This is a genomic window from Paludibacterium denitrificans, assembly GCF_009707705.1.
Taxonomy (GTDB): Bacteria; Pseudomonadota; Gammaproteobacteria; order Burkholderiales; family Chromobacteriaceae; genus Paludibacterium_A; species Paludibacterium_A denitrificans.
On the sequence record NZ_WLYX01000001.1, the window covers coordinates 430832 to 537226 of the forward strand.

At 55.8% G+C, this 106395-nt stretch carries 135 protein-coding genes, 8 tRNA genes and 20 pseudogenes (2 of these 163 only partly in view); 96 read left to right on the forward strand and 67 right to left on the reverse strand.

Going from position 1 to position 106395, the window contains the following annotated elements; all coding sequences use genetic code 11:
- Together gltX and GKE73_RS03015 are read right to left on the reverse strand one after the other, a co-directional pair.
- A pseudogene (gltX, locus tag GKE73_RS03010) lies at positions 1-798 on the reverse strand (glutamate--tRNA ligase); it reaches 599 nt to the left of the window's first position.
- Between the two features lie 204 nt (positions 799-1002).
- The gene (locus GKE73_RS03015; RefSeq protein ID WP_230369043.1) at positions 1003-1860 is read right to left on the reverse strand and encodes a L,D-transpeptidase; all 858 of its coding nucleotides are present in this window, start codon (positions 1858-1860) and stop codon (positions 1003-1005) included.
- A gap of 204 nt (positions 1861-2064) precedes the next feature.
- On the opposite strand from GKE73_RS03015, the gene GKE73_RS03020 reads away from it, so the two are divergent.
- The 3 genes from GKE73_RS03020 to GKE73_RS03030 are packed head-to-tail and all read left to right on the forward strand — an operon-like array spanning position 2065 to position 3660.
- A complete protein-coding gene (locus GKE73_RS03020; RefSeq protein WP_230369044.1) occupies positions 2065-2697 on the forward strand; it encodes a TRAM domain-containing protein in 633 nt (210 codons plus the stop codon).
- A gap of 56 nt (positions 2698-2753) precedes the next feature.
- Positions 2754-3509, forward strand: coding sequence for a methyltransferase domain-containing protein (locus GKE73_RS03025; protein ID WP_230369045.1), 756 nt, complete (start codon positions 2754-2756; stop codon positions 3507-3509).
- Positions 3421-3660 carry a hypothetical protein gene (locus GKE73_RS03030; protein ID WP_230369046.1) on the forward strand — a complete coding sequence of 80 codons (240 nt, stop codon included), beginning with the start codon at positions 3421-3423 and terminating at the stop codon, positions 3658-3660. The genes GKE73_RS03025 and GKE73_RS03030 overlap by 89 nt, the downstream gene beginning before the upstream one ends.
- Positions 3661-3856: 196 nt before the next feature.
- Here the strand turns inward: GKE73_RS03030 and GKE73_RS03035 are convergent, their stop codons facing one another.
- The 4 genes and pseudogenes from GKE73_RS03035 to folD all read right to left on the reverse strand — a co-directional run bounded on the left by GKE73_RS03035 (position 3857) and on the right by folD (position 6468).
- Positions 3857-4012 (reverse strand): hypothetical protein, encoded by a 156-nt coding sequence (locus tag GKE73_RS03035; protein WP_230369047.1) that lies wholly within the window; start codon positions 4010-4012, stop codon positions 3857-3859.
- Between the two features lie 47 nt (positions 4013-4059).
- Positions 4060-4536, reverse strand: coding sequence for a hypothetical protein (locus GKE73_RS03040; protein WP_230369048.1), 477 nt, complete (start codon positions 4534-4536; stop codon positions 4060-4062).
- 119 nt (positions 4537-4655) lie between these two features.
- Positions 4656-5519 (reverse strand): annotated as a pseudogene (gene purU / locus GKE73_RS03045) (formyltetrahydrofolate deformylase).
- 101 nt (positions 5520-5620) lie between these two features.
- Positions 5621-6468, reverse strand: a pseudogene (gene folD, locus GKE73_RS03050) (bifunctional methylenetetrahydrofolate dehydrogenase/methenyltetrahydrofolate cyclohydrolase FolD).
- Positions 6469-6582: 114 nt separating this feature from the next.
- Here folD and GKE73_RS03055 point away from each other — a divergent pair.
- From GKE73_RS03055 to GKE73_RS03075, 5 genes are all read left to right on the forward strand, one after another.
- Positions 6583-6660, forward strand: a tRNA-Pro gene (locus tag GKE73_RS03055).
- Between the two features lie 24 nt (positions 6661-6684).
- Positions 6685-6761 (forward strand) — tRNA-Arg (locus tag GKE73_RS03060).
- Between the two features lie 20 nt (positions 6762-6781).
- Positions 6782-6857: transfer RNA gene (locus GKE73_RS03065), tRNA-His, on the forward strand.
- A 49-nt stretch (positions 6858-6906) separates the two neighbouring features.
- Positions 6907-6982: transfer RNA gene (locus tag GKE73_RS03070), tRNA-His, on the forward strand.
- A gap of 151 nt (positions 6983-7133) precedes the next feature.
- Positions 7134-7817, forward strand: a complete 684-nt coding sequence (locus GKE73_RS03075) for a GntR family transcriptional regulator (protein ID WP_230369049.1) — start codon at positions 7134-7136, stop codon at positions 7815-7817.
- Between the two features lie 168 nt (positions 7818-7985).
- On the opposite strand, the gene GKE73_RS03080 is transcribed toward GKE73_RS03075, so the two are convergent.
- Genes GKE73_RS03080 through GKE73_RS03095 form a run of 4 tightly spaced genes read right to left on the reverse strand, consistent with a single transcriptional unit; the run spans position 7986 to position 8793 of the window.
- Positions 7986-8228 carry a LysR substrate-binding domain-containing protein gene (locus GKE73_RS03080; RefSeq protein WP_230369050.1) on the reverse strand — a complete coding sequence of 81 codons (243 nt, stop codon included), beginning with the start codon at positions 8226-8228 and terminating at the stop codon, positions 7986-7988.
- A 7-nt stretch (positions 8229-8235) separates the two neighbouring features.
- The gene (locus GKE73_RS03085; protein WP_376767263.1) at positions 8236-8412 is read right to left on the reverse strand and encodes a type 2 periplasmic-binding domain-containing protein; all 177 of its coding nucleotides are present in this window, start codon (positions 8410-8412) and stop codon (positions 8236-8238) included.
- Positions 8381-8620 carry a LysR family transcriptional regulator gene (locus GKE73_RS03090; RefSeq protein WP_230369052.1) on the reverse strand — a complete coding sequence of 80 codons (240 nt, stop codon included), beginning with the start codon at positions 8618-8620 and terminating at the stop codon, positions 8381-8383. The genes GKE73_RS03085 and GKE73_RS03090 overlap by 32 nt, the downstream gene beginning before the upstream one ends.
- The gene (locus GKE73_RS03095; protein WP_230369053.1) at positions 8611-8793 is read right to left on the reverse strand and encodes a helix-turn-helix domain-containing protein; all 183 of its coding nucleotides are present in this window, start codon (positions 8791-8793) and stop codon (positions 8611-8613) included. Before GKE73_RS03095 ends, GKE73_RS03090 begins: the two co-directional genes overlap by 10 nt.
- Positions 8794-8943: 150 nt before the next feature.
- On the opposite strand from GKE73_RS03095, the gene GKE73_RS03100 reads away from it, so the two are divergent.
- The 6 genes from GKE73_RS03100 to GKE73_RS03125 are packed head-to-tail and all read left to right on the forward strand — an operon-like array spanning position 8944 to position 10662.
- A complete protein-coding gene (locus tag GKE73_RS03100; RefSeq protein ID WP_230369054.1) occupies positions 8944-9093 on the forward strand; it encodes a cupin domain-containing protein in 150 nt (49 codons plus the stop codon).
- Positions 9077-9559, forward strand: a complete 483-nt coding sequence (locus GKE73_RS03105; protein WP_230369055.1) for a pirin family protein — start codon at positions 9077-9079, stop codon at positions 9557-9559. The genes GKE73_RS03100 and GKE73_RS03105 overlap by 17 nt, the downstream gene beginning before the upstream one ends.
- A gap of 20 nt (positions 9560-9579) precedes the next feature.
- Positions 9580-9780 carry a pirin-like C-terminal cupin domain-containing protein gene (locus tag GKE73_RS03110; RefSeq protein ID WP_312854349.1) on the forward strand — a complete coding sequence of 67 codons (201 nt, stop codon included), beginning with the start codon at positions 9580-9582 and terminating at the stop codon, positions 9778-9780.
- A 21-nt stretch (positions 9781-9801) separates the two neighbouring features.
- Complete coding sequence (locus tag GKE73_RS03115; RefSeq protein WP_230369057.1) at positions 9802-9996, forward strand: hypothetical protein; 195 nt, start codon at positions 9802-9804, stop codon at positions 9994-9996.
- The gene (locus tag GKE73_RS03120) at positions 9993-10280 is read left to right on the forward strand and encodes a pirin family protein (protein WP_230369058.1); all 288 of its coding nucleotides are present in this window, start codon (positions 9993-9995) and stop codon (positions 10278-10280) included. The genes GKE73_RS03115 and GKE73_RS03120 overlap by 4 nt, the downstream gene beginning before the upstream one ends.
- Positions 10252-10662 (forward strand): pirin family protein, encoded by a 411-nt coding sequence (locus GKE73_RS03125; protein WP_230369059.1) that lies wholly within the window; start codon positions 10252-10254, stop codon positions 10660-10662. The genes GKE73_RS03120 and GKE73_RS03125 overlap by 29 nt, the downstream gene beginning before the upstream one ends.
- Positions 10663-10670: 8 nt before the next feature.
- Here the strand turns inward: GKE73_RS03125 and GKE73_RS22310 are convergent, their stop codons facing one another.
- Together GKE73_RS22310 and GKE73_RS03130 are read right to left on the reverse strand one after the other, a co-directional pair.
- On the reverse strand, positions 10671-10799 hold the full coding sequence (locus GKE73_RS22310) for a hypothetical protein (RefSeq protein WP_280954723.1): 129 nt from the start codon (positions 10797-10799) through the stop codon (positions 10671-10673).
- Positions 10771-11838 (reverse strand): ABC transporter substrate-binding protein, encoded by a 1068-nt coding sequence (locus GKE73_RS03130; protein WP_230371386.1) that lies wholly within the window; start codon positions 11836-11838, stop codon positions 10771-10773. Before GKE73_RS03130 ends, GKE73_RS22310 begins: the two co-directional genes overlap by 29 nt.
- Positions 11839-12012: 174 nt before the next feature.
- Here GKE73_RS03130 and GKE73_RS03135 point away from each other — a divergent pair, with 174 nt between their 5' ends.
- The 7 genes and pseudogenes from GKE73_RS03135 to GKE73_RS03165 all read left to right on the forward strand — a co-directional run bounded on the left by GKE73_RS03135 (position 12013) and on the right by GKE73_RS03165 (position 15286).
- The gene (locus GKE73_RS03135) at positions 12013-12540 is read left to right on the forward strand and encodes a hypothetical protein (RefSeq protein WP_230369060.1); all 528 of its coding nucleotides are present in this window, start codon (positions 12013-12015) and stop codon (positions 12538-12540) included.
- Between the two features lie 356 nt (positions 12541-12896).
- Positions 12897-13391, forward strand: a pseudogene (locus GKE73_RS03140) (PAS domain-containing protein); the annotation flags it as partial.
- A gap of 79 nt (positions 13392-13470) precedes the next feature.
- Complete coding sequence (locus GKE73_RS26865) at positions 13471-14073, forward strand: PAS domain-containing protein (protein ID WP_512698912.1); 603 nt, start codon at positions 13471-13473, stop codon at positions 14071-14073.
- A gap of 109 nt (positions 14074-14182) precedes the next feature.
- On the forward strand, positions 14183-14341 hold the full coding sequence (locus GKE73_RS03150; protein ID WP_230369062.1) for a hypothetical protein: 159 nt from the start codon (positions 14183-14185) through the stop codon (positions 14339-14341).
- An 8-nt stretch (positions 14342-14349) separates the two neighbouring features.
- Entirely contained in the window at positions 14350-14667 is a 318-nt protein-coding gene (locus GKE73_RS03155; RefSeq protein ID WP_230369063.1) for an ATP-binding protein, read from the forward strand.
- Positions 14664-15098 carry a response regulator transcription factor gene (locus tag GKE73_RS03160; RefSeq protein ID WP_230369064.1) on the forward strand — a complete coding sequence of 145 codons (435 nt, stop codon included), beginning with the start codon at positions 14664-14666 and terminating at the stop codon, positions 15096-15098. Before GKE73_RS03155 ends, GKE73_RS03160 begins: the two co-directional genes overlap by 4 nt.
- 17 nt (positions 15099-15115) lie before the next feature.
- The gene (locus tag GKE73_RS03165) at positions 15116-15286 is read left to right on the forward strand and encodes a LuxR C-terminal-related transcriptional regulator (RefSeq protein ID WP_230369065.1); all 171 of its coding nucleotides are present in this window, start codon (positions 15116-15118) and stop codon (positions 15284-15286) included.
- 75 nt (positions 15287-15361) lie between these two features.
- Here GKE73_RS03165 and alr read toward each other — a convergent pair.
- Positions 15362-16430 (reverse strand): annotated as a pseudogene (gene alr, locus GKE73_RS03170) (alanine racemase).
- 7 nt (positions 16431-16437) lie between these two features.
- Positions 16438-17746, reverse strand: a pseudogene (locus GKE73_RS03175) (D-amino acid dehydrogenase).
- A gap of 138 nt (positions 17747-17884) precedes the next feature.
- On the opposite strand from GKE73_RS03175, the gene GKE73_RS03180 reads away from it, so the two are divergent.
- The 6 genes from GKE73_RS03180 to GKE73_RS03200 all read left to right on the forward strand — a co-directional run bounded on the left by GKE73_RS03180 (position 17885) and on the right by GKE73_RS03200 (position 21939).
- Positions 17885-18391, forward strand: coding sequence for an Lrp/AsnC ligand binding domain-containing protein (locus GKE73_RS03180; protein WP_230369066.1), 507 nt, complete (start codon positions 17885-17887; stop codon positions 18389-18391).
- Between the two features lie 225 nt (positions 18392-18616).
- The gene (locus GKE73_RS26440; protein WP_446686322.1) at positions 18617-19264 is read left to right on the forward strand and encodes a hypothetical protein; all 648 of its coding nucleotides are present in this window, start codon (positions 18617-18619) and stop codon (positions 19262-19264) included.
- Between the two features lie 4 nt (positions 19265-19268).
- On the forward strand, positions 19269-19739 hold the full coding sequence (locus tag GKE73_RS22330; RefSeq protein ID WP_280954724.1) for a hypothetical protein: 471 nt from the start codon (positions 19269-19271) through the stop codon (positions 19737-19739).
- 259 nt (positions 19740-19998) lie between these two features.
- Positions 19999-20739 (forward strand): YbaK/EbsC family protein, encoded by a 741-nt coding sequence (locus GKE73_RS03190; protein ID WP_230371387.1) that lies wholly within the window; start codon positions 19999-20001, stop codon positions 20737-20739.
- 403 nt (positions 20740-21142) lie between these two features.
- Positions 21143-21646 (forward strand): hypothetical protein, encoded by a 504-nt coding sequence (locus GKE73_RS03195; protein WP_230369067.1) that lies wholly within the window; start codon positions 21143-21145, stop codon positions 21644-21646.
- Between the two features lie 44 nt (positions 21647-21690).
- Positions 21691-21939 (forward strand): hypothetical protein, encoded by a 249-nt coding sequence (locus tag GKE73_RS03200; protein ID WP_230369068.1) that lies wholly within the window; start codon positions 21691-21693, stop codon positions 21937-21939.
- Positions 21940-21995: 56 nt separating this feature from the next.
- Here the strand turns inward: GKE73_RS03200 and GKE73_RS03205 are convergent, their stop codons facing one another.
- The 4 genes from GKE73_RS03205 to ygfZ all read right to left on the reverse strand — a co-directional run bounded on the left by GKE73_RS03205 (position 21996) and on the right by ygfZ (position 25294).
- The gene (locus GKE73_RS03205; protein ID WP_230369069.1) at positions 21996-23696 is read right to left on the reverse strand and encodes a cyclic-di-GMP receptor FimW-related protein; all 1701 of its coding nucleotides are present in this window, start codon (positions 23694-23696) and stop codon (positions 21996-21998) included.
- Between the two features lie 178 nt (positions 23697-23874).
- Positions 23875-24180: an H-NS histone family protein gene (locus GKE73_RS03210; protein ID WP_230369070.1), complete on the reverse strand. Its 306-nt coding sequence runs from the start codon at positions 24178-24180 to the stop codon at positions 23875-23877.
- 70 nt (positions 24181-24250) lie between these two features.
- Entirely contained in the window at positions 24251-24418 is a 168-nt protein-coding gene (locus tag GKE73_RS03215) for a hypothetical protein (protein ID WP_230369071.1), read from the reverse strand.
- Positions 24419-24508: 90 nt separating this feature from the next.
- Positions 24509-25294, reverse strand: coding sequence for a CAF17-like 4Fe-4S cluster assembly/insertion protein YgfZ (gene ygfZ / locus GKE73_RS03220; RefSeq protein WP_230369072.1), 786 nt, complete (start codon positions 25292-25294; stop codon positions 24509-24511).
- A 218-nt stretch (positions 25295-25512) separates the two neighbouring features.
- Here ygfZ and GKE73_RS03225 point away from each other — a divergent pair.
- From GKE73_RS03225 to mscL, 4 genes are all read left to right on the forward strand, one after another.
- Positions 25513-25588 (forward strand) — tRNA-Asn (locus GKE73_RS03225).
- A gap of 40 nt (positions 25589-25628) precedes the next feature.
- A tRNA-Asn gene (locus GKE73_RS03230) sits at positions 25629-25704 on the forward strand.
- 206 nt (positions 25705-25910) lie between these two features.
- Positions 25911-26636 carry a DMT family transporter gene (locus tag GKE73_RS03235; RefSeq protein ID WP_230369073.1) on the forward strand — a complete coding sequence of 242 codons (726 nt, stop codon included), beginning with the start codon at positions 25911-25913 and terminating at the stop codon, positions 26634-26636.
- A gap of 152 nt (positions 26637-26788) precedes the next feature.
- Complete coding sequence (gene mscL / locus GKE73_RS03240; RefSeq protein ID WP_230371388.1) at positions 26789-27256, forward strand: large conductance mechanosensitive channel protein MscL; 468 nt, start codon at positions 26789-26791, stop codon at positions 27254-27256.
- A gap of 108 nt (positions 27257-27364) precedes the next feature.
- On the opposite strand, the gene GKE73_RS03245 is transcribed toward mscL, so the two are convergent.
- The 4 genes from GKE73_RS03245 to GKE73_RS03260 all read right to left on the reverse strand — a co-directional run bounded on the left by GKE73_RS03245 (position 27365) and on the right by GKE73_RS03260 (position 29826).
- Positions 27365-27562, reverse strand: a complete 198-nt coding sequence (locus tag GKE73_RS03245; RefSeq protein ID WP_230369074.1) for a hypothetical protein — start codon at positions 27560-27562, stop codon at positions 27365-27367.
- 130 nt (positions 27563-27692) lie between these two features.
- Positions 27693-28004, reverse strand: a complete 312-nt coding sequence (locus tag GKE73_RS03250) for a hypothetical protein (RefSeq protein WP_230369075.1) — start codon at positions 28002-28004, stop codon at positions 27693-27695.
- A 109-nt stretch (positions 28005-28113) separates the two neighbouring features.
- Positions 28114-29175, reverse strand: coding sequence for a methyl-accepting chemotaxis protein (locus GKE73_RS22335; protein WP_280954725.1), 1062 nt, complete (start codon positions 29173-29175; stop codon positions 28114-28116).
- A gap of 141 nt (positions 29176-29316) precedes the next feature.
- Positions 29317-29826 (reverse strand): methyltransferase, encoded by a 510-nt coding sequence (locus GKE73_RS03260; RefSeq protein WP_230369076.1) that lies wholly within the window; start codon positions 29824-29826, stop codon positions 29317-29319.
- Between the two features lie 129 nt (positions 29827-29955).
- On the opposite strand from GKE73_RS03260, the gene GKE73_RS22340 reads away from it, so the two are divergent.
- Positions 29956-30081, forward strand: a complete 126-nt coding sequence (locus GKE73_RS22340; protein ID WP_280954726.1) for a hypothetical protein — start codon at positions 29956-29958, stop codon at positions 30079-30081.
- Positions 30082-30101: 20 nt separating this feature from the next.
- Here the strand turns inward: GKE73_RS22340 and GKE73_RS25320 are convergent, their stop codons facing one another.
- The 20 genes from GKE73_RS25320 to GKE73_RS03350 all read right to left on the reverse strand — a co-directional run bounded on the left by GKE73_RS25320 (position 30102) and on the right by GKE73_RS03350 (position 43235).
- Positions 30102-30326, reverse strand: coding sequence for a DUF1289 domain-containing protein (locus GKE73_RS25320; protein ID WP_376767266.1), 225 nt, complete (start codon positions 30324-30326; stop codon positions 30102-30104).
- A gap of 421 nt (positions 30327-30747) precedes the next feature.
- Entirely contained in the window at positions 30748-31125 is a 378-nt protein-coding gene (locus GKE73_RS03265) for a tyrosine-type recombinase/integrase (RefSeq protein WP_230369077.1), read from the reverse strand.
- The gene (locus GKE73_RS03270; protein ID WP_230369078.1) at positions 31122-31913 is read right to left on the reverse strand and encodes a site-specific integrase; all 792 of its coding nucleotides are present in this window, start codon (positions 31911-31913) and stop codon (positions 31122-31124) included. Before GKE73_RS03270 ends, GKE73_RS03265 begins: the two co-directional genes overlap by 4 nt.
- The gene (locus GKE73_RS03275) at positions 31910-32467 is read right to left on the reverse strand and encodes a DUF4224 domain-containing protein (protein ID WP_230369079.1); all 558 of its coding nucleotides are present in this window, start codon (positions 32465-32467) and stop codon (positions 31910-31912) included. Before GKE73_RS03275 ends, GKE73_RS03270 begins: the two co-directional genes overlap by 4 nt.
- A 224-nt stretch (positions 32468-32691) precedes the next feature.
- Positions 32692-33183: a hypothetical protein gene (locus GKE73_RS03280; RefSeq protein WP_230369080.1), complete on the reverse strand. Its 492-nt coding sequence runs from the start codon at positions 33181-33183 to the stop codon at positions 32692-32694.
- Between the two features lie 35 nt (positions 33184-33218).
- Positions 33219-33866, reverse strand: coding sequence for a hypothetical protein (locus tag GKE73_RS03285; RefSeq protein WP_230369081.1), 648 nt, complete (start codon positions 33864-33866; stop codon positions 33219-33221).
- Entirely contained in the window at positions 33859-34170 is a 312-nt protein-coding gene (locus tag GKE73_RS03290; protein WP_230369082.1) for a hypothetical protein, read from the reverse strand. Before GKE73_RS03290 ends, GKE73_RS03285 begins: the two co-directional genes overlap by 8 nt.
- The gene (locus GKE73_RS03295; RefSeq protein WP_230369083.1) at positions 34170-34769 is read right to left on the reverse strand and encodes a hypothetical protein; all 600 of its coding nucleotides are present in this window, start codon (positions 34767-34769) and stop codon (positions 34170-34172) included. Before GKE73_RS03295 ends, GKE73_RS03290 begins: the two co-directional genes overlap by 1 nt.
- Before the next feature lie 217 nt (positions 34770-34986).
- Positions 34987-35403, reverse strand: a complete 417-nt coding sequence (locus GKE73_RS03300; protein ID WP_230369084.1) for a hypothetical protein — start codon at positions 35401-35403, stop codon at positions 34987-34989.
- Complete coding sequence (locus tag GKE73_RS03305) at positions 35346-35951, reverse strand: hypothetical protein (protein ID WP_230369085.1); 606 nt, start codon at positions 35949-35951, stop codon at positions 35346-35348. The genes GKE73_RS03300 and GKE73_RS03305 overlap by 58 nt, the downstream gene beginning before the upstream one ends.
- Positions 35952-36599: 648 nt before the next feature.
- Positions 36600-37160, reverse strand: a complete 561-nt coding sequence (locus GKE73_RS03310; protein WP_230369086.1) for an Lcl C-terminal domain-containing protein — start codon at positions 37158-37160, stop codon at positions 36600-36602.
- 296 nt (positions 37161-37456) lie between these two features.
- Positions 37457-37780, reverse strand: a complete 324-nt coding sequence (locus tag GKE73_RS03315; protein ID WP_230369087.1) for a hypothetical protein — start codon at positions 37778-37780, stop codon at positions 37457-37459.
- A gap of 429 nt (positions 37781-38209) precedes the next feature.
- Positions 38210-38392, reverse strand: a complete 183-nt coding sequence (locus tag GKE73_RS03320) for a hypothetical protein (RefSeq protein ID WP_230369088.1) — start codon at positions 38390-38392, stop codon at positions 38210-38212.
- Complete coding sequence (locus GKE73_RS03325) at positions 38389-38583, reverse strand: hypothetical protein (RefSeq protein WP_230369089.1); 195 nt, start codon at positions 38581-38583, stop codon at positions 38389-38391. The genes GKE73_RS03320 and GKE73_RS03325 overlap by 4 nt, the downstream gene beginning before the upstream one ends.
- Positions 38570-39142 carry a P-loop NTPase family protein gene (locus GKE73_RS03330; RefSeq protein WP_230369090.1) on the reverse strand — a complete coding sequence of 191 codons (573 nt, stop codon included), beginning with the start codon at positions 39140-39142 and terminating at the stop codon, positions 38570-38572. The genes GKE73_RS03325 and GKE73_RS03330 overlap by 14 nt, the downstream gene beginning before the upstream one ends.
- Positions 39143-39155: 13 nt before the next feature.
- Positions 39156-39515, reverse strand: coding sequence for a hypothetical protein (locus GKE73_RS03335; RefSeq protein ID WP_230369091.1), 360 nt, complete (start codon positions 39513-39515; stop codon positions 39156-39158).
- Between the two features lie 62 nt (positions 39516-39577).
- Positions 39578-39706, reverse strand: coding sequence for a hypothetical protein (locus tag GKE73_RS22345; protein WP_280954727.1), 129 nt, complete (start codon positions 39704-39706; stop codon positions 39578-39580).
- A gap of 435 nt (positions 39707-40141) precedes the next feature.
- Positions 40142-40561, reverse strand: a complete 420-nt coding sequence (locus GKE73_RS03340; RefSeq protein ID WP_230369092.1) for a hypothetical protein — start codon at positions 40559-40561, stop codon at positions 40142-40144.
- A gap of 703 nt (positions 40562-41264) precedes the next feature.
- Positions 41265-42179, reverse strand: a complete 915-nt coding sequence (locus tag GKE73_RS03345) for a type I restriction endonuclease subunit R (protein ID WP_230369093.1) — start codon at positions 42177-42179, stop codon at positions 41265-41267.
- A 336-nt stretch (positions 42180-42515) separates the two neighbouring features.
- Positions 42516-43235, reverse strand: coding sequence for an XRE family transcriptional regulator (locus GKE73_RS03350; RefSeq protein WP_230369094.1), 720 nt, complete (start codon positions 43233-43235; stop codon positions 42516-42518).
- 39 nt (positions 43236-43274) lie between these two features.
- On the opposite strand from GKE73_RS03350, the gene GKE73_RS25325 reads away from it, so the two are divergent.
- The 26 genes and pseudogenes from GKE73_RS25325 to GKE73_RS03470 all read left to right on the forward strand — a co-directional run bounded on the left by GKE73_RS25325 (position 43275) and on the right by GKE73_RS03470 (position 61201).
- Positions 43275-43502 carry a Cro/CI family transcriptional regulator gene (locus tag GKE73_RS25325; RefSeq protein WP_376767267.1) on the forward strand — a complete coding sequence of 76 codons (228 nt, stop codon included), beginning with the start codon at positions 43275-43277 and terminating at the stop codon, positions 43500-43502.
- A 125-nt stretch (positions 43503-43627) separates the two neighbouring features.
- Positions 43628-44239: a toxin YdaT family protein gene (locus GKE73_RS03355; RefSeq protein WP_230369095.1), complete on the forward strand. Its 612-nt coding sequence runs from the start codon at positions 43628-43630 to the stop codon at positions 44237-44239.
- 48 nt (positions 44240-44287) lie between these two features.
- Positions 44288-44611 (forward strand): hypothetical protein, encoded by a 324-nt coding sequence (locus GKE73_RS03360; RefSeq protein ID WP_230369096.1) that lies wholly within the window; start codon positions 44288-44290, stop codon positions 44609-44611.
- Positions 44612-44840: 229 nt separating this feature from the next.
- Positions 44841-45509 carry a hypothetical protein gene (locus GKE73_RS03365; RefSeq protein WP_230369097.1) on the forward strand — a complete coding sequence of 223 codons (669 nt, stop codon included), beginning with the start codon at positions 44841-44843 and terminating at the stop codon, positions 45507-45509.
- A complete protein-coding gene (locus GKE73_RS03370) occupies positions 45506-46099 on the forward strand; it encodes a hypothetical protein (protein ID WP_230369098.1) in 594 nt (197 codons plus the stop codon). Before GKE73_RS03365 ends, GKE73_RS03370 begins: the two co-directional genes overlap by 4 nt.
- 59 nt (positions 46100-46158) lie before the next feature.
- The gene (locus tag GKE73_RS03375) at positions 46159-46668 is read left to right on the forward strand and encodes a hypothetical protein (protein WP_230369099.1); all 510 of its coding nucleotides are present in this window, start codon (positions 46159-46161) and stop codon (positions 46666-46668) included.
- Between the two features lie 946 nt (positions 46669-47614).
- The gene (locus GKE73_RS03380; protein ID WP_230369100.1) at positions 47615-47977 is read left to right on the forward strand and encodes a hypothetical protein; all 363 of its coding nucleotides are present in this window, start codon (positions 47615-47617) and stop codon (positions 47975-47977) included.
- Positions 47956-48438: a hypothetical protein gene (locus GKE73_RS03385; protein ID WP_230369101.1), complete on the forward strand. Its 483-nt coding sequence runs from the start codon at positions 47956-47958 to the stop codon at positions 48436-48438. The genes GKE73_RS03380 and GKE73_RS03385 overlap by 22 nt, the downstream gene beginning before the upstream one ends.
- Positions 48439-48713: 275 nt before the next feature.
- Positions 48714-50123 carry a terminase large subunit gene (locus tag GKE73_RS03390; RefSeq protein WP_230369102.1) on the forward strand — a complete coding sequence of 470 codons (1410 nt, stop codon included), beginning with the start codon at positions 48714-48716 and terminating at the stop codon, positions 50121-50123.
- Positions 50120-50284 carry a hypothetical protein gene (locus GKE73_RS03395; protein WP_230369103.1) on the forward strand — a complete coding sequence of 55 codons (165 nt, stop codon included), beginning with the start codon at positions 50120-50122 and terminating at the stop codon, positions 50282-50284. Before GKE73_RS03390 ends, GKE73_RS03395 begins: the two co-directional genes overlap by 4 nt.
- A 75-nt stretch (positions 50285-50359) precedes the next feature.
- The gene (locus tag GKE73_RS22350) at positions 50360-50494 is read left to right on the forward strand and encodes a hypothetical protein (RefSeq protein WP_280954728.1); all 135 of its coding nucleotides are present in this window, start codon (positions 50360-50362) and stop codon (positions 50492-50494) included.
- A 41-nt stretch (positions 50495-50535) separates the two neighbouring features.
- Positions 50536-51399, forward strand: a pseudogene (locus GKE73_RS03400) (phage portal protein).
- Positions 51396-52508 carry a S49 family peptidase gene (locus GKE73_RS03405; protein ID WP_230369104.1) on the forward strand — a complete coding sequence of 371 codons (1113 nt, stop codon included), beginning with the start codon at positions 51396-51398 and terminating at the stop codon, positions 52506-52508. The pseudogene GKE73_RS03400 and the gene GKE73_RS03405 overlap by 4 nt, the downstream one beginning before the upstream one ends.
- A 110-nt stretch (positions 52509-52618) precedes the next feature.
- A pseudogene (locus GKE73_RS03410) lies at positions 52619-53961 on the forward strand (phage major capsid protein).
- Positions 53958-54119 carry a hypothetical protein gene (locus GKE73_RS03415; protein WP_230369105.1) on the forward strand — a complete coding sequence of 54 codons (162 nt, stop codon included), beginning with the start codon at positions 53958-53960 and terminating at the stop codon, positions 54117-54119. Before GKE73_RS03410 ends, GKE73_RS03415 begins: the two are co-directional and overlap by 4 nt.
- Before the next feature lie 3 nt (positions 54120-54122).
- A complete protein-coding gene (locus tag GKE73_RS03420) occupies positions 54123-54758 on the forward strand; it encodes a head-tail connector protein (RefSeq protein ID WP_230369106.1) in 636 nt (211 codons plus the stop codon).
- Entirely contained in the window at positions 54755-55078 is a 324-nt protein-coding gene (locus GKE73_RS03425; protein ID WP_230369107.1) for a phage head closure protein, read from the forward strand. The genes GKE73_RS03420 and GKE73_RS03425 overlap by 4 nt, the downstream gene beginning before the upstream one ends.
- Complete coding sequence (locus tag GKE73_RS03430) at positions 55078-55575, forward strand: HK97-gp10 family putative phage morphogenesis protein (protein WP_230369108.1); 498 nt, start codon at positions 55078-55080, stop codon at positions 55573-55575. Before GKE73_RS03425 ends, GKE73_RS03430 begins: the two co-directional genes overlap by 1 nt.
- Positions 55562-55981, forward strand: coding sequence for a hypothetical protein (locus GKE73_RS03435; protein ID WP_230369109.1), 420 nt, complete (start codon positions 55562-55564; stop codon positions 55979-55981). Before GKE73_RS03430 ends, GKE73_RS03435 begins: the two co-directional genes overlap by 14 nt.
- Positions 55982-56058: 77 nt before the next feature.
- The gene (locus GKE73_RS03440; RefSeq protein WP_230369110.1) at positions 56059-56235 is read left to right on the forward strand and encodes a hypothetical protein; all 177 of its coding nucleotides are present in this window, start codon (positions 56059-56061) and stop codon (positions 56233-56235) included.
- 12 nt (positions 56236-56247) lie between these two features.
- Entirely contained in the window at positions 56248-56490 is a 243-nt protein-coding gene (locus tag GKE73_RS03445) for a hypothetical protein (RefSeq protein ID WP_230369111.1), read from the forward strand.
- Positions 56432-56731, forward strand: coding sequence for a hypothetical protein (locus tag GKE73_RS03450; RefSeq protein WP_230369112.1), 300 nt, complete (start codon positions 56432-56434; stop codon positions 56729-56731). Before GKE73_RS03445 ends, GKE73_RS03450 begins: the two co-directional genes overlap by 59 nt.
- Positions 56732-56755: 24 nt before the next feature.
- The gene (locus GKE73_RS03455; RefSeq protein WP_230369113.1) at positions 56756-56932 is read left to right on the forward strand and encodes a hypothetical protein; all 177 of its coding nucleotides are present in this window, start codon (positions 56756-56758) and stop codon (positions 56930-56932) included.
- A 102-nt stretch (positions 56933-57034) separates the two neighbouring features.
- Complete coding sequence (locus GKE73_RS03460) at positions 57035-57265, forward strand: hypothetical protein (protein ID WP_230369114.1); 231 nt, start codon at positions 57035-57037, stop codon at positions 57263-57265.
- A 33-nt stretch (positions 57266-57298) separates the two neighbouring features.
- Positions 57299-60787 (forward strand): tape measure protein, encoded by a 3489-nt coding sequence (locus GKE73_RS03465; RefSeq protein WP_230369115.1) that lies wholly within the window; start codon positions 57299-57301, stop codon positions 60785-60787.
- Positions 60788-60790: 3 nt separating this feature from the next.
- Complete coding sequence (locus GKE73_RS03470; RefSeq protein WP_230369116.1) at positions 60791-61201, forward strand: hypothetical protein; 411 nt, start codon at positions 60791-60793, stop codon at positions 61199-61201.
- A 29-nt stretch (positions 61202-61230) separates the two neighbouring features.
- On the opposite strand, the gene GKE73_RS03475 is transcribed toward GKE73_RS03470, so the two are convergent.
- Both GKE73_RS03475 and GKE73_RS21580 read right to left on the reverse strand, forming a co-directional pair.
- Positions 61231-61647, reverse strand: coding sequence for a type II toxin-antitoxin system HicB family antitoxin (locus GKE73_RS03475; protein ID WP_512698891.1), 417 nt, complete (start codon positions 61645-61647; stop codon positions 61231-61233).
- 50 nt (positions 61648-61697) lie between these two features.
- A complete protein-coding gene (locus tag GKE73_RS21580; RefSeq protein WP_230369118.1) occupies positions 61698-61970 on the reverse strand; it encodes a type II toxin-antitoxin system HicA family toxin in 273 nt (90 codons plus the stop codon).
- Positions 61971-61981: 11 nt separating this feature from the next.
- Between GKE73_RS21580 and GKE73_RS03485 the strand changes: the two genes are divergently transcribed.
- The 7 genes from GKE73_RS03485 to GKE73_RS03515 all read left to right on the forward strand — a co-directional run bounded on the left by GKE73_RS03485 (position 61982) and on the right by GKE73_RS03515 (position 66727).
- The gene (locus GKE73_RS03485) at positions 61982-62485 is read left to right on the forward strand and encodes a hypothetical protein (protein ID WP_230369119.1); all 504 of its coding nucleotides are present in this window, start codon (positions 61982-61984) and stop codon (positions 62483-62485) included.
- 127 nt (positions 62486-62612) lie between these two features.
- On the forward strand, positions 62613-64418 hold the full coding sequence (locus tag GKE73_RS03490) for an Ig-like domain-containing protein (protein WP_230369120.1): 1806 nt from the start codon (positions 62613-62615) through the stop codon (positions 64416-64418).
- An 89-nt stretch (positions 64419-64507) separates the two neighbouring features.
- The gene (locus tag GKE73_RS03495) at positions 64508-64762 is read left to right on the forward strand and encodes a hypothetical protein (RefSeq protein WP_230369121.1); all 255 of its coding nucleotides are present in this window, start codon (positions 64508-64510) and stop codon (positions 64760-64762) included.
- Positions 64759-64902 carry a hypothetical protein gene (locus tag GKE73_RS03500; RefSeq protein WP_230369122.1) on the forward strand — a complete coding sequence of 48 codons (144 nt, stop codon included), beginning with the start codon at positions 64759-64761 and terminating at the stop codon, positions 64900-64902. The genes GKE73_RS03495 and GKE73_RS03500 overlap by 4 nt, the downstream gene beginning before the upstream one ends.
- Positions 64903-64928: 26 nt before the next feature.
- Complete coding sequence (locus tag GKE73_RS03505; protein ID WP_230369123.1) at positions 64929-65111, forward strand: hypothetical protein; 183 nt, start codon at positions 64929-64931, stop codon at positions 65109-65111.
- 1 nt (position 65112) lies between these two features.
- Complete coding sequence (locus GKE73_RS03510; RefSeq protein WP_230369124.1) at positions 65113-65568, forward strand: hypothetical protein; 456 nt, start codon at positions 65113-65115, stop codon at positions 65566-65568.
- Entirely contained in the window at positions 65477-66727 is a 1251-nt protein-coding gene (locus GKE73_RS03515) for a hypothetical protein (RefSeq protein WP_230369125.1), read from the forward strand. Before GKE73_RS03510 ends, GKE73_RS03515 begins: the two co-directional genes overlap by 92 nt.
- A gap of 43 nt (positions 66728-66770) precedes the next feature.
- On the opposite strand, the gene GKE73_RS03520 is transcribed toward GKE73_RS03515, so the two are convergent.
- A complete protein-coding gene (locus GKE73_RS03520; RefSeq protein ID WP_230369126.1) occupies positions 66771-67355 on the reverse strand; it encodes an undecaprenyl-diphosphatase in 585 nt (194 codons plus the stop codon).
- A gap of 359 nt (positions 67356-67714) precedes the next feature.
- Between GKE73_RS03520 and GKE73_RS03525 the strand changes: the two genes are divergently transcribed.
- Both GKE73_RS03525 and GKE73_RS03530 read left to right on the forward strand, forming a co-directional pair.
- A complete protein-coding gene (locus tag GKE73_RS03525; protein WP_230369127.1) occupies positions 67715-68152 on the forward strand; it encodes a hypothetical protein in 438 nt (145 codons plus the stop codon).
- Positions 68149-68319, forward strand: a complete 171-nt coding sequence (locus GKE73_RS03530; RefSeq protein ID WP_230369128.1) for a hypothetical protein — start codon at positions 68149-68151, stop codon at positions 68317-68319. Before GKE73_RS03525 ends, GKE73_RS03530 begins: the two co-directional genes overlap by 4 nt.
- 17 nt (positions 68320-68336) lie before the next feature.
- On the opposite strand, the gene GKE73_RS03535 is transcribed toward GKE73_RS03530, so the two are convergent.
- Entirely contained in the window at positions 68337-68540 is a 204-nt protein-coding gene (locus GKE73_RS03535) for a hypothetical protein (protein WP_230369129.1), read from the reverse strand.
- Positions 68541-68559: 19 nt separating this feature from the next.
- Between GKE73_RS03535 and GKE73_RS03540 the strand changes: the two genes are divergently transcribed.
- From GKE73_RS03540 to GKE73_RS03565, 6 genes are all read left to right on the forward strand, one after another.
- Complete coding sequence (locus tag GKE73_RS03540; protein WP_230369130.1) at positions 68560-68820, forward strand: hypothetical protein; 261 nt, start codon at positions 68560-68562, stop codon at positions 68818-68820.
- A gap of 8 nt (positions 68821-68828) precedes the next feature.
- Entirely contained in the window at positions 68829-69815 is a 987-nt protein-coding gene (locus GKE73_RS03545) for a hypothetical protein (RefSeq protein WP_230369131.1), read from the forward strand.
- A 163-nt stretch (positions 69816-69978) separates the two neighbouring features.
- Positions 69979-70380: a hypothetical protein gene (locus GKE73_RS03550; RefSeq protein WP_230369132.1), complete on the forward strand. Its 402-nt coding sequence runs from the start codon at positions 69979-69981 to the stop codon at positions 70378-70380.
- Positions 70381-70504: 124 nt separating this feature from the next.
- Positions 70505-70831 (forward strand): hypothetical protein, encoded by a 327-nt coding sequence (locus tag GKE73_RS03555; protein ID WP_230369133.1) that lies wholly within the window; start codon positions 70505-70507, stop codon positions 70829-70831.
- Positions 70832-71287 carry a glycoside hydrolase family 108 protein gene (locus GKE73_RS03560; protein ID WP_230369134.1) on the forward strand — a complete coding sequence of 152 codons (456 nt, stop codon included), beginning with the start codon at positions 70832-70834 and terminating at the stop codon, positions 71285-71287.
- Between the two features lie 10 nt (positions 71288-71297).
- Entirely contained in the window at positions 71298-71825 is a 528-nt protein-coding gene (locus GKE73_RS03565; RefSeq protein WP_230369135.1) for a hypothetical protein, read from the forward strand.
- A gap of 313 nt (positions 71826-72138) precedes the next feature.
- Here GKE73_RS03565 and GKE73_RS03570 read toward each other — a convergent pair whose 3' ends face one another.
- From GKE73_RS03570 to GKE73_RS03625, 13 genes and pseudogenes are all read right to left on the reverse strand, one after another.
- Positions 72139-72585: a hypothetical protein gene (locus GKE73_RS03570; RefSeq protein WP_230369136.1), complete on the reverse strand. Its 447-nt coding sequence runs from the start codon at positions 72583-72585 to the stop codon at positions 72139-72141.
- Between the two features lie 320 nt (positions 72586-72905).
- Positions 72906-72982, reverse strand: a tRNA-Pro gene (locus GKE73_RS03575).
- Between the two features lie 33 nt (positions 72983-73015).
- Positions 73016-73366 carry a MerR family transcriptional regulator gene (locus tag GKE73_RS03580; protein ID WP_230369137.1) on the reverse strand — a complete coding sequence of 117 codons (351 nt, stop codon included), beginning with the start codon at positions 73364-73366 and terminating at the stop codon, positions 73016-73018.
- A complete protein-coding gene (locus GKE73_RS03585; RefSeq protein ID WP_230369138.1) occupies positions 73347-73649 on the reverse strand; it encodes an integration host factor subunit alpha in 303 nt (100 codons plus the stop codon). The genes GKE73_RS03580 and GKE73_RS03585 overlap by 20 nt, the downstream gene beginning before the upstream one ends.
- Before the next feature lie 84 nt (positions 73650-73733).
- Positions 73734-76096, reverse strand: a pseudogene (gene pheT / locus GKE73_RS24515) (phenylalanine--tRNA ligase subunit beta).
- Between the two features lie 22 nt (positions 76097-76118).
- Positions 76119-77102 carry a phenylalanine--tRNA ligase subunit alpha gene (gene pheS, locus GKE73_RS03600; RefSeq protein ID WP_230369140.1) on the reverse strand — a complete coding sequence of 328 codons (984 nt, stop codon included), beginning with the start codon at positions 77100-77102 and terminating at the stop codon, positions 76119-76121.
- Between the two features lie 157 nt (positions 77103-77259).
- The gene (gene rplT, locus GKE73_RS03605; protein ID WP_230369141.1) at positions 77260-77670 is read right to left on the reverse strand and encodes a 50S ribosomal protein L20; all 411 of its coding nucleotides are present in this window, start codon (positions 77668-77670) and stop codon (positions 77260-77262) included.
- 12 nt (positions 77671-77682) lie between these two features.
- Positions 77683-77880: a 50S ribosomal protein L35 gene (gene rpmI, locus GKE73_RS03610; protein ID WP_230369142.1), complete on the reverse strand. Its 198-nt coding sequence runs from the start codon at positions 77878-77880 to the stop codon at positions 77683-77685.
- Between the two features lie 154 nt (positions 77881-78034).
- Positions 78035-78559 carry a translation initiation factor IF-3 gene (gene infC, locus GKE73_RS03615; RefSeq protein ID WP_230369143.1) on the reverse strand — a complete coding sequence of 175 codons (525 nt, stop codon included), beginning with the start codon at positions 78557-78559 and terminating at the stop codon, positions 78035-78037.
- A gap of 39 nt (positions 78560-78598) precedes the next feature.
- Positions 78599-79015 carry a His/Gly/Thr/Pro-type tRNA ligase C-terminal domain-containing protein gene (locus tag GKE73_RS26870; protein ID WP_512698892.1) on the reverse strand — a complete coding sequence of 139 codons (417 nt, stop codon included), beginning with the start codon at positions 79013-79015 and terminating at the stop codon, positions 78599-78601.
- Positions 79000-79494, reverse strand: coding sequence for an aminoacyl--tRNA ligase-related protein (locus GKE73_RS26875; protein WP_512698913.1), 495 nt, complete (start codon positions 79492-79494; stop codon positions 79000-79002). The genes GKE73_RS26870 and GKE73_RS26875 overlap by 16 nt, the downstream gene beginning before the upstream one ends.
- Before the next feature lie 66 nt (positions 79495-79560).
- The gene (locus tag GKE73_RS26880) at positions 79561-80502 is read right to left on the reverse strand and encodes a TGS domain-containing protein (protein ID WP_512698893.1); all 942 of its coding nucleotides are present in this window, start codon (positions 80500-80502) and stop codon (positions 79561-79563) included.
- 165 nt (positions 80503-80667) lie between these two features.
- Positions 80668-80744: transfer RNA gene (locus tag GKE73_RS03625), tRNA-Val, on the reverse strand.
- A gap of 127 nt (positions 80745-80871) precedes the next feature.
- Here GKE73_RS03625 and tgt point away from each other — a divergent pair.
- From tgt to miaA, 14 genes and pseudogenes are all read left to right on the forward strand, one after another.
- Positions 80872-81990: pseudogene (gene tgt / locus GKE73_RS03630) on the forward strand (tRNA guanosine(34) transglycosylase Tgt).
- Between the two features lie 128 nt (positions 81991-82118).
- Complete coding sequence (gene yajC / locus GKE73_RS03635; RefSeq protein WP_230369144.1) at positions 82119-82436, forward strand: preprotein translocase subunit YajC; 318 nt, start codon at positions 82119-82121, stop codon at positions 82434-82436.
- A 66-nt stretch (positions 82437-82502) separates the two neighbouring features.
- A pseudogene (secD, locus tag GKE73_RS03640) lies at positions 82503-84348 on the forward strand (protein translocase subunit SecD).
- A 9-nt stretch (positions 84349-84357) separates the two neighbouring features.
- A pseudogene (gene secF / locus GKE73_RS03645) lies at positions 84358-85292 on the forward strand (protein translocase subunit SecF).
- A gap of 94 nt (positions 85293-85386) precedes the next feature.
- Positions 85387-86035: pseudogene (locus GKE73_RS03650) on the forward strand (DedA family protein).
- Positions 86032-87912 (forward strand): annotated as a pseudogene (gene mutL / locus GKE73_RS25330) (DNA mismatch repair endonuclease MutL). Before GKE73_RS03650 ends, mutL begins: the two co-directional pseudogenes overlap by 4 nt.
- 448 nt (positions 87913-88360) lie before the next feature.
- Positions 88361-88603, forward strand: a complete 243-nt coding sequence (locus GKE73_RS03660; protein ID WP_230369145.1) for a hypothetical protein — start codon at positions 88361-88363, stop codon at positions 88601-88603.
- Positions 88604-88822: 219 nt separating this feature from the next.
- Positions 88823-89005 (forward strand): hypothetical protein, encoded by a 183-nt coding sequence (locus GKE73_RS03665; protein WP_230369146.1) that lies wholly within the window; start codon positions 88823-88825, stop codon positions 89003-89005.
- A gap of 199 nt (positions 89006-89204) precedes the next feature.
- Positions 89205-89414 (forward strand): hypothetical protein, encoded by a 210-nt coding sequence (locus GKE73_RS03670; RefSeq protein ID WP_230369147.1) that lies wholly within the window; start codon positions 89205-89207, stop codon positions 89412-89414.
- Positions 89415-89534: 120 nt separating this feature from the next.
- Positions 89535-89951, forward strand: a complete 417-nt coding sequence (locus GKE73_RS03675; RefSeq protein WP_230369148.1) for a hypothetical protein — start codon at positions 89535-89537, stop codon at positions 89949-89951.
- Positions 89952-90149: 198 nt separating this feature from the next.
- Positions 90150-90470 carry a hypothetical protein gene (locus tag GKE73_RS03680; RefSeq protein ID WP_230369149.1) on the forward strand — a complete coding sequence of 107 codons (321 nt, stop codon included), beginning with the start codon at positions 90150-90152 and terminating at the stop codon, positions 90468-90470.
- A 763-nt stretch (positions 90471-91233) separates the two neighbouring features.
- Entirely contained in the window at positions 91234-91464 is a 231-nt protein-coding gene (locus GKE73_RS03685) for a hypothetical protein (RefSeq protein WP_230369150.1), read from the forward strand.
- Positions 91465-91594: 130 nt separating this feature from the next.
- Positions 91595-92932, forward strand: a complete 1338-nt coding sequence (sbcB, locus tag GKE73_RS03690) for an exodeoxyribonuclease I (RefSeq protein WP_230369151.1) — start codon at positions 91595-91597, stop codon at positions 92930-92932.
- A gap of 142 nt (positions 92933-93074) precedes the next feature.
- Positions 93075-94069, forward strand: a pseudogene (miaA, locus tag GKE73_RS03695) (tRNA (adenosine(37)-N6)-dimethylallyltransferase MiaA).
- A 64-nt stretch (positions 94070-94133) separates the two neighbouring features.
- Here miaA and GKE73_RS03700 read toward each other — a convergent pair.
- Positions 94134-94483: pseudogene (locus tag GKE73_RS03700) on the reverse strand (RidA family protein).
- A gap of 110 nt (positions 94484-94593) precedes the next feature.
- Positions 94594-95811, reverse strand: a complete 1218-nt coding sequence (locus GKE73_RS03705; RefSeq protein WP_280954733.1) for a DesA family fatty acid desaturase — start codon at positions 95809-95811, stop codon at positions 94594-94596.
- Between the two features lie 110 nt (positions 95812-95921).
- On the opposite strand from GKE73_RS03705, the gene GKE73_RS22375 reads away from it, so the two are divergent.
- The 5 genes and pseudogenes from GKE73_RS22375 (at position 95922) to mnmA (ending at position 99732) form a co-directional block, all read left to right on the forward strand.
- On the forward strand, positions 95922-96191 hold the full coding sequence (locus GKE73_RS22375) for a DUF945 family protein (protein ID WP_280954734.1): 270 nt from the start codon (positions 95922-95924) through the stop codon (positions 96189-96191).
- Positions 96161-97414, forward strand: coding sequence for a YdgA family protein (locus GKE73_RS03710; RefSeq protein WP_280954735.1), 1254 nt, complete (start codon positions 96161-96163; stop codon positions 97412-97414). Before GKE73_RS22375 ends, GKE73_RS03710 begins: the two co-directional genes overlap by 31 nt.
- A gap of 226 nt (positions 97415-97640) precedes the next feature.
- Positions 97641-98090, forward strand: coding sequence for an NUDIX hydrolase (locus tag GKE73_RS03715; RefSeq protein WP_230369153.1), 450 nt, complete (start codon positions 97641-97643; stop codon positions 98088-98090).
- Positions 98091-98118: 28 nt separating this feature from the next.
- Positions 98119-98658 carry a hypothetical protein gene (locus GKE73_RS03720; protein ID WP_230369154.1) on the forward strand — a complete coding sequence of 180 codons (540 nt, stop codon included), beginning with the start codon at positions 98119-98121 and terminating at the stop codon, positions 98656-98658.
- Positions 98634-99732, forward strand: a pseudogene (gene mnmA, locus GKE73_RS03725) (tRNA 2-thiouridine(34) synthase MnmA). The gene GKE73_RS03720 and the pseudogene mnmA overlap by 25 nt, the downstream one beginning before the upstream one ends.
- A 2-nt stretch (positions 99733-99734) precedes the next feature.
- On the opposite strand, the gene GKE73_RS22380 reads toward mnmA, so the two are convergent.
- From GKE73_RS22380 to GKE73_RS03740, 3 genes are read right to left on the reverse strand one after another with little or no spacing between them, the layout of a single operon-like run.
- Positions 99735-100616: an MFS transporter gene (locus tag GKE73_RS22380; protein WP_280954736.1), complete on the reverse strand. Its 882-nt coding sequence runs from the start codon at positions 100614-100616 to the stop codon at positions 99735-99737.
- Entirely contained in the window at positions 100604-100819 is a 216-nt protein-coding gene (locus GKE73_RS22385; protein ID WP_312854351.1) for an MFS transporter, read from the reverse strand. The genes GKE73_RS22380 and GKE73_RS22385 overlap by 13 nt, the downstream gene beginning before the upstream one ends.
- Positions 100789-101085 (reverse strand): hypothetical protein, encoded by a 297-nt coding sequence (locus GKE73_RS03740; protein ID WP_230369155.1) that lies wholly within the window; start codon positions 101083-101085, stop codon positions 100789-100791. The genes GKE73_RS22385 and GKE73_RS03740 overlap by 31 nt, the downstream gene beginning before the upstream one ends.
- Before the next feature lie 103 nt (positions 101086-101188).
- Here GKE73_RS03740 and GKE73_RS25335 point away from each other — a divergent pair, with 103 nt between their 5' ends.
- The 3 genes and pseudogenes from GKE73_RS25335 to GKE73_RS25345 all read left to right on the forward strand — a co-directional run bounded on the left by GKE73_RS25335 (position 101189) and on the right by GKE73_RS25345 (position 102089).
- Positions 101189-101515, forward strand: coding sequence for a LysR family transcriptional regulator (locus GKE73_RS25335; protein ID WP_230369156.1), 327 nt, complete (start codon positions 101189-101191; stop codon positions 101513-101515).
- Between the two features lie 57 nt (positions 101516-101572).
- Positions 101573-101728: pseudogene (locus GKE73_RS25340) on the forward strand (LysR substrate-binding domain-containing protein); the annotation flags it as partial.
- 82 nt (positions 101729-101810) lie between these two features.
- Entirely contained in the window at positions 101811-102089 is a 279-nt protein-coding gene (locus GKE73_RS25345) for a LysR substrate-binding domain-containing protein (protein ID WP_376767269.1), read from the forward strand.
- A 3-nt stretch (positions 102090-102092) separates the two neighbouring features.
- Here GKE73_RS25345 and GKE73_RS03755 read toward each other — a convergent pair whose 3' ends face one another.
- From GKE73_RS03755 to uvrA, 3 genes and pseudogenes are all read right to left on the reverse strand, one after another.
- Positions 102093-102635, reverse strand: a complete 543-nt coding sequence (locus tag GKE73_RS03755) for a phospholipase D family nuclease (protein ID WP_230369157.1) — start codon at positions 102633-102635, stop codon at positions 102093-102095.
- An 85-nt stretch (positions 102636-102720) separates the two neighbouring features.
- A complete protein-coding gene (locus GKE73_RS03760) occupies positions 102721-103224 on the reverse strand; it encodes a VOC family protein (protein WP_230369158.1) in 504 nt (167 codons plus the stop codon).
- A 63-nt stretch (positions 103225-103287) separates the two neighbouring features.
- Positions 103288-106108 (reverse strand): annotated as a pseudogene (gene uvrA, locus GKE73_RS03765) (excinuclease ABC subunit UvrA).
- A gap of 144 nt (positions 106109-106252) precedes the next feature.
- Here uvrA and GKE73_RS03770 point away from each other — a divergent pair.
- Positions 106253-106395, forward strand: a pseudogene (locus tag GKE73_RS03770) (MFS transporter); it runs 1219 nt beyond the window's last position.

A 106395-nucleotide genomic window follows, 5' to 3' on the forward strand; every position in this document is an offset into this window, starting at 1 on the left:
AGTTGAGCAGCGCCTCCGGCAGGATGCCTTTGTCGGCATATTCCACCACGCTCACGGCGTCGCGGCGTTTGGACATCTTGTGGCCGTCTTCATTCAGGATCATCGGTAGATGGCCGTACACCGGCAGCGGTGCACCCAGCGCTTTCAGGATATTGATCTGGCGCGGGGTGTTGTTGACATGGTCATCGCCACGAATCACGTGGGTGATATTCATGTCCCAGTCATCGATCACCACACAGAAGTTGTAGGTGGGGCTGCCATCCGGACGGGCGATGATCAGGTCGTCCAGTTCTTCGTTCTGGAATTCGATATGACCTTTTACCGCATCGTCCCAACCAACCGAACCGGTGAGCGGTGTCTTGAAGCGGATAACCGGCTCAACACCTTCCGGCACGGCTGGCAGCACCTTGCCCTCTTCCGGGCGCCAGCGGCGGTCGTAACGGGGTTTTTCGCCACGCGCTTCCTGTTCGGCACGCATGGTTTCCAGCTCTTCCTTGCTGCAGTAGCAACGGTAGGCATGGCCACTATCCAGCAATTGCTGGATCACTTCTTTGTAGCGGTCAAAACGCTGCGTCTGGTAGAACGGGCCTTCGTCATAATCCAGCCCCACCCAGTTGATGCCATCCAGAATGGCCTTGACCGATTCCGGCGTGGAGCGTTCCAGATCGGTATCTTCGATACGCAGCACAAACGTGCCGTGATGCTTACGGGCAAAAGCCCGGAAAAGAGCGCGGTGCGCACGCCGCCGATATGCAAATAACCGGTGGGGCTCGGGGCGAAACGGGTACGGATCATGATGGAAGATGCTTGGTCGAAGAAGTAAAGGCGTTATTCTACGCCGTCGGCAAAAAGGCTTACAAACGGGAATGCGGGAAAGCGTGTGGCAGCAGCATCGCTGCGGTGAAATCAGAGAAAAACCCGAGGCAGACAAGGTTGGCCGAACCGACAGGCCCGAGGACACAGACAGCAAGGCCGGGACAATCCTGTCCCGGCCCGTCTGCGTTAAAGAGCCAATGCCGGTTTACCGGCCTTGCGCTTGACAGCAGAGCGCATGTTTTCGTGATTACCCGCCTGCACACCAGCCGGAGCGTCCAGCTTGTCCTGCTGCGGCTGGACATTGGCAGGTTCGCCAGTGCCGTTGGTCAACCAGTGCACAGCCACCAGTTCGCCACTGACTTTGGCTTTACCCGTGGTTTTGCAGGTCAGGCAGACCGGTTTGCCGGAACGTTCACGCAAGGCGGCGTCCACGCGCTTGCCCACCACGGCTACGCCTTTTTCTTTCTGCCAGTTAAGCAGCACATCCGCCAATGAGCGGAATGACGGGTCGTCCTGCTTGTAATGGTTACGGTACGCGGTCAGCCACAATTCCCCAGCACGGTCCTCATTCAGCAAAACCGTCTGATACGCCACGGTAACCGCCGCGCCCGGTGACACTGCCCCAGCCAGATCAAGCGCATCATCGTTCTTCAACCGGATACATCCGTGACTACGGAAACCCGGCACGGAAGACGGTACATTGGTGCCATGAAAACCCAATCCCAACTTGGCCGCGCCAAAGCGGATAAACACCGGCCCCAACGGATTTTCCGGGCCGGGAGGCACAACCGTTAGCACCGGTTTGCCCTGTTTCTTCATTTCTTCCTGAATCGATTTGGGCACATGCCAGCTGGGGGCATGGTACACACCGGTAATGTCATAGCTGCCAATCGGCGTCTGGGTCAGCATTTTGCCCACCGCCACCGGATAAATCTTGGCCAGCTGACCATCCTGATACAGAAACAGCCGGGCCTGCGGCAAATTGACCACCAGATGCAATCCGGATGAGTTTACCGGCACATCCGGCTGCGGCATGGCCGCCATGGCTTACCACCCCAGCAACAAAAGCATCGAGCCTGCCATCCACTTACATACCGACTTGATCATTCTGCACCATTATCCTGTATCACTATATTGATGAAATTCTACCAGAAAGCCGCTAATCGCCCAGTATGCAAAAACCGCTGCGGTCCGGCCCGGTTTTTGAGAAAATTGGCGTTTTACTTGTCTGATTTGCCACGCAAAACCATGACTCACACAAAAAATGTTGCCCTTGTCGAATCTCTGGACCACGAGGGCCGAGGGATTGCTCATGTCGAGGGCAAGACCATTTTCATTGACGGCGCTTTGCCGTATGAAAAAGTACTATACAGCGCTTACCGCAAAAAACCCACGTACGAGAACGCCGACGCCACCGCCGTCATAAAAGAGAGTTTCATGCGTGCCACACCGCGCTGTCCGCATTTTGGTGTGTGCGGTGGCTGTTCGATGCAGCATGTGGAATTTAGTGCGCAAGTGGCCATCAAGCAGCGGGTACTGGAAGACAACCTCAAGCATCTGGGCAAGGTCTCGGCAGAACGCATTCTGACGCCTATCGCTTCTACCCGGCCACGGAACTACCGCCACCGCGCCCGACTCTCCGTGCGCCTGGTCGAGAAGAAAGGCGGCGTGCTGGTTGGCTTTCATGAAAAGCGCTCCAGTTACATTGTCGACATGCGCGAGTGCCATATCCTGCTTAGCGCATATTTCCGACCTGATCGTGCCGATGCGCGAGATGATCATCCGTCTGTCCATCCGCAACCGCCTGCCACAAGTGGAAGTGGCCGTGGGCGACAAGCTGGACATACTGGTGTTCCGCAACATGGACCCGATCACCGCTGACGACGAGGCCATCCTGAAAGCCTTTGCCGACCGGCACAGCCAACCGGGCTTAGCCGTTGCAAATCTGGTTGCAGCCCAAAGGGCCGGACACCTGCTATCCGTTCTACCCGCTGGATGTTCCCAAGCTGAGCTACAGCTTGCCGGGCTTCAACATCGACATGCCGTATTACCCGACCGAATTCACCCGGGTGAACCCGCAGATCAATGGCGTCATGGTGGCGCGAGCATTGAAGTTTCTTGATCCGCAACCGGGCGAGCGCATTGCCGACATGTTCTGCGGCATCGGCAACTTCACCCTGCCGATTGCCCGCTCCGGCGCCACCGTACACGGCATGGAAGGCAGCGAAGCACTGGTCAAGCGGGCGGTGGAAAACGCCACCCACAACGGCTTGCAGGACAAAGTCAGCTATGAGATGGCCAACCTGTTCGAAGTCACCGAGGACAGCTTTGCGGCGCTAGGCAAGTTCGACAAAATGCTGATCGACCCCCCACGCGATGGTGCCGTGCAACTACTCAAAGCCCTCACCGAGGAAACCGCACCACCGCGTATCGTCTACGTCTCCTGCAACCCGGCCACGCTGGCCCGCGATGCGGGGATTCTGGTGCACACCAAGGGCTACACGCTGAAGGCCGCAGGCATCATTAACATGTTCCCGCACACCGCCCACGTCGAGTCCGTCGCCCTGGTTCGAGAAGACCGGCCCATGCAAGAGCCGCGCCGAGATGGATGCACTGGAAGCCGCCGAAGAAGCCGAACGCGAAGCAAAACGTCAGGCCCGCAAACAGCAGGAAGCCGAAGCAGAAGCCCGTAAAAAGGCGGAGTTGGCCGAAAAAGCCGCTGCCAAGGAAGCCCGACGTCAGCACTATCTGGCCAACAAGGACTACTACGACGCCAGAAGCGCCGCCCAGCAGCAAGAGCGGGAAACGGCTGCCGGAACTGAAGGCGCTATAGCCAAGGAATAAGCTGTTTTTGGTGTTTGCTTGTATTGCTCGACCCCAGTTGTCACCCCGGAGCGAGCGATGCACGCGCACCTTACCGACAGCTACATTTCCAGAATGAAGACCCCGGATTCACGTGTTGAAATCAAGGATACGCGGATACCGGGGTTTACTTTGCGTGCAGGAAGGCGTGCCAAGGTGTGGTACTTCCGCAGTACCGTCAGAAGTGAACGGGGAGCACGTAAGGATTTAATGTGATGGTCAGCCTGATGACCATCTGGTTTATGTGGATGTTGCCGTCAGCCCGGCGCTGGCGCGTGAATTCGAGATTTTCCATCTGCCCGCGCTGGCTCTTTATAAAAACGGCGCGTTTCACACCATGGTGAACGCGCCGCTCTCGGCCACTGCACTGACTCGAGGTCTTCAGAATGCCTTGGACGCTCCGCCAGACGAGACGCCCTGAACCGACTGCATCAGCTCGGCAGGCAACTTCACCCAACCTTGTGCGCTAGCCAGCGACAAGGAGGCGGCCAACAACACCAGCGCCAACGGTGAAAACAACAGAATGCCAAGCAAGACCCGCAGGCGGGAAACGCCGGACACTTGCGCCAGCGCATTGATCAGCACCATCACTTCAATCAGCGACAGCACCATGTCGGCCACCATGGCCCCCTGATCGGGCAGCCAGCTGGTCAGCGGTTCGACAAACTGCAGGGCATTGGCCACGACAATCAGGCCGAACAGCGAACCGGTTTGCTTCCATTTGGCCAAGCGTAACCAGACGCCCATGAACTGGGCAAAACACAGCGTTTCCAGCCAGGTAAACAACACCAGAAACGTCATGCGCCCGCCGATGTCGTCCCCCAGATCCGAAGCACCTGCACTGCCGATCACCGCCAACAGGGTCAGTGCCAGTGCTTAAGCAGCCGGGCCGGGTACTGGTAAGCCTCCAGCGGTTTGACGCGAAAACGCAGGAGGTCGATGGCATCGTCAATCAGCAGACGGAACATGAACGGGCCTTAGTCAAAGATAACGGTTTTGTTGCTGTACGACAGAATGCGGTGATCCACATGCCAGCGCACGGCACGTGACAATACCACTTTTTCCAGATCGCGCCCTTTCTGAATCAGGTCTTCCACTTCGTCACGATGGGAGATGCGCATCACTTCCTGCTCGATGATCGGGCCTTCGTCCAGATCCTCGGTCACATAATGGCTGGTGGCACCAATCAGCTTCACGCCGCGGGCAAAGGCGCGGTGATACGGCTTGGCACCATCAAACGCCTACAGGAAGCTGTGGTGAATGTTGATTACGCGGTTGGGGTAGCGTTGCACGAAGTTGGCCGAAAGCACCTGCATGTAACGCGCCAGCACGATGAAATCCACGCTTACTTCGTCCAGCAGACGGAACTGCTCCGCTTCGGCTTCGGCCTTGTTGTCACGCGTCACCGGGATCACGTGGAAGGGGATGCCGTTGAACTCCACCAGACGGCGGCAATCTTCGTGATTGGAAATCACCAGCGGAATATCGCAGCCCAACTCGCCAATGCGCCAGCGGTGCAACAAGTCGGCCAGACAGTGTTCGTACTTGGAGACAAAAATGGCCATGCGCGGCTTGCGTGCCGACAGCGACACGCTCCAGCGCATGTGGTGTTCATCGGCTATCGGCTGGAACGCGGCGGCGAAGGCATCCATCGGCAGGGTAAAGCCCTCCAGATCCCACTGCACCCGCATCAGGAACAGGTTTTCGCTGGTGTCCTGATGCTGGTCCGCATGCATGATGTTGGCGTTATAGGTCACCAGAAAATTGGCGATCGCGGCTACCAGACCTTTTTTGTCTGGCGCATTGATCAGCAACGTGGCCGAAGTGGTGTTTTGGCTCATGTCCAGTTGTCTCGTGTTGTGGTCAGGGAGAAATGCAAAACGCCACAGCGGCGGAGGATCGAGTCTCCGCGCACCGTGGCGCCCTCATCAGCCAGGTGCCATCAGGCGTTAAGGTTGGCCGAATCCAGCGTATTTTGTAGCAGCGTGGCCACCGTCATCGGGCCAACGCCACCCGGCACCGGCGTAATGAAACCGGCACGCTCGCGGGCAACGGCAAATTCGACGTCACCGCAGATGCTGCCATCGTCCAGACGGTTGATACCCACATCGATCACGACGGCGCCCGGCTTGATCCATTCGCCTTTGACGAAGTTGGGAATCCCCACGGCGGCGACCACGATGTCGGCATCGGCCACTTCTTTAGCCAGGTCAGCGGTAGCACTGTGGCACACCGTTACCGTGGCGCGCGCCAGCAACATTTCCAGCGCTTGCGGGCGGCCAACAATATTGGAGGCACCCACGATTACGGCTTTCTTGCCTTTCGGGTCGATGCCGTATTCTTCCAGCAGCGTCATCACGCCGCGCGGGGTACACGGGCGCAGCAGCGGCATCTTGATGGCCAGTCGGCCAACGTTATACGGATGGAAACCATCCACGTCCTTTTTCGGATCGATGCGTTCGATCACGGCTTGCGGATCGATCTGCTTGGGCAGCGGCAGCTGCACCAGAATGCCGTCAATGGAGGCGTCAGCATTGAGTTGGTCGATGATGGCCAACAGCTCGTCCCGGCTGGTACTACCCGGCAGATCGTAAGCCACCGAACGCACGCCTTTTCGCACGAGCGCTTTTTGTTGCGTACATAGATGCTGGAGGCCGGGTTGTCGCCCACCAGAATCACGGCAAGCGCCGGGGCCCGTTTACCGGCTGCCACGCGGGCTTGCACGCCCTCGCTTACGCGACCGATCAGTTTTTCCGCTACTGCTTTGCCATCAATGAGTTGTGCCGACATGCTTTAATCCGTCTGGAACTGGTCCGAAAGGGTGATTTTCTCATTTTTTGCCATGATTACTCAACCGGTATTGACAAGGGGGAGACCTATCCGTATAGTTGCGGACTCTGTCGTCGGGGCGTAGCGCAGCCCTGGTAGCGCACCTGATTTGGGATCAGGGGGTCGCGAGTTCGAATCCCGCCGCCCCGACCAGAACACACAAGCAGCCCGATGTGAGCGCCCGTAGCTCAACCGGATAGAGCACCGGCCTTCTAAGCCGGGGGTTACAGGTTCGAGTCCTGTCGGGCGCACCAAGCTTAAAGTTGTAACTGTGGTGGATGTAGCTCAGTTGGTAGAGTCCCGGATTGTGATTCCGGTTGTCGTGGGTTCGAGCCCCATCATCCACCCCACCCTATTTCGGATTATCGGTGCCCAGCCGGTGTCCACACCGTTACGGCGGTGGATGTAGCTCAGTTGGTAGAGTCCCGGATTGTGATTCCGGTTGTCGTGGGTTCGAGCCCCATCATCCACCCCATCATTTCCAAAGCCCGGCATGTCCGGGCTTTGTCATTTTTGTGCCCCATCAGTAGAACATAGAAGGATTATTCTATTGTCTGGCTCGCCAAGGCCCGTATAATTGAATACATCTGCATGTATCCAAGATTGACTGACAGCACCACACAACCATGACAACCCTGCAGCCGATCAAGCGCCAGACGCTCACCAGTGCCGTTACCGAATCCCTCCGTTCCCGCATTTTGTCCGGGGAGTTTGTCGACGGCCAGCAATTGCGTCAGGAAGCGCTTTCCAACGAATATGGCGTCAGCCGTGTGCCCGTCCGCGAGGCTTTGCGCCAACTGGAGGCTGAAGGCCTCATCCAGATCATCGATCACAAGGGAGCGCTGGTTTCCAAGCTGTCGCTCGAAGACGTACTGGAGCTACTGGATATCCGCGCCATGCTGGAAAGCTCGGTGCTGAAAGCCTCCATCCCCTGCCAGACGGCGGCCGATCATGAACTGGCCACCCAGACGCTCAAGCAATTTGAAGTGGCGCTCAATACCAACGATGTGCGCCATTGGGGTGAACTGAACTCGCGGTTTCATCTGGCGCTCTACCGCGCCGCCAAACGCCCCAATACGCTGGCATTGATTGAACAGCTGCATAACAAGACCGACCGCTACACGCGCATGCAGATTCTGTTCACTCACACCATGGAACGGGCGCACGAAGAACACACGCGACTGCTGGAGCTGTGCAAAGCCGGTGCCGCCGATGAGGCCGCCGAGTTCATCCGCTTCCACATTCTGTCCGCTTACCATGCGCTGGAAAGCTATTTGCTGCAACAGCAGCAGGAGCAACCGGCCCGTTAAGCGCACCCTTGCCGCTGTTGCCCCGCTCCGTTTCGGCCAACCCTCATCAGGTTGGCCGAAAGTTTGTCTGGACAACGCTTTCGCCGTTTACCTGCTTTGTCACCTGCTGACGCAGACAGTCCGCCAGATAGCACGTGGCAGGCCCGGCTCCGGCCGGGTTGGCGCTGATCAAATACAACGACGCCTTGCGCACCGGCCACTTACCAGCGGCAACGGTTTGAGCCGCCCGCTTTCCAGCTGCTCGCGCACCCGGTGGTAAGGCAACCAGCCAAAGGCCAGACCTTGTTCCACTGTGGCAATCGCCGTTTCGCTGCTGGATACCGTCCAGCGTGGCGACGGGCCAAGCCAGCCTTCATCACGCGGCTGGCGCTGGCCGGAATCGCGCACCACCACTTGGGTATGGTCATGCAAGGCACGCTCATCCAGCGGCGCTTAGCAGATGCAGCAAGGCGTGCGTGGGCGCGGCACAGGCGACGAAATCGGCATCCAGCAGCCAATCACCCAGAAACCCTTGCGGCACACGTCCGGCCACAGCCAAATCCACGGTACCGGCGTGCAGGGCATCATCCGCCCCGGACATCACCACTTCGTGCATTTGCAGGCGCACCGCCGGGCAGTGTGCGGCAAATTGCGCCAAGGTTAAGCAGCAATAATTCCGTTGGAAACAGGCTATCCACCGCCAGCCGCACCTCTGCTTCCCAGCCCTGCGTTAGCAGTCTGGCCTTGTCTTCCAGCCGCTGCATCGCCGCGATCAGCCCACCGGCCTCGCGCAGCAGTACTTGGCCAGCTTCGGTTAGCACCATGCGCCTTGTGGTTGCAACAGGGCAACGCCCAGTTGTTCTTGCAAGCGGCTGACGGCATAGCTCACCGACGACTGGCTGCGATGCAGCGCCTGTGCGGCCTGGGCAAAGCCGCCGTGCTCGACGATGGCTTGCAACACCAGCCATTGCTCGGTGGTGGTTTTGGGGAGACTCATAACGTATCGAATAGTTAGATATTTATGTGCTAATTTTTGCGCTTTTATATCTGCTTTTCAACGTCAATAATGCTTTTAACGCGCCGAATCTGGTATTCGGCCAACCTTTGACGTGGAGCCTCACATGAAAACCCCGTTTCTCAGCCGCCGGTGGAACATCTGGTGAATGGCATGGAAGTGTCGGATGGCGCTAGCGTGCGCCTGCTGCGCGTGTTGACGCAAAACCTGCAACGCCGCCTCGACCCGTTTTTGATGCTGGACGAGTTCCGTTCGGACAATCCGGATGATTACATCGCCTAACTTTCCCGACCATCCGCACCGTGGCTTCGAAACCGTGACCTACATGCTGGATGGCCGCATGCGCCACCGCGACAGCACCGGAAACGAGGGGCTGCTCGGGCCGGGCGGCGTGCAGTGGATGACCGCCGGGCGCGGCATCGTGCATTCGGAGATTCCGGAGCAACAAGATGGTCTGATGCACGGCTTCCAGTTGTGGGTCAACCTGCCCGCCAGCCACAAGATGGTCAGCCCGTGGTACCGCGACATTCCGGCCAGCGAGATCCCAACACTAACCAGCGCCAATGGCCAGCACGTCAAGGTCATCGCCGGACGCTTTGGCGACACCGTAGGCGCCATTGAGCGTGACCACACCGCGCCGCTGTATCTGGATGTGCACCTGGATGCCGTTAGCGGCAGCGAGACGCTACCTATCCCGCCCGCGCACAACGCCTTTCTCTATGTCTATGAGGGCACGTTGCAAGTTTAGGCGACAGCCCCGCACAGACGGTGCAGGCGCGCCAGATGGCGATCTTGAGCCAAACGCCGCAAGCGGCCGGGATAAGCGTGCACAGCCGCGATGGCGCACGATTCTTGCTGGTGGCGGGGCAACCGCTGAACGAGCCAATCGCCCAATGGGGGCCGTTCGTGATGAACAGCCGCGAGGAACTGGAAACCGCCTTTGACGATTTCCGCAGCGGCCGTTTCTAACCCTTTCAAGGAGCAGCTGACATGAGCCTGTTACAGCGTTTTTCCGGTCGCGAGAGCGACATCGGCTTTCCGGTGCGGCGCCTGTTGCCGAATCACGCGGTGCGCCATGTCGGGCCGTTTATCTTTCTCGATCACATGGGGCTTAAGCACACTTTGTTGCCCACGGCACGGCGGGCGATGTCCAGCCACACCCGCATATTGGTCTGGCCACCGTGACCTACCTGTTTAGCGGTGCCTTGCTGCACCGCGACAGCCTTGGCTCGGTACAGCGCATCGAACCGGGAGCGGTCAACCTGATGACCGCCGGGCGCGGCATCGTGCATTCGGAGCGCATTCCGCAGGATATCCGCAAGGGTGGACTGGCGGTGGAAGGCATCCAGATGTGGCTGGCGTTGCCGACCGCGCTGGAAGAATGCGAGAGCTTTCCTGCATGCCGGAGCGGAAACGCTGCCGCAACGGCAACAGGACGGTGTGACGCTGCGGCTGCTGATGGGCGATGACTGGGGCCTGCACTCGCCAGTGCCATTTGTCAGCCCGATTATTTATGCAGCCGCCGAGCTGAAACATGGCGCCACCCTCGGGTTTTCGGCCAACTATACCGAGCGCGCGGTGTATGTCGCCAGCGGTACAGTTGAGATTGAGGGCGAGCCATTACACGCCGGAGAACTGGGCGTGCTATCAGCCGGGAGTGAGGTCAAACTGCTGGCAGAGGACGCCAGCCGCATCATGCTGTTGGGCGGCGAGCCGCCGGACGGGCCACGTTATCTCGACTGGAATTTTGTCTCCAGCCGACGCGAGCGGCTGGCGCAGGCGCGCGACGACTGGCAGCACGGCCGTTTTGCCGCCGTGCCGGGCGAGACGGAATTCATCCCGCTGCCCTAGCGCGCGGATCAACGCTGCATGTCGGCGCGGTAGGCGTATACCACGCGGCCGTGCTCGAGCTTGCCGATCACCGGCACATGCAGTTTGATGGCTTCATGGTCGCCATGGTCAAAAGGCCGGTTGTAAGTGGTAATCACCCCTTCCACCGGCGTTTTCAGGTTTTCCAGCGCCCGGACAATGGCGCGGCCGTCGAGCGAATGGGCCGGCGGATGGCCTGTGCCAACACCAGCATAGCGTCGTAGCCTTGCGCCGCCGACACCGGTGAGGGAATGCGCCGTGAGTGGAAATTGCTCTGGTAAGCGGCCAGAAACGCCTGCTTAAGCGCGGGGTGTTGCCTTCCTGAATAAAGGTTTGCACCATGCGTGCGCCGTCGCCGTTGGGCCCGGCATTATCGATGAAATTGGACATCGACAGCGTCCAGCTGCCGATCAGCGGCACGCGCCAATCCAGCCGGTTCAGCGTGTTGGCCAGTTCGGCCAACTCTGGGCCAATGGCGTAGGTCAGAATCGCCTGCGTCCCGGCGCGGCGCGCCTGCCCAAGCTGGCTGGCCATGTCGCGTTCCAGCAAATTGAAGCGCCCGACAAACGTGGGCCGCAAGCCATAGCGCGCCAGCGATTTTTGTAACTCCAGTACGCCCTGATAGCCATAGTTGGTATTGTCGGCAAAGATCGCTAGCTTGCGATAACCAGCACGCTCCACCGCTTCCTTGACGATCAGCGGCGCTTGCAGATCATCCGCCGCCGCAAAGCGGAAAATATAGTTGTAGCCGTGCGGCGCGTTCTGGAACTGGCGCGTGAGAATGGCCGCAGTGGCCACCGCCGTCATCACCGGCACTTGGGCATCCTGATAGGTTTTCTGCGCCGCCAGCGCCACGCCGGTGTTCACCAACCCCACCGCCGCTACCACGCGTTCCTTGTTGACCAGCTCCTGCGCCACCCTGACGCCGCGCGCCACGCCGCCGTCATCGCGCTCCACCAGCTGCACCGGCCGACCCAGCAAACCACCGGTGCGATTGATTTCTGCCGTGGCAAGGCGAATGCCGTTGCGCATGCTCAGCCCCATCGGCGATGAGCCGCCACTATACGCGCCGGGCACGCCGATACGGATCGGCGCCAACGGCGCCGCCATGGCCGAACCACACACGCACAACAGACCGACGATCTTGAGCAAGGTCATCACCACAACACCGGAGCAAGAGTTGAAGCCAGATTACCGTCTGCCCGCCCATCACTCAAGCCGCGCACTACCCTGCGGCCACGGAGTAACCCTAGCTGCCAGCGGCGGCGCCATGTCGTACACTGCAAGCCTTGTGACCGTTAGCCACGCCAAGTTGGCCGAAAACCCGATCCCATGCGCACACCCCGCTTTTACGATATTCGCCGCTTTGGCAAGTGGTATCGCCTGTTTCCCAACACCACCATCGTGCTGTTTTTCCTCACGATGGCCGTCATGTTGTGGACGCTGGATGCGCGCGAAGCAGAGCAGCTGAAAACCAGTCTGGCACGCGATGCGCTGTGGGCCGAACAAACGCTGCAATTGCGGCTGGAAGACAACCTCAACCAGCTCACCGATCTGGCGCGCGGCGTGGGCAACGGCGAGCTGGACGAGGCCGGTTTCCAGAGTCAGGCGTCGCAGCTACTGGTGAATACGCCGGAAATGCTGGCCATCATCAAAACCGACAACCGTGGCGTACTGCGCTGGACCGCGCCGTTTGAAGATGGTCCCCTCTCGCCCGGCAGCCAGCTGGTAACCGGCGCCACCTTCCGTCAGGTGCAGGATAGCGGGCGCTTTGCCTACAGCGCGCCGTACCGGCTGGCCAATGGCGAATGGCGCTTCGAATTGCATGTCCCGATTTACCAGAACGGCCAGTTTGCTTAGCACCGTCGCCGGCATCTTCAATGCCGGTAATTTTGTGCATCGCCTGCCGCCCGCCCTGGTTTACCGAGAAATATCAGCTGCAACTGCTCACCAGCGATGGCCGCGAACTGGCGCGCAGCGGACAAAGCCGCTGGCGCAGCGACATCCGGGAAAAAATGGAACTGCCCGGCAGTGGCTTGAGCATTGAAGCCCGTCCGCTGCGCGGGGCGGTCAGCCAGGCCCGTCTGCTGCAGTTGGGCCTGATCGGCGGCATGGCGTTACTGACGCTATTGAGCCTGATCAGCCTCAACCGCCACATCCGGCGCCGCATCGAGGCGGAACAAGAACGCGACCACGTGTACCGGCTCTCGCAAGAAATGCTCGGCGTATTGCGCCGCGACACCACCATTTTGCAGGCCAACCCGGCGTTTGAAGCCGACTTGGGCTACCGCCCGGAGGAACTGGTCGGCACCTCGTTCCTCAACTACCTGCCCGCCGAGCAGCGCGAAAAAGCGCGGGACGTGTTCGAGCAACTGTTTGCCAGCGACACCGCCGATCGCTACGTCGAAACCCGCATCATCACCCGGCAAGGCGAAACGCGCTGGATCGTCTGGGCCTTGAGCCCGCTGGTAACCAGCAATGTGGTTTATATCTCCGGGCGCGACATCACCGCCGAGAAGTTGGCCGAACAGGCGTTGCGACAGGAATCGGCCTTCCGCAAGGCCATGGAAGATTCGCTGATGGTGGGTATCCGCGCCATCGATCTGGAAGGCCGCATTACGTACGTCAACCCGTCCTTCTGCACCATCACCGGCTACCGCGAAGACGAACTGTTGGGATTGACTCCGCCCTACCCGTACTGGGGGCCGGGGCGACAAGGCGAAAACAGTCGGCAGGATCTGGCTGACACACTGTCTGGCCAGGGCGCCAGCAGAAGGCTTCCACTCCATCCTGCAGCGCAAAAACGGCGAAGAATTCGATGCCCACATTCTGGTTTCACCACTCATCGATGCCCGTGGCCGCCACACCGGCTGGATGGCGGTGCTCACCGACATCACCGAACCGCTGGAAGCGCAGCGACGCATGGAAGCCTCGCACGAACGCTTTGTGACCGTGATCGAAGGGCTGGATGCCGCCGTGGCCGTGGTCGAGCCACAAACGCTGGAAGTGCTGTTCTGCAACCACGTCTACCGCCAGTGGTTCGACCCGATGCAGGACAGCGAACTGGGCACCACCGGCTATTGCGACCTGCGTCTGGCGCGGCTGATGCACGAAAAAGCCGAGCGCGAAACCGAAGCGTGGATCGACCCGCCGGGCCGCTGGCTGTCCATCCGGCGGCGCAGCATCCGCTGGGTCAACGGCCGCACCGCCTACATGGCCATCCTCACCGACATCACGCAGCAGCATGATGCCGAAGAGCGCTATCAACAGCAGATGCAGCAGCTGCAATCCACCTCACGGCTGGTCACCATGGGGGAAATGGCCTCGACCTTGGCGCATGAGCTGAACCAGCCGCTCTCGGCCATTGCCAACTATCAGGCTAAGCTGCATTGAGCGTCTGCGCCGGGCAAGGCCACCCCGGAAACCCTGCTGCCGGTGATGGAAAAAATCACGGCGCAGGCCGAACGCGCCTAACAATATCGTGCGCCGGATCCGCGAGTTCGTGAAACAGAGCGAGCCCAATCGCAAAGCCTGCGCCCTGCCGGACATTGTCGAAGCCGCGCTGTCGATTGCCGAAATCGAATCGCGCTTAAGCAAAGTACCACGCTCAACCTGCATATTCCGGTCGATCTGCCGCCGGTATTCGTCGATCCCATCCTGATTGAACAAGTGCTGCTCAATCTGGTGAAAAACGGGATCGAAGCGATGCAGGATGTCGCCACCAATCAGCGCGCCCTCGACATCAGCGCCCGCCTGTTGACCGCGCGGCGGGTGGAAGTCGCCATCGCCGACCACGGCTACGGCGTCCCGCCGGACCTGAAAGAGCGGCTGTTCGATGCCTTCTTCACCACCAAGAAAGAAGGCATGGGCATGGGTCTGAACATTTGCCGCACCATCATCGAATTCCATGAAGGCCAACTCTGGGTGGAAGACAACGCCGGAGGTGGTAGTATTTTCCGATTCACCTTACCCGTCGCTGAAACATGAAACATCCGCAATCACCCCTGATCCACATCGTCGACGACGACGAAGCATTTCGTGACTCGCTGGTGTGGCTGCTGGAAAGCCATGACTACCGGGTGGTTTGCCACGACAGCGCCGAATCCCTACTGGCCGCCTTCGTCCCGCGCGGCGTGGGCTGCCTGATCGTCGATATCCGCATGCCCGGCATGAGCGGGCTGGAGCTATACGAAGAACTGATCGCGCGCGACAACCCGTGGCCAGTGATCTTCATTACCGGCCACGGTGATGTGCCGATGGCGGTGCAGGCCGTCAAACGCGGTGCCCATGATTTTCTGGAAAAACCCTTCAACCAACAGGCGCTGCTGGATGCGGTGGAGAGTGCTCTGGCCATCAGCCGCTCGCGTCAGGCACACGATGCGGTGTTGGGCCAGTTCGAAGAGCGCCCGCCTCGCTGACCACGCGCGAACGCGAGGTGCTGGACAAGGTGGTGGATGGCAAGATGAACAAGGTGATTGCCGATGATCTGGGCATCAGCATCAAAACGGTGGAAGCACACCGCGGCAAGATGATGGACAAGATGGGGGCGCGTTCCATTGCTGATCTGGTGCAGGCCATCATGTCCTACCGTCAGCAAAAAGGCTGAGCGTTTGCTACAAGAAAAAGCCCGGCGCAAGGCCGGGCAAACGTCTGCTAGTAGTACACAAACACACAAGGGATCTTATTCGAACTGCATGTGCGCACGCTTCACGTTACACAGCACTTCGTAAGCAATCGTTCCGGCCTCGGCGGCCACTTCATTGACGTGGACGGTATCGCCCCACAGCTCCACTTCACTGCCCAGCCCCGCGCTCGGCAGATCAGTCAGATCGACCGTCATCATGTCCATGGCAACACGGCCAATCACCTGTGTACGTTGACCATTGACCGCCACCGGGCTGCCGGTCGAAGCCAGCCGCGGATAACCATCGGCGTAGCCACAGGCAATCAGGCCAACGCGCGTCGGGCGCTGAGTAACAAAAGTGCCACCATAGCCAATCGCCTCACCCGCGGCCAACTCACGCACGCCAAATACCCGCGTGGTCAGGCGCATCACCGGCAAGAAGCCATCGCCCTGAGAGTAACCTTGCGGTAGCGGCGAAGCACCATACAGGATAATGCCGGGCCGTCCCCACTGCCGGTGCGTACGCTCATGGCACAAGATGGCTGCCGAATTGGCAATGCTTTCATCGCCCTCCAAACCGCGGCAGGCGGCATCGAAGGTTTCAACCTGAGCCTGCGTGCACGGCAAGGCGGGTTCGTCGGCACGGGCAAAATGGGTCATCTTGACGATGCGCGCCACGTTGCTGGTAGCCATCAGGCGCTGGTACGCTGCCGCGTAGTCGTGCGGGAAGAAACCGGCACGATGCATGCCGGAATCCAGCTTCAGCCACACGGTATAAGGTTTGGCCGGACGAGCCGCTGCAATCATGGCCAACTGCGCATCGTTCTGCACCACAAACCAGATATCGTGCCGTTCGACTTCGGCCAACTCTGCCGGTTCGAACAGGCCTTCCAGCAAGACAATGGGCTGGCTGATGCCAGCAGCGCGCAACTCCAGCGCTTCCTCCGGGCAGGCCACGGCATAGCCGTCGGCGACATCGGCCACCGCCCTGGGCACAGCGCACGGCGTTGTGTCCATAGGCATTGGCTTTGACCACGGCCAGAGCACGACCGCCATGTTGCTGGCGCGCCAGCAGGTAGTTCTGACGGAAACGCTCCAGACGAATGGTTGCAATCAGTGGTCGCATTGCCGCCTCACGCTCCGGCGTGGGCAGAACCACCCACGGCAGATACAGACGGCTGGCTACCACGCGCATAGCGCTGAATCGACAATCCGTCGGTGCTGATTTCCGGTTTCACGCCGGTAACCAAATCGGCCATCACCTTGCCGGAGCCTGCGCTCATGGTCCAACCCAGCGTACCGTGACCGGTATTGAGCGACAGGTTGGCAAAACGGGTGGCACCAATAATCGGCGTACCATCCGGCGTCATCGGGCGCAAGCCGGTCCAGAACGTAGCAGCTGGGATATCGCCACCATCCGGATACAGATCGCCCACCACCATCTCCAGCGTGGCGCGACGAGCCGGTTTCAGTTCCAGATTGTAGCCAGCCAATTCCGCCATACCGCCCACACGGATGCGGTTGTCAAAACGGGTGATGGCTACCTTGTAGGTTTCATCCAGCACGGTGGACACCGGTGCGGCCGCCGGGTTGGTGATCGGCACCGTCAACGAGTAGCCCTTGACCGGATACACCGGAATATCAATGGCCAACGACTTGAGCAGATCACGCGAATAACTACCCAGCGCCACCACGTAATGATCTGCGGTATGCAGTTCATTGCCGACGCGGATACCGGTAATGCGCTGGCCATCGTTTTCAATGGCAGTAATGTGCTGGCCAAACAGGAACTGCACCCCTTTCAGGCGAGCCTGTTCCGCCAGATGGGTAGTAAACAGATTGCAATCGCCGGTTTCGTCGTTAGGCAATTGCAGGCCGCCGGTCAGCTTGTGTTTGACCTTGGCCAAAGCCGGTTCAATACGTGCACAACCATCCGGATCAACCGCATTGAACGGCACGCCGCACTCTTTCAATACGGCGATGTCTTTCTCCATCGCATCCAGCTGTGCTTGCGAGCGGAACAGCTGCAGCGTGCCGCCTTGACGACCTTCGTAGCCCGTGCCGGTTTCGGCACGCAACTCCTTGATCTTGTCACGGCTGTATTCGGCCGGGCGCATCATGCGGCTCTTGTTGAGAGCGTAAGCCGACTCGTTGCAGTTGGCCAACATCATGGCCATCCACTTCAGCTGATAAAGGCTGCCGTCCGAGGCTGATCGCCAGTGGTGCATGTTTCTGGAACATCCACTTGATGGCTTTCAGGGGAATACCCGGCGCGGCCCACGGGGCGGAATATCCCGGAGAAATCTGCCCGGCGTTGCCAAAACTGGTTTCCAGTGCCACGCCATCCTGACGTTCCAGCACCGTTACCTCGCACCCTGCCTTAGCCAGATACCGGGCAGTCGACACGCCCACTACACCGCCACCCGTGACAATAACCTTCATTTCCGCTCTCCGTTATAGACACACGCACTGTGTTTAGTGATTTTGTGTAGTATATTTAGTTAAAAGCAGTTTTATTCACCAAATATTTTTAATTACATAATTAATATCCTTGTTTTTTATACTAAAAATAGTGAAAACATGAAAAGCATAAAAACCCCGTCCAAACAGCTGGACAAGATCGATCTCAAAATCCTGCGACTGCTGCAAAAAAACGGCCGCATCGCCATGACCGAGTTGGCCGAAAAAGTGGGCCTGTCCACCACGCCATGCACCGAGCGCGTCCGTCGGCTGGAACGCGATGGCATCATCGAAGGCTATTACGCACGGCTCAACCCGCACGCCATGGGTAACTCGCTATTGGTCTTTGTGGAAATCAAGCTGGCGGCCAAGTCAGGCAACATCTTCGATGCCTTCCGCCGGGAAATTCAGAATATTCCGGAGATACTGGAGTGCCATTTGGTGTCGGGCGAATACGACTATCTGATCAAGGCACGCCTGCCCGACATGTCGCTGTACCGCAAACTGCTGGGCGACATCCTGCTGCAACTGCCATCGGCCAATGAATCGCGCAGCTATGTTGTCATGGAAGAAGTGAAGGAAACCCTGATGCTGCCGTTACCGGAACAGAGCACGCGCGCGCCATGAATGACATAATCATTACCGAGTTGCACCAAAATAAATCATTGCACCAACAAAACACCAGTTAAGTGCATGAAAGGCACCAAAGCGCGGCATTAACAGGCAAAAAATTACCCACCGCACCCAAATGTGGCGCCACAACCCCGCAAAAAGCCTCACAACAGTGCCGCAACACCATAAATGGCACCAAAATTGCTTAACCGTGCCCAACCACATCGCACGGGAAGCACCATGTCAAATCACATCACTTCATCTGACGTCCTGTTTCTGCTACTGGGCGCCATTATGATTCTGGCCATGCACGCTTACTTCGCCTTTCTGGAGCTGGGCACGGTTCGCAAAAAGAACCAGGTCAATGCGCTGGTCAAGATCCTTACCGACTTTGCCGTTTCCGCCATCGCCTACTTCTTTGTTGGCTACACCGTGGCCTATGGCGTCAACTTTTTTGGCAATGCCAGCGAACTGAGCCAGCTCAATGGCTATCAGCTGGTGAAATTTTTCTTCCTGCTGACCTTTGCGGCCGCCATCCCGGCCATCGTCTCAGGGGGCATTGCCGAGCGCGCCAAGTTCCATCCGCAATCAGCCGCCACCTTCCTGCTGGTTGGTTTGGTGTATCCGTTCTTTGAAGGCATCGCCCGGAATAACCACTACGGCATTCAGGACGCGTTGACCCATGCGTTCGGCCAACCTTTCCATGACTTTGCTTACCAGTGGTCGTTCACGCAGTGGGAGGCTGGATCGGCCTGGCGGCCGTACTCAATCTCGGCGCACGCCGTGGCCGCTATAGCAAGGAAGGCCGCGTCTCTGCGCATCCGCCGTCCTCCATTCCCTTCCGGCGTTGGGCGCCCGGATTCTGATCGTTGGCTGGTTCGGCTTTAACGTGATGAGCGCACAAAAGCTGGAAGGCATTTCCGGGCTGGTCGCCGTCAACTCGCTGATGGCCATGGTCGGCGGCACGCTGACCGCCATGTGGCTCGGCAAGGATGACCCGGGCTTTATTCACAACGGCCCGCTTGCAGGTTTGGTGGCGGTCTGCGCTTACTCCGACATCATGCACCCCGTCGGCGCACTGGTCGTTGGCGCGGTAGCAGGCATGCTGTTTGTCTGGCTGTTTACCCTGACGCAAAACCGCTGGAAGATTGATGACGTACTGGGCGTCTGGCCACTGCATGGCCTGTGTGGCACCTGGGGGGGATCGCCATGCCGGCATTTTCGGCCAACATGCTTTGGGCGGCACCGGCGCGGTGAGCCTGATCTCGCAAATCATCGGCACGCTCGGTGGTATCAGCGTTGGCTTTATTGGTGGTTATCTGGTTTATGGTCTGCTGCGCCGCACCGTTGGCATCCGGCTTGATGAAGAAGACGAATACAACGGCGCCGACCGGCCATCCACAAGATCACGGCCACGCCGGATCGCGAAAGCAACTGGTAACACGCCAAATGTGGCGCTTCACTCGCGCCAGTTTCACCACAAAGAGGCTCTGCAGAGCCTCTTTTCATATCCAGCGGCCATCACCATCGCTCAGCCAGCCATGGCCTTATTGTGACTTTATTAACGTCGGCGCAAGGTCTTATACTTGGACGCTTCATTCATCCGTCACACCATCACCGCCATGAGTCTTGCATCCGTTCGCGCCTTTTTTGCCGCCCGCCAACTGAATCTCCCCATCATTGAACTCGAAGTCAGCACCGCCACCGTCGCCTTGGCGGCACAAGCTCATGGCGTGGAAGAAGGTCGTATCGCCAAGACACTGGCGTTTCGCCTCAATGATGGCCGCGACATCCTGCTGGTCGCACGCGGCGACGCCCGAATCGACAATCGCAAGTTCAAGACGGCATTCGGCAAAGGCAAAATGCTGCCTAGCGCTGAAGTCGAAGCCATTACTGGCCATCCTGTCGGCGGTGTTTGCCCGTTCGGCCGGCCACACCTCTGCCGGTTTACCTTGATGTGTCACTGCGCGCATTTGACGAAGTGCTGCCTGCTTCCGAGCGCCGTACACAGCGCGGTACGACTTAGCCCTGGCGCAACTGGAAACCCTGACCGCGGGACAATGGGTCGATGCCTGCCAACCAGTCGAAGACACCTTGACCGCCTGAAGACCGTACGACGACTGAACTGGATAGCAAGCTGGCTCATTGCGGCCAGCCAAGGCCCCATGACGCTGATTTTCGGCCAACCTGACCGCGAAAGGTTGGCCGAACTCATTGCCCCGCCGCATACAACGTCTGAGTATCAGACAAAAAAATGGCCCTGGAGACTCAGCTCCGTGCCCGGCTTGATGCACATTATTAAGCCGCAGAATGCAACGGGACAGACTCACTCGCAAACCCGGCGCCACCGGGGTTACAGCTAACAAATAGCAAAGCCTGTGCCAGATTCAGCCACCTTTATGCCAACAGCTCGCTCTATCATCACGGCAGTGGCTAAAATACCTGTAGAAACAACAGTTTCAGACCGTCAACGCTAGGCAAGCACGAAAAAATTCGTCATATTGCCAAATAGAACTCTGGCATCACTGTTACTAACTTTGGCATTTTGTAATGCTGTACGGTAAATTCAGGCCCTATCCATCACACTTTGCACTGAATACAGGCACAAGCGCACGCCATACAGGCGCTTCTGCACAACTCTGTGGCATCACCTCAATGATCGTGACCCATGAACAGCACCAGCCCCTATAATTCCGCCCCGGTCAACGAAGTTCCGGAAGACACACCACGGGCGCCGGAAAACGAAAATACACTGGCGGCCCGGCCATGCCGCTAGGCGAAACTGTGCTGGTTCTGACCGGGCAAGGTGCTCCGGTATACGGCATCCTGCACCGTAGCCGCGCCATGACCGGCCAGTCCGACTTTTTCCGGTTGCAATTTCGTGGCTATGCTCAGGCAGAAGGTCATGAATGGCAACCGTTCACAGGCGATGACGCCCACTTTCACGCCACACAGAACTGCGCGTGGGTCCGGGTGGACCATCCCAGCCGTTCGGTTACCTTCGGCCCGCGTGGCGGCATTACCGCCAGTGAAGCGTTCCATGGCACTGGCCTCGCTACCTACCTGTTTGGTCTGACCATCAGTTGGGTCAAGGGCATCTATCCTGACTACACCGTCAATCCCGGCCTGATCACACTCTCCTCCACCGTGACGGAAGAAGAACGACTCCAGCGCAATGCTTTCTACGCCAGCCGGGGTTTCAATTTGAGTGGCAGGATGCAAACCAACGCAGCGCCCTGTTTTTTCAGGATAAGATCAACAAGCTCTTAGGGGTTTGGGATCGGGAACACATCAGCGAAATCAGTGGCGAGGCGATGCTGCAATCGTTGGCCGAACAGGACACCGCACGGGCACAGCTGGAAGAACAACTAGCCCGTCAGGAATCGGCACAAAGCGCCTTGCGCCAAGCCTTACAGAAAGAAAAAAACACCTCCCAGATCATGATGGGAGTCATCATTCTGGCTTATCATGGCCATCTGGGCCGTTGTCTAGCAGAAATGAAAAGAGCCGCCTTTGTCAGCGACAAAGGAAGCTCTCCAAGTGGTAAGCAAACCATCCGCTAGCCGACGCCATCCACATCACCGGCAGGCTTACGCAAAAGAGCTGGACATCGTCAGCGTCATACGCCGAGAGGCAGATGCTCCAGTGACCTGACCAGTTCAATCTCCGCCATACACCAGTCACTGCCCTTCTCCAGCACTTTCCCCAGCGCAATCTGAAAATGCTTGCCTTTGGCCGTCATATAAAACTGCTTGCCCAGCATGTAAACCGACACCGGCATGATCAGGGTATTGATACTTTTCCCTTGCCGATTAAACGGTACAAACAACGCAATATGCCCGCCCTGCCAGACCTGATCCTCCGGTAAAGAAGGATCAATCAACCGGACATCAGTTGGCCGAATCGCTGCCGCCACCGGCCGATGCGACAGCGTCTCGATACCTAAATAGACCCGCTCTTTGGGTAAATGTTTTAGTCGACGGATCATCCCCAGACTCCGTGTCGCCGCCTCACGACTACTCCGGAACCCGATCAGATGGCCAAGCCCAACCCATTCATTCCCGACAGCCCCCAACGAAACCCCAAGCCCTGTCTGGCTGATGTTGGATAACTCCCACTCAGGAAATTTTTCCTGCACAGGAGCAATGATGGCATCAGCAGAAGCCGGGCCAAGAGGCGAGCGATCTCTTTTCCGATTGGTGATAAATCCATAGATACGGATATTGGCAGCATCATCAAACGTCTCTGTCGCCGCCTGTCGATTCTGATGCTGTAACGCAACCTCGTCGGGCTGGCGGATCAATTTATGCAGCACAGGCAAGCGGTGCGTTACCTCGATCTTACGATCCTTGACACTGATCCGCTCGGCCCGCTGGAATAACATCGGTTTCGGTGCCCATTCACGACACAACAGCCGTAGCAGATTGGCGTCAATCCCCGGTTCAATCAGCCGCTTGATTTCGGCAGGCACCCGTCCGCCCTCAAGCACAAGCGCCCAGCCATGCAGAATCTCCACCACTTCCGCCGTACTCCAGAAGCGGGCATCGCCACCAGAGAAACGTGCATCGGCCCGCCCGGCAGGTTTGTCCTCGCTCAAGAGCACCACAAAGCTGGAATTACTGGCAAAAGACGCTGTGATGGACATCCGGTTGGATACCAAAGTCAGCAATTCATAGGCAAAGTTAACCTGCCGCATGGGCAAGTTGCCACTATCCAACAGTGTCAGCATCAACATAATAAGATATTGATCCTGCACTGTTGTCGCCACGCCCTGCTCGCCAAACAAAAAGACCGGCGACGCTTCCATCGCCTGCCGTTCGGCAAACTGATAAAGCTTATGCACCTCCAGCCAGAATCCCTCATCGGGAGAGAAATGCCGCAGCAACTGCCAGCGTGCGTACTCCTGACGATAATGCATCATTCTAGCCGGGATCAACGGCAGCTGACCGGATGCCAACGAACCGTCGAGTCCATCAGACAGAACAGACTGGTAAAACGCAAGAAACTGTCGGCCATAGCTGAGAATCTGCGCACGCAGTTGCCCTTCCAGTATCTTGGGAATGCGAGCATTCATCACATACTGGCCACACAAGGTCTCGTGCAATCCGTGCGACTCCGTGTTTAGGGTAAGAACCGCCTCAACCAAACCTGCAGAAACCGGCACCGAGCCCTCATTCAGCTCGGCCATGATTTCCGTCACCCGATCATGAGCCCCTAGGCCGAACTCCTTCTTCAAGGAGTCAACATAAGCCTTTGCCGACGCTCCGTCAGCCAACGGATCCGACTTGGTTTTTACACTCCGTGAGAAAAAATCCAGCATTTTAGCTTCACTCTCAGATGAAAATCGCCTATGAAGACCACTGCCATGACTACCACGCCATACTACAAGTATTTAAAGTGTAGATGAACAGGAAAGAACATCAGACGCCAATATTAAAGAAAAAGCGTCTGCCTGTAGCAGACGCCTTCTCCGGACTACCAGACCCTTTGGTGGATCTTCAAATGGCCAAATCTTCCAAGGTCTTGCCGCTAGCCAACAACTGTTGCACCCATACCGGCTTCCGGCCACGACCAGTCCGGGTAACATCCGGATCAGCCGGGTTGCGGTACTTGGCTTCTACCGGCTTACGAGTAGATCCGGTTTTACCCAACACTTCTTCCACGCTCAATCCATAGGCACGAGCCAACTCAACAATCTGTTTTTTGGCCTTGGCTTTTTCTTCAGACTCACGACGTTTAATCTCAGCTTCAACATCAGCCTTCAGAGCTACCAGCTCAGTAAAACCCAGTTCAGAAAGATTCATTTTTATATCCCTATTTAATCAACCCAGTTTCTTTTTTAGAATAGCCATACCAATAACAACCAGTCAAGAACTAACTGTCTTTATTTTCCTCTACTTCAGTATCGTAAGGCAATGACATTTTCTCCAATGTACCCGAATAATTCTGATCCAGATAAATACCATCATCCCAGCAGCCAGCTTGCACCACCGCCAATCCTTCATAACGGTTTTGACCAACCGCACAACCTGAAACAACCATGCCAATAGACTGATCAGCTACGCCGGGGCTAAACAGTTTTGCGCCAGCAACCAGTGCTATTGGTAGAAGAAACCTTAAATAACCGTCTCTTCATTTTCCCCGGTACTGAGCTCGCGCCACAATTTCCGGCCGAGGATAACAACCTTTTTTAAAGCTGACCGCTCCTATCTTTTCCATGTTAGCCATCTGTGGCACAAACTGCTCCTGTGTCGCCAATCTAACCCACGCAATGCCCGCATCAATATCACGCAAACACCATACATCTGTGCCTACAGGCATCAATGACGGCTGTTCCAAAACCTTTTCAACCAATCGAGCATTGCCCTCAACGGCTAATACATAACCTTGGCCGGGTAAAACGACAACAACGCGGCCGTCTACAGACAACACCATACCTCTGTCGAGTGCCTTATCCGGATGCATACCATGCACCCACTGATCCGCCACCGGACCTTGCAAGCCAATTAAACTCCAGTCAGCTTGCCGGGTAATTTTAACTTTTGAGCGCAAAACAAACATGGATAATCGGCGAACAATCGCATCAGCTATATCGCTGGAAACCATAAGCCAATAGGCATCCTGATGATGCCAAATGAGAAAACTCGCCAGCATCCGCCCTTTGGCCGTCGAATAGCTGCTGTATTGGGCATGACTACCATTAACCTCACGAACATCACTGGATAGCTGCCCCTGCAAGAAAGTCAGAGCATCGTCTCCCTCGACGCGAATCAGACTGAAATCAACCAGACAACTCACGACAGAAGCATTTCTGAGTGCCGCAACTTGTGATAACTGATCAGGGAAAACCACGCGGCAGTCATCCTTTAAGGTACCTTGATGTTTCTGCAACCATGTCATGCATTCGCCATTTATCATCACTGTCTACTCACCGTAATACTTTATTTAACGATTACTATCTTACCGCTGCATGCTCCAGCGTCACTAGCTATCTTAGTCTCCACCAATAAAAACAGAAGAATAAATTTGATAATTTATTTAGTTTATTAGTCGTTACCCCAAGCGCTCACATGCACGGCGCACAAGAAGGCGTTGACACATCGCAAACAACTATGTATAGTTCGCCTTCACTCAATTCCCTGATAGCTCAGTTGGTAGAGCGACGGACTGTTAATCCGCAGGTCGCAGGTTCGAGCCCTGCTCGGGGAGCCACCTTTCTCATAAGGTGTAATGAGTGGTTTTAAAGTATTATTCCCTGATAGCTCAGCTGGTAGAGCGACGGACTGTTAATCCGCAGGTCGCAGGTTCGAGCCCTGCTCGGGGAGCCAAGATTTAACGCCGTGAATTCCAAGTAATTCACGGCGTTTTTCATTTCTCTATTACCATTGCACAATCCACCCGATTATTCCATAGCATAAACAATGACTTCCAAGCCGGTTCTCTTCGCCTCGGGTGCCATTCTGTTGTGGGCATCACTTGCCACGCTGGGTGCACTCACTAAAACATTGCCCCCTTTTTTGTTGTCGGAATCAGTTTGGTAATTGGCAGTCTGCTTGGTTTACACCGACTGAAAGAATGGCGGGTACCTCCCTTCACCCTGTTAGTCGGCATCTATGGTTTGTTCGGTTACCACTTTTTGTTGTTTTTTGCCTTTCGCCATGCGCTTACCATGGAAGCCAATTTACTGAATTACTTGTGGCCGCTGCTCATCGTTACCTTATCGCCCATCATTTTGCCCGGCACCCACCTGACACGCCGCCATGTATTTGGCAGTATTCTTGGATTTCTTGGTGCAGGACTGATTGTCACCGGCGGTAAACTGGCACTTTCGTATCAGTATCTGAGTGGCTATCTACTGGCCATTGGCGCCGCGATCATCTGGTCAACATTCAGCCTTATGACTCGCCGCCTGCCACCTTTTCCCAATAGTGCGGTCGGCGGATTTTGCCTGATTTCCGGACTGTTATCTTTGGCCTGCCACGCCGCCTTTGAACCCACCATATCCCCCACAACGAACCAGTGGCTCTCGTTAGGATTGCTGGGCTTGGGACCAATGGGCGGAGCTTTCTTCCTGTGGGATAGAGCACTCAAGGAAGGCGACCCTCGCCAAATCGGCGCCCTTTCCTACATCACACCACTGCTTTCAACCATGCTCCCGGTCATCTCTGGGCAAGGCCAATTAAACAGTACGGTTCTTGTTGCCGTGATCTTGATTTTGGGCGGCGCGTTACTTGGAACCCTCTCCGCGAAAAAGCATTGAGCACAAGCAAGAAATGGTGGCAGAACCATAACTACTCAACCAACAGATCACAGGCGGGCAACAAGCTTCTTGGACGCGTTTGCCATGTAACGTATTATCAATATGCCATTGAAAAATTGATGAACCTGTCTCACGCACAACAAGGAGTGAGTATGTCGGTATTAAAAGAGTTCAAAGAATTTGCCGTTAAAGGCAACGTTGTTGATCTGGCAGTGGGTGTGGTGATTGGCGGAGCATTTGGGTCCATCGTGAAATCGCTGGTTGACGATATCATCATGCCACCGATAGGCCTGCTGATCGGAAATGTCGATTTTTCCAATCTGTTTGTAGTACTGAAAGAAGGTAGCAAACAAGCTGGGCCATATGTCTCGGTTGCCGCCGCCAAAGCAGCTGGCGCCGTCACGCTGAATATCGGTTTGTTCATCAATGCACTGGTCAGCTTTACCATCGTGGCCTTCGCCATTTTCATGCTGGTAAAAGCGATTAACCGACTCAAGCGTGAAACGCCAAAAGAAGCTGCTCCTGCCGGGCTTACCACCAAGGACTGCCCATATTGCTTGTCCACCATCCCGGAACAAGCCACGCGCTGCCCGCATTGCACATCCGAATTAAATAGTTAACCCCACCAAGCAAGGTTGGCCGAAACCGGATTCGGCCAACCTTGAGCCATTTTGCTTATACAAAAAAGGAGGCATATGCCTCCTTTTTTACCTTGCAAATTGCACGCGTTATTCACGTGCTTTGCCAATGCCATCCAACAAGCTGTTGGGGTCAAACCCAACTCGCAACGCTCCCCACGGCCGACCATCCAGCACAATCGGCAATGCAATTTCCGACAGCACTTCGCCGGTATCGCGAATGTAGGTGTGCAACAGGAACGGCAGCGTATTTTTGGCAGATTTCAGCCCGGCTGGATCGTTAAACAACCGCTTGTCACGGCTGTTGACCAGATCTTTCTCCCGATCGCCAGACGGTACCGGCTATACCAGCTGTTGTGCGTTGGGGCATAACCATTACTATCCACCAACAGACAGAAACGGCCACCTGTTACATTTTTTACCACACGGTCATAGTAGGGCTGCACCAATTGTTCCGGTGACTATCGTAAGCCGTGTGGTATTTGGCTGGCGAGGTCCCCGGAATCGGTTGGTAACGCTGATCAAACAGGTTAAGACCGGATTTAAGCTGCTGCAGCAAAAGATCCTGCAATTCATCACGGGCAGCTCTGGCAGTATTCACCACACGATCAAACTCACCCTCACCGATCACAAAGCGCGACACCAGCTCCTGCACCTGCTCTGCGGCCAGAGACAATTGGCCAGCAACGTTCTCGGTGTAATTCAACCGCTCCGTCACCATCTGGCTCAAGCCATGAATTTCCGATACATGATGGTTGACCGGCGATTGGTATTAGCAAAGTCTTCCATGGTATGAGCGATTTCGGTCAAACTCGATGCCGTCGACTCAAAGTCGCCCATCATTTTGCCAAAGTGATCGGATGCACGGGACACCACATCACGCGCCTGCTGGGTATCTTGCGTAATCTCGCCGGTTTCCACCGGGTATCGGACACCAACCCCAACATGCCATCGATGTTGTGGGAGATTTCATCCGTTGCCGTTTTCACCTTTTCGGCCAACTTGCGTACTTCATCTGCCACCACAGCAAAGCCACGCCCCGACTCACCGGCCCGCGCCGCCTCAATCGCCGCGTTCAGTGCCAACAGATTAGTCTGATCGGAAATATCCTTGATCAGATCAACGATTGTCTTGATGCTGGCAGAACGCTCGCTCAGGTCATCAACCGTCTGATTAAAGTGGCCGACTTTCTGACTGATGTCATAGATACGATCCGCCACCAGCTTGAGTTCGCTATAGGATTCGCGCGCCACATCCAGGTTGGAAAGCGTGGTCGCGGAAATACCTTGCGTCTGCCCGGTCACCTGATTAATGCCGGTCGTGGTCTGGTCACTGGCGTCCCGCACCCGATTAGCCAGTTCATCCTGCTGGCGGGCGCTCCCCAAAGACTCCGTCACATTCTTGCGTGTTCGCGCGGAATCCATCGCAATGCGTACCGTCATGAGCCGGACATTGCTGATGATTTCCCGCATCTTGGTCAGGAAGCGGTTATAAGACAGCGACAGATCACGGATTTCATCATAAGTGACCGTGGGAATGTCGCGGGAGAGATCCCCCTCACCTGCACCAATCTCGTTAAAGATTGAAATAATCATCTTCAATGGCCGCACAATCAGGTAGCGCAGATACCACACCATAAAGGCGATAAACAGGAAGCAGACCACCCACAGCGTAATGGTCCAGAAAATGGCACTGTCAATGCTATGTTCGATGGTCGCCAACGCCACCGCGGATGGCACCGAACCTTTTAGTAGGGCACGGATGTCTTCGAGGACATAGTAGACATATCCCACCATCGCCAACTGGAACACACTGATAAAGAAAAAAGCACACAATTTCTTCGACAGGGTGTTCCAGAAATTTTTTTCCACCAGACGGTAAATACGCCAGAACCACTCCATGCTCACTCCTTAGCGCAAACAGCCATTCTTGTAGTATGTTTAAAACCAGTCGGCCATTTTTACCTGAATCTACAAAAAAAACCAGCTTATGGCAGATAAAAACATCAATCCAAGGCTCACAATTGAAACCAACAGCGATTGTCAGAGCCTGCGCCACACCATCCAATGCTCACTACCGGCAAAAACCGGCAAGGCTTCATCCATTAACACACTGTTTTCCAAAACAAAATCATTTCCCAACAATGCAGTCAGCTCGGCCAGTGAAATTCCAAAGGGTGGCCCCTTGGGTTTGTCGGCCAAAAAGAAAAATCCGGCCAAATAACCGCCCGGAACAATCAGGTCAGCCATCTTTTTGGCGTAGTCAGCACGGCAACGAAGAGGAAGCGCACACAGAAACGCCCGCTCAAACACCGCTAGATACTGTTGATGCGCCTCCAAAGCGAAAAAATCGGCTTGAGCCAAGCAACCAGCGCGTTCCCCCAACTGGATACGCGCCTGAGCGATCGCCTCATGGCTAAAATCGATCGCCTCAACACTCAGACCCAAATCCAGCAATCGATGCACATCATGTGCACTACCACAACCGAGGAACCAGAATACGGGAGGCCGTAGGCAATCTTGCGAAAAATGCCATTTCTTCCAGCGGTACAACGCCGCCTTCCCATGGCGTCACACCACCTTGATAGCGAACATCCCAAAAATCAGGCAAAGAACTATCTTGCGCCATATTCCATCACCTTAAACTCTTTAGCCACGCGAGTCCGCCAGCACCAGTAGAGCATGAGCAACCTCAGCGGGCGTCACAAAATCTTGTTCCAGAACTTGGCTCTGGCCGTTCTCAAAGGCCACCTCAAACTTGCACTGTTCATTACGGCGGAACAACACTCCATCGCCATCGGCACGTAGCAAGACTCCCCATTCTTTGCTTAAGCAAACTGCACAATATCCAGCAATACCCCAGCTGCTCTGGCCACCCCCAACCATTCATGCCTCTCTGGCAATCGCTCCCACACAGCATCCTTTTCCAGATCTGGCAACGCACACCATTGCGTAATTTCCTGAAAAGTACGCGCACAGCCTCGGCAAACCTGATCCCCCAAGGCCGTAGAACAAATGGCAATACACGGAGTATCAACACTACGCTTCATCATGATAACGCCAGTCAACAAGTTACAAAGGTTAGCATACGGCACAGGTTGTCACTTGTCATATCAAACCAAGCACAACGTTTTATGTACCGCTTAACGCAAGAATAGCGAACAAAACAAGACACTACATGGCAGGAATGCCTGCAACCACATGGGAGATACTGGAGAGATAATGACAGGCACCAATCTGCCTAATGGCAGCAGAAACAAAAAAAGCGACTTTAAAAGTCGCTTAATTTATTACTACTAAACAGAATTTGGTCGGGGTGAGAAGATTCGAACTTCCGACCCTCTGCACCCCATGCACAACAGCAAACATGCACATGTACTTGAAAATAATGAGCAAACTTTAGTGAGAGTATAATATTTTTGTTGGCGACAGGCGACGTGAAACCATTGGTACTGCTTGGTCATGTCATGGGTATTAGAAGGTTTCTTTGGCGGTTCCGGCGCCTGGTAGACTCATGATTACCTCGCTGACTGGCGTTTCTCTGAGCTTGATGTAGGCCTCAGTCATGGCTTCGTCTGTATGTGCCGCACCGATTGAAATCTGCGTCAAAGAGTACCCTGCCTTCTTCGCATCAGTCATTGCCTTAGCCCTCAAGTCTTTAAGGGTTACACCTTCGATTCCCGCCCTCGCTCGAGCACGAGTCCATGCTGTACCAATCCCATGAGCTGAGTAGGGTTCACCGCTCCCATTGCATATCACATAGGCCGATCGTTTTGTATCATCATTGATCGACCTTCCTTGTGACCATGCCGTTCTAGCTATTTCCAAGACAGACCATATTTGTTCTGTCATTGGAACAAAAACCTTTGCCCCACTGCTTCGCTCAGTCTTTGTAGGGGTAAAGAGAATCCCTTTTCCGTTACGTCTGCCCACTTTAGCAGTCTAATTTCGGTCGTTCGCTGATACATCAGGTAGCAGAGATCGATATAGCATTGCACCATTATCCCGCTACGGTTTTTCCGTCCATCCTTCCCGATCAGCAGGCATTTTCGTATTGCCTGATACTCATCATCAGTCAGGTACCGCATTCTTCTCTTTGGCTTCTTAATGCTTACCTCTCGGACTGGATTATCGCTTCGCATTCCTCTACGGCAAGCCCATCTAAAAAAATCAGATAGGCGTGAATGGTATACCTGAGCCATACGCCTACCCTCCCACTGATCTACGAACTTTGCCACGTCGACAGGTAATATCTGATCGACATCGAACTCAAAGAATGCATCTTCAATAACAGCAGAGGAACTGATCAGCTGTCGGTTAACAATGTCATGCATCTTTGCCCGGGCGGTCTCTTTTGGCCTTTCCTTATCTCTTTCAGAAATGACTGCGGACATGTATTCCCTGAAATTTCTCGGGAAATTCCCCTCGTCGCCAGCAACACGATTGTGATCTGTTATGCGCTGGGCTAGCCGTCTTGCTTCGACCTCCCCCTTTTCAATGTGGCATAGGCTATGCCATTTTTTAGACTTGCCGTCATCCGGGCTTATCATCGGCTCAGCGGAAAAAAGATAGTACCGGTGTCCTTTTATATAGATGCGCGAAAGCGTAAGGCTCCGGTGTGACTGGCGTGGCTTACTCATCTTGTCCTCACTGCGGGTCGCCGCGTTTGTGGTTGTGCCATAGGTCCGGAATAGAGGCCGCATTGTTTTGCGAGAAGATCCTGATAGGTCTTCTCAGTCATGATTGGCCCTATCTGGTCGCAGGGAACATCAACGCCAAAGTGAGCCTTAAACCAACGAGCCTGCGCTGAGCGGGTTTTTCTTCCGGTTAGCTTCTGAAGTTGCTCTATATCCATGCGCACATTTCCCATGAATGGTCCTTTCATTTCTCCGGGGGAAGCGCTGGGCCGGAAGAATCCAATACCCTTCTGCCAGACGGTGACGCCATCGATTACGATACGCGTTGCCCCTTTCTTTCTTGCTTCCGTTACTCGATTGAAAAGCTTCCTGCCGATACGATCCCTATAGCGGCGGCGGCACTCTTCATTTCCAAGGGCAGTCGGTTGAGGTGCATCCTTACCAGGTCCATACATAAAAACGCGACAAGCTGGACATCGAATACCGAATGACTCGTACTTCCGTGAGGCGGTGTGAATCAGCTGGCGCAAGCGTAGCGCCTTGAGCATGGTCTGCATGGTGCGAAGATCAGGTATGGCCAGCTTGGTTTGGAGTTCCGTACGAGTCAGGCTTAGGCCGGAGACTGCTGTAGCAGCTGCAGCGCACGGCGCTGGTTAGGGCCAAGTCGTGAGGTGTCCATTATTCATTCACCTCTATTAGCACTTTTCTGTCAGTTCTCATGTGATTTACCCATGAAAAAAGCCGCTCAGTGGCGGCTTGGTAAATAGTTGACGGTAGCGTGTTAGTCCACGCGACCTTTGATCTTGTAGCGGCCCCCAACAACGTATCGCTTGTAGGCTGCGATCCAGTCCGTGGCCATGGCCTTTTGCGCCTCGGCCAGAGAGGCATTTCCGTCGCAGACTGACCGGTACAGCACGAACTCCAATTGGTCTTTCTTGGAGGCGCTCCATTCGCTATTGCGGGGCTGCGGCCACAGGTTGCGTTCATCACGCGGATCACCACCGATCGATAAGGCAATCAGGTGATCCTCCTCGTAATGCTTGGGGTCCGTGTCGGCATAGCCGTACTCGGAGATCTGTGCCTTTTTCAATTTGTTGGTGTAATACGCTGGCGGCCGGATGGTCTTGGTGAAGCCTTTGACGCACACGGTTTGCTGGATGTTGGACTGAGTAATGTCCGGGTTGATGGCGCCCGGAGTAAGTTTAGGATTAGGCAGGTCACTGGCCGCGGCGAATCCAGCAGCCAGCAGCAGAGCAAGTGCAATCTGTTTCATGTTTTCTCGGTGCGATGTTGCTGAGCGACAGTATTTTACTGCGAGGCGGAGGAATCGGCGCCCGACTGGATGTTGTTGTTGCCACGGGCGCGGATGGCGGCAGCCAGTCCGATTGCAGTTGCTTCTGATAACTCCTTCTTTGTTCTCATCCATACGTCAATGTTGATTGGTATCTCAGCCGTCTCGCACAACCTAGCGCACGCCTCGCGCTCGGCCTCTACTGCACGCTGTACTTCGTCTGACGCGGCCACCGGCTGATTAGGTGGCGTGGCGGTCTGGTGAGCGCGATACTCAGCTACTTCGGCTTGTTCCTCGGCTTTGTCGTAATGCACGCAGCGGGAACTGTGCGTCAGTCCGCCGTTGTGGCACTTGTGGCAGGTCTTCGTGCCATCTTCGATCTGACGTGCCATGGCCCACACGAAATTCCATCCGTGTTGCTGGGCTAGTGCGCGAAGCTGTGTGGCGAGGTCAGGTGCCGCAACATGCTGCGCTGCCTCGGCGGCAGCGATGCTGTATACGTTCGGCATTCTCCCTTCTGCGGCAGCTATGGCTGCTTCTGCCGCCTCCAGATGTGGACGGAAGTGAGATTCGATGTAATCCATGTCGATGTCAGATAGGACTATTTCGATTTTCAATCGCTTCAGCGCCCCCAGCAGCTGGGCGATCAGGGCTTGGTCAGTCATGATGGGTGGACTCCCGTATCTTCAATTCCAGTGCATGGATTTTTGCCTTCTGATATTCAATCGCTGCCCGGTAGACTTTCTTTATCCCAAGCAGGATCATTTCCCGCCCACGAATCACGCACTGTGCATAGTTTTTATCCATCCCGGTTACAGCAATTGACCTGCTGTCCGACCCTATTCGAACGCTGATTCCATCCTGATGGCCATCCAGTGTAAGTGTGCGTTCCTCGGTGACCAGCCTGTCCAATTCATCCCGCTCGGACTGGAGTTGATCCAGCAGCTTCCTTGTGGCTTGGATATCCATCACTCCCCTCCCTTCGGCTGCGGGGCAGAGGCGAGCATGGCATCCCAGCACTTATAGACCTTGCCTGCCTCATACCCGCCGATGCTTCCACTAAGTGCCAAGCAACCAGCGTCAACCATTTCGTCATCGACATCTATCGGCACAAGCACGTAGCCATCCGGCACCTGTGCGGGCTGTTCGGCGTAAAGCTTGGCACCTACGGTGGGTAGGCTTCCATATGCTTTAACCTCAAATATGGCTTTCCCATTTGCATCGAAATGAAAGTTACCGGTAAAGCGTCCAACTGGATTGTTCTCAACCGCCTTACCGGCAGGCTTGGCGCGGGTAAGCGCGGCCCTTGCGTATGCTTCCATTTCCTCAACGTTGTAAGCCGGAACCATGTCATAGCCACCATCACAGCGTTGTTGCCGACGCAGCTTAGTTGGCTTCGGGCATGGGGGTAGTTCATGCGACGTTGACTTACTCATCGCCACATCATGGAGCATCGCAAGAACTTTTGGCGCATCGATCTTTTTGTCGATTGCGTGACATGCTGCTCCGATCAGTCCGCGCGGTATCAGCAACAAGTCGTCGCCTTCAAATGTAGGATGGATAGCCATTAGTTCGATCCTTTCCGTTCATCAAGGACAACAACCAGATCAACAGATGGGCTTCCAATTACCTTTGCCTTCAGCCCACTTCCCCGGATCATGTGCCCTACGCTGGCGACGGCGGATTGCTTGGCTTGGTCTTTTATCTGTCGAACGGTGCAGTCGTTACCCCAACTGCTAGGCACTGTAATTTCAAGGGTTACGGTAACGCGGGCGGTAGCACTCATCACTCACCCCCTTTCGGCTGCTGATCGGCCCGGTCATAGCGTTCGATTTCGGCAAGCATCAATGCCGTCGCTTTAATCCAATTGCGGCGAGGGTCTTCACTCGGCTTCCACCACGATTCATCCCATGGCCAGATCGATAGCGGACTGCTGCTCTCATTCATCCAGAAGATGGCATAGCAGGCTCCTGCGGTGGCTAGCATACGCGGGGCATGTTCGTCGTCATGCTCCGGCGTCCATCCTTCCGACTCGACTTGGCGGCGGCGCTCGGCCAGAACGTCTTGAGCGGCCCGCGTTAGCTCTCCAACCTTCGACTGCGGGGCGGCGGCGAGCATGGCGCGTATTTCCTCAGCCAGTTCAATCAGTCCGGAATAGTAGTCGCGCTTGATCTCACCATGCGGTCCACCACCAAACGACAAGCTGCCCATGTCCGAGTAGCCGTATTCATCGGCGTAATCGTCGGCCTTTTTTCGATCATCTTCGCAACAGCTTCGATACCTATCGCGTACCCATCCGGCACCTGTGCTGGCGGGGCGGCGAGAAGATCAGCTGCATTGCGCATCAGCTTACGGGTCGGATTATCTTCGCAGCTTGGAGTAACTTCCCCGTAGTAGCGCAGCTTGCGCACTACTTCAGACACCACCTCACTGGCAGGCTGGGAAGCCTTTAGCTCTGCAATGGCATCAAGCAGGCTTTCCGGGTCTGAATCATCCTCATCCAAACCGAGCGCATCGCTAATTTGCGCCAGCGTCTGACATGCGGCCAAAAACATGCGCTCGTTACGGTCACGATCTTCTTTTATCGTGTCAATGTTATCGGCAGGATGTGCAACTACCGAGGATTGCTCGTCACTTGGCTGGGCGCGGGATGATTGCCATGCAATTAAGGCATCTCCCTTGGTGCCAGTGGTAATTTTCTGGCCTTCGCTATTCCACCACCCCTCAAACTCCTCGCGCATCTTGTCCATATTGAACTCCAAAAAAAATGAGGCCGCTCGGGCCTCGTTATTCCTTGTCCTGGTATCGCTTACCGCACTTGGCTGAGCAGAACTCTTCCATTCAAACGAATGCGTTGTATTTTCGACACAGCTATGTTTACTGGTGATTCATTATTTTCCCAATGGTTATAACCCTTGATACGCAACGCTTGTCAATGACGATTTAATCAAAAATGATCAATATAAACAGCAATTTACGGATAATAGACCATTGCCAATTAGAAATACCGTCGGCAGAATGCAGGCTAATCCACAACTAAGAGAGCCATCTATGGAACTCGAACAAAAAGACGTTGAATTCCTTAACGATCTGTATCACCGTCCGTCTACCTGTTTCGAAAGCTGCCCACCAGACACGAAACAGCGGTTTTTGAATTTGAGGTTTATTACTGAACGTGATGGCAGGTATGTGTCTATTGCAAAAGACGGTCATCTTTACCTGAAAGACAATGGGTATATTTCGCTTGGGCTTACGGCCACCAACCTTATGTAGCAATTCAATCGTCATCGATTAACTAAGTTCATGCAGTGCTATTTCTAGCGCTGACATGATCTTGGTTAATAGATCGATTGCTGATGCGAATCTTTCGTACGGCTCGCGCGTGAAGCTTAAAGTCCTTATGGAGTCCAGGGCTGATAACCATCGGGTAAGAAATGAGCCCATGCGCTTAATTCCGAGTACTGCGTGCTAGACCAGTACCAGTTACTTTTGAATGCTTCAGACTGACCATCTCGAAAGGATTCTGCTTTAGTCTGTTCTGGTGATTGATATGTATATGGGAACCCCGGAGGCATGCTGCTAGGATTATCACCATCTCGGAATGCACAGCGGTTCGGACATCGACCCGGCTTTAAGTTTCTATATAAGATTTCTAGCTCATCTCGACTCGGCAAGTACCAGTCTGAATAGCCGTTAATAGTCAGTCCAAGAACCCATTTTGCAATTTCGCTACCGGAATCTGCCATAGATTTAGTATTGGACATTCCATCGAATGGACTGTTAGCTCCATTAATATCCTTTCCGAATTTTCCCCAAATTCCAAAGGTTTCACCATTAGCGTTCGGTGAAACTATCAAAGCAAATCGTATTCTTCCAATACGGAAGCGACCGGCATAGAAGCCTCCGGCTAATGGGCTGCCGATTATGGGAATGTTGTTGGAATAAATTTTCTCTAGCATATCTGTTTCTCTATGTTGACCATTATGATCAATATAGTTTCTATTTATTGCTTTCTGTTAGCAATAGTCAATACACTTCGCCAGTGGTGAGCGCCCTTTCCGGCTTTATCAGAGGACGGCGCTCAGTTGGTAAGTGAGCGTGGCGCTCGCCACTGGCGATTGCAGCCAATAAAAAAGCCCACTTTCGTGGGCTTAATCTGGGTTGTCTCCGGATCCTGATTCCTGGTTGTCATCCTCGCCAATGGGGTCGGTTCTAGGGATGACATGATGGTCTTCACCGTAGTCCTGATAGGTCATCAAATCTCCTCGACATATAGCTCAATGGAGCTTGTGTTGATTTCGCGATGATCAGCGGCCACCAGTACGTAACGAGCATTTCGCTCATTCACCAGCGTTCTTCCGTACTCTGCAGCAAGCTTATGCAGGGTATTAATGGAATCGCCAATCACCTCGATTGGCATGGTGGCTTTCAGGCTAAGGCCATGAGGGAAGCTGTAGCAGGCAGTGGTGGCAACGCCGCCTGCGCTGAATGCGGCAGCCAGCTTTTCCGCTTCCATGATCCGTGCAAGGTCTCGGTTCAGCTTATCCATGTCGCGCTGGAATGCCTCGGTCAGCTGCAATGCCGTTTTTGTGTAGAGGTTCATCGTGATGCCCTATTCTCGGATTCAGCCATATACCCGTCAGAAAATGCAGACAGCTCTTCTATCGTTCGCGGATCGCCAGCTGGCCGCCCGGCAATCATGTCTCGCATGCGCCGGGATAAAAATGGGCTGCAAATCCGTCCAGCCCGCCATGCTTGCCGACCATACTCATGGGCAAGCTCCTTGTTTGACTTATACATAGCCCTACTCAGGTATCTTTTCTTCATCGATATCCGTGATGATCAGGTCGTCACGGTCATCGCACGTTATGGAGCTTCCGTCTCCGAATGTGACTACAGCGGATCCAAAGCATGAGAAGTCAGATTCCATGACAAACCCACACATGACGTGCGGTAGCCGATATTTCCGCCAGTTCTTTATGATCGCCACTTTAAGCATGCTTCCCCCTTATAGCGGGAAATACCCGGTGGCGCCTTCACGCTCAATCCTCCGGTTTTCAATCTCCCGGCGGGCTGCCGCTTGGCGTAACTCTTGAGGGGAGTAAATCGGCTTGTGCTTTCCAGAAAGCTCTTTCGCGCGAATATCGGCACGAATCGTCACGTAATCGCGTTGCGGATAGAAGCGTTTCATACACTCTTCCCTTGGATATCAATCAGGTTGATGGATGCCAGCTTCATCGAGTAATACGCCCACACACGCTTCAAACGGTGGCGGGCGACGGCGGTATAGCCGTCATGCTGGATGGCCTGCAGGTAGGTCAGCCCGTCGCGGCGCATCTCGCTGATGTCTTGCCCGAAGGTATTTGGATCAGTCCGCATCATGTCGATGATGCTTAACGAAGCGATGGCTGTTGTCGCGGTAGAGTGCACTATCTTCAATCCCTCGCCCTTGATACTCGACAGGGCCAAAGAATGGGTTGCACCAGACGACCACATCCGCGTCGGGAAGATCATCAAGGATGGCGGATAAACCATTCGCCGTTTCCACAAAATCCAGCCCACCAATCAACGGTACATGGATAACCGGCCGGATGCCTTCATCAACGAGCAGGCCCAGCGCATCGCTCTCTACCGGGTAGGCTTTAAGCGGCACAAACACAGCGGCGCCGGTGTCGATGATGGTGTCCCCATCATGGTCGAGGATGTTGCCGATCATGGTGTCGAACTGGCGGCTGTCGATCTGCTGGTGGTCGTTGAGGAGTTCCAGTCCTTTCACGCCAAGCGCGGTGATGCGCGAGAAAGTTCGGTTGACCGGATCGGTGTCGATGCACTGCGGAACGCGCGGGGAATTGGCTGCAAGGTACTGGGCTACCAGTGCGGTGATGCCCGATTTAAAGCAGCCGCCTTTGCCCTGCAGGGTGATGTGAGCAGTTCGTTGCATGGTGTTCTCCTGATTACCAGTTGAGGGGTTTGTCGCGCTGCTGGCGGAAATCACTTGGCGCAGACTTGTGTTTGATGGTTGCTTGCTTGGCCGTCTCTGGTGCGGTGGCTTTGATCGCTTCAATCTTCTGACCTTTCTTCTGTCGTTTGCGCGCCCGGTAAATCGCATTCCTGAGTTCGTCTAGCGTCATGACCAAGCCGGTGTCGACCAATGTGGCAACAATGTCGGACTGGCTGACACCGCGGCGCATAGCCTCTTCGATTTCAGGGAGTAATGCGCGAATGCGAGCTGCTTTGCTGATCTCTGGACTGGCAGGCTGGATGGCGTTGACCTGCTGCGCTGCCTGCCGCTTCCATGCGTCCATGTCGCTCATTTGTTGCTCATTTCAAGCTAATAAGATGCTCATGCAATGCTCATGAGCATCAAGGGCGGTTTTTAACGCTTCTTTTTGAATACCGGGAAAACCACCTGACCATTGCGGAAGATGGGGGACTTGATCACCCATCCTGCACTGCGCAACTCAAAAACGGCTTCATCGGTTACATCGATAAGTTCCATTGCCATGTTCTTCTCCTGATAGATAAAAAAATGGACAGCCAATGGCGTGTCCAATGTCCGGCCTTTCCGGTGCGTTTCCGCACGGATAGAGGCTTTGAAAACCCCTATCCGTGCGCTGCCTCGTGGGAGGCAGCTGACTCACTTTCGAGCCGGTCAAATCCATTGCGGCGGCCATTTAATTGAGGCTGGCCCTTTTGTTTCTCCTCTGGATTCGGTTCCGTTTCATCCGTTTCCGGCCACACGGTTTCCTTGTGGAGCAGATACTACCAACACGGATGGCGGCTGCCGGATTCCTACCGGGTATGCTCTACTAAAGACCGCTATCGCCTTTCGGGGAAGGTCTGGCTTTCAGCATCAACCGCCATACGTGTTGGTCATCCGATACTTTCTCAACGTTTCGTCTGCCGCGTGCAGCCGGGATAGCCTGTATGCGTATTGGTACTAAAAGCTTATTGGCTTTGCGGAGTTCGATATATAGATATAGCCAAAAGAAGTGGGCGATCCACACCCATGCTCGCAATGCACGGGCATGAAGTTCTGTGCTGTTCCCTGGGGTGTTTCGGTAAATATCAGTCGGTACCGGAAACCGTATAAGCTCCTCCTCGCAACGCTTAAGCATGCTGCTTTGAACTCGCTGGCTTCCATTCCATGGAAGTGCTCGAGCCAGATATCGGCTGTTTTAATCAAGTGCTCCTCGTTGTGAAACGGAAACAGCATGGCAAAGCGAGCAAGCGCAAATTTCACATCTTCGATGGTGACTTTCATGGCAGGGCCTCGGTAGAGAATTGTTCGACTGAAGAAATCGAATGTGTTGGGGCTGGTTTCTTTCCCACCAGCAAAGTCAGGCCAGTAGCTTGCCATCCGCCCTGCGCAAGCCCTATTGCCGTCCATAGACGCTTGGCCTTTGTGTTACGGCCCGCATATCGTCGCGACTCATGCTGTCTTGTCAGCTTTTGTTGGTGGCCGGTGCTGATCTCCGGCTTGTTCTGCTCACCACGTCGGCAGTCTCACGCCATTCAGATGCGGGTCATCCGTCAAGCGGTCAGCGCATCAGCCTACGCATTCACCAACACAGCCGCACACTTCGGTTAAAGCCCACCTGACTTTGATAGAAACACTGCATAAAAATTGAAGTGTGCGGCTGTGTTGACCCTGTTTCCAAGGACAACTCCACCGGTTCGCGTCCTTCATTGGTCGCCCGGCCGTGGTCGCCAGTAGTGCTACGGTTTGCGCCCCGTGTCTGGCTGAACCCCTTGCACTCGTCCGGTTTGCGGGTCTCGCCGGAGTCTTAGCGGTACGCGGTACTTTGCGTGGCTTACACTTATGTGCTGACTTGAAGCGAGTATAAGTACACTTACAGCGCAAGGCAAGAAAAATGTTAAGTGTACTTACATGGCAATGTTCTTAGCGTGATCAGCCGACAGATCTAGCTAGATGGACTTACTAGGCGGTAGGTGGTAAGCAGGATGTTGGTTGGCGATTGGGCGATGGTGGGGCGTTATCTTAAAAATTATTTCAAATAAAAAAACAAGGGCGCGATGATCGAGCCCTTGTTTTTTTAAAATTACTTTCTTCTGAAGTTTTCGTCGTTTGAACAATAGCTGTATGAATCAAAAATTAGCCCGGGAAGTCTAAGGATGTTTTCCGGTCTATCAATTACAACTTGATCACCTGCTCCAATATCAAGCCCAGCCCTAAGTATTTCTTTTTTAGATTCTTCAGATAACTCAAATGGAAACTGTATGCTTGGCCTCTGTTTATTATCAAAATATCTTAGAAGCCACCTATTTGTTTTACCTTTGCACAGAACAGTAAAATAGCTTTCAGTATCTTTGTACTGGATATCCGCATCATCTCCAAGTATTAACTTTGCATTCTCATAAATTTTAATTTCCGATGCAGTTGTTACTATTTTTGAATTATCAGGATCTACAACATCCGCTACAGCAGTAGAGACTTCTTTTTGTTTTTCATCATTTTCATCAGATTTTTCTTTATAGCCACTTGATGAAAGGCCAGAAACAACCATTGCACTTACTGAACGTTCTACGGCCTGCCGAACTAACGGAGTTATAGACTCTACAAATTTTTGGTTTAATTGCCTTTGAACGCTTGACCTTCCTGCTACATACTTAACAAAGTCCTGATCAACATCGCGCAAGCTATCACTAATAGCTTTTGTGAATGCTGATAAATATATGCTTTCCTCTGCCAATGTTCTTAATGCATCAGGCTGGAACTGATCATGCCTAAATCTAAGAAGTTGCTGTATATCTGATTCTGATATTTCATAAATATCAATTGTCAAGAATGGTGACTCATCCATTATATTTTTATTATTTAGATCAGTAAAAAATCTCCACTCCCTACCGTTTGTTATTGCAGACACAGCAACTTCAGGTGTCGCGTTGAAGTACCTTGATAGCTGAGGGCAATGGTTTACTAGCTTTTCCCCAAAAGCCTTTGCCTCAACAAACATGACTGGAACATCATGACAGAAGAGTGCGTAATCAACTCTTTCTCCACTCTTTACACTGGGAAATCTGCTTGATATTCTGCTTTAACTTTTGATGGATCAAACGCACTGAATCCAAGAATATCAAGAAGAGGAAGTATTAAAGCTTGCTTTGTGGTCTCTTCAGATGTGCACATTTCCCCAACTTTCTTAACGTGCTCAACATGTGAGAGAACTCTATCCTTGAATGAACCACTCATATTATTCCCCGTTCCCAGAATGTATAATCAAAAGCTACTAAATTGACAAATGCATAAAATTGTCAATATACAAAAATTCCCGCAGAAGCGGGAATATTTTTTATCTGGCTGGACGCCATTGCCCTCTTCGCGCAATACCTGCTACGAAGTGGATTTTTTCTATATTTTCGATATTAATATAAATTGGAGGATGGTCTTCATTTATAGAGACAAAACAGTAAGTTCCATCTCTCTCGTATAAAAATTGTTTGACCATAACTCTACCATCAATAGACTTTACCATTACTTCATCACCATTCATGTATGAAGTATTTGGTTCAACCACAACAAACTCCCCTTGCTTTATTCTTGGCGTCATAGAGTTCCCCATGCATCTTAACGCATAGGAATTAGAGTCTTTAGTTGGCCATTCAACAAAACCCTCTCCGCTACCAACAGGGTATTCAAGCTCAGCCCAATTCCCGTTATCTCCAAGTTGTGCATGACCAACAACAGGAACCTGACTAAATGAAATAAGGTCAGGGGCTAAATTAAGTTCATTTTCTGTATTTTTACTTTTCTCGTTTCTTGTCGCCAGCATTTGACCGGTTCCATATGCCAGCCAATCAGGTCTTACCCCAAGAGCGCTTGCTGCTTTTAACAGGTTTTCACCTTTTATAGATTTTGTTGCTCCAGTGCACCAGTTGTTCACTGCTACCGAGGAGACGCCAACTCTTCGGCTCAGATCAGACTGATCCATCTTGGCCGATTCGAGGGCGAGCAGGACGCGTTCACTTAGTGTTGTCATGTAAGTGAGCTTATCTTGCAACTCTGTAATCATGCTTTGAAGTTCTCTATAAGTGTGCTTATAATCCGCACCATGAAGAAGGATCGAGTTGTGTCGCACTTTGGTGGCGTAGCAAAAACTGCTGCGGCGCTTATGGTTTCTGGGCCTGCTGTTCGTCAGTGGCCAGATGATCTTCCGTTCGCTGCGATCGGAAGGATCGCAGTGCTGCAACCTGAGGCATGGTCGCTGTTATGCGAGGAGGAATCTAACGGCACGACCGGTTGTGCATTGGGTGCTTTAACCGATCGAGAAAATGATTAGCTCCACCTTCATTGATTTCCCCCTCTCCGCGTGCCGTCCAGGGCGTGCGGTTTAGCCGGTTCTCCGGCGTTTTTTTACATCGATCAGATGCCGTGGCATCTGTTGTCACTATAGCGAGGCGTGCCATGAATAGATTGTGGAATCGTCCACGAAAAACGGTAGTTGGTGTGTTGCGCGATGCGTTGCAGACGTGGCGCCAGCGCGAGCACTGGACCATGGATACGGCATCTGACGAAATCGTCAAAAGCTACTACAACACTGGGTTTGATGGCGTTTGGCTGGTTGAATTTCAGCAGCACGTTCCGGGTAAAGATGCGGTGCGAGTCATGCGAACGAACAACGAGCGCTTTGCCCGCTGGATGGATGATCAGACCAAGGATTCCACCCTGCTTCCGATCAATCTGCTTCCTGCTGTCTTGCAGGCACTGCCGATGGATCTGCGTCTGCAAGCGGCCTCTGAGATTCTTCGGCCAATTGGCCTTGATGTTTCCATCCTGCATACGGTGCCGGTGGACACGGCTGTTTCTTCGCTGATGGTGGCCTTGACCAAAGAAACGGGTGAAGGGGTGACGGCTTTTGCGCGGGTGGCAGACCGGATGACGGCTGACACGCTGCAGAGTGCAAAGATCGAGCTTGAGGAGGCGATTGCGTCCCAGCGTGATGCGCTGGATCACGTCAATGCCATGTTGGCCGGGAGTGACCAGCGGTGCAAAGAGAATTCCAGAAGCGGCGGCTGATGATGCTGAGGTGTCGGTTTCGACACGCGCCAAGCCGATCAAAAGAGGATGAGCGCCGGGCAATGGTTGAAGCAGCGAAGAGCCTGCTTGCCGGGATTATCCGTGATCGTGAGGAGGAGGCTCGCCGACGTGTCGGATGAGCTTTGGGTGCTTGAGAGTGGCGACATAGCGCGGGATGCCGCGTATGTGGTGTCGCTTCGCGGCATTACTGGCGGCGTCGATCTACGGCGTCGTGAACTCAGGCGACTGGAGCTTTTGTATGGAGCGGGCTACCGGATGAATGTGGAACGGGCCGTGAAGGAAGGGTTTGATGCCGTCGCAAGCCGGGCGGGAAGCCGTGAGCGTGCGCTGGCCGCAATAGGAAAAGGTTGATATGGGTATCCGTTTATCAGATGAAGAGCTTGAGGCGTTAGAGCTGTGCAGCCTTGGGGCGTATCGGCTATATGTCCAATGCCTTCGGCCAACGATGGATTTTCAGACGGGCATTGTCGGGCGTGGGTATGCCATCAGCCGGGGGATGCTTGCCATTAATGTGCAGTACGTTCCGCCAAGAGGGAGCAAGCGCCGGGCGTGGAAACCTACCCTGCTGCAGATTGACGCCATGATAGAGGAGCTGATTCGGGTTGGACTGGTTAAGCGGGCATCGGCTCCGCAAGAGACCATGAAGCTGGTGCTTCGCTTGCCTATGGCTGTGTTGTCTTGCCCTGTAGATGAACACGACTTGAACACGAAGGATGAACACGACACAGATGCAGCGCCAGAACGCCAACAAATAAAGGGGTTTGAGGCGCATTGCAGTGGTGATGAACACGACTTGAACCGACACCATGAACACGACATATCTGATGTTAGTTGTGTTGTGTTTAATACGCGTGCGCGAGGCAACGAGCCTTCTGCTGAGGTGATGCCCTCTCGAAATTCCGGGCCAGTCGAGTCTGCAACGTACCAAACTGCGCTGGCGGCATTCCGTGGTGCTTTGGGGCGGGATTACCGGGACGACGTCCAGACGCTCAAGGCAGTGGCGCAGCTCAAGCGACTGTGCTCGGTGACCGACGTTGACCCCGACGAGGTAAGGCTGGCGGTAGCGATGGCACGAGAAAAATCGCCTGTGTATCTGTCCAGCTACGCCATTCGGATCATTGAGGCCGGAGTGGCGCTTACGCCGGTGAAACAGCCGGTGGATCGCCAATCCTCCAAACTGCCCACGAGAAAATCAGGCTCCGATAGCGGTAGTGCGGTGCTTCGATATCTCAAGGGTAAAGCGCAATGAGCCATGACCTGATGGAAATTGACGGGTTGGATGGCGAGGTATGCGGGACGCAGACGCTGGCCGATTACGTTCTGCTGAGGATGTATGGCATTTATCCATCGATGGTCGAGCGTATCCTGAAGGATGACGGCGCGATCCGGTTGTGGATTCATGAAATGGATACGGCCCTGACTCTAAGTGGTATTGATCGGTCCGGGGTGGATGTGGCGCTGGATTATGCCCGGGTCAATCTCGATTGGCCGCCGCTGTCAGTCCCGATGTTTATCCGGTTGTGCTTTCCAGTGCGTGATTATGAAGCGGCATTCAAAGAGGCGCAGTCTAATGCCTATCGGCTTCAGATCGGTGAGGCTGTCACCTGGTCACATCCGGCAGTGTATTGGGCCGCCGATCGGTTTGGATGGTATGAGGTCAGAAACTGCTCATGGGAACAATGCAAGAACCGGTGGGCTGATGTGATGATTGAGGTGTTGCGCTGGCCGAATCATCCGGATCCACGACCAGCGCCAAGACTTACTAGCCGTGGCGGGCTTCAGACTAAAGAAGTCCAGCAGGCGGCAATAGAAGAAATCAGAAAACGCCTCGGCATGTAGGCGATAAAAATGACCGGCTTGATCCGGCAATGGGGTTCTCCGGGCATTTGGAGATAGCTGTGGATGATCGTGATGTAGTGCGTGCAGTTCGTTTTGCTTTCGAGCGTTTTTCGGCTCAAGGAGTAAAGGCGGCATCGTCGTTTGGTGAGGTGCGTGGTGGTGAGTCAGCGAGGGGTCGAGAGTTGGCAATCATGGAAGCTGGCGAGATTGTGCAGGCAGTGATCCGCCTTGAGGCCCGTTTTAACCTGGTTCTAATGGCGCGAGTGAACGATGGGAGCATGGCTTTCCTACATGGAGTATTCGATGATCTGGTTTCGTTCGTTGCGTATCATGATCCGGATTCCATGGCGTATGGAAAGGCGGGGCTACAGTATTGGGTTCGCCACTGGCTTACTGGATTCGGATCGTTTCGTGAGTTCGGTCGGGAGAACAGTATCCACCATGAAACAGCTGGGAACTTCTACCGCCAGCATGTTGAGGCGGTGCTTCATGGATGGCTAGTTGCGGCTTGTGGTGAACTAGAGCCGCTGCTGGAAAAAATTTACGGTATGGAATTGACGCCCGCTTGACAGAGTAAAAATCCGCCAATAACATGCCTTCAACACCGCCACAGGTGCGACCAGAGAAAGCCCAAGGTTAATCCCTTGGGCTTTTTTGTTGTGTTTCGAGCGTTAGCTATCTCCTCATTGTTGTCAGTTTGAAGCCCCGGCCAAGTGCTGGGGCTTTTCTTTTGTGAGTCTGAGCCATGCCATTTGCCCCACCTAGACCCTGCAAGTTCACCAGTCGCGGGTGCAGAAAAATGGCCGTGCCGGGAAGTAGCTGTTGTGCCGAGCATTTGGCGCAGGTGCGGCGCGAGGCTGACAAGAAGCGGATGAGTGATGAGGACGTGGCAAGAGTTCGTCGATGGTACAAGACGAAGATCTGGTATGCCCGTCGTTCTGCCTGCTTAAAGGCTGCCCTATTCCGATGTGCCACACCGGGCTGCGTCAATCGGGCGACGGATTGTGATCACATCATTCCGCACTGTGGTGACTGGTCGTTGTTCATTGAGTCCAGCAACCATCAAGCCCTGTGCCATTCGTGCCACTCAACCAAGACGTCCAGTCAGGATCGTGGGTTTGGCAACCGGAGGAAGTCATGACCAAGTACCTGCTCATCATGGTCATTTTGTTGTCTGGGTGTGACCCTGACCTTCCGTGCAAACCGACAGGTGAATATGGATTCCGACCGCACGTCGGGTTACGAGGATCCTATGAGCTGGTTCGATATGAGCGATATCGCTGCCCGGATGGGTCCGACGAATGGTGGTTGGCCTCGCCAACCCGTAACGCACCATGATGGTGCGGCTAGGGGGTAGGGGGTCAAATCCTTCACGGAAGTCGGTCCTCCGGTACCGCGTGCCTAAACGTCTGTGTTTTTTTTCTGAAAATTCATGGGGGGGTCTAAATCCTCTCATCGATCCAGAAACTCTCAATTTCTCTCTTTGAAAGTCAATGAATCCCTGAAAGGCTTGCTATGGCTCTGGAAACGTCCAAAAAGGCCGGTTCTGGCGCGATACCCAAGCCACCCGCCTTTTTAAAAACAAAACGGGCGCGTGAGGTGTGGCGCTACATCATCCGCGCGCTCGATAAAGCCGGACTGGACTACGCATCAGCGCTTCTGCAGATCGCCCTGTTGGCTGACAAGGTAGATGGGTGGCGAACCCATGTCGAAAACATCGACAAAATCGGATGGCGCTATGACGAAGACAGTAACGGCGGATCGCTTGAGACCGATGAAAGCCGTGCAGAGCGCCGGGCCAGATCGGAGGTATTGAACGATCTGGAAGAAGGCGGGCTGACTGTCATCTCTGCCAGGTGCGGGCCATTGATCGCCTGATTAATGGTGATCTTTTTGCAGCGAACCCGTTCGACATGTTGGACCGGATAGAAAGTGGTGGCATCTCCCTGCCGGATGAGCCGCCATGGAAACTCACAAAAACGGAGCGAAAGCTCTGGAAAGACATGCAGCCGCTGCTTATTGCCAGCGGCTTTGATTTTTCTACGGCCGGAATCTCATTGGGGTTGATCTGTGCCGCCTTCGCGGACTGGCTGGCCTGCAAGGAATGGATCGATACCAACAAGGGGTTGATCTTCGCTGTGGCCAAGGATACCGGGCGCCCTTATGAGGTTAGCGCCAGTTATAACCGACCAAAAATTGCCAAGCAGATCCGCGTAATGCTCAAGAAAAACGGAATGACGGTGGCCTCATGCGCAAAGAACAAAGCTCTCAGCAAGGGGCGGGTTCTAAGCGAGGAACTCGTCGAACTGCTCAACTTCATCAACGACAGGCCGGATTAATTCCGGCCTGTCATGTTTTACAGCCCGGGAAAAGTACGGTTCAGACGTTCTGGAGGGGCGCGTTAAGGTTGGCCGCTATGCCCGGTTGGCGGTTGAGCGGCATTACCGTGACCTGAAGCAGCAAGTGGAGCGTGGTCTGGTCTGGCGTCCGGAGATGGCCGCTCACGTACTGTCATTCTTCCCCAAATACTGCTTCGGCACTTCGAAGGTGTATGGGCGGGCAAGCCGGTAGAGCTGGCGGACTGGCAGGCTTTCTGGCTGGCGGTTGAGTTTGGGTGGTACCGGGAGGATGGAACGCGGCGTTTTCGTACCGGTATGAAGAAGTCGCTCGCAAGAACGGCAAGTCAACCAAACTAGCCGGGCTTGGCTTATACCTGTTTTCTGCTGACAAGGAGGCTGGCGCACAGGTTTATACCGCGGCTACCAAGCTGGAACAGGCCAAGATTACGCATGCAGCGGCCGAGATGATGGTGGCGAAGTCGCCAGCGCTACGCCAGCTGATCCAGAACCACAAAAACAAGCTGTGGATCCCGGGCACGGCCAACAAATTCATCCCGCTGGGTGCGGATGCCAACACACAGGATGGCCTCAACGTCCACGGCGCCATCATCGACGAGTTGCATGCGCACCCGTCACGTGCTCTGTGGGATGTGATCGACACGGCACGCGGTGCCCGGCGGCGCAGCTTGATGCACGCCATTACCACTTCAGGTTTCAATCAGGATGGCTCCATCTGTCTGGAACAACGCAACTACCTTATCCAGATTCTAGAGGGGCAGCTTGATGACGACAGTTTCGGCGGGGTGATTTACACCCTGGATGAAGGGGATGACTGGTTCGATGAGTCCAACTGGATCAAGGCCAACCCAAACCTTGGTGTGTCGGTGTTTCTGGATGAATTACGCACCCAGGCGGCCAAGGCCGGGCATGTTCCGGCCGCACTCAACAACTTTCTGACCAAGCGTCTGAATATCTGGACGCAAGTCAGCGAGAGCTGGCTGTCTATGGACGCCCGGGACAAGAACGCTGATTCCGTTGATATCGAGGCGTTGCGGGGCAGGAAATGCTTCGGTGGTCTGGACTTGGCCAGTAAAACCGACATTGCCGCGTGGATTCTGCTGTTCCCGCCAGAAAAGCCGGGCGAAAAATGGGTGGTTCTCTGCCGCTTCTTTATCCCGGAAGACAACATGTTGGTACGGGACCAGAAGGACCGGGTGAGCTACACCGCCCGGGCACGGAATGGCTACATCATCCCGACAGCAGGGACGCAGATCGATCAGGAGGCTATTCGTCGCCAGATCATCGATGATGCGGCTTCCTTCGAAATTCAGTCTATCGGCTTCGATGCGTGGAACGCCGGGAAGATCGCCACCGAACTGATGGAAGATGGCATGGAAATGGTCGCCTTGACGCAAAACTTCCAGAACCTTTCTGAGCCATCCAAAGAGTTGGAGGCCAAGATACTGGCCGGTGGGTTCGCGCATGGCGGCCAACCGGTATTGCGCTGGATGGCCGGTAACGTCGTGGTTTTACGGGATACCAATGACAACTATCGACCCAACAAGAAAAGGTCACGCGAGCGTATCGATGGCATCGTCGCGCTGGTTATGGCGCTAAACCGAGCCATGTATCACGCGCCGGAGGAAACGGTGCGACTGGCCTACGAAGACGAGGTTTACCTATGAGACTCATCGACAAACTCACGCTGTCTGTCGGCCTTGTCGGGGCTGCGTCGGTCACGGTTGGCGCGGCCCTCCTCCATCCGGCTGCCGGATGGATCGTGGGCGGAACGTTCGCGCTGACGTGGTCGTATCTGACCGCGCGCGGCGTGGCGAAGGGAGGCTGATGTTTATATCGCAACAATTCGGCGTTCAAACGTCAGGCAATCCGGATCCGGGTTGGATTTCAAGCCTGTTCGGGCATGCACGAAGCGCTGCCGAGCATCACGGTTACCCCGGAAAAAGCCCTGTCACTGGTCACCTATCAGGCTTGCGTCAGCCTGATCGCGGAGAGTGTCCGCGCAGCTGCCGTGCGAGCTTTACCAAAAGAAAGGTGATCAGCGTGACCGGGCGATTGATCACCCGGTTTATAGCCCTGGTGCACGAACAGCCGAACGCTTGGCAGACGGCCTACGAGTTCACCGAGCTGTCACAGGTCTGGTGTGGGACGCACGGCAACAGCTACTCATTCATTGAGCGCGGGCAAGATGGGCGCCCTACCGCACTGATTCCCCGGGATCCGAAGAAAGTTTCTGTCTTCAAGGGCTCGGACAACCTGCCCTACTACCAGTTTAATGGTAGCGACTTACTGCCTCAGCGGAATGTCCACCATGTGCGGTGGTTCTCTACCGACGGATACGTGGGTGCCAGCCCGGTTGCCCTGCATTGCGACGTGCTTGGTCTGGCTCTGGCCACCAATGGCCACGCCAGTGCGGTGTTTGCTTCCGGTACCAATCTGGCTTAAGCGTGCTGGAGCGGCTTAGCGATGATAGGCGACAAGATTCTTGAGCCGCTATCACGCGAGAAAGTGAAACAGACCCGGGAGCAGTGGCAAGAGCAGTACGCCGGGTTCAGAAACGCCGGGGGAATCGCGGTGCTGCAAGACGGCCTGAAGTTCTCGCCTCTGGCCATGACGAACTCGGATGCCCAGCTGATCGAGGCCCGCAAGCTTTCATCTTTGGAAATCACGCAGATCTTCAAGGTCCCACCGCACAAGGTTGGTCTGCTGGACCGGGCAACCAATAACAACATTGAGCAGCAAGCGATTGAGTTTGTCGTCTACTGCCTGATGCCGTGGATCCGGCGGCGTGAGCAAGCCATGGCGCGTGACCTGCTGCTGCCGAAGGATCGCCGGGACTACTACATCGAGTACAACGTGTCCGGCCTGCTGCGTGGTGACCAGGGCGAGCCGGTTCGCAGCCTATGCCACGGCCCGCCAGTGGGGATGGTTGTCCGTCAATGACATCCGCCGCCCTGGAAAACCTGCCGCCCATCCCGGGCGGTGACACATACCTGCAGCCCGTCAACATGGCGGCTGGAGAGGTTACGTCCCACAGGGCTATCAGCCCGGTGCCGAGGCCATTGCAGAAGTTGAACGCGCGCTTGCGCAGTGAGGAACACATGAAATCACGCTCTTACCCATTGATTGCCGGGCACATCTTCAACACCCCGTTGATGGTGCTGCCTTCGATGGCTGAAACGGCTGTGGCATGGGCTAAAAAACAGCTGAACATGAATATCGTCATGGCGATGCCCAGCGCCCGGATGATGGAAGATGACGGCGAAGACACGCTGGATCTTGACCCGCCGACGCCGGACCCGGTGTACGGCGGTGGCGTCGCGGTCATTCCGGTCTACGGGGTACTGGTTTCCCGGATCGGCCAGCTGGACATGTGCGAGACCATGACGGCATATGAGTCGTTGCGCAGCCAGATTCAGTGCGCACTCAATGATGCGGGCATCAGTCACATCATCCTTGATATCGACTCATGCGGCGGATCAGTCGCGGGCTGCATGGAGCTGGCCGACTTCATCTATAGCTGCCGGGGCATCAAACCGATTACCGCACTGGTGAACTTCAAGGCCTTCAGCGCCGCGTACCTGATCGCCTCGGCCTGCGACGAAATCGTCATGAGCGAAACGTCCGGCGCGGGAAGTATCGGGGTGATCATGCAGCATGCGGATCTGAGCAAGGCCAATGAAATGGAAGGTATCAGCTATACCACCATCTTTATCGGTAACCACAAGAACGATGGTGACCCGAACCAGCCGCTGACTGACCAGGCCCGAGCCGTCATGGAGCAGCGCTGCAAGGTGGCTTATGACCAATTCACCGGCCGTGTGGCCAAGTATCGCAATCTCGACGTCAAAGCCGTGATTGCCACTCAGGCTGGTCTGTATTTTGGTCAGGAGGCCATCGATAGTGGTTTGGCTGACCGCATTGAAGCACCGCAAGACGCCGTCAACCGCATTGCCAGTGATCTGGCCGCCCAACGCCAGAGCAAACCGCCGCAAAAGATCATGCGTATGCAGGCCCGGGCCGCGGCTCAGGCCATGCAAGCCCAGCTCTAACGCCACCCGGCGTATCAACTGAAATCCCGCCAAGGCGGGTTTTTTCATTTCTGCCGCCGCCTACGGGTGGCGTTTTTCATTTGTGGAGACACTACATGACTTATCTCGAAATGCAGCAGCGTCGCGCCGAAATTGCGGCCCGTACCCAAACCCCGGCCAGCCTCGAAGCCGCGGGTACCGGCTTGTCGGCGGAGCAGCTGGGCGAAGTGCAAAACCTGCAAGCCGAGTTCGATTCCCTGACCCAGAAGATGGAACGCCAGCAAGCCGCTGAAAAGATGGCTGCGGCCGCTGCTACCCAAGTCACCACGGCACCGGTTGCTACGCCGACCAAGGTACCGGCCACCCCGGCAGCGCCTACGGTCAAAGGCGCTGGCGTGGCACGCATGGTGTCCGCACTGGTACAGGCTCAAGGTAACTACCATGTGGCGGCGGATATTGCCGACAAGAACGGCTATGGCGCGGATGTCGCCGCCGCGCTGAGTACGGCCACGCCCGGTGCGGGTGGTGTGCTGATCCCGAGCAATATGTCTCAGGAAGTCATTGAACTGCTGCGCCCGAAGGCAGTTATCCGCAAGATGGGCACCCGCTCGGTTCCGCTGAATAACGGCAACCTGACGATCCCGCGCCTGAAAGGCGGTGCATCGGTTGGCTACATTGGCACGGACGGCGATGCACCGACGACTGAAGCCAGTTTTGATGACCTGAAGCTGTCGTCCAAGAAAATGGCCGCCCGGTGCCGATCAGTAATGATCTGCTGGCCTACTCTGGCGTGCGTCCGGGTATCGATCAGCTGATCGTGGGTGACCTGACCTCGGCCATCGGTGCACGCGAAGACAAGGCTTTCATCCGTGACGACGGGACCGGCAATCTGCCTAAAGGTCTGCGTTTCTGGTGCATTGCCGGTAACCAGCTGGCCGCCCCGGCCATTGATGCGATTGATGCCGCCGCTCTGCAAGCCATCGAAATCTTCCTGAACAGCTTGATCCTGCTACTGGAAGGCGTCGATGCCAACATGGTCACCCCGGGCTGGCTGATGTCCCCACGTACCTTCCGCTTCCCGGAAGGCCTGAAAGACCTGAAGGGTAACAAGGTCTACCCGGAGATGGCCCAAGGCCAGTTGAAAGGCTACCCGATCGGCAAAACCACCCAGATCCCGAACAACCTCGGCCAGTCTGGTAAGGAATCCGAGTTGTACTTCGTTGATTTCAACGACTGCTTCATCGGTGAAGATGAAACCCTGATGATCGACTTCTCCAAAGAAGCGACCTATAAGGATTCCGACGGCAACATGGTCAGCGCCTTCCAGCGTGACCAGACGCTGGTACGGGTGATCTCCAAACATGACTTTGGTCCGCGTCACGTTGAATCCATCGCGGTCGGTACCGGCGTCACCGGGGCGCCTAATCGGTTGGCCCGCTACGGCGGGCCGAATCCTTTCTGGAGAAAGACATGAAGATCATCAAGTTCCTGAAACCCTACGCCCTCTACACGTCGAGCGATATCGCCGGTTTCGACGATGACAAGGCCGACAAGCTGATTGAAGCCAAGATTGCCGAGGCATACGAGGCCCCGGCAGACGATAAGGCCGACAAAAAATCGGCCAAGGACTAAGCCATGTCTGCCGTGTTGATCGAACGCAGCACGGCATCCGTGCTGGAACTGGCCGACATCAAGCGGCAATGCCGGATCGATGATGACCTGACGGAAGATGATTCGCTGCTTGTCATGCTGGAAAAGGCCGCAGTAAGGGCGTGTGAGAAACGGATACGTGGACCGGTCCTGACAGCCACGTATATGGAGACGTTGGCCGAATGGCCAGCGGTTCCCCGGCTGACCTTGCAAACGGCTGGAGCATTTGAAGTTACGGACATTGCCCTGTCGATTGGCGGGAATCCATTTCCCCGGCATGACTTCCATGCCTTGCCCTCGCCGCCTGCCCTACAGATCAAGCCGCATCACCTGGCGCCAGCCTGTGGTGCCATTCGCCATGACGGTCACCTCCACCGCTCCAGCCGTTTATGGCCTCATGTGGATGCCGTCGCCAATGCCATCCAGATTCGTTATAAGGCAGGGTTGGCTGAAACCGGTGACAACGTGCCTGAAGACGTCCGGCAATGGCTGCTTTTTACCATCGGGACCCTGTATGAGTACCGCGAGCGGTTTGTGGTTGGCCAAACTGTGACGGAAGTGCCCGGCGGATTTGTCGATTCATTGCTTGATCCCTATACCTTGCGCGAGGTGACGCTATGAGAGCCGGAAAGCTTCGACATCGCATCACTATCGAAAAACAGGCCAAGGGCAAGAACCTGTCTGGTGAGTCACGGCTGGATGAATGGGAGCCTGTCCTGCCTCGAATCTGGGCCAACATCTCAGACCTGACCGGTCGGGACAAGATCAATGACCTGACCACCAGCGAAATCGATGCCCGTGGCTATTTGCGCTGGCGCAATGGCATTCATGCCGGGATGCGGGTCAAACACCGTGACCGCTATTACCTGATCACGAATGAACCGATCGATCGGATGGGTACCCGATCCGAGATGGAGCTTTTGCTGAGGATGATGGACTGATGGCCGATGTTGAGCTTCAGATTGATCCCCGTGCGGGTGAGCTTTTTATTCGCCTGCATGGCATCAGTAGTGTTCTGGATGACCGCCGGGCACTGAGTAAGCCTCTGCTGTCTGGGATGCGGATCATCCAGCGCCGTGCCAAGGCTGATGCGCCTAAAGACACCGGTTTCCTGCGTTCCCAGATCATTGCCCGGACGAATGTTCGCAGCAGCGATCCGCTCACTGGGTTTGTGACGGTGGCCACCCGGGCAAAACGCAGCCGTAACGGCACACTCAAAAATGCCCGGCTTTCGGCAAAGCGTAGCACTGGTAGAAAGGTAGATGTCGTCACGGCCTTTTATGGCCGATTTCAGGAAAAAGGGACGAGCAAAATGCCTGCACATGCCTTCCTTTCCCCTGCTGTCGAAGAAGTCGGCGAGCAAGCCAGAGAGCAAGTCGCGGCTGAGGTACAGGCTACGATGCTGAAATTGGTGGGAGAACGCCTTGCAAACCTTTGATATTGCCCGATTGGTCTATGGCTTGCTGGAAGGCCCGCTGGAAGGACGCGTTGCACTTGGACGCTTGAATGTCCGGCGGGAGGATGTTGCTGCGCCACTGTCGGTCATCCACGTCCAGAAAAACGTTCCGAATGAAAACCAGAAGCTCAATACGCGGCTGGATATCGTCAAGATCGTGATCTCGACGATGATCGATGCCAGCAGCGGCGAGCTGTATAGCCGCATGGAACCCCATCTGAATGCCCTTCGCACGGCATTATTTGCTGATCGACGGCTGGCGCGTCAGCAAGGCGTGATCGAGGTACAGGAAGGGGAAACAGTGCATGACTACAACCCCGAAGAGCTGGTTTATCTGGTCGATCTGACGATTGAAATCAAGTACCGCCGAGAGGCCGGACAGCCTTAACCCCCTAACCCGCCTTGGCGGGATTTTTTTGCCTATAACCCGCTATCAGCGGGTTTTTTTATGTAAGGACCCGCTAAATGTCTGCTCCGATTCAAGAATACAGCTATGTCGGTTGTGGTGCCGTCAAGTTGAAGCTTGCTGATGCCGATCCGGTACCCGTCGGTAACTGCTCTGCCCTGTCTCTGAAGATGAGCGTTGATGAAAAAACGCTGACCGACTACACCAATGGCGGTGGTGGTACCGGAACAAGATGACGCGCATCAAGGATGTCAGCGTCGAGATGGATCTGCGCGAACTGTCGTCTTACCAACATCGGCCCGGCCCTGAACGGTACGGTCATCGTTGATGATGCAACAGGCAAGGCCACGATCGAAGCCCTGACGGCCATGGGCAAAGAATACACGCTGATCTTTGAAGGTATGAACGACGCGCAGTCTGGCGCCAGTGTCGATGTCACTGTTCATCGCTTCAAGCCGACGCCAGCCGAAAGCCCTGGATTTGATCGGTGATGACTTTGCCACGCTGAAGATCAAGGGTTCTGCGCTGGTGGACAAGACTCAGCCTAACCAAGTCGCGCTACTTCGTCGTGGTGATGGATACCAAAGTTTAACGAATGACCGAAAGCTCCGTAACTGCGGGGCTTTCATTGGAGCTTCCATGCTTAGAAAGCTGATTACCCTTGATGGTGGTAAAGAGGTAGTTGTCCGTGAACTGGTAGTGAAAGATGTACGTGACCTATTCATGGAGTAAGCCTCTGACCTGGTTGACTCGCTGGTGCTTAGCGACTGTACGCTGACTGCATTGTCGAAGGTCAGCAGTTTATCCAAGCAAGAGATGGAGGATATGGCTCCGTCTGACCTGCAGATCGTTGTTGAGGCGGCAAAAGAGGTAAACCCCGGTTTTTTCGGACTGAAAGAACGGCTCGAAAAACTCAACCAGGCAAGAGCCTGAAAGCGTTTGACACCGTTCTGGCCGCGATGACCCGTCTTGGTCATACAAATGTTATCTCCTATCCCTATTCCTACTTCATGACAGCTGTTGAGGAGGCTTCCCATGGCAAGCAATGACATGTTTATCCGCATGGTTATGTCTGGTGACGCCTCACCATTCCTGAAGGAAGTCGTTTCTGCTGAAAGCCGGTTCAAGGGCGCTTTGTCCGGCATGTCATCCCGTGCGGCTCGTATGGAGCTGTTTGATAAGCTGAAAGAGGACGCCAAGACTGCCGCCGCAGAGTTCTTCAAACTTAAAGAACAGACAAACTCGTACCAAGCGGCATTGGCTTAGCGCCCAGTGCCATTGCAAAAATTCCAGCAGGCCATGGCTGCAACCGAACTGGCTACCCGGCAAAGTGAGGTTGAGATAAGTCATCAGCGCTCGGCATTAAAACCGCTGGAAGAAGCCCTGAAAACCGCTACATCCGCCTATACCGGTATCCGTAAGGAAGCTATCCGGGCAGGTGGTACAGCGGAAGATTTTGCAGGGGAGATCGCACAGGCCAAACGGCAACTGGATATCGCCACTTCCGCGCTGAGTCAGCATAAAGCGGCGATGGAGAAAAGTGCTAGTGAGTACACCTCAAATAAGGAAGCACTGGCGGCCTACAAGTCCCAGTTGGTTTCTGTAGAGAAGCCAGTCAAGGACTTGGAAACCCAGCTGGCAGCCGCCAAGCGTCAGTTGGCCAAGGCTGAAACCCGTATGGGAAAGACCCGTGGCTCGTTGCAGGACATGCGCCATGAGCTGCAAGCAGCCGGGGTCGATACGAAGAACCTTGCTGCTGAGCAAGAGGCCATGTCACAGCGTATTTCTGCCGTCATGAGCCGAATCAGTTCTGGTAAGAAGCTGGATGTCGCCCGATCAAATATCGGCACCCGTTCGGATAGCGATATCCAGCGGGAAATCGTGCAGATTCAGGCCTCTTATAATCGTCTGGCGCAATCTGGCTCCATGAGTATGGTGGAGCAAATCCGCGCGGCTCAGTCTGCCAAAGCAAAGATTGCTGAACTGAAGAATGAGATGTATGGGGAATTGCCTTCAACCAGTTTCCTGCATACGTCGGTGGGGAAAATTGCCGCCGTTACAACTTCCATCATTTCGCTGACAGCTGCAATTGGCCTAACAAAAAGCATCCTGTCTACCGCTGGTGAGTTTGAGACTTTGCGAACTCAGCTGAACTCGGTAGAAAAGTCAGCAGACAGTGGTGCTCGTGCCTTCGAATATGTAAAGAATCTTGCTGTTTCCACGCCATATCAGGTTGATGGCCTGACAAAAGCCTATATCCGCCTGAAAAACTTCGGGATTGACCCGACTCGCGGGTCGCTACAGGCATCCATTGACCAGTCTGCGGCGCTGGGTGGTAGTCAGGAGACGCTGGAGCGCATCACTTTGGCATTAGGCCAAGCATGGTCGAAACAGAAGCTGCAGGGTGAGGAGGCCATGCAGCTCGTTGAAGCCGGTGTTCCGGTTTGGGATCTGCTTAGCCAGAAACTTGGCAAGAGTGCCGCCGAGTTGCAGACCATGGCCAGTAATGGACAGCTTGGTCGTGATGTCATCAAGGCATTGATGGATGCCATGGAGAAAAACTCCGCTGGGGCCGCCGCCGCGCAAATGAAAACGTGGAATGGCGTGGTGTCCAATGCTGTTGACCTGTGGAAGATGTTTCTTGATGAAATTGGTCAGGCTGGCCTGCTGGATTTTGCCAAGAAGGAAATCACTGATCTGACCGATACCCTGAACAAGATGAAGGAAACCGGCGATCTATCGAGACTTGCTCATGATATTGCTGATGCAATCAAGATATTGGGTCAGGTTGCGATTGGTACGGCCCGCTTTCTTGTCGAGCATCGTAAGGCAATTGAGACGGTTCTCGCTGTCTATATCGGGTTTAAAGCAACGGGTGTTGTGGCCAATCTAATTGATGACCTCATCAAGATGTCTTCAAAGGCTAAGGATGCTTACGACTGGATAAAGAAAATTGGAGCAGCGGATTTTACTGGCGGTAGTGCAGGCGGAATCAGTGGAACTGCAAAAAACTTACCGGTAAATGAAAAACAAGCCGTAAAAACTGTAGCCAGCTATGAAGGTGAGCAGTTTGCCAAGTCTGGATCAAAAGCCGCTGAAGAAAGTTTGATTAAAAATGCTGGTGCAGGGATTTCTAAAAATGGTAAGGAGGTTGTTGGTGGTGCAGTTGGAGTGGGTGCTGTAACCATTGCCACCAGTTTTTTAAAATCTCTTACCGGCCTTGCTATTGGTGCAGCAGGTGCTATTGCTCTTGGCGGTGTTGCATTTGCCGGTGCCTATCTCGTCGCACGACCATATCTCCAAGAACAGCTTAAAAAACTGGCCGATCGTAACAAGCTGATGCAGGACTATATCGACCTTCAGAATGATGCCGTAAAGCGAGACAGTTCTGGTCGAATTGGTTTTCATCCGGGTGAATATGCCACTGTCTATAGCCGTGATGATCTGGCTGGTATGACAAAGCCACAGCTTGATGACTATGGCAATGATCTGACTCGGTCGATGAAGATCAATGAAGTCAAAGCGAAACAAAGGGCTTCAACGGTTCGTGATCAGGGTGGTGATCCATCAAAAGATGCGGAGTATAAGGCGAATATTGCCGGGCAGGCCGAGTACAAAAAGGGGCTGGATGCGCTCAAGAAGTATATGGATGAGCGGATCAAGATCGAGGATGCCTACACCAAGAGCGTTCAAGGCGTAAAAAACAGCCAGTTAGCTGTTTTGGCCGAATCGCTGGCCAAAGAGCAAAAGCTGTACGACAAGTACAACGATCTGCTCAAGCAGGCCACCGACACCCGGTTGAAGCATCAGGACGCCTGGGCCGGTAAGAAAGGCACGGATCCGGCAGAAAAGGCCAAAGACCCGCAGGACATGGGGACGACAGACTTTTTTGAAGGTCAGGCTAAAGCCTCTTCCCTGTCCCGCAAGGCACAAGAAAGCCTCGCTACCTACAAGCAGTCCGGCAAAGATGAAGACCTGCGCAAGTACCAGCAAGACGCCGCCGCGGCGGAAAAGCAATTCCAGTCACTGTCTGATGTGATCGACAAGCTTCGTGAGGCAGGGAAGATCACCAAGGGCGAATATGACTGGATGAACCAGAGCGCTGGCTCCTTGCAGGATGGCTTTGATGCCAAAACGGAAGGCGTTGCCAAAGACAAGCTGCAAGAAGTCATGGCGAAGATCGAGTCGTTAAAGCAGGCCGCCGAGTCGGTGAAAAACCTGCAGATCGGCTTCGATACCGAAAAAGGCATGCGGGATCTGGATAGCTTGATGGCCAGTTTTGAGCAAGCCGCGCGCCAGCGACCCATCCAGATCCCGACGCAATTTGTCGGGCCGGATGGGAAGTACCTGACGGATGCCCGCAAGGATCTTGGCTTGCTTACCACGCCCTATTCCCTGCCGACCATTCAGGCCAATGCCGAGGGTGGGTTGATTTCTGGCCCGGGTACGGGGACGTCAGACAGCATCCTGTCTCGCCTATCCAACGGTGAGTTTGTGATGACAGCATCGGCCGTCGGCCATTACGGCCCCGAGCTAATGGAGGCGATCAACCAACGCCGGTTGCCTAAGTTTGCTACCGGTGGACTGGTCGGGTCTCTCCCATCCCTCACTGACAACCTGAACCTTCCGGATCCGGAGCGGTTGTCGCGACCGGCGACACCGGCAGCGCTGACGCCCATCAACATTCATCTTCCGGGAATCAGTGACCCGGTGACGATGCACGGCAGTGAGGATGCCGTCAGCCAGCTGACCGCTGCCGCCCGGATGCTCAATCTCAAACAGGGATAACGCATGAATGACCAAACCTTGATGCTGGATGGGGTGCCGATCCCCATCCCGGCAGGGTTAGACCTGTCCCAAAGCTATGAAGAAATCGGTGGCAAAACCCTGCTCCGCACGCGCTCTGGCAAGGCAGTATCGCAAGCGCGTTGGAAGCGGTTAAAGACGACGGTGCAAGGTGGGGGCTGGATACCGGCGCCGCTGGCCGGACTGGATACAGCCGTCCCTCACACACTGGACTGCATCGTTCCGCGTGTCGTTCCGATCGGAACTGTCGTGAGCGAACGGCCGGATCTTCCAGGGGTTGAGATGGAAGGCGGCTACCAGTATTGGCCGCGGCTGACCGGCTATCTCACGGTCAACGATAGCGGTGATGTGCGGAATGCCGGGTATACCTGGTCGATCACGCTTGAGGAGGAATAAAACAAGCCCCGGTTCTCGGGGCTTGTTTCTTACAGATCGACGGTTTTACCAACGATGCCTTTGCCCAGATGGCGCAGGGCTTCTTCGATCAAGTTCACCTTGGACTGGTGGCGAGGATCAAGAATCCGCTCGATCTGTGGATTGGCCCAGCCTGTCATCCTGGCCAGATCGACCTTACGGACACCTTTCTCAATCATGGCGTTGTGTAGCAACACTTTTAGCGAGGCCATGATGGGGAGCGCGATAAAGTCCTCGCCATGCGATGCCGGGACGGGAAACGACTTTCTGTCATCCTGATAGATCATGAAAGCCGTCAGCAAGGCGTCCGTCGCATGCTGTAGTGCTTCTTCCCTGTCTGCTCCATAGGTCAGGGCTTCAGGAACGTCCGGAAATTCAACATTCACGCCATCTTCATCGGTGGTTAATTTAACCGAATATCTCAACATTTCTTGCCTTTCGTCGGGCGGATGATAGAGGGGCTTTTGCCCCTCCCTTGTTACTTGAGTCCTAGTGCTTTCTTAACCCCTCTGGCCGTTCCGTTTGCGATTTCTTTGCCTTTATGGTTTGGCACTGCAATCGATCGGCCATTTAGCGTTGCAATCAGGTGGCTTCCTTTACCGGGCTTCATCGTGACGCCCTGCTGTTGTAGCCACTTGATGAACTCACTGTTTTTCATCCGTCCTCCATGCTGTTCGTCATGGGTTAATGATAACACATGTGTTACTTTTAGCAAGACAAAAATAACAGAAATGTTATTTTTTATTGCCACAGGAAATTGCCATGTCTCTGCTCCCGAATGATGCGTATTCCCCGCTTACCCATGCTATTAGCGGACGGTCTATTTATCTGGATGGGTGGGAAACCACGCTAGCAGCTGACTGGACGCCAAACGGCATGAGCAGTGCCGTTCTGACTGACTGGATCGGTCTGGATACCCAGCTAAAAATGCGGCCCGGTACCACTGCCACCGTGGTGATCGAGTGGGACAGCGAAGATGGCACGACCTATCGTCGTCCCTTCTCGCTATATGCCGAAGGCGATGTTATCCGCTGGGGTGACATGCCGGATATGGCGACCGGTGCAGTATCCGATGCCAGCATGACGATTCCATCAGGAAGCCGGGTATACCTGCCGCTGATGGCCGCTGATATGCAGCTGCTGGCTAACCGGTCTCCCGAGTGCATCACCTATGTCATCAACAATGGGACATGGGCCTGCATTGGCGGGTTTAGCCCGTATATGATGAATCCAGACGGCTCTGGCTTTCAGCTGCTTAAGCAGTAGAAAGTGGTGATAGCGGGCTGATTGTTCTGTGCTACTACACTGCCGCTGGGTATGTCGTACTGCAAACCACAAAACTAACGGGTGAAACAGTCTGGTTTGATGCATCGGGAAGCGTTGGAGTCGTCTCATGATGTTCGGCCTGACTACGCTTGGCCAAGCGCCTTTTGGCACAGCTGGCGGCGAATCCATTACCGGTGAAACGGTATCCCTTCCGGTATCGGTGACGGTCAGCCATGCCGTCAGTGACTATGCCGGAGCCCGGGATATCCGTGTCCAGCTGGGTGGTGCCGACGTTTCGGACCGGATCACCGGTGAGGTGGTCATCGAGGCGGAAGAGTCGATGTCTCGTGTTGCCTCGCTCAAGCTGGTCTCGCAGGGTGACACGCTGGCTGGGCTGGCTGGGGCGTCGTTGCGGATTGAAGTCAAGCCAACAGCCGCTTCCGCGTGGGTGCGGCGTTTTACCGGAACCGTTGCGGTACCGGATTTCGATCCTGACAACGGCTTGATCACGCTGCATGCGACGGATGGCCGTCGTGACATGCTGGCCGGATCCAGTCGTGCGGATATCGATGCGCTGATTGGTGGTTACTGGTCGCGTGCGGTGTTTCCACGCTATGCCGACAGCTTGCAGTACGCCAATGACCGGTTGTCCACCGTCGCGGCCGCACTGGATCTGGATGTCTATGGCAATCCCCGCCTGACACCGTGGGCGGGCTTGTCGCCAAGTCTGGTGGTGACGGATGCGCAGGTGCTGGATGGGTCGCTAACCATCCATCCTGTTGCCCGGCAGTCCGTCATCAACTGCATCACCAACGATAACAAGTCAGTGCAAGATATCCGCACCACGTCGATCTGCCAGCTGTCAGACGGTAAAGCCGTCACGATGGCAACCATGCCGACGATCAGCGGCACGGCTGTTCCCGGCATGACCATCACGGTGGAGCTGGCCGGGCAAAAGCTGGCAGCAGTGGCTGGTGCCGGTGGGGCTTGGTCGGTCAAGGTGGCGAAGCCACTGGCTGATGGTCGGTATACCCCGAAAGTGACACTGACCTCTGGCGCCGTCTCATGCGTGATGTGGGGCACGCCATTCCGTGTAGCGCGTGACGGTAAAGGTTCGGCCGTCACCGGTGAGTCTGCCCGGGAGGTGGTAACCGACTGCTCATTCCAGTATCGCTACCCTCGCCTGCACGAGTACCGCCGCACCTATACCTGGTCAATGGGCATGAGCTATGCCGAGTACGCCAAAGGGAATAACGGCAAGCCGTACAAGCTACCGGAGAAGTCGCTGTTCAAGTCAGCGGTCGAGAGTAGTGGCTGGAAATTACTATCCGAGTTCTACACGCCGCCGCTACAGGGTGGTGTCCACTATGTCGGGTATATAGATAGCAGTGGCAACGTCCATTCTGGCGATACGGTGCCAGATGATGCCGTGGCGGTGCTGAAGTACAACAACGATTACACCGGCAAGCCTGAAGACGATCCGCGCTGCGAGTCGGCGGTGATCGCCATCGCCAAGCGGATAGTCCAGACCCTGACCGAGCGCTGGCGCATTACCGTGACGGCACCGGACAGCATTGCTGCGCTGGGTAACCTCAAGCAGCAGGGGCAGACCGCGTCACTGGATGCCACCGGTGGCTTTGACGCCTCGGCGTGGGTCGACTCGACGACGATGCTTCCTGACGTCAAAAACACCTCTGCGGATCTGGTTGATCTGGCCGGGGCGAGCCGAGCGGATGCCACATTGGCACTGCAAACGCTGGCGGCCATCGCCCGACGCAAAATTCTGCTTTCGCACCGGGCCACGCGCGTGAAGTTTGGTTTGCCCGCCAACCCGGTTGTGGATCTGGATCGTGCGATTCATGTCGACAGTGCGGTGCTGGGGGCGACCGGTAAGGTTTACCGGCTGACCGAGCATTACGATCTTTCTGCTTAAGCTAAGGCCACCGTTGAGGTGGAGCTGGCCGTCTCCGGGCTGATTGGTCTTAAGCTACAGCGGAGTCTGACCCGCTGGATGCGCCGGATATGGCTTCCCTGCCCAACCTTTCACAGAATGACACCGCTGACCTTGGCACATGCCCGGAAGGCAATGGTGGCTACAGTGACAGCACGACCGGGTACGTGACCGGTGCCAGTGGTGACGCGTCATCAGGCTATCCGCATGAGGTGGCCATTGCCGTGCCGACCATACCGGTCTTTGTCACCGATGCTGTCGAGCGCGAGCTTGATTACACCGTCAAGGTAGCGATTCCTGTTGATGAGATGGAGATTCGTGCATGAGCCTGACCTTTGGTTTCTATCAGGATGAGGCGCGCCACCAACCGCTGGACAGCCTGGTGCTGTCTGGCGGTGCCTGCCGCCGGTATGGGTGGGAACAGATGGCAGCAAAACGGCCCTGCCAGCGGTGGATAGCCGCATAGACGTTCAAGCTATCGCCGCGGCGCCCTTGCCTGAGACGTCAATCCGATTGGCCTCCTCGCTGTCAGGACTATCTAGTGGTGGCCAGACGCTATCCCTCGGACAGGTGGTATCCGGCATGCAACCGCTGTGGGTGCAGATCGATGATTCCGGACTGGACGATGGCGAGTACCAACTGACACTGCAAAGCAATCTGATCTACGAGGTGTGACATGGCGCGCATGAGTGCACAAGACGCTGCTGAGGTGGCCAAGGCACTGGGACGGCAAGATCAGCCGGGCGGCTCTACGCTTCCGGTTCCTCCTGCTGGCCCGGGTGGCATACCGGGTGGGATTTTTAGAGGGAAGAAACAGGAAGGGACTGCCGTCATTCCATCGCAAGGGCTGGCGGCCACCTATGTCGAGACTGGCCGCACCTACGGTGAAGAAGCCTCTGCCACGATGTTTTTCAGCAGCGATGGCATGTTCCGTATTGGGTCCGTGCCGCTCAAAACACTGACGATAGCCGAGTCCAATAGTAATGGCGGTGCTGTCGGTAGCAACGTCAAAATCACGTTTACCGGAGAGGCGCTTAAGCATGATGACAAAACCGGTCAAGCTGGGCTTCTTTGGTGGGTTGATTACCGGTCGGAAGACAGACGGAACCGGCACCTTTATCCGCCAGATTGATGGAAAAAACTTTCCATGTTCAAGCCTGTCAAGCTATGCGCCGTTTTCCCCAAAAATCGTGGATGGCGTAGTTACGGGTGGCGGGGTACCGGCCTACATCAATGAAATTGAGATCCCGAACGCGCCGCACAACGTCGATCAGGCTCGCCAGACAGTCTGGGGCAGTGGCCCAACACTAGGGGTGTATACCAATAAAACCCTGTTTTGCAACTGGCTGGACTATGTCGGATGGCTGGTCCCGATTGGGCTGGGTGAGGTGATCTGGGTAGCTCTGCCGGGTGGCTGTGGCATGGCGTCCCAGATCGGGCATGACAAAGCCCCTGCTATCACGATCACCTATACCGGTGATGAGCCACCGGCCAAGCCAAAATGGGTGACGGCCTCAAAGGATGGCCGAAAGGCCGTGCTATTTGGCGATAATGCCTTTTACGACGTGGCGGTGAACGTGATCAAGCTTACAGGCGTGGTCAACAGCGGGACGACCAGTACCGTCCGCTATGAGGTTACGATGACCCTCACAAAAGAAACCCGGATCAATACCATCATCGGACATATCATTGCCAAAAATTCTGGAATCATTACACCTGTCACTATCCGGGGATACCTGCAAGATCCCCAAAAAATTGACTCAGTTACGCTAAATGACTACGCGGATTATGGTGGTGAATTATGGAGAAGCTATGACGTTTATCGGGTTCACGACCGGGCGGACTATCTAATCGGTGGTGATGTTTTTGTGTCATTTGAAACCGAGCGGGTCGGTCTTTCATTGCTACCTGAATTAACTCATGAGAACGCAATCAACATGACGCGGGATAGCTATATGCAGACCAAAGACTATTACAACACCTTGGTTACGGCCTCTGTTCTTGGAAACCAAGTCTTCAATAAAGAGAAGTTCCCCTACACCAGTGAAATGGATGTCAATGTTAATGTGGTGCCGGGGAACGTTATCGATATTCGGATTAGAGAATACGACCCCATTGTCGTAGCCCTCTATGATCGAAGCGTTATCTTCATGAACGGCGAGACCAGAACCGTCTATGACGACTCGAACACCATCAAGAAAGGGAGCAACCCCACTAATCTTAGGGCGGTATCACCCGACAAGATATACCTGTCGGATGACCCCAAGGATATGAGCTGCTTTTTTGTGTAAGAAAGACTGTTAGGTGACGAATGGTGTTCGTTGCAGTGCAACGTTACCGTACCAAGGAGATCCGAAAAACCTTGCCATACATGCTTTCCAACAGGGAAAGTAGTCGGTCGCCACATTGATTCTGTCGTAGAAGCTGCCGTACCAGCCATGCACTGGGTAGCGCAACGAGCGAGGCACCAATGATGTCCATGGGGAAATGCACGCCCAAGAAGACGCGAGACCAGCCAACCAGCGCCCCAGACAACAGAACGAAGCCACCAAATTTGCGCAGCCCGGAGAGCATCATGCCAAAGCCAAGAGTGAAAAATACGGTCGCATGGTCGCTGGGGAAAGAGGCCTCGGGCTTATGCTCCAGCAAGGCATGGCCAAGTCCGATCATGAAAGGACGTGGGTGAGGCCATACCATGGTGATGATTTGCCCGATGGCCAAGGCCAAACCGACTCCAAGTGCGGAATTGATCGCCGCACTTCTTTCGGTACGATCCCCTTTAACCCATAGCCAGACCAGTAGTAACGGAATGCTATAAATCAACCACTGCGCAAGAAACATCGCGATCTGAATAGTTGCTGTTGAAGGATGGCTTCCGGCATTAATCAGCAGAAAAAGGCTGTGATTCCAGTGTTCCATTTGCATAACCTTGTATCAAGCAAGCCGTGGATTCTTGCCCGGCAAAGGAGTGCACTTTACCAGACTCAACCTTTAGTTTTCCTTAAGAGGTCAGTAATGCTTACAAGTGCTGGGGGAGCTGCTGGAACAAGTACGACCGGCGAGCTATATCACTAGCAAACAGATTTATGAAACCAAACCCGCTTCGGCGGGTTTTTTTATGCCCGGAGTAACCATGCAAATCATTCGCGGCGATACCGGCGTCGCCAGATCCGGCTTGAGAGCGGACAGCTTAAAACCGCGCCCATCACAGCCATGGACAGTAGTCATGACAATGTCCGGCTTGTGGTGCCGGTCATGGCCTGCCGACACACTGGCGGGTGGCTGTTATCGGAGGGATGTTTCCCGGCCTGACAGCCAGAAACCGCCCGCCTCGGCAGGATGACTTCCTTGAGTGCCTGGCGCTGGATGCTGACACGCTGGAAATCACGAACATCAACGGCATGGGCTGGCCACCCTATTCTGCTGGCGCCGCGGTGATCCAGTACGGGCCGCCGCTGGATCTGTCCGGCGTGGCCGCCGCACGCATGCAGTTTCGTCAGGCAGTAACCAGTGACGTGGTGTTGGCCGAGCTGACTTTAAACAGTGGTTTGTCGGTGACGGATGGTGCGGTGGACGTGATCGCCTCGGCATCAGTGACGGCTGGCTTACCCGCTGGGCCCGTCTTCGCCTCGCTGGAACTGACCTATGCCGATGGGACGGTCCGTACGGTTCTCTCGAACATGCGGATCGATGTCGTGGAGGACGTAACACGATGACGGAATGTTCACCGGTAGTCGTCATCGATGACCAGTCTTTAATCGTCACGGTGAGTGATCCAGAGCCGATTGTTCCGGTCATCGGAATCCACGGCCCGCCGGGGCCATCCGGTACCGATGACTTCAATCTCGACCTCACCCTGATTTTCAACATCGCCCAACTATAAGGATCACCCCCATGAGCCTAGACCTCGTACTGACCTCCCTTGCCCAAGCCATGGGTGCCAAGGTCAAAGAAGTCAAAACCATGATTGGCAACCCGGCTGCCTTGTCCACTACCGACAAGACCAGTCTTGTGGCGGCCATCAACGAGCTGCAGGCCGCCGTGGTCGCGGCCGCCACATCCGGTGGCGCGGCCATTGACGATACCCGAGGCCAGTGCAGCCACCGTCTACTCCTCAAGCAAGGTGACCGATCTGTTTGCCCAGCTGAAGAACGACATTCTCGGCGGGGCCAGTGCAGCCTATGACACGCTGAAAGAGATCGAAGCCAAGCTGGGGAGCGATGACACGGCATTGGCCAACCTGCTCGCCGCCGTGGGGAATCGGGTCAGTTTTGCCGATCAGCAGAACCTGACCACCGCCCAGAAGCTGCAAGCGTGCCAGAACATCGGTATCGGTAATCCGGAAGTGGATCTGGTGGCCGTCTTTAATACCGCCATGTTGTAGGAGGTGCCATGCTGCTGTCTGAGGAATTGTCTGCGGTGGTGCAAGAGATTGCGGCAAGAATCAAGGCGCTATTCGATCGAGGCGCCAGCAAGTCGGGCGACATTCTCTATTCCGCCGATGCCCCCGGACCTGACTGGCTGCCATGCGATGGCTCGGCCTACCTGCAAAGCAGCTATCCGGTGCTGTACGGGAAGCTGGGAAGCATTCCAACCAGTAACATTGGCGATCTTGTTCCTCAGGCCATGCCGACCTCAAACTGGTCAGCAGTAACCTTTGGCAATGGTCTATTCATCGCGCTGGTGGCAGGTTCAAGCCTGTATTCCTATACCTCCACGGATGGGCTGACCTGGACAAAGCGGAACATGGGGGCAAGTGTTTCATGGACAGCTGTGGCCTATGGGAATGGCGTTTTTGTCGCGATCGCCAGCGGCACGACGACCATGGCCACGTCACCGGACGGTATCAATTGGACAACGCATGTAATGCCAGTGTCTACCTCGTGGAAGCTGTTGGCGTTTGGTAACGGTGTCTTCGTAGCGATGGCCAATAACACCTCCATCGCTGCCACGTCTCCGGATGGCGTGACATGGACACAGCGAGCGATAGCGGGGTCGGCCAACTGGTATGCCATGACTTACGGCAACGGTCTATTCGTGGCGGTCACTTTCGGCAACCTTGTCAGCGCCACGTCACCAGACGGCGTGACGTGGACACTGGGCAGCAAGCTCCCGCTGTCAGGCAACTGGACCGGTATCGCCTGCGGCAATGGGGTATTTGTTGCCACCGGTAGCGTCGGGATGGCCATCTCGACGGACGGGATCAACTGGACGGGCTTTCCGACGCCCTACATGTCGTCGGCCTACACGGTTGTTTTCTGTAATGGCTATTTTGCCGCGTTTGGTACCGGCTACCTGTCCATCACGTCGGAGGACGGTAGCCACTGGGGCAAGCACATCCTTTCCGCCTCAATCGTTGCGAACTGTTCTGCGGCTTAAGCGTAAGCGTCATCGTTGCCCTATCAAACTCGACACAGCTCTACGGCGTTTCCCCTGACGGGCCGCGTTACAGCTACGACACCGGCACCCAGTTTGTCGTCCCTGACATCGACGCGCTGGATGGGCGTATCAGCCAGCTCAAAGCTTACGTGAGGACTTAACCATGGCCGACCTGATCAGTGTTTACGTCTGTGGTTCTGACTGGCTGTTTGACCATGTTGAACAGCTTGACCCGACTGGGCCGCTCCCGCACTACTCGACACTAACGCCGGTACCACCAATATCGGGGAGCGAGGTGGCCAAGTACCAGAACGGCCAGTGGGTGGTGCTGCCGGAACAGCCAATCAAATCGGAGGTCGTGCCAGACCCGGCACCGGCTATTCCGCAGGAAGTCACTCGCTTTCAAGCGCGTGGTGCGCTTTACCAAGCTGGGCTACTGGACAAGGTGGAGACATTCATTGCTGCCGAGGGGACAGACATGATGCTGAAGCTGGCCGGCAGGACGCCCAAACGTTTAAGCGGTACTCGCCGTTTATCACCGGCGTGGGACAGCTGCTTGGGTTGACCGATGCGCAGCTGGATGCGCTGTTTACTACTGCAAGCACGATCGAATAACACCCGGCTCGGCCGGTTTTTTTTTACGCCTCACGTTTTTACGTGGGGCTTTTTTATGCCTGAAGGGGGCGGACATGGGGGATTCATCAGAGGTACAGGTCACTCGACTGACAGAGCAGATGCTGAGCTTGCAGCGGGAAATGTCCTCAATGGCAGTGATGATGCAGCGGCTGGCTGACAGCGTGGAGGCATTGACCAAAGAGAACATGCGCATCGCCACGGCGGAGGTGCAAGTCGCGGCACTGCTGCGCGGGCAGGAATCGCTTTGGGAGGAGATCCGCAACATCAATGATCGCCAGCAGCAGCTAGGCAGCAAAGCGGCCGGTGGCATGTGGGATGTACTGAAGCTGTGTGGCGCCGCTGTGGTTGGTGTCGTCGCTGCGAAATATGGGAGCAAGTAAATGACGTTTGATGAAGCATTCGAGTCACTGATTGGCCATGAAGGTGGCTACGTCAACAACCCGGCGGATCCGGGTGGAGAAACCAAATTCGGGATCAGCAAGCGGAGCTATCCCGGAGTTGATATCAAGAGCCTGACACTGGATCAGGCCAAGGCCATCTATCTGCGTGACTTCTGGAAGTCGGTGGGCTGTGATGCGGTTCCGCTTACTGCGGCTTTTGACCTGTTCGATATGGCCGTCAACTCTGGGGTCAAGCGTGCCATTACCACGCTGCAAACGGCGGCGGCCGTCACGGCGGATGGGATTCTGGGGCCGGTGACCCTGCGGGCGGTAGCGGCGATGCCCGGTGCAACGTTGGTGGCCCGGTTCAATGGCGCGCGTCTGAACTTCATGACGAATCTTGCGACCGGCCAACCTTTGGTAAGGGCTGGGCGCGTCGTATTGCTGACAATTTGATGAGGGCGGAATGATGGACTGGAAAAACGTGTTGGGTACGGTGGCGCCGTGGATCGGGACGGCCATGGGTGGCCCGCTGGGCGGGATGGCGGTCTCGGCGGTCGCGGATGCGCTGGGGCTGTCGGATAAAACTGAAGAGGCGATCAAGACTGCCCTGTCCGGTGCCACGCCAGAGCAGATGCTGGCGGTGAAGAAAGCGGATCAGGATTTTGCTATCCGTATGCAAGAACTGGGGTTCGCCAACCTTCAGAAGCTGGAAGAAATCGCCGCGGATGACCGGGATAGCGCGCGCAAGCGTGAGGAATCGGTTCGTGACAACACTCCGAAAGTGCTGGCCTACACCATCGTCTTTGGCTTCATCGCCATGGCCTTCGGTATTCTGTTCGGCCAGCTGCATGCGGATACGGTTCTGACCGGGACGGTGATTGGTTATCTCTCGGCCAAAGCTGAACAGGTGGCGGCCTACTACTTCGGCAGCACGGCCAACAGCTCGCGCAAGACGGAACTTCTGGCGCAGTCAGCGCCGGTTGGGAAGTGATTGGGTAGTGACAAGCGGACGTCCAGGCCAGTTAGGCTGGCGTCTGCTTGCGACCCAAAGCAGTCATGTTGCCAAGCAATGATAATTAAAACCTATATTTTAATTATTCAATAATGCATTTTTGAGTAAAAAGCAAATAGTGAAACAGTTCAACACGCGCCACTCCAGTGGTAATTGCAATAAGTGATGCTGTGATTGTTTTACTTGCGTGCGCGCGCGTAGATATCTTAAATGCATTAATTGAATGTCAATCTACTCATTTGTATGCCGCGCAGATTTTGAACCAGCACCAGTAAATTATAGAAAATAATAATTAAGATGGTAAAGTTGGTTTCTTGTAGATGTGAATCGCCCAAACAACAGGTACAAGTAATACAAAAGCACACATTACCCCCAGTAGGCATGGGTGATTTCTTGAAAATATCGGATTATTATCAATAAATATCATTTCCATGCTAAGAATCGGAGCGATAGATAAAAGTAGATTGAAAATTGACCTGAACTTAGTGTTTTGCAGCACATCTGTCGTTCCAGCAAAATGGCATGCACTTTTGTGTAGACACAGTATTCCAAGTGTTACTATGAAAAACACCACGCCTCCAATGGAAATGCTTTCCGTTAGGTTTGTATTTTCCCATAGCTCGATTCCCGCCACTGTGAACAAATAGCCAGTAAAGAGAGTTGCCAAGCCGACCAATAAATAAATACAACCTACCTTTATGCTTTTTTGAGGGAATTTATTATATTTATATGGTGGCATAATTACCTGCTTTCATTTCCATTCACGACACCTGCGAGTAAGCGTTGTAAGTAGAATTTAATCTGCCAGCTTCTTGTCAGCATCAATCCGCGGCAATGTCTCCAAACAACTCAATTCCGAAGTTAGACAGCCGTCCCATTCAGGCTATTTGGAATGGCCGTTTCTGGCCGATAGCAGTACTTTGCGGATGGCAGCTATGTGAACAACGGAAGTTACGATGATATCGGGAAATATTAGAAGTTCTTCTAATATTTTGTTGTTAGAAAACAAAAAGGCCACCTTGCAAGGCGGCCTAAATGCTTGATTTTTATACTGTATTTTGGTCGGGGTGAGAAGATTCGAACTTCCGACCCTCTGCACCCCATGCAGATGCGCTACCAGGCTGCGCTACACCCCGACTCAAGAGCAGACAATTATAAACACTAAATGGCTATTTATCAATCCCGGCATCCAGCCACGCCAGAATAGACTCCAACTCAGCCCGTACTTCCTGTGCCGTGATTGGCCGTAAAATTTCGCCATCACTTCCTAAACGCTGACGCGCCCCGTGAATCGTAAAACCATCGTCATACAGCAATCCACGAATACGTCGTACCAGTAGCACCTCATGGTGCTGGTAATAACGACGGTTACCGCGCCGTTTCACCTGACGCAACTGGGAAAACTCCTGCTCCCAATAACGCAGCACGTGGGGTTTAACCCCAGTCAATTCACTGACTTCACTGATGGTGAAGTAACGTTTGGATGGAATTGACGGCAGATCAGCCTTGCTTGTTAGCATGGTATTGCTCAACCATTCCCTTGAGTTTCTGACTGGCATGGAAAGTCACTACACGGCGTGCCGTAATCGGAATTTCCTCCCCGGTTTTGGGGTTACGCCCCGGACGTTGTGGCTTGTCGCGCAACTGGAAATTGCCAAAACCCGACAATTTCACGGTATCACCGGTTTCTAATGCCAACCTGATTTCTTCAAAAAACGATTCGACCATGTCCTTGGCTTCGCGTTTGTTCAAACCGACCTCATCAAACAGCAGATCGGCCAGCTCAGCTTTCGTCAAAGTCATGAAATTCCCTTTACTACCAGAAACTAAAACAAAGCCGCTTTTGCTGCAACAGTTGGCAGCAAAAGCGACCTGACTCACTTAATGCTACAAGCGCAACTGGGCAGCGTGTGCCAAGGCTGCTGCAGCCAGCAATTGCTGAATGGCAGCTTCTACGTCGTCATCGGTCAGCGTCTTGGCATCATCCTGCAAGATGACACGGAAAGCCAGACTCTTCTGCCCTTCTGCCACACCCGGCCCACGATAGATGTCAAACAACGCCACATCTTTGACGATGGCAGTAGCATTTGCCATAAACGTTGACAGCATAGCGCCAACTTCAACCGCTTCGTTCACAACCAAGGCCAGATCACGGCGCACAGGCTGGAACTTGCTTACCGGCTGTACGTGAACACGGCCACGCTGCTCGACAGCAACCAGATTCAGTTCGAACAACATGGGTGCAGACGGCAGATCATAGTCATGCACCCACTTCGGATGCAGTTCGCCCACCACGCCGATGACCTGCTCATTTAGCAGCACCTCGGCACAACGCCCCGGATGGAAGGCCGGATGCGCTGCCTTGCGGAATGCAGGCTTGAGCGGATAAAGCACAGCTTCGACATCGCCCTTGGCGTCGAAGAAATCCACTCGTTCCGTTTTGACTGACCATTGTTCAGGCTGACGGGTACCCCACGCGAGGCCAGCCACTTTTTCCGGTTGATCAAAACCCTCTGCAGATTTCTTGAATACACGAGCCACTTCAAACAGCCGCACGCGAGCCTGCTTGCGATTGATGTTGCTCGCCAGAATATCGACCAGACCACCAATCAGCGACGAACGCATCACGCTCATTTGTGAGGCGATCGGGTTCAACAGACGTACCGGATCGGTGTTACCCGCAAAGTCAGCTTCCCAACCTTCTTCAACAAAGGCGTAGCTGACCACTTCCTGATAGCCACGATCTGCCAACAGATGGCGAATTTCATCACGCGGACGCAGATCTTCCGACAACGGCAACATGCGTAATCGAGCCACCGGCGCCTCGGAAGGAATAGCATCGTAACCATGTACGCGCGCCACTTCTTCGATCAGGTCTTCTTCGATTTCAATATCGTAGCGGAACGACGGCGACTGCACGACAAAGTCCGCACCCTGCTGCGAGTAGGTCAACCCCGTGCGGCTAAAGATGGTGGCGATCTGCTCGGCAGATAGCTCAATGCCCAATACTTTGCTCACCCGAGCTTAGCCGTACGGTCACAGCGCCTCGTTGCGGCAGCTCCCCCAGCGTTTCGGCAACCGGGCCGGCTTCACCACCGCAGATATCCAATACCAGCTGGGTGGCGCGCTCAATCGCATCGTGTTGCAGCTGGAAATCAACGCCGCGTTCGAAGCGGAACGAAGAATCAGAGCCAAAACCCAGCTCGCGCGCCTTTAAGCGATGACGTCCGGGGCAAAGAAAGCGCTTTCCAAGAAGATGTCCGTGCTGGTCGTGGTCACGCCACTGTGTTCGCCGCCCATGACGCTTAAGCAATGGCCAGCGGGCCGGTTTCATCAGCAATCACCAGCGTGTTTTCGGCCAACTTGACGGTCTTTTCGTTCAGGCAAGCCAATGTTTCGCCGCTCTTGGCCATGCGGACCTGAATGCCACCATGCAGCTTGGCCAGGTCAAACGCATGCATCGGTTGGCCTTGCTCCAGCAACACATAGTTGGTGATATCCACCACGGCGGAAATGGAACGGATACCGGAACGCTCCAGTCGCTGCTTCATCCAGTCCGGCGTCGAGGCTGCGGCATTGATGTTGCGCACGATTCGGCCAACATAGCGGCCACACGCTTGCGGCGCCTGAATGCTAACCGGAAACACATCAGCCAATGTTGCCGCCACCGGACGGATTTCCACGCTGGAAAGTTCGCTACCGGTCAATGCTGCCACTTCGCGCGCAATCCCACGAATCGACAGGCAATCGGCACGATTAGGCGTGATCTTCAGTGTAAACAGTTGATCATCCAGCCCAAGATAATCACGGATGCTGCTGCCTACCGGTGCATCAGCTGGCAAAACCAGCAAGCCATCGACGTCGTCCGGTACGCCCAGTTCCTTGCCGGAACACAGCATGCCATTGGATGCCACACCACGCATTTTGGTTGGCTTGATCTTGAAGTCACCAGGCAAGATCGCACCAGGCAGCGCGCACGGAACTTTAATACCCGGCTCGACATTGGGTGCACCACAAACGATCTGCACCAGTTCGCCAGTGCCAACATCGACTTGCGTGACGCGCAAACGGTCAGCATTTTCATGCTTGACAACGTCCTTGACCTCAGCGATCACCACGCCACTAAACGCCGGAGCAGCAGGATTAACCTCTTCGACCTCAAGCCCAGCCATCGTCAGCAGATAAGACAACTCATCAGTCGTCAGGGCAGGATTGACCCAGCTTCTTAGCCATTGTTCGGAAAATTGCATTATTGATATCCCCTGCCTGCGATCAGTTGAATTGCTTGAGGAAGTTCAGATCGTTCTCAAAGAACAATCGCAGGTCATTCACGCCATAACGCAGCATGGCGAAGCGGTCCAGACCAATACCAAAAGCGAAACCGGTGTATTTTTCCGGATCGATATTCACGTTTTTGAGTACGTTGGGGTGCACCATGCCGCAGCCCCCAACCTCCAGCCAGCCGCGTTCACCCAGTACATCGATTTCGGCCGACGGTTCGGTAAACGGGAAGAAAGACGGACGGAAGCGTACTTGCAGATCATCACGCTCGAAGAAACGACGCAGAAAATCGGTCATGACCGCCTTGAGGTCGGCAAAGCTGACGTTCTCGTCCACCCACAGACCTTCCATCTGATGGAACATCGGTGAGTGTGTAGCATCGGAGTCAACGCGATACACCCGACCCGGTGCAACGATCTTGATCGGCGGTTCATTATTCAGCATGAAACGCACCTGAATTGGCGAAGTGTGGGTACGCAACACATCACCACCTTCAACGTAGAAGGTATCCTGCATGGCGCGTGCCGGATGGTTTTCCGGAATATTGAGCGCTCGGAAGTTGTGGAAATCGGTTTCGATTTCCGGGCCATCCGCCACTTCAAAGCCAATAGAGCGGAACAACGTGGTAATACGCTCTTGCGTCAGCGCCACCGGATGCAAACCACCCGGCAAGCTGCCACGCCCAGGCAACGTCACATCCAGTGCTTCCGCCGCCAGTTGTGCAGCCAATTTTGCCGCATTGATGGCATCACGCCGGGCGTTGTGTGCGCTTTCAAAAGCCTGTTTGGCCACGTTAATGGTCGCCCCGGCCGCCTTGCGTTCTTCCGGCGGCAGTTTGCCCAACTGCTTGAGCAATTCGGTCAACTCGCCGCTCTTGCCCAGATAACGGGCCTTGACCTGCTCAAGCGCCACCAAGTCGGCCACTGTCTCCAGTGCTGCCAGACCATCTTTCAGAATTGCATCGACATTGTTCATTGTGTCTTACACCGTATGCGTAATTCCAATCCACCACGACAACATGACAACAGAAAGCTCAACTACTACCACATGGACGCTTCCACGGCGGCACGTTCCGAGCATCTTGGAACAAGAAGATTCACCACACTGCTGACAGTCTGGTAAATGTTCTTGTTCATGAAACCAAGGTGAAAAAAAGGGAGGCATATGCCTCCCCTTTCACCGTCCGGCAATCAAGCGAGGCTAGCTTTCGCTTGAGCAACGATCTGAGCAAAAGCTTGTCGAACACGGCCAGATCAGCCAGAACCTTACGGTCGATTTCGATAGCAGCTTTTTTCAGGCCGTTCATGAATTTGCTGTAAGGCAGGCCGCATTCACGCGCAGCGGCGTTGATACGAGCAATCCACAATTGACGGAACTGACGTTTTTTCTGACGACGGTCACGGTATGCGTATTGACCGGCTTTCATCACCGCCTGTTTGGCGATGCGATAGACGTTCTTGCGACGGCCGCGATAGCCCTTCGCCAGAGCTAGGATTTTTTTGTGACGAGCACGAGCGGTTACACCGCGTTTAACACGAGGCATTCTTCAATCTCCTTATGCGTAGGGCATCATGGCGCGAACAGAAGCCATGTTGGTAGCGTGTACCAGAGTGGTACCGCGCAACTGGCGTTTGCTCTTGGTGGTTTTCTTGGTCAGGATGTGACGCTTGAACGCATAAGAGCGCTTAACACCGCCATTGCCCAGCACGTTGAGACGCTTTTTCGCGCTCGACTTGGTTTTCATTTTCGGCATGGAAAGCTCCTGCTGAATTTAGTTAGATCAGACTCAGGGTGGCCACGAGTGACACTTGTAAACCACTGAATCCCGCTTTTGTTGGGCTGTTGCCAACCCATAAAACCAACACGACAGGAATAGCCCTGCCGTGTAAGGTGGTGATTATACCCGATTATTTCTTTTTCGGGGCAATCATCATCACCATTTGCCGACCTTCCAGTCTGGGGAATTGTTCCACTGTACCAATTTCCGCCAGATCGGCTTCGACTCGCTTCAACAGAGACAGACCAATATCTTGGTGAGCCATCTCCCGGCCACGGAAGCGTAGGGTGACCTTGGCCTTATCCCCATCAGAGAGGAAACGAATTAGGTTACGCAACTTAACCTGATAATCGCCGTCATCAGTACCAGGACGGAACTTCACTTCCTTGATCTGGATCTGCTTCTGCTTTTGCTTGGCTTCATGACGCTTCTTCGACTGTTCGTACTTGAACTTGCCAAAGTCCATCAACTTGCATACCGGAGGCTGTGCAGTCGGGGAAATCTCCACCAGATCCACATCATTCTCTTCGGCAAGCGCCATTGCTTCACGCAGACTGACAACGCCTATCTGCTCACCCTCAACACCTACCAGACGGATCTCACGGGCGGTAATTTCGCCATTGATCCGTGCTTCGCGTTCCTGAGCTATAGCCAAATCTCCTATTAATTTAATCTATCGTCTGCCGCCGCTCGATCAGGCCTCCGGCATCTCAGCCAAGAGGCGAGCCACAAAGGCATCCAGCGTAAGTTGCCCAAGGTCTTCACCCCGGGCGCGCACGGCCACTAACCCGTCTGCCTTTTCCTTGTCGCCGACGATAATCTGGTACGGCAGCTTTTGCAGACTGTGTTCACGGATTTTATAGCCGATCTTCTCGTTCCTCAAGTCAACCTCGACGCGGAACCCGTGTTTTCTCAGGCTGGTGGCCACTTCGTTGGCATAATCGACCTGCGCTTCGGTGATGCTCATCACCACCATCTGTACCGGAGCCAACCACAATGGGAAAGCACCAGCATGGTTTTCGATCAGGATACCAAGGAAGCGTTCCAGCGAACCCGAGGATGGCGCGGTGCAACATAACCGGGCGCTGACGGCTGTTATCTTCTGCCACATATTCCGCATCCAGGCGTTCGGGCAACACGAAATCCAGCTGCAGCGTGCCACACTGCCGGGGAACGGCCCAAGGCGTCCTTGATGTGATATTCGATCTTGGGGCCGTAGAAGGCACCCTCACCCGGCAATTCTTCCCACGTTACACCGCAAGCGGCTAGCGCATCGCGCAAACCTTGCTCGGCCTTATCCCATACTTCATCCGATCCGGCACGCTTTTCCGGGCGCAGGGATAGTTTGATCTCGACATTATCAAAACCAAAACGCTCATACACCTTCATGGTGAGCTGGTTGAACGCCTTGGCTTCGGCGTTGATCTGGTCTTCGGTACAGAAAATGTGCGCATCATCCTGCACAAATCCGCGTACCCGCATGATGCCGTGCAAGGCGCCCGACGGTTCATTACGGTGGCAAGCGCCAAATTCGGCCAGACGCATCGGCAATTCACGATAGGAACGCAGGCCGCTATTGAACACTTGCACATGGCCGGGCAGTTCATCGGTTTGACGGCGTAATCGCGCTTTTCCGATTCGGTGGTGAACATGTGTTCACGGTAGTTTTCCCAGTGACCGGACTTTTCCCACATGATGCGGTCCATCACCATCGGGGTGCGGATTTCCTGATAACCGGCATGCGCGAGGGTGTGACGCATGTATTGTTCGACGTTTTGCCACAGCTGCCAGCCTTTGGGGTGCCAGAACACCATGCCAGGGCGCCTCATCTTGCAGATGGAACAGATCGAGCTGCTTGCCCAGCTTGCGATGGTCGCGCTTTTCGGCCTCTTCCAGCATGTGCAGATACTGGGCCAGATCTTCTTTCTTGGCCCATGCCGTGCCGTAAATGCGTTGCAGCATTTCGTTACGGCTATCCCCGCGCCAGTAAGCACCTGCCACCTTCATCAGCTTGAATACCTTGAGCTTGCCAGTGGACGGTACGTGCGGGCCGCGACACAAATCGGTGAACGCTCCTTCACGATAGAGCGACAGCACCTGATCCTGCGGAATGGATTCGATGATTTCGGCCTTGTAGGCTTCGCCAATGCTCTTGAAGTAGGCAATGGCTTCATCGCGCGGCAGCTCGTAACGCTCGACCGGAATATCCTGTTTGGCCAGCTCCGTCATTTTCTTTTCAATGGCGGCGAGGTCTTCCGGCGTGAACGGACGCTTGTAGGCGAAATCGTAATAGAAGCCGTTTTCGATTTCCGGCCCGATGGTGACTTGCGCCTCGGGAAACAACTCTTTCACGGCATAAGCCAGCAAGTGCGCGGTGGAGTGACGAATAATGGAAACACCATCCGCATCTTTGTCGGTAATGATGGCCAGATCGACATTGCGATCAATGGTAAAGGAGGTATCGACCAGCACTCCATCCACACGACCAGCCAGCGCGGCACGCGCAAGACCGGTGCCAATAGAGGCCGCCACGTCATGAACCGTTACCGGTTTGTCGAATGAACGGACCGAGCCGTCAGGCAGGCGAATGTCAGGCATGTCAACTCCAAACAGGGCGAAATTTCAGTTTGAAAAAGGTAAAAAAAAGAGCGGCTGAGCCGCTCTTTTTTGCATGGTACAACCCGCAGGGCTCAGCTAGCGTGAGAAGGACGGGTTGTGGTAGTTCGCCAGTATTTCACTTGGACTACTCCATGCGATGAATTTTGGTAGGCACGATTGGACTCGAACCAACGACCCCCACCATGTCAAGGTGGTGCTCTAACCAGCTGAGCTACGTGCCTGAGGTCAAGAATGGCGATAATAACGGCTGTTTGAGGTAATTGCAAGCAAGATCAGCCAATGCCGCCACCGGCGCTGGCCGCTTGCGGTATACTAGCCTGCTGATTTTGCATAACAAACACCACAAGAATGCTGAAGTTTACCCTACACAAGACCTCCGGCGGCGCTCGCCGAGGCACTCTGGAACTGAACCACGGCGTGGTGGAAACGCCGGTTTTTCAGCCGGTGGGCACCTATGGCTCGGTCAAGGCGATGAGCCCGGACGAGCTTAACGACATCGGCGCGCAGATCATTCTCGGCAACACCTTCCACCTGTGGCTGCGCCCGGGGCTGGAGGTGATTGAGAGCTTTGGCGGTCTGCATGATTTTATCGGCTGGGACAAACCGATCCTGACCGATTCGGGCGGTTTTCAGGTCTTCAGCCCGGGCGCCCTCAACAAGATCACCGAGGAAGGCGTGACCTTTCAAAGCCCGGTGAACGGTGACAAGCTGTTTCTGTCACCGGAAAAGTCGATGGAAATCCAGACGGTGCTCAACTCCGACATCGTCATGATTTTCGATGAATGCACGCCGGGTCAGGTGGACCACAATACCGCCGCCAAATCGATGCGCATGAGCCTGCGTTGGGCCGAGCGCAGCCGCCGCGCGTTTGATGAACGCCGCAACCCTAATGCGCTGTTCGGCATCGTACAGGGCAACCTGTATACCGATTTGCGCCGGGAGTCGCTGCAGGGGCTGATGGATATCGGGTTTGATGGCTATGCCATTGGCGGGCTGTCGGTGGGTGAACCCAAGCCAGAAATGTATCGCATGTTGGCCGAAATGAAGGACATGCTGCTTAAGCCGACAAGCCGCATTACCTGATGGGGGTCGGCACGCCGGAAGATCTGGTGCATGGCGTCGCCAATGGTATCGACATGTTTGACTGCGTGATGCCCACGCGCAATGCCCGCAACGGCTGGTTATTTACCCAATGGGGCGACCTGAAGATCAAGAATGCACGTTACAAGGATGACAAGCGGCCGCTGGATGAAGCCTGCGAGTGCTATACCTGCCGTCATTTCAGCCGTGCTTACCTGCATCATCTGCACCGCGTTGGCGAGATTCTGGGCGCCCGCCTGAACACTATCCACAACCTGTACTACTACCGAGGAACTGATGCGCGAGATTCGCCAAGCCATTGATGATGATCGGTTTGATGATTTCCGCGCCGACTTTGCCGAGCGCCGTGCACGCGGTATCAGCTGAGAGCGGGAACCGGTAAGGTTGGCCGAAGTCTGAATCCGGCCAACCGCTGTGGTTGGAAAAGACACACAGCGTGGCTACAATGGCCCGTTTGATTTCACTCTGCATACGATAACAAAGGGAGTTCACGCATGTTTATTGCCCCCGCTTTTGCTGCCAATACCGGCGTTGCCGGTTTTGACGTGATGAGTTTCCTGCCGATGGTGGTGATTTTTGTGCTGTTTTGGTTCCTGCTGGTACGCCCGCAGCAAAAACGCATGAAAGAACATCAGAAGATGCTCAACGAAATCCAGAAAGGCGACAAGGTCGCGACTCAAGGTGGGCTGATCGGCCGCGTGACCAAGATCAGCGACCAGGTGCTGACTCTGGAAATCGCCAACAACGTGGAAGTACAGGTACAGCGCAGCGCCGTTTCCGGCAAGCTGGATGCTGAAGCAGCCAAAGCCTGATTCTGATACGGTGGCCGCCTGACATCAGGCGGCCCATTGCCTTATTTATCTGCCTGAACCATTCTCATGAACCGCTATCCTCTCTGGAAATACCTCGTCATTGGGGTCGCGCTGATCATTTCCATGATCTATACGCTACCCAACTTCTACGGCGAGACTCCTGCGGTCCGAGTCTCCAGCTCCCGCCAGTCCATTCCGGTGGACACCGCCCTGATGGGCCGCGTGGAAGAGGCTCTGAAAGCGCAAAATATTACCCCGACTGGCCTGTTTCTGGACGGCGCCAGCCTGAAAGTCCGCTTTAAAGACCCGGACACCCAGATCAAGGCACGCGACGCCATCCAGCACGCACTGGGCGATAACTACATCATCGCGCTCAACCTGCTGTCGGCTTCGCCGGAATGGCTGACCCGACTCAAAGCCTACCCGATGTTCCCGGGCCTCGACCTGCGCGGTGGCGTGCACTTCCTGCTGGAAGTGGACATGAAAGCCGCCACCGACAAGACCATGGAGCGCTATGCTTCGGCGACATTCGCCGCGAGTTGAAAAACCAGAAGGTACGCTATGGCACCATCAAACGCGCCGGGACCAATCTGGAAGTCCAGCTGCGTGACGCCGAAACGCTGAAAGCCGCCGAAGACGCGATTGCGCGCACGATTCCGGTGCTGACGCAAAACGCCGACGAAACCACTTTCAAACTGACGCTGGGCCTCAAGCCGGAGGAAATCACCCGGATTCAGGGCGATGCCGTCAAACAGAACATCACCACCCTGCATAACCGGGTGAATGAACTGGGTGTAGCCGAACCGATCATCCAGCAGGCGGGTCCGAACCGTATCGTGGTCCAACTGCCGGGCGTGCAGGATACCGCCAAGGCCAAGGACATTCTCGGCCGCACCGCCACGTTGCAGGTCCGCATGGTGGAAGACGACCGAGGCCAAGGTCAGCGACGCGCTGGCGGGCAATGTACCCGCTTACTACGACCTGCTGGAAGAAGCCACGTCCAACGGTCCGCAGAAGATTCTGGTACGCAAGGACGTGGAACTGACCGGCGACAACATCAACGACGCGCAAGCAGGCTTTGATGAAAATGGCGCTCCGGCCGTTCACATCAATCTGGATGCCACCGGCGCCAGCATTTTCCGTCAGGTCACGGCCGACAACATCGGCAAGCGCATGGCGATGATTCTGGTGGAAAAAGGCAAGGCTGAAGTCGTGACGGCACCGGTGATCCGTTCGGAAATCGGTGGTGGCCGGGTACAGATCTCCGGCAGCATGAATCCTGCCGAAGCCAACGATACCGCGCTGCTGCTGCGCGCCGGTTCGCTGGCGGCACCGATGAACATCGTGGAAGAACGCACGGTGGGCCCGAGCCCCGGGTAAGGAAAACATCGAAAAAGGTTTCCACTCCACGCTGTGGGGCTTTGCCGCCATTGCCGTGTTCATGATGATCTACTACCGCGTGTTCGGGGTAATCTCGGCGCTGTCGCTGGGCGTTAACCTGTTCATGCTGGTGGCGGTACTGTCCATGATGCAGGCCACGCTGACCCTGCCCGGTATCGCGGCCATTGCGCTGACGCTGGGTATGGCGATTGATGCCAACGTACTGATCAACGAACGTATCCGCGAGGAGCTACGCAACGGCGTGCCGCCGCAGTCGGCAATTCAGGCCGGTTACCAACACGCCCTGGGCAACCATTCTCGACTCCAACATCACCACGCTGATTGCTTAGCCGGCGCTGTTGATCTTTGGTTCCGGCCCGGTGCGCGGTTTTGCCGTGGTGCACTGTCTGGGCATCATGACCTCGATGTTCTCCGCCGTGCTGGTATCGCGTGGCATTGTCAACCTGTGGTACGGCCGTCGCCGCCGCCCGGCCAAGCTGTCTATCGGCCGGTCTGGAAACCGGAGCAATAAGGAAGTCACATGGAGCTTTTCCGCATCAAACGGGATATCCCGTTCATGAGCTACGGCTTACCACCACTGCCATTTCGCTGGTGACCTTTATCCCGGCCGTGGTGTTTTTGGTGATCCGCGGGCTTAACTTCAGCGTGGAGTTCACCGGTGGTACGGTGATGGAAGTCCAGTACCAGCAGTCGGCCAACTTGCCTGATATCCGCAACCGGGTGGATGCCTTGAAGATGGGCGAAGCCACGGTGCAGAGCCCGGGCACCTCGCGTGATGTCATGATCCGCCTGCCCAGCCGTCAGGGCGTCAGCTCGGCGCAGCTGTCCGAAAAGGTCATGAGCCAGCTCAAGGCAGCAACGCCGGAGGTGCAGTTGCGCAAGGTGGAGTTTGTTGGCCCGAGCGTGGGCGAAGAACTGGTAACCCACGGCCTGACTGCGGTAATTCTGGTATGTATCGGCATCATGATCTACCCGGCCTTGCGCTTTGAATGGCGCTTTGCCGTGTCGGCCATTATCGCCAACATGCACGATGTGGTGATCATTCTGGGTTGCTTCGCCTTCTTTCAGTGGGAATTCTCGCTGACGGTGCTGGCTGGCGTACTGGCCGTGCTGGGTTATTCGGTGAACGAATCAGTGGTGGTGTTTGACCGGATTCGGGAAAACTTCCGCAAACCGGCCATGCGCAACAAGACTGTGCATGAAGTCATCGACAATGCCATTACCGCTACCATGAGCCGTACCATCATCACCCACGGTTCGACCGAAGCCATGGTGTTGTCCATGCTGGTTTTTGGCGGCCCGGCCCTGCATGGTTTTGCCACGGCGCTGACCATTGGTATTGTGTTTGGTATCTACTCGTCGGTGCTGGTTGCCAGCCCGATCGTGATGTGGCTTGGCGTATCGCGCCAGAATCTGGTGAAACCGGCCAAACCCAAACAGGAAGCGGTGGTCTGAGCCACCCTGCCCCGCAAACAGGCTTACTTGTCCGGCCTGTTTTTTCATCGTCATTCAAATCTTTTCGGCCAACCTGCTGCTACAATCCTGCCCCATGGACGCCCTGACTTTCTTACTCGACTTCATCTTGCACATCGACGTGCATCTGGCTCACTTGGTCGCACAGTACGGCGTATGGATTTACGCCATCCTGTTTGCCATTCTGTTTTGCGAAACCGGTTTGGTAGTCACCCCGTTTCTGCCAGGTGATTCACTGCTTTTTGTTGCTTAAGCGCGCTGGCGGCAATGGGCAAAATGGATGTGCATCTACTGACCGGCTCTTTGATTCTGGCCGGGGTGCTGGGCAATACCGTCAACTACACGGTGGGGCGCTATCTTGGCAATGCCCTGTTGCAGCGCTATCCCAAACTGATCAAACCGGAATACCGGCCAAGACCCATGCTTTTTACGACAAGCATGGCGGCAAGACCATCATCTTTACCCGCTTCGTACCGATCATCCGCACCTTTGCTCCCTTCGTGGCAGGCATTGGCAGCATGGGCTACCGGCAGTTCACGCTGTATAACGTCGCCGGTGCCGCGCTGTGGGTGGCCGGTTTTTGCTATGCCGGTTACTTCTTCGGCAACCTGCCTTTCGTGCGCAAGAACCTAGAATTGCTGATTTTTGGCATCATTTTTGTTTCCTTCCTGCCCGCCATTATTGAATTCTGGCGGCACAAACGGCAGGCCAAGCCGCAGCAATGAGCCGTATCCACAAGCTCCCCGACCATCTGGTCAACCAGATCGCCTGCTACGAAGTGGTGGAACGCCCAGCGTCCGCCCTCAAGGAAATGCTGGAAAACAGCCCGGACGCTGGCGCCAACAAGATCAGCGTCGATCTGGCCCGTGGCGGCATCAAGCTGATCCGTGTTACCGACAACGGCCGCGGCATTGCGGTAGACGATCTGGCACTGGCGCTGGACCGGCACGCCACCAGCAAGATCAGCTCGCTGGATGATCTGGAACAGGTCGGCACCCTCGGCTTTCGTGGCGAGGGATTGGCGAGTATTGCCTCGGTTTCGCGGCTGACGTTGGTCAGTCTTACCGGAGGCCGACAGTCACGCCCATCAGGTGATCGCCATCGATGGCACGCTACATCCGGTGGAACCGGCGGCGCATGCTCCGGGCACCAGCGTGGAAGTGGTCGACATCTACTTCAATACCCCGGCACGGCGGAAGTTTCTCAAGAGCGAAAATACCGAATACGCGCATTGCGAAGCGGTCTTTGAACGCATTGCGCTGGCGCACCCGCAGGTGGAGTTCCTGTTACGTCACAACGGCAAGGTGATCTGGCGCTTGCCGGTGCAGACGTTGGCCGAACGGGTTGGCGCGCTATTGGGCAAGGATTTCGTCGCCGCAGCACTGCCGGTGGAAACCAGCGCCGGTCAGCTCAGCCTGACCGGTTTTATCGCCAGCCCGACCTACTCCAAAGCCAGCCGTGATGCGCAGTACTTTTACGTCAACGGCCGCTTTGTGCGCGACAAGACCGCCCAACACGCCTTGCGCCAGGCCTATCGCGATGTCCTGCATCATGATCGCTTTCCGGTGTATGCGCTGTTCCTGACCATGGACCCGGCTGGCGTGGACGTCAACGTCCACCCCACCAAGATCGAAGTGCGGTTCCGCGAATCGCAAGCCATTCACCAGTTTCTGTTTCACAGCATTAACAAGGCTCTGGCGGCAACCACAGCCGGTGCCGCACCGGCGGTAACGTTGGCTGAAAGCTCGGCCGAAGCCCTGACCGCCGCGACAGAATCGCGCACGCACCCAACGCCTCAGTCCGGGCAAACGCCAGTACAGCCGGTCATCTACCAGCAGCAAAGCATTCCATTGCACGTCGCACGCGAGGCAGTGCAAGGCTATGACACGCTGTTTGCTTAGCGTACGTCAGGACGAACGGCAACGTTCGGCCAACCTTGCCAGCGCCGCGGTGCAATACAGTCTTAAGCCTTGCCGTTGTCTGGCGCGGCTGAATCAGCCTGGCATGACCGCGAAGACATTCCGCCACTGGGCTTTGCCGTGGCACAGCTGCACGGCGTGTATATTCTCAGCCAGTGCGACGATGGCCTGATCGTGGTTGATATGCACGCGGCGCACGAACGCATCGTCTATGAACGACTGAAAACTGCGCTGGAAGCTGACGCCATTCCCATGCAGCCGCTGCTGCTACCGGTGTCTTTTGCTGCCGACCGCATGGAAGTGGCCACAGCACATGAGCACGGCGAAGACATGAAACGTCTTGGGGTCGAGCTGGCGCCGTTATCGCCCACCCAGATCGCCGTGCGCGGCGTGCCGGTGTGGCTGAAAGATGGTGATCCGGTCGAGCTGGCACGGGCCGTGCTAAAAGACGTACGCGAATTTGGCCTGAGCCGGGTGCTGACCGAACGCCGTAATGAACTGCTGGCCACCATGGCCTGCCACGGCGCGGTACGCGCCAACCGTCAGCTAACGTTGGCCGAAATGAACGCCTTGCTGCGCGACATGGAAGCCACCGAACGCTCCGGCCAATGTAACCACGGCCGCCCGACCGGACGCGCCTCAGCATGAAAGATCTGGATAACCTGTTCATGCGTGGTCGCTGATTACCCCCCTGCCAAGAGGCGGCTGACAGAATAAGCCGGTCGGCCTCCTCACTCATCCCACACCTATCGTCACTACCCACTCCAGACGTTCACCTGCCACGCGAACACTCCCGCCAGAAACACGACATGGTTATCGCAGCCATCTCCTTATTTCGCGCCTGACCAGGCAACCTCTGCCCGCTCCCAGCCAATCCTTGCCTTGACCGCAGGAATTTGCATATCAAATATTAACTATCGATAAAAACAGAAGTAAGCAATAGCCACAAAAAATACTTGACTCCCGCCCCGCTCAATCTATAACAGAAAACGTAAACAGATTACACATGTGTTTAACTAACATCCATTAGGAATCCGTTGAACACCGGCTGTTTACCAGTAACGCTTGGCATGCTGTCGACGTGCGGTGTACCGGGCAACACTCCAAATACACGTTTTCTGGAGATTCCTCATGAAACGCAATCTGATCGCTGTCGCTGTTTTGTCTTTGGCTTCCACCGGCGCCTTCGCCTACGGGACCACCACCTCTAGCTCGAGCGATGCAGGTGGCTTGGCTTACGCCACCTCTGGCGGCACCGCCATGGCTTATGCCACCTCCACCCAAGGGGCCATTTCCAGCCCCTTCAATGTCAGCACTGGCGTAACGGCTACCCAAACCACCGCTTCGTGGGGCAATGGTGGCGCTATCGCTTAACGCGGTGGCACGGCCAACTCGAGCTTCACCTTCCCGAGCTGGCACCACTGATCTTTTAGTCCCCAAAGCCAAGACAGCCTCTGCCTTTGGCCTGACAGATACCGCTTATCGGAGATTCATCATGAAACGTAAATTGATCGCCATCGCCCTGCTTTCGCTGGCCTCCACCGGTGCATTTGCCGCCACCACCAGCAGCACCAGTGCAGCCGGTGGTACGCCTTGTCCATCGGGCAAGCCGCTGCATTTGCCACCTCCAGCCAGGCAGCCATTGCCAGCCCGTACCTCATCGGCACCAACGTCACCGCAACGCAAACCGTTTCCACCTTGGGTACGGGTTATGCCGAAGCAGGCAGCGGTGGTTCGGCTTATTCCAGCCTGACCCTGCCGAGCTGGCACCACTGAGCAGCGCAAACGTGGTGCGGCAACTCCGCACCACGCGTCATGACCTGAACCACTTCTGGAGCCAGCACGGGGCCAATCCCATGGCTGCAGGAAGAGCAATCATCTTTGGAGATTCACCATGAAACGCAAACTGATCGCCATCGCCGTATTCGCCCTTGCTTCTACCGGGGCATTTGCTTAAGCACCACCAGCAGCTACAGTGAAGCTCGGCGGCACGGCTGCCGCGCAGTCGGCTGGCACCGCTGCCGCATTTGCCACCTCCAGCCAGGCTGCTTTGTCCAGCCCGTTTGCCACCGCTACCAGCGTTACCGCCAAGCAGACAGCTGTCACCTTCGGTACGGGTGATGCCATGGCAGTGAGCGGTGGCACCGCATTCGCTACCTTCACCAAGCCGTCCTGGTTCCACTAACCCGACGGTAGCCATGTGCGTGCACAGCGTGTGCGGCATGGTGGCAATGCAAAAGGTCCGCCAGTGCCCCCGCACTGGTGGACCTCACTAACAAGCAGCTTGGCTTTCCGGAGATTACCCATGAAACGCAAGTTCATTACCACCCTGCTGCTGTCGCTGATGTCAGCAGGTGCCTTTGCCGGGACATTCAGCGCTACCTCGACCGGTGGAACGGCCTATGCCTCATCGTCAGGCACCGGCGCCGCTTTGGCGCTCTCTCATCAGAATGCACTGAGTGTCGTGGTATCGACGCCCTTTGGCAGCACGTCGGTCACCAAAGCCAACTCGACCCAGCTGGCTAAAACCTCGGGCGATGCCCAAGCGGGAGCCACCGGAAGCGCTGGTGCCATAAGTGGAACCACCACTATCTCCAACCCGGCCACTGCCGCGCAGAGTACCGGTACAGCCGCGACGACCTCGTCTGGTTTGGGGGCCGCCCTTGCCAGCACCAGCCAGCGTTCCAGCGCATTGAGCAAGTCGCTGGCTCCAGTGCTTTAGCATTGTCGTGACACAAGCCTCCAGCAACCAGTTGGCAGGCACCATCGGTAATGGCACGGCCGTTTCCAGCGGCGGCGCCAGCGCCGGGGCCGTCAGCCCGTAACGAACGGGTGACTTACCGCTCGCTGTGTGATCGAAACAAAAACCATGGGCCACTGGCCATTGTGGTCAGTGCGCCCATCAGGGGAGATTCGCCAAATGAAACGCCGTCCATTGAATTCCGTACTGCCGATTGCCGCCTGCCTGATGGTGTCTTCCATGGCTTGGGCGGCTGATCAGACTATTGATACCGGAGTGGATTACCGTGGTACCTATACGGTGAAAAGTGCCCCTAGCATTCAGGCTCCATCACTGACCACCACCTTGTCCGATACCTGCATGGGGTCCACTTCGTTCGGGCTTTCTTTCATCGGTTTCGGTGCCACCGGTGCCACTACCATGGTCGATCAGGCCTGCGTCAAACGGCTGGATGCCCGCGAATTCCGCGCCATGGGATTGAACGATGTTGCCCGGCACTGATGTGCCAGAGTGATGCCAACCGCCGCGCCGTGGAGGCAACCGGACATGCGTGCCCGGGCACACCCGCTCCGGTAGCACAAGCGCTTAAGCTGAAGCCACACCACCGCTCAGCAGCAAAGAAAGCAGCCGCACGCCAATGGCCAAAACTGGCGGAACACAACCAGCGGCCACGGACACTGCCACCAGAACCAGCGTGCAACCCGAAGTCACCCAATCGGCGCATCTGACCACACCTGTCAACACAGCGGGCAAACACGCGTCTGATCTTGACGAATCGGGCCAGAAAGTCGCCGCCGCAGGCCCCAGCCGCCCCTCCAGCACGGTATTGCTGACTGGCACGAACAGCCCGCAGAAATGATGGCATGAGTGTTCATGTCAGACAGGGCGGGATGGGTGACGTGCAGGCATAGGTTATGGCAACAGCAGTTGCCATGGCGCGCTCGTCCATCCCGTTGATGCGGGCAAGAAAACGGCAGGGGGCATGATGAAAACGATGATGATCACGGGCCGGCCAGTGCGCTAATGAGCATGTCCACGTTGGCGCAGCAAAACCTGCTGTCGATACAGCAAGGCGTGTTGTCGCTGGAGCCGCCGGGGCACAGCATTTTCCTGTCTCTGGAACCACCAGGGCATGCAGTGGGAATACCACAAAACGATAAGCTGTTTCCTATTGAAGCGCGACGCTGCCTGTTTGGTTTTGCCCCGCTGGACATCGGCATGCCTTCCTCCACCATCGCTGAATGGACGTCAAATCCCGGGCACCATGCTGGGCAACGAGCGGTTAAGCCGCGTGGACGACAACAGCAGTTCAGCTTCCGCGTCGTCGTTGACCCGCCTGTGGAGCCATGGCAACGGCAACCTGACGGAAATCACGCAGGAAACCACCATCACCCGCAACGGTAAAACCTATCGTCACTCTTCGCAGCGCTGGCTGCGTAATGCGGCGCCGTCGTTCAGCAGTCCGGAATGGCATTATTTCTATTACTGCCGATAACAATGGCGCACAGATGACACGCGCCACCGGTCCGGCGTCCGCCCCGACAACGGGCTGACACCGGGCAGACGCCTGTTTCCCCTTCGGCCAAGTTGGGTAGAATGCAAGCTTGCATTTTCCCGAAGCCACCATGTCCCATACTTTCTTCTGGCACGATTACGAAACCTTCGGCGCCGTGCCACGCCGGGGATCGCCCCAGCCAGTTTGCTTAAGCATCCGCACCGATGCCGAACTGAACGAAATTGGCGAACCGGTAATGCTTTATTGCCGTCCCGCGCCCGATTATCTGCCCGCGCCGGAAGCCTGCCTGATCACCGGCATTACCCCGCAACATTGTTTGCAGCATGGCGTGGCCGAGCATGAGTTTGCCGGAGTGATCGAGCGCGAACTGGCCACGCCCGGTACCGTTGGCGTGGGCTATAACTCCATCCGCTTCGATGACGAAGTGACGCGCTTTTTGTTCTGGCGCAACCTGATCGACCCGTATGCGCGCGAGTGGCAAAACCAGTGCGGACGCTGGGATATTCTGGATCTGGTACGGGCAACTTATGCCTTGCGCCCGCAGGGTATTCATTGGCCGCAGCACGAAGATGGCCGCACCAGCTTCAAGCTGGAACACCTGAGTGCCGCCAATGGTCTCGCGCATGAAGCCGCGCACGATGCCTTGTCCGATGTGCGCGCCACCATTGCCTTGGCACGGCTGATCCGGCAACACCAGCCCAAGCTGTTTGATTTTTATCTGTCGCTGCGCAAGAAAGATGCCGTCAAGGTGCAACTATCGGTACACGACCCGCGTCCGGTATTGCACATTTCCGGCATGTACGGGGCGGAGCGAGGCAATCTGGCCATCGTCTGGCCGCTGGCGGCGCACCCCACCAACAACAACGAAATCATCGTCTGGGATCTGGCGCACGACCCGGCCGAACTGATGGGACTGGGGCCGGAAGCAATACGCCTGCGCCTGTTCAGCCGCGCTGACGAGATGCCCGATGGCCTCACCCGTTTGCCGATCAAGACCATCCACATCAACAAGTCGCCGTTTGTGGTCAGCAACTTGAAAGTACTGTCGCCGGAACAGGCGACGCGCTGGGGCGTGGACATGGCTCGCGTACTGCGTCATGCCGAGCACGCCCGGTCATTGCCCGACCTGACACCCGTCTGGCGTGGCGTGTTCCAGCGCGAACCGGCGGCAGCGCCGGACGTGGACGAAAACCTGTACGGTGGTTTTGTTTCCAATAGCGATCGCAAAGTGCTGGCGCGCTTACGCCAGCTGCCCGCCGCCCAGCTTTGCGGTGAAATGCCGTTTTTTGAAGATGCACAGTTGGCCGAATTGCTGTTCCGCTATCGTGCCCGCAATTTTCCGGACAGCCTGTCGGGCGAGGAACAGCAGCGCTGGCAGGCATGGTGCAAGGCCAAGCTGCTGGATGGAGCCATCGCTAAGCCGCACCCGCCGCGCCTGTCTGGATGAAATCGCCGCCCTGCGCGCCACGGCGGACAGCTCTTAACAACAGGCCATCCTCGATAGCGTGCAAAGCTACGTGAATGACATTGCCTGAGCGGCGTTCGGCCAACCTTGCAAGGTTGGCCGAAATGCTACAATGCGCGCCATGATGCCCACACCACCCGACCTGACCGAACACCCTTCTGCCATCCTGTTGATGGGCCCCACCGCCTCCGGCAAGACCGGCCTCGCGCTGGAGCTGGCGCGCCGCTTTCCCGTGGAGATCATCAGCGTGGATTCCGCGCTGGTCTATCAGGGCATGGATATCGGCACCGCCAAGCCGAGCGCGGACGAACGGGCCGTCTGCCCGCACCACCTGATCGACCTGATCACCCCGCTGGAGGTCTACTCGGCCGCGCAATTTCATGCCGATGCCAACCGGCTGATTCACGCCATCAACGCGCGCGGCCATCTGCCGCTGTTGGTGGGCGGCACCATGCTCTACTACAAGGCACTGCTGGAGGGCCTGTCGGACCTGCCATCGGCCGATCCGGCGCTGCGGGCGCAACTGGATGAACAGGCACAACAGCACGGCTGGCCCGCCATGCATGCCAGGTTGGCCGAACTGGACCCGGACACCGCTGCCCGCCTGAACCCCAACGATTCACAACGCATCCACCGCGCGCTGGAAGTCTGCCTGCTGGCAGGCGAACCCATGTCGCGACTGGTGGCACGTGGCAAAGAAGCCGCGGCCAACTTCCGTTTTCTGCCGTTAGCGCTGGTGCCTGCCGAACGGCGCTGGCTGCATGAACGTATTGCCCAGCGCTTTGAGCTGATGCTGGAACAGGGTTTTCTGGATGAAGTTTCCGCCTTGCGCCAGCGCTATCCGGCACTCACTACCGACCTGCCCTCAATGCGCTGCGTTGGCTACCGCCAAGCCCGGGATTATCAGGACGGGCTTTGCGACTACCCGGCATTTGTCGAAAAAGGCATCGCCGCGACGCGCCAGCTGGCCAAACGGCAACTCACCGGATGCGCAGTCTGCCCATCGTGCCGGTCAATGCGCAGCAACCGCAACTGGCCACCACGCTGTGTCAGGCGGTGGAAGCCTTCCGGCAACACCAGCCATTGCCGCCATCATTACCGTATAGCGGCCAGTATTAAGCCATACGCCATCATGACAAAGGCCCGCCGAAGCGGGCCTTGTTCGTGGCACAGCAAGCTGTAATCAGCGCACGGCCACCAGCTTGATTTCCACTTTCCATTCCGGATTAGCTAGTTCGGCTTTTACCGTGGCACGGGCCGGAACGTTGCCAGCCTAAGACCGCGGGCATCCCATGCCTGATTCATGGCGTCGTAGTCGTCCATGTCGGCCGAGGAAAATGGTGACATCAACGATCTTGCTCTTGTCCGAATCCAGTTCGGCCAACAGCGTGTCGATTTGTGCCAGCACATTGGCGGTCTGCGCCCGGGCGTCGTCCATGGTGTTTTCCGGTACCTGCCCGGCCGGAAAATCAGCCCATTGCTCACCACGGCTTCGGCCAGACGGGCTCCCTGTTTGTGACGGTAAATGCTCATAACGATTCTCCTGTTGAGGCAAGCGATAACAGCGCGATTCTACCGGCAATCCTGCGCACCCAGCAAAAAGCCCGCACAGGGCGGGCTGGAAACATCAGGTTAAACAAGCCTTAGGCGATGGCAACCAGCTTCAGGCTACGGGCAAACTGCTGCAAGGCGGTGATGCCGCTGGCTTCGGCACGACGGCACCAGTCCTGCAACTCCTTGAGCAGTTGTTCGCGGCTGAGCGACGAACGTTCCCACAGGCGAGTCAGTTCTTGGCGCATCGAGTACACCGTATCCAGCACCTTGCTTTGCGCCAGCAGGGCCGCCAGCTGTTCACGCTCCACTTCCGGCGTGTCCTTGGCATCCTGCTTGAGCCAGATTTTCATCTGACGCTTGATGTTGAGGTTATGCAGTTCCGGCAGCGAAATCTTTTCCAGCTCGCTACGGTAAACGTCTTTCAGCTCACGGGCATAACGCGCGGCAATGGCATAACGGTTGGCAATAATCGCCTGGACATGTTCCAGATCCAGCTGCGGACGGCTGGCGTCTTCGGCCAACTTGGGCGCCACGCGCAGCACCTTGGCCAACCCCAGCGTTTCCATGATACGGATATACATCCAGCCGATGTCGAACTCGTACCATTTGTAAGAGAACTTGGCCGAGGTGCCAAAGGTGTGGTGATTGTTGTGCAGCTCTTCGCCGCCAATGAGGATGCCCCACGGAATCAGGTTGGTGGACGCATCTTCGTTTTCAAAGTTGCGATACCCCCAGAAGTGGCCCACGCCGTTGACCACACCGGCGGCCCAGAACGGAATCCACACCATCTGTACCGCCCAAATGGTCAGGCCAATCGGGCCAAACAGCAGCAAATCCAGCGCCATGGTAATGAAAATGCCTTTGGCACTATGGCGGGTATAAACATTGCGTTCCAGCCAGTCATCCGGCGTTCCCCGACCAAATTTTTCGATCAGGTCCTTATCCTTGGCCGCGCCGCGATACAGCTCGGCACCTTGCCACAATACTTTTTTCAGGCCCAGCACCTGCGGGCTATGCGGGTCTTCCGGCGTTTCGCAACGCGCATGGTGTTTGCGGTGAATGGCGACCCATTCCTTGGTCACCATACCCGTGGTCAGCCACAGCCACAGGCGGAAGAAATGATTGACGACCGGATGCAGATCCAGACCACGGTGAGTCTGACTGCGATGCAGAAAGATGGTAACTGACGCGATGGTGATGTGAGTCAGGATCAATGTTGCCACGATATAACCCCACCACGGGAGATCGAGTAAGCCGTTAAACCATGCCATTAAGCGCTGCACCTCTACTAACAATAAAAAAGTCATTCTATACAATCACTCAGGCGCTGTCAGAGAGTTTTCATCCGGGTACATATTCCAAAGCAGCATGGTGTAACATAGAGCGTCATTTCATCCACTTCAGAAAAACGCTTGTGTTGCCCAAACAACGCCTGATCATTGCCGGAGCCACGCTGGGTGGCCTCTTTGTGCTTTACGGTGCTGCCGCCTACTGGGCTGGCGTGAAAGCCGAAGACACCCCGGAAGAACAGCACCGCATGCTGGCCGGACTCTCCATTTTCAAGGTCAAGAGCCACAGCTACCAACGCGGCTGGTTCTCGTCCACCGAAACCACGGAACTGGTGTTCAACCGCTTCTGTCCGGGCCGTATGAAAGCATGCTGCCGGATAACCTGCGGCCGCTGCTGAACTCCACCATCAAATACACCCATACCATCCAGCATGGTCCGTTGCCGGGTATTGGTCATTTCGACTTCCGTCCGGCGCGCGCACTGGTGACCACCGAATTCGCCATGAGCGAGGGGACGCGCAAGACGCTGAAAACCTTCTTCGGCGACAAGGACCCGATCACCATCACCAACCGCCTCGGCTTTGGCGGCGGTGGCGAGCTGAAGGTATCGGTGCCGTCTTTCGACTACGAAGAAGCACTATCCGGCGTCAAGATGAAGTGGAAGGGCTTTGACCTGAAGGTGGATTACGCCTCGGGTTACAAGGAATACAAGACCGAGGCCCTCTCGCCCGGCTTCCTGCTGGAAGCCGCCAGCAAGGGCACGGTGGCGTTTGATAACGTCAAATACCTCTCCGACATCCGTCCGGGCAATACCGGCGTCAAGCTGGGCACCAGTGAACTGACGGTCGGCAATGTTCAGCTCAACTGGAAGGAAAGCGTTCCTTACAGCATAAAGCTGAACGAGCTGCTGTACCTGATGACCCGGGTACGGGTGGGCGAGTTCATCAACCCGAGTGGCGAATTCAAGCCTTCCGCAGTTTCGCTCAAGGCCTTGCGCTACCAGATCGTGACCAGCGAACAGGACGAGTTCATCAACACCCGCGGCAAGGTGGATTTCAGCCAGTTCAACTACAACGATTCCCACTATGGTCCGATGCGGCTGGATATTTCGGCCAACCATCTGCACGGCCCGACGCTGATCAAGCTGGACCAGGCCATCAGCAAGATTCCGTTTGAAGGCGTCGACCCGGCGGTGCTGCGCAAGCAGTATATCGATGCCATCAAGAAGAACGGCATCCCGCTGCTGGAAAACAACCCCAAGCTGATGGTCAACGAGTTCTACCTCAAGATGCCAACCGGGGAAGCCAAGCTGGAAGGCTCGGTGGAACTGCATGGGCTGAAAGAGGCCGATCTGAAAGACCCGATCACCTTCATCAAGCGCTTTGAAGCCGCCGCCAAGGTTAGCCTGCCGCGCCAAACGCTGGAAAACCCGGTGATTGCCCGTGCGCGCAATCTGTTCACCGTGGACCAATCGGCAGAAGAGCAGCCGAACATGGCCGAAGTGGAAGACCTGGCGCGCAGCCTGCTGGACAGCCAGCTGGCGCAATGGACCGCGCAACAGTATATCCAGCAGGCCAACGGCCGGTGTCCACCCAGCTGGATTACAAAGGTGGCCTGTTGACCATCAACCACAAGAAGGTGCCGCTGCCGTGGGAGGTGTCGGACGAACCGGCCCCGGCCTCGGCCCCCGTCGCCCAAACGGCCCCAGCGGCCAAGAAATAAGCTGATCGTCCCAAAGGGCATGCTCCTTTGGGACAGCTGCTGCCCTGGTGGGGTAAGCGTCATACTCACCTCACGACGCCCCTCCTCCTCTGCCGTTCCTCGCTCACGTTACCAAGGAGCCGCGCATGTCCCGCTGGAAACCCAACACCACCGTGGCCGCCATTCTGGAGCAGAACGGACGCTTCCTCATGGTTGAGGAAGACACCACAGACGGTCGCCGTTTCAACCAACCGGCGGGTCACCTCGAACGCGGCGAAAGCCTGATCGAAGCGGTGGTACGCGAAACGCTGGAAGAAACCGGCTGGCACTTTACGCCCACCGCACTGGTCGGCATTTACCTTGCCGAAAGACCCGAGAGCGACATCAGTTACCTGCGTTTTGCCTTTACCGGCACGCTCGTGCGGCACGACCCCTCACGCGCACTGGATGATGGCATCATCGCTGCCCGCTGGCTGACCCATGAGGAAATCGTGGCGCAACAATCCCGGTTGCGTAGCCCGGTGGTACTTGAGTCACTGCATGACTATCTCCAATCTGCCCGCCATCCGCTAAACTTGCTGCATCACATCCGCTAAACCGGGCCTGACCGCTCAGGAGGTGTTCATGCTGCTGCGCTTTGTGCTACTGCTGCTGTGGTTGCCCGCGGGCTGGCTGTATGCGGACACGCTCAATATTTGCTACCATTACGGCTGCTCGAAACATGCCTATTTCGAGATTTCCCCCGAGGCAGAACAGCGCCTGAGCACCCTGCTGGACAGTGCCAATTCCCCCGATAGCGAGCGTGAACGCGTCAAAGACGCGGTGGTCGAACTGTATCGGCAAGCCGGACAGAGCACGCCGGTCTGGCAGGACAAAGGCGGTAACGTCAATGATGGCCCGGTGGACGGCCGCATGGATTGCGTCGATCACAGCAGCAATGTCACCACGTTTCTGCGCTATCTGCAGGGCAAAGGCTGGCTCAAATACCATGTAACCGCCACCCCGCAGTGGCGCGCGCCCTGGATTGTCGACCTGCATTACACCGCCGTGCTGCATGATGCCACCACCGGTGACGACTGGGCGGTGGATAGCTGGTTCAAGGATTTTGGGGCGCCACCGGCGGTGGTGCCTCTGACTATATGGAAAGAAGGATACGCCCCGTGACGGGTAAAAAACGTATTGTTGTCGGCATGTCCGGCGGAGTGGATTCGTCAGTGACCGCCCTGGCTGTTGAAACAGCAAGGCCATGAAGTCATCGGCGTGTTCATGCAAAACTGGGAAGACGATAACGACAGCGAATACTGTTCCATCAAGGAAGACTCGCTCGATGCCATGAGCGTGGCCGACGTGGTGGGCATCGACATGGAAATCGTCAATTTCGCCAAAGAATACAAGGACCGGGTGTTTTCCTACTTCCTCAAGGAATATGCCGCCGGACGCACGCCCAACCCGGATGTGCTGTGTAATGCCGAGATCAAGTTCAAGGCATTTCTCGACTACGCCATGCAACTTGGCGCCGACTGCATCGCCACCGGCCACTATGCGCGCAAGCTGGAACGCGATGGCAAGCATTACCTGATGAAGGCGGTAGACAACACCAAGGACCAGAGCTATTTCCTGTATCGGCTGAATCAGTCGCAACTGTCCAAGTCCATTTTCCCACTTGGTGAGTTGCGCAAGACCGAGGTGCGCAAGTTGGCCGAACAGGCTGGCTTGCCCACGGCAGCCAAGAAAGACTCCACCGGTATCTGCTTCATCGGCGAGCGCCCTTTCCGCGAGTTTCTGCAACGCTACCTGCCTACGCAACCGGGCCAGATGGTGCTGCCGGACGGTAGCGTGGTGGGCGAACACATCGGCCTGATGTATTACACGCTGGGGCAACGCAAGGGGCTAAACATTGGCGGCAGCAAGGATGGTAGCGGCGAGCCCTGGTTTGTCGCGGGCAAGGATATTCCCGGCAACCGGCTGATCGTGGTGCAAGGTCACGACCACCCGCTGCTGCTAAAAACCACGCTCGACATGGCCGATCTGAGCTGGACGCTGGATGACGCGCTAAAAAGTGGCGACTATGCCGCCAAAACCCGCTACCGCATGGCGGATGCGCCCTGCACGCTGTCCACGGTGGTTGATGGACAAGCCACGCTGACGTTCCGCGATGCGCAATGGGCCGTCACGCCGGGCCAGTCTGCCGTACTGTACGACGGCGATATCTGTCTGGGCGGCGGCATCATCATGTAACGCTACCCAAACAAAAGGCCGGATCGATATCCGGCCTTTTTTGCATCCATGATCAGGATCTGAGCGGTAGCGGAGTCAGCGCACGCAGCCTGAGCGCCACCAGCATCAAAATCGTCAGCCCCAGTGCCGATAATGCCGGCAACGCCAACCCAGCCATCAAAGCGCCACATCAGGCCGGAAAACGACCCCAGCAAACTCGACCCGAGATAATACGCGGTCAAATAAAACGCCGATGCCAGAGCCTTGGCACGCAACGTGCGCCGCCCCACCCAGCTGCTGGCGACCGAATGCCCGCCAAAGAAGCCAAAGGTAAACAAGGCGATTCCCAACATCATCGGCAACAGATGGCTGGCCAGCGTCAGCGCCAGGCCAATGCCCATCAGCAGCACCATCACCCATAGCACATTGCGGCGACCAAACCGGTCGGCCAACCGCCCGACCCACGCCGATGACCACATGCCGACCACGTACAGCGAGAACACCAGCCCAAGCACACTGGGACGCAGATCATACGGCGGCGCCATCAGGCGATAGCCCAGATAATTGTACAAGCTGACAAAACAGCCCATCAGCAGGAAGCCGGACAAGAATAGCCACGGCAAACCGGCGTCACGCAAGTGACTGAGCACATCCTGACGCAGCTGGACGACATTGAGCTGGATCGGCTTGAAATGGCGCGAAGGCGGCAGACAACGACGAAACTCCCACGCGCCCGCCAGCCCGAGCAAGCCCAGCGTCAGGATCGCCGCACGCCAGCCGAAACCATCGGCCAGTACCGAGGCAAGAAACCGTCCGCACATGCCACCCAGCGCATTCCCGGCGATATACAGCCCCATGGAACGCCCCAGCGACATCGGGTCAACCTCTTCGCTCAGATACGCCATCGCCACCGCTTAAGCAAACCGGCCAGCGCAATGCCAAACAAACTGCGCAACAGCAAAAACTGCTGAAAACTGCTGGCAAACGAGGCCAGCACCATCAGGAGTGCCGCCAACACCAAGGCCGTATTCATCACCGGTTTTCGGCCAACCTTGTCCGCCAGCAAGCTGGCCGGAATCAGGCTGAGCGCCAGCCCGGTGGTCGACACCGACACCGCGCCACTGGCCATCGCTGCGACAGGTGGAAGTCGTGCGAAAACATCGGCATCAGCGGCTGGGTGCAATACAGCAGGGAAAAGGTGGCAAAACCGCCGACAAACATGGCGCGCGTGGTGGCTCGAAACGGCTGCGTACCGGCCTGCAGTTTTTCCTGCGGTACGGCCGGTGCCGCACAGGCTGCAACGGGCCGTTCACTCCTGCCCTGCTCCGCAGGGGTCACCAATGGCACCGGGCAAGACGACAGATCGGAAGGCATTACATCAATCCAGAAACAAGTGGGGATGTGGTCAAGCATAAGGCTTGGAACAACCGCAAGTACAATATATATTTATGGCTTGATTGATAGCTTATAAATATCAATGGAACTCCGCCATCTGCGCTACTTTGTGGCCGTTGCAGAAGAACTGCACTTCACCCGCGCCGCAGCACGGCTGCATATTGGCCAGCCGCCGCTCAGCCAGCAAATCCAGGGCGCTGGAAGCCGAACTTGGCGTGCCACTGTTTTGCCGCCACCAGCGCAAAGTGAGCCTGACCGAAGCTTACCAGCATTTTCTGCGGCGCGCGCGCAAGATACTGGCCGATACGCAGGATGCCGCCGACGAAGCACGCCGCGTAGCGCGTGGCGAACTGGGCGAACTGCGCGTCGGCTTCACCTCGTCATTACCGCTGGCGCCGATTTTGCTTAAGCCGCCCTGCACGCCTATCGCCATTCCTATCCGGACGTCACGCTTACCCTGCGCGAAATGTTCAGCTCGGACCAGTTCCCGGCTTTGCAACGGCAAGAACTGGATGTCGGCTTCGTGCGCTTTAGCGGCCTGAAACCGGCCGAACAGATTCGAGTGCGCGAATTACGCCGCGATCGTCTGCTGGTAGTCATCAACCAGCAGCATCCGCTGGCACACCAACCACAACTGTGGCTGCAACAGCTGCGCAACGAGCGGCTGATCTGCTACCCACGCACCGGCTACCGGGCTCAATACCGTGGTGCGGCAACTGTGTCAGCAACAACAGGTGGAATTGCGCATTGCGCAGGAAGCAGGCGAAGCCACCACGCAGATTGGTCTGGTGGCCGCCGGGCTGGGGATTGCCATCTTGCCATCACCGCTGGAATGCGTGCAGATCGCCGGGGTACGCTACATACCGCTGGCGGATGAGGGAGCCTATCTGGCCATGGGCGTTGCCACCCGCGAAGGGCAGGAATCGGCGCTGGTCAGCGGCTTTTTGCAGCAACTGTCGGCGGATAGCGCCTTGGCGGGATAACGATCAATACGCCGGGGCCAGCGGCTCGGCTTCATCCCACAGCCGCTGCCACTCGGTTTGATAGACGGCCGCCAAGGCCGGGACACGCCACAACACCAGCGCATTTTCAGCATTTTTGTTGGCTGCGGCGGCGGTGTAATTGAAACTGCCCAACTCCAGATGCTGGCCGTCCACCACGATAAACTTGTGGTGATGGATGGCGTAATGACCATTCAACCGCACCGGCACGCCCTGATTGGCAAGAAACGTCACGGCACTATAGGCCTTGCGGTTGTCCTTGCGATCCGCCACCACCTGCACGCTCACCCCGCGCTGCTGTGCGGCCAGCAGGGCCATCGCGACCGGCTTGCAGGAAAAGCCGTAAGCCGCCACCTGCACGCTGTGCTGCGCCGCACCAATCGCCGCCAGCACCACGTCCAGAGCGCCCCGATTGGGCGAAAACCCTACCTCAAATGCAGCACCGTTTGGCAGCGGGGTTTCGGCCAACACGGGAAACGGCAAGGCCAACAGCAGCCATAGCAAGCAATGTTTACACGATCGGAACATGGCGACGCACTCACAAAAAACCCGCCCGGGGCGGGTGGATCAGTTCAGAGTTCAACCGGGCGGTTATTCAGCTTGAGCTTGCCGGTTAGCCGGTGTGATCATAGCTGACGATTTCAAACGGATTGCCAAACGGGTCGCAAAATGAAATCGAGCAGAAAAACTGATGATTGCGCACCGAATCGCGGGCAATCGTTTCTCCGCTGCGCGTGGTCACCCGTTCCCCGGCTAGCTGATCGATCCATTCCAGAAAATCCTGCCCGCCCACCACAAACGCCACCGGGCCCGGCTCGCAAATCGGCACATCGGTTTCGCCAATGGCCAAACGCACGGTGCTGCTGGCGTTTACCAGCATGACCTCGTTGTGCGGCGCCGTTTGCGTTTGCTTGTAACGCGGATCCGCCACCAGTCCCAGCACGCGCTGATACCAGTTGATCGCTTTGGCCACGTCGGTGACGCGTATGTGGATATGATCAATCTTGCCAAGAGACAGCATTGCTTCCTCGTTACCGTTTAGTGCGGTGTTCAGTAAAAAATCCAGCCGACAGGCTTCCTGTCGCAAGCGCAGCGGGCCGACCACCTTCATCGTCATGATAAGGTCAGTATAACGGCATAGTTTTTCATTCTAGGCATCAATCCCCAGAAACATGCAAACTTATCGGCTCAGCATCGGCTTGAGATAGCGGCCGGTATGGCTGGCCGGGTTGGCCGCCACTTGTTCCGGCGTACCGCTGGCGATGATTTGCCCGCCGCCCGCGCCACCTTCCGGCCCCAGATCGATCAGCCAGTCGGCCGTCTTGATCACGTCCAGATTGTGCTCGATCACCACCACGGTATTGCCGTTTTCGCGCAGGCGATGCAATACCTGCAGCAGCAGGTCGATATCGTGGAAATGCAGGCCGGTCGTCGGTTCATCCAGAATGTAAAGCGTACGCCCGGTGTCGCGCTTGGACAGCTCCAACCCCAGTTTCACCCGCTGTGCTTCGCCTCCGGACAGCGTGGTTGCGCTTTGCCCCAGCCGGATATAGCCCAAGCCAACGTCCATCAGCGTTTTGAGCTTGCGTGCCACCGTCGGCACCACGCTGAAAAACTCCAGCGCCTGCTCCACCGTCATGTCCAGCACCTCATGGACATTCTTGCCTTTGTACTGCACTTCCAGAGTTTCGCGGTTATAGCGCTTGCCGTGGCACACGTCGCACGGCACGTAAACGTCCGGCAAAAAGTGCATTTCCACTTTGATAACGCCATCGCCCTGACACGCTTCGCAACGCCCGCCTTTGACGTTGAAACTGAAACGCCCCGGCCCATAACCGCGTTCACGCGAGAGCGGCACGCCAGCAAACAGTTCACGAATCGGCGTGAACAGGCCGGTATAGGTGGCCGGATTGGAGCGCGGCGTGCGGCCAATCGGGCTTTGATCGACGTTGATCACCTTGTCCAGTTGCTGCAACCCTTCGATGTCATCAAACGGTGCTGGGCTATCGCTGGCGCCGTTGAGTTCGCGCGCCGCAATCTTGTACAGCGTATCGTTGATCAGCGTGGACTTGCCGGACCCGGACACACCGGTGATGCACACCAGCATGCCCAGCGGCAAATCGAGGGTGACGTTTTTCAGGTTGTTGCCGCTGGCGCCCTTGAGTTTGAGCATGCGTTCCGGGTTCAGCTCGCGCCGCCCGCCCGGCATGGAAATGGTGCGGCGGCCCGACAGGAACGCACCGGTGACCGAATGTTCATCCGCCGCCACTTCGGCTTAAGCGTCCCGGCGACCAGCACATGCCCGCCATGTTCGCTTGAGCGCCCGGCCCCATATCGACCAGATAATCCGCCGCCCGGATGGCATCTTCATCGTGTTCGACCACGATCACGCTGTTACCCAGATCACGCAGCCGCAACGTGGCCAGCAGGCGGTCGTTGTCGCGCTGGTGCAAGCCGATGGACGGTTCATCCAGCACGTACATCACACCGGTCAGGCCGGAGCCGATCTGGCTGGCCGGGCGGATACGCTGTGCTTCGCCCCCCGACAGGGTATCGGCAGAACGTGACAGGTTGAGGTAATCCAGCCCGACATTATTGAGAAACGACACCCGCTCGCGGATTTCCTTGACGATCTTCTCCGCCACCGCCTGCTTCTGCCCGGAGAACTCAAGTTGGCCGAAAAAGGCTTCGGTTTCCTTCAACGGCAGCTGATTGATGTTGTACAAGGTGCGGCCACCGACAAACACATGGCGCGCCTCCAGCCGCAAACGCGAGCCATGGCAATGCGGACACACCTGATTGTTCTGATACTTGGCCAGCTCCTCGCGCACCGCGGTCGAATCGGTTTCGCGGTAGCGCCGCTCCAGATTGGGCAAGATGCCTTCAAACGGATGGGCGCGCGAAAACTTGGTGCCCTTTTCCGACAGATAGGTAAATTCGATGCTCTCACGCCCGGAACCATGCAGCACTACGTGCCGTACCCGCTCGGGCAAGTCTTCAAAAGACAGGTCGAGCGAAAAACCATAATGGTCGGCCAACGCCTGCAGCATCTGGTAATAGAACTGGTTACGCTTGTCCCAGCCCTTGATGGCGCCAGCACCCGTGCTCAGTTCCGGATGTGCCACCACGCGGGAGGGATCGAAGAACGTGATCTCGCCCAGACCATCGCACTTGGGACAGGCGCCCATCGGATTGTTGAAGGAAAACAGCCGTGGTTCCAGTTCCGGCAAGCTGTAGCTGCACACCGGGCAGGCAAACTTGGCAGAAAACCAGTGTTCCTTGCCACTGTCCATTTCCACCGCAATCGCCCGGCCTTCGGCATGACGCAATGCAGTTTCGAAGCTTTCGGCCAACCTCTGTTGCATGTCCTCACGCACCTTGAGGCGATCCACTACCACCTCGATGGTGTGCTTCTTGTTCTTGTCCAGCGCCGGGATGGCATCCACTTCATACACTTCGCCATCCACCCGCACCCGCACAAAGCCCTGCGCGCGCAGATCATCGAACAGGTCCAGATTCTCGCCCTTGCGCCCCATGATCACCGGCGCCGGGATCATCACCTTGGTTGCCTCCGGCAAGGCCAGCACATGGTCCACCATCTGGCTGACGGTTTGCGACGCCAGCGGTACGCCGTGTTCCGGGCAATGCGGCTCGCCAACGCGGGCAAACAGCAAGCGCAGGTAATCGTGAATTTCGGTGACAGTACCGACGGTCGAACGCGGGTTGTGGCTAGTGGCTTTCTGCTCGATGGAAATCGCGGGGCTCAAGCCCTCGATCAGATCGACATCCGGCTTTTCCATCAGTTGCAAAAACTGACGAGCATAAGCCGACAGGCTTTCCACATAGCGTCGCTGGCCTTCGGCATAAAGGGTATCGAAAGCCAGTGACGATTTGCCCGAGCCAGACAGCCCGGTAATGACAATCAGCTGATTGCGCGGCAAATCCAGATTGATGTTCTTGAGATTATGCGTCCGTGCGCCACGAATGCGGATGGTGTCCATATCAGCGCCAGTTACTCAGTGAGTCGGGGAACCTGATAATATACCCGACTTAATGAGGTTTACTCCACCTGCATCTGCGTGTCAACGCATCTGGCAGGCCGCCGTTCAGCTTGATACCCCCACCATTACAATCATAAGCTGACAATGAATTCGCTAGAGTTACGTGCCAGCCCTGGGTCTGGCAGGCGTCTATGCCCTACGGATGCTGGGCATGTTCCTGATCTTGCCGGTGTTTGCCCTGTACGCGCAGACACTGCAAGGTGCCCACAACCACACCCTGATCGGTT

Excerpts from the sequence above, each read along its gene's own strand:
- mscL (WP_230371388.1), top strand. The coding sequence starts at position 26,789 with ATGTCGGTATTAAAAGAGTTCAAAGAATTTGCCGTTAAAGGCAACGTT.
- GKE73_RS03460 (WP_230369114.1), top strand. The coding sequence starts at position 57,035 with ATGGCAAGCAATGACATGTTTATCCGCATGGTTATGTCTGGTGACGCC.
- GKE73_RS25335 (WP_230369156.1), top strand. The coding sequence starts at position 101,189 with ATGGAACTCCGCCATCTGCGCTACTTTGTGGCCGTTGCAGAAGAACTG.
- GKE73_RS03380 (WP_230369100.1), top strand. The coding sequence starts at position 47,615 with ATGGCTCTGGAAACGTCCAAAAAGGCCGGTTCTGGCGCGATACCCAAG.
- GKE73_RS03345 (WP_230369093.1), bottom strand. The coding sequence starts at position 42,179 with ATGTTTGTTGAGGCAAAGGCTTTTGGGGAAAAGCTAGTAAACCATTGC.
- GKE73_RS03330 (WP_230369090.1), bottom strand. The coding sequence starts at position 39,142 with ATGCAACGAACTGCTCACATCACCCTGCAGGGCAAAGGCGGCTGCTTT.
- GKE73_RS03515 (WP_230369125.1), top strand. The coding sequence starts at position 65,477 with ATGATGACAAAACCGGTCAAGCTGGGCTTCTTTGGTGGGTTGATTACC.
- GKE73_RS03095 (WP_230369053.1), bottom strand. The coding sequence starts at position 8,793 with ATGAGTCTCCCCAAAACCACCACCGAGCAATGGCTGGTGTTGCAAGCC.
- GKE73_RS03285 (WP_230369081.1), bottom strand. The coding sequence starts at position 33,866 with ATGACTGACCAAGCCCTGATCGCCCAGCTGCTGGGGGCGCTGAAGCGA.
- GKE73_RS03405 (WP_230369104.1), top strand. The coding sequence starts at position 51,396 with ATGACATCCGCCGCCCTGGAAAACCTGCCGCCCATCCCGGGCGGTGAC.
- GKE73_RS03495 (WP_230369121.1), top strand. The coding sequence starts at position 64,508 with ATGGCTTCCCTGCCCAACCTTTCACAGAATGACACCGCTGACCTTGGC.
- GKE73_RS03675 (WP_230369148.1), top strand. The coding sequence starts at position 89,535 with ATGAAACGCAAGTTCATTACCACCCTGCTGCTGTCGCTGATGTCAGCA.
- ygfZ (WP_230369072.1), bottom strand. The coding sequence starts at position 25,294 with ATGATAAATGGCGAATGCATGACATGGTTGCAGAAACATCAAGGTACC.
- GKE73_RS03310 (WP_230369086.1), bottom strand. The coding sequence starts at position 37,160 with ATGCTAGAGAAAATTTATTCCAACAACATTCCCATAATCGGCAGCCCA.
- GKE73_RS03755 (WP_230369157.1), bottom strand. The coding sequence starts at position 102,635 with ATGTTCCGATCGTGTAAACATTGCTTGCTATGGCTGCTGTTGGCCTTG.
- GKE73_RS25325 (WP_376767267.1), top strand. The coding sequence starts at position 43,275 with ATGAAGAAGGATCGAGTTGTGTCGCACTTTGGTGGCGTAGCAAAAACT.
- GKE73_RS03370 (WP_230369098.1), top strand. The coding sequence starts at position 45,506 with ATGAGCCATGACCTGATGGAAATTGACGGGTTGGATGGCGAGGTATGC.
- GKE73_RS03090 (WP_230369052.1), bottom strand. The coding sequence starts at position 8,620 with ATGGTGCTAACCGAAGCTGGCCAAGTACTGCTGCGCGAGGCCGGTGGG.
- GKE73_RS03205 (WP_230369069.1), bottom strand. The coding sequence starts at position 23,696 with ATGCTGGATTTTTTCTCACGGAGTGTAAAAACCAAGTCGGATCCGTTG.
- rpmI (WP_230369142.1), bottom strand. The coding sequence starts at position 77,880 with ATGCCGAAAATGAAAACCAAGTCGAGCGCGAAAAAGCGTCTCAACGTG.
- GKE73_RS03160 (WP_230369064.1), top strand. The coding sequence starts at position 14,664 with ATGAAACATCCGCAATCACCCCTGATCCACATCGTCGACGACGACGAA.
- GKE73_RS03280 (WP_230369080.1), bottom strand. The coding sequence starts at position 33,183 with ATGAAACAGATTGCACTTGCTCTGCTGCTGGCTGCTGGATTCGCCGCG.
- sbcB (WP_230369151.1), top strand. The coding sequence starts at position 91,595 with ATGTCCCATACTTTCTTCTGGCACGATTACGAAACCTTCGGCGCCGTG.
- GKE73_RS03210 (WP_230369070.1), bottom strand. The coding sequence starts at position 24,180 with ATGAATCTTTCTGAACTGGGTTTTACTGAGCTGGTAGCTCTGAAGGCT.
- GKE73_RS26440 (WP_446686322.1), top strand. The coding sequence starts at position 18,617 with ATGTCAAATCACATCACTTCATCTGACGTCCTGTTTCTGCTACTGGGC.
- GKE73_RS03465 (WP_230369115.1), top strand. The coding sequence starts at position 57,299 with ATGGCTGCAACCGAACTGGCTACCCGGCAAAGTGAGGTTGAGATAAGT.
- GKE73_RS03425 (WP_230369107.1), top strand. The coding sequence starts at position 54,755 with ATGAGAGCCGGAAAGCTTCGACATCGCATCACTATCGAAAAACAGGCC.
- GKE73_RS03360 (WP_230369096.1), top strand. The coding sequence starts at position 44,288 with ATGAGCGCCGGGCAATGGTTGAAGCAGCGAAGAGCCTGCTTGCCGGGA.
- GKE73_RS03340 (WP_230369092.1), bottom strand. The coding sequence starts at position 40,561 with ATGGCAAGCTACTGGCCTGACTTTGCTGGTGGGAAAGAAACCAGCCCC.
- GKE73_RS03450 (WP_230369112.1), top strand. The coding sequence starts at position 56,432 with ATGTCACTGTTCATCGCTTCAAGCCGACGCCAGCCGAAAGCCCTGGAT.
- yajC (WP_230369144.1), top strand. The coding sequence starts at position 82,119 with ATGTTTATTGCCCCCGCTTTTGCTGCCAATACCGGCGTTGCCGGTTTT.
- GKE73_RS25320 (WP_376767266.1), bottom strand. The coding sequence starts at position 30,326 with ATGATGAAGCGTAGTGTTGATACTCCGTGTATTGCCATTTGTTCTACG.
- GKE73_RS03530 (WP_230369128.1), top strand. The coding sequence starts at position 68,149 with ATGACGGAATGTTCACCGGTAGTCGTCATCGATGACCAGTCTTTAATC.
- GKE73_RS22350 (WP_280954728.1), top strand. The coding sequence starts at position 50,360 with ATGCACGAAGCGCTGCCGAGCATCACGGTTACCCCGGAAAAAGCCCTG.
- GKE73_RS03305 (WP_230369085.1), bottom strand. The coding sequence starts at position 35,951 with ATGGACAAGATGCGCGAGGAGTTTGAGGGGTGGTGGAATAGCGAAGGC.
- GKE73_RS03760 (WP_230369158.1), bottom strand. The coding sequence starts at position 103,224 with ATGACGATGAAGGTGGTCGGCCCGCTGCGCTTGCGACAGGAAGCCTGT.
- GKE73_RS03180 (WP_230369066.1), top strand. The coding sequence starts at position 17,885 with ATGAAAAGCATAAAAACCCCGTCCAAACAGCTGGACAAGATCGATCTC.
- GKE73_RS03275 (WP_230369079.1), bottom strand. The coding sequence starts at position 32,467 with ATGCAGACCATGCTCAAGGCGCTACGCTTGCGCCAGCTGATTCACACC.
- GKE73_RS03510 (WP_230369124.1), top strand. The coding sequence starts at position 65,113 with ATGGCGCGCATGAGTGCACAAGACGCTGCTGAGGTGGCCAAGGCACTG.
- GKE73_RS03215 (WP_230369071.1), bottom strand. The coding sequence starts at position 24,418 with ATGGTTGTTTCAGGTTGTGCGGTTGGTCAAAACCGTTATGAAGGATTG.
- GKE73_RS26880 (WP_512698893.1), bottom strand. The coding sequence starts at position 80,502 with ATGCCTGACATTCGCCTGCCTGACGGCTCGGTCCGTTCATTCGACAAA.
- GKE73_RS26870 (WP_512698892.1), bottom strand. The coding sequence starts at position 79,015 with ATGTGGCAGAAGATAACAGCCGTCAGCGCCCGGTTATGTTGCACCGCG.
- GKE73_RS03710 (WP_280954735.1), top strand. The coding sequence starts at position 96,161 with ATGCTGCCGGATAACCTGCGGCCGCTGCTGAACTCCACCATCAAATAC.
- GKE73_RS03085 (WP_376767263.1), bottom strand. The coding sequence starts at position 8,412 with ATGCACGAAGTGGTGATGTCCGGGGCGGATGATGCCCTGCACGCCGGT.
- GKE73_RS03325 (WP_230369089.1), bottom strand. The coding sequence starts at position 38,583 with ATGATGCGGACTGATCCAAATACCTTCGGGCAAGACATCAGCGAGATG.
- GKE73_RS03355 (WP_230369095.1), top strand. The coding sequence starts at position 43,628 with ATGAATAGATTGTGGAATCGTCCACGAAAAACGGTAGTTGGTGTGTTG.
- GKE73_RS03420 (WP_230369106.1), top strand. The coding sequence starts at position 54,123 with ATGTCTGCCGTGTTGATCGAACGCAGCACGGCATCCGTGCTGGAACTG.
- GKE73_RS22345 (WP_280954727.1), bottom strand. The coding sequence starts at position 39,706 with ATGGCAATGGAACTTATCGATGTAACCGATGAAGCCGTTTTTGAGTTG.
- GKE73_RS22380 (WP_280954736.1), bottom strand. The coding sequence starts at position 100,616 with ATGGCGTATCTGAGCGAAGAGGTTGACCCGATGTCGCTGGGGCGTTCC.
- GKE73_RS03115 (WP_230369057.1), top strand. The coding sequence starts at position 9,802 with ATGAGCCTGTTACAGCGTTTTTCCGGTCGCGAGAGCGACATCGGCTTT.
- GKE73_RS03020 (WP_230369044.1), top strand. The coding sequence starts at position 2,065 with ATGACTCACACAAAAAATGTTGCCCTTGTCGAATCTCTGGACCACGAG.
- GKE73_RS03290 (WP_230369082.1), bottom strand. The coding sequence starts at position 34,170 with ATGGATATCCAAGCCACAAGGAAGCTGCTGGATCAACTCCAGTCCGAG.
- rplT (WP_230369141.1), bottom strand. The coding sequence starts at position 77,670 with ATGCCTCGTGTTAAACGCGGTGTAACCGCTCGTGCTCGTCACAAAAAA.
- GKE73_RS03265 (WP_230369077.1), bottom strand. The coding sequence starts at position 31,125 with ATGACAGAACAAATATGGTCTGTCTTGGAAATAGCTAGAACGGCATGG.
- GKE73_RS03740 (WP_230369155.1), bottom strand. The coding sequence starts at position 101,085 with ATGCCTTCCGATCTGTCGTCTTGCCCGGTGCCATTGGTGACCCCTGCG.
- GKE73_RS03685 (WP_230369150.1), top strand. The coding sequence starts at position 91,234 with ATGCTGGGCAACGAGCGGTTAAGCCGCGTGGACGACAACAGCAGTTCA.
- GKE73_RS03715 (WP_230369153.1), top strand. The coding sequence starts at position 97,641 with ATGTCCCGCTGGAAACCCAACACCACCGTGGCCGCCATTCTGGAGCAG.
- GKE73_RS03195 (WP_230369067.1), top strand. The coding sequence starts at position 21,143 with ATGCCGCTAGGCGAAACTGTGCTGGTTCTGACCGGGCAAGGTGCTCCG.
- GKE73_RS03415 (WP_230369105.1), top strand. The coding sequence starts at position 53,958 with ATGAAGATCATCAAGTTCCTGAAACCCTACGCCCTCTACACGTCGAGC.
- GKE73_RS22330 (WP_280954724.1), top strand. The coding sequence starts at position 19,269 with ATGAGCGCACAAAAGCTGGAAGGCATTTCCGGGCTGGTCGCCGTCAAC.
- GKE73_RS03270 (WP_230369078.1), bottom strand. The coding sequence starts at position 31,913 with ATGAGTAAGCCACGCCAGTCACACCGGAGCCTTACGCTTTCGCGCATC.
- GKE73_RS03015 (WP_230369043.1), bottom strand. The coding sequence starts at position 1,860 with ATGGCGGCCATGCCGCAGCCGGATGTGCCGGTAAACTCATCCGGATTG.
- GKE73_RS03200 (WP_230369068.1), top strand. The coding sequence starts at position 21,691 with ATGCTGCAATCGTTGGCCGAACAGGACACCGCACGGGCACAGCTGGAA.
- GKE73_RS03350 (WP_230369094.1), bottom strand. The coding sequence starts at position 43,235 with ATGATTACAGAGTTGCAAGATAAGCTCACTTACATGACAACACTAAGT.
- GKE73_RS03335 (WP_230369091.1), bottom strand. The coding sequence starts at position 39,515 with ATGAGCGACATGGACGCATGGAAGCGGCAGGCAGCGCAGCAGGTCAAC.
- GKE73_RS03585 (WP_230369138.1), bottom strand. The coding sequence starts at position 73,649 with ATGACTTTGACGAAAGCTGAGCTGGCCGATCTGCTGTTTGATGAGGTC.
- GKE73_RS03560 (WP_230369134.1), top strand. The coding sequence starts at position 70,832 with ATGACGTTTGATGAAGCATTCGAGTCACTGATTGGCCATGAAGGTGGC.
- GKE73_RS03030 (WP_230369046.1), top strand. The coding sequence starts at position 3,421 with ATGGATGCACTGGAAGCCGCCGAAGAAGCCGAACGCGAAGCAAAACGT.
- GKE73_RS03565 (WP_230369135.1), top strand. The coding sequence starts at position 71,298 with ATGATGGACTGGAAAAACGTGTTGGGTACGGTGGCGCCGTGGATCGGG.
- GKE73_RS03190 (WP_230371387.1), top strand. The coding sequence starts at position 19,999 with ATGAGTCTTGCATCCGTTCGCGCCTTTTTTGCCGCCCGCCAACTGAAT.
- GKE73_RS03320 (WP_230369088.1), bottom strand. The coding sequence starts at position 38,392 with ATGAAACGCTTCTATCCGCAACGCGATTACGTGACGATTCGTGCCGAT.
- GKE73_RS03545 (WP_230369131.1), top strand. The coding sequence starts at position 68,829 with ATGCTGCTGTCTGAGGAATTGTCTGCGGTGGTGCAAGAGATTGCGGCA.
- GKE73_RS03660 (WP_230369145.1), top strand. The coding sequence starts at position 88,361 with ATGAAACGCAATCTGATCGCTGTCGCTGTTTTGTCTTTGGCTTCCACC.
- GKE73_RS03470 (WP_230369116.1), top strand. The coding sequence starts at position 60,791 with ATGAATGACCAAACCTTGATGCTGGATGGGGTGCCGATCCCCATCCCG.
- GKE73_RS03485 (WP_230369119.1), top strand. The coding sequence starts at position 61,982 with ATGTCTCTGCTCCCGAATGATGCGTATTCCCCGCTTACCCATGCTATT.
- GKE73_RS03500 (WP_230369122.1), top strand. The coding sequence starts at position 64,759 with ATGAGCCTGACCTTTGGTTTCTATCAGGATGAGGCGCGCCACCAACCG.
- pheS (WP_230369140.1), bottom strand. The coding sequence starts at position 77,102 with ATGAACAATGTCGATGCAATTCTGAAAGATGGTCTGGCAGCACTGGAG.
- GKE73_RS03570 (WP_230369136.1), bottom strand. The coding sequence starts at position 72,585 with ATGCCACCATATAAATATAATAAATTCCCTCAAAAAAGCATAAAGGTA.
- GKE73_RS03705 (WP_280954733.1), bottom strand. The coding sequence starts at position 95,811 with ATGACTTTTTTATTGTTAGTAGAGGTGCAGCGCTTAATGGCATGGTTT.
- GKE73_RS22340 (WP_280954726.1), top strand. The coding sequence starts at position 29,956 with ATGAGCAACCTCAGCGGGCGTCACAAAATCTTGTTCCAGAACTTGGCT.
- GKE73_RS03440 (WP_230369110.1), top strand. The coding sequence starts at position 56,059 with ATGTCTGCTCCGATTCAAGAATACAGCTATGTCGGTTGTGGTGCCGTC.
- GKE73_RS03580 (WP_230369137.1), bottom strand. The coding sequence starts at position 73,366 with ATGCTAACAAGCAAGGCTGATCTGCCGTCAATTCCATCCAAACGTTAC.
- GKE73_RS03365 (WP_230369097.1), top strand. The coding sequence starts at position 44,841 with ATGATAGAGGAGCTGATTCGGGTTGGACTGGTTAAGCGGGCATCGGCT.
- GKE73_RS03430 (WP_230369108.1), top strand. The coding sequence starts at position 55,078 with ATGGCCGATGTTGAGCTTCAGATTGATCCCCGTGCGGGTGAGCTTTTT.
- GKE73_RS03445 (WP_230369111.1), top strand. The coding sequence starts at position 56,248 with ATGTCAGCGTCGAGATGGATCTGCGCGAACTGTCGTCTTACCAACATC.
- GKE73_RS03680 (WP_230369149.1), top strand. The coding sequence starts at position 90,150 with ATGAAACGCCGTCCATTGAATTCCGTACTGCCGATTGCCGCCTGCCTG.
- GKE73_RS03490 (WP_230369120.1), top strand. The coding sequence starts at position 62,613 with ATGATGTTCGGCCTGACTACGCTTGGCCAAGCGCCTTTTGGCACAGCT.
- GKE73_RS03135 (WP_230369060.1), top strand. The coding sequence starts at position 12,013 with ATGCGCACACCCCGCTTTTACGATATTCGCCGCTTTGGCAAGTGGTAT.
- GKE73_RS03295 (WP_230369083.1), bottom strand. The coding sequence starts at position 34,769 with ATGGCTATCCATCCTACATTTGAAGGCGACGACTTGTTGCTGATACCG.
- GKE73_RS03720 (WP_230369154.1), top strand. The coding sequence starts at position 98,119 with ATGCTGCTGCGCTTTGTGCTACTGCTGCTGTGGTTGCCCGCGGGCTGG.
- GKE73_RS03475 (WP_512698891.1), bottom strand. The coding sequence starts at position 61,647 with ATGTTGAGATATTCGGTTAAATTAACCACCGATGAAGATGGCGTGAAT.
- GKE73_RS03075 (WP_230369049.1), top strand. The coding sequence starts at position 7,134 with ATGACAACCCTGCAGCCGATCAAGCGCCAGACGCTCACCAGTGCCGTT.
- GKE73_RS22335 (WP_280954725.1), bottom strand. The coding sequence starts at position 29,175 with ATGGAGTGGTTCTGGCGTATTTACCGTCTGGTGGAAAAAAATTTCTGG.
- GKE73_RS03105 (WP_230369055.1), top strand. The coding sequence starts at position 9,077 with ATGATTACATCGCCTAACTTTCCCGACCATCCGCACCGTGGCTTCGAA.
- GKE73_RS03520 (WP_230369126.1), bottom strand. The coding sequence starts at position 67,355 with ATGGAACACTGGAATCACAGCCTTTTTCTGCTGATTAATGCCGGAAGC.
- GKE73_RS03130 (WP_230371386.1), bottom strand. The coding sequence starts at position 11,838 with ATGACCTTGCTCAAGATCGTCGGTCTGTTGTGCGTGTGTGGTTCGGCC.
- GKE73_RS03555 (WP_230369133.1), top strand. The coding sequence starts at position 70,505 with ATGGGGGATTCATCAGAGGTACAGGTCACTCGACTGACAGAGCAGATG.
- GKE73_RS03395 (WP_230369103.1), top strand. The coding sequence starts at position 50,120 with ATGAGACTCATCGACAAACTCACGCTGTCTGTCGGCCTTGTCGGGGCT.
- GKE73_RS03550 (WP_230369132.1), top strand. The coding sequence starts at position 69,979 with ATGGCCGACCTGATCAGTGTTTACGTCTGTGGTTCTGACTGGCTGTTT.